This is a genomic window from Novosphingobium sp. BL-S-32, from assembly GCF_056857055.1.
Genome location: NZ_CM166476.1, coordinates 1,587,501 through 1,696,788 on the forward strand (window position 1 = coordinate 1,587,501; position 109,288 = coordinate 1,696,788).

Sequence of the window (109,288 nt, forward strand, 5' to 3'; positions counted from 1 at the left end):
CTCATCCGGGCCCGAAAGCGGACGTGGCAGCGGAAGCGTGAAATCGGCAGCGTTATGGGCCGCCGCGAGCCAGTATTCGCAGTTCGCACTTCAGTTCATCACTTCGGTTCTGGTCTCCCGGTTTTTCCTGAAACCCGAAGAAATCGGCATGTTTTCCGTCGCACTGGCGACGGCGATGATCCTTTCGGTGATCCAGGATTTCGGCCTGACGCGCTATCTCGGCCGCCATCCGACCGCCGACGACGAGACGGTCCGACATTGCACCGTGATTGCAGTGGCCTTCTCGTTCCTGCTGGCCGCGCTGATCCTTGCGCTCGCATGGCCGGTTGCACGCTTCTATGGCGAGCCGCGACTGTTCCCCATTCTCGCGCTGATTGCCGCGTCGTACCTGCTCAATCCGTGGAGTGTGGTGCCGGTGGCCTTGCTGTCACGCCGGCTCGACTTTCGGGGGACGTTTCTCGTCAACGCGTCCGGTGCGTTCGCCAGCAGCGGCTGCGCGCTGACGCTTGCCGCACTTGGCTTTTCGGCGGAATCGCTGGCTTGGGCGATGATCGCGCAGGCAGCCGTCCGCGCGGTCATGGCGCAGATCCTGCGGCCGACCCGGCCCGGGCTGGGCCGCAATCCCGCGCGCCTGAAGGAAATCATCTCGTTCGGCTCGGGCAGCGCGCTGCTCTACCTTTCGGGCGGGATCGGGATGCGCACGCCGGACCTCATCGTCGGCCGCTTACAGGGCATGGCCGCGACCGGGCTGTTCAGCCGAGGCGTGGCGCTGGCATCGCAGCTCCATTACCTCGTCGCCGGCGCGGTCGGCTCGATCTACTATCCCACGTTCGCGCGGCTGCGTGACGAAGGGCGCGAACTGGGCCCTTACTACGAGCGGGTGGTGGCCGCGCATGGCGCCATCGTCTGGCCGGCCATGGCCCTGCTGGCCGTGCTGTCCCAGCCGGTGATCCTGCTGCTCTATGGCCCCGGCTGGGCGGGCGCCGCGCCGCTGCTGGCCTATGTCGCCATTGCCGAGTGCTGTTTCGTTGCCCTGCCCCTGCACATGGATCTGCCGATCCTGCTTGGGCACTTGCGCCGCCTGTTCTGGTTCAACCTTGCCGATACCGCGCTTTCGGTGGGCACGCTGATGGCCGGCGCGGCCATCGGGGTGGAAGCGGCGGCGGCCTCGCGCATCGTCTATGGCCTTGGCTGGCTGTGCATCTACGCCGGTTGGATGCAAAGGCTGGTCGGCTTCAGTTGGCGAGCGATACTGCGCACGTATGCGGCCAGTCTGAGTGTTGCATTGGTGACCGCCCTGCCCGCGCTTTGGGCGGTCACGTTCTGGCGAAGCCCGGCCACGCTTGGCTTCACCGGGCTGGTCGCGAGCGGCGCGCTGGGCGGGATTGCCTGGGTTCTGGCGATCGCTCTCCTGCGCCATCCCGCGCGCGCCGACCTGGCCGGAATGGCGCTCCATCTCATCCATCCGGTCATGTCCCGAATTCCCGCCTTCAAGCGACGGCAAAACGTGGTGAATTCGCCCGACTCGTGATATCATCGCTACCCGACAACAATCCGACGAAGCTCAAGCTTCGCGGGGAGGATGACATGATTGGCGGCGCACTTGCGCTGACGCTTTTGGTCGCCACACCGGCGATCTCAGGCGCCGCGTCCTCACCTGTAACGCCCGTGCCCGAAGTTCCCGGGACAATGGCGGACGACGACGATTCAACTGGCCAGACTCTCCGGACCGGAACCGATCGCGATGAGCGAATGACCGTGGCCGTCGCGGTGCAGGGGCAAGGGCCCTACCACTTCATGATCGACACCGGATCGCAGCAAACCGTGGTTTCGAGCGCGCTGGCCACTACTCTTGGGCTCACGTTGGGTCCGGCAGTGACGGTGGTGGGCATGGCAGGCTCCAGCGACGTAGCCACCGCGCGGTTGGAAACCTTCGCCATCGGCAACCGTGCCTTCCATGACCTGACCGTCCCGCTGCTGGAAGGGCAGAACATCGGCGCGGACGGCATCGTCGGTACTGACAGCCTGCAAGGCCAGCGCGTCACCCTGGACTTCGATCAGGGCACCATCGCGATCGCCCCGGCCCAGGAGACGCAGAACAACGGCTATGAGATCGTCGTCCACGCCCGCAAGCGCCTGGGCCGCCTCATCATGACCAATGCCATGATCGACGGCATCCGCGCCGATGTCGTCATCGACACCGGAGCGACCAGCGCGGTGGGCAACCTTGCCTTGCAGAAGGCCATGAGCAAGCAATTGGTGGGCACCGTCCGCCTTTCCAGCGTGACCGGAGAAGAGCTGGCCGCCGAACTGGTGATCGCCCACCGGCTCAAGATCGAGGATCTTTCGCTGACCAACGTGTCGATCGCCTTCGCCGATTCGCCGGCATTCAAGGAACTGGGGCTTGAGCGACGGCCGGCGATCTTCCTCGGCATGCGCGAATTGCGCGTGTTCAAGCGCATTGCCATCGATTTCTCGACCCGCAAGGTCCTGTTCGACCTGCCGGCCAACGTCGAACGACCTGACGATTTCCTGAGAAAGATTGCCTCCCGCGACCTTCGCACTAAATAGCGCGGATGCCGCCAGACACTTCCGTTAACTCCCCCGCCGCCCGCCATGATGGCTGGCGCACCCTCTTGCGCTTCATGCCGTACCTCTGGCCTGTCGGGAATCCGGCGTTGCGCTGGCGGATCGTCTGGGCCTGCCTGTTCATCCTGCTGTCCACCGCGACGCAGCTCGCCCTGCCCTATCTGATGAAATGGGCGGTCGACCTCATGGGCGCGACCGGCCCGAAGCTGGTGCAACTGGCGATGCTGACCGTGCTCGGCTATTCGGCCGGGCGCCTGTTGCAGGCGATCTTCGACAACGTGCGCAACATCGTGTTCGAGCGCGTGGGGCAGGACGCGACACGCGAACTGGCGGAGAACGTCTTCGCCCAGCTCCACCGCCTGTCGCTGCGCTTCCACCTCGCCCGCCGCACCGGCGAAGTGACCAAGACCATCGAACGCGGAACCAAGAGCATCGATACGATGCTCTACTTCATGCTGTTCAACATCGCGCCCACCATTCTGCAACTCGTGGCCGTCGCAGTGATCTTCTACGTGAATTTCGGGCCCGGCCTCGTCATCGCCACCGCAGTCGCCATCGCGGCCTATATCTGGGTGACGCGCACGATTACCGAATGGCGCACCAAGCTGCGCGAACAGATGAACCGGCTGGACGGGCAAGCGCTCGCCCGCGCGGTGGATTCCCTGCTCAATTACGAGACGGTGAAGTATTTCTCGGCGGAGCACCGCGAGGAAGCCCGCTATGCGCAGGCCACCCGCGCTTATGCCGAGGCGGCGGTGAAGAGCGAGAACTCGCTTGGCCTGCTCAACATCGCACAGGGCGTGGTGGTGAACCTGCTGATGGCAGGCGCCCTCGCCTATACGGTCTGGCAATGGTACCGAGGACAGGCGACCGCTGGCGAACTCGTCTTCGTGCAGACCTACCTGACCCAGCTGTTCCGCCCGCTCGACATGCTCGGCATGGTCTATCGCACGATCCGGCAGGGCCTGATCGACATGGCGGAGATGTTCCGCCTGCTCGACGAGCCGCAGGAAGTTTCGGACAAGCCCGGCGCCCCGGCACTGGTGATCCATCGCCCCTCGATCACGTTCGAAAACGTCGTGTTTGGCTACGAGCCCGATCGCGGCATCCTCAAGGGCCTGTCGTTCGACGTGCCCGCCGGACAGAACTTCGCCATCGTCGGCCCCTCCGGCGCGGGCAAGTCGACCATCGCGCGGCTGCTGTTCCGTTTCTACGATCCGCAGCAGGGCCGCATCCTGATCGACGGGCAGGACATCGCCGAAGTCTCGCAGGCCAGCCTGCGCGCCGCCATCGGCATCGTTCCGCAGGATTCGGTACTGTTCAACGACACCATCGGCTACAACATCGCCTATGGCCGCGACGATGCGACGCAGGAAGATGTCGAGAATGCCGCGCGCGGCGCTGCGCTGTTGGGGCTGATCGACCGCCTGCCGCAGGGCTACGACACTGAAGTCGGCGAGCGCGGCCTCAAGCTCTCGGGCGGCGAGAAGCAGCGCGTGGCCATCGCGCGTACCCTCGTGAAGAACCCGCCGATCCTGCTGCTGGACGAAGCCACCTCGGCGCTCGACACTCGGACGGAGCAGGACATCCTTGCGACGCTCCACCGCGTGTCGGAAAACCGCACCAGCCTGTCCATCGCCCACCGCCTGTCGACGATTGCCGATGCGGACCGGATTCTCGTGCTGAACGACGGGCAACTGGCCGAGAGCGGTACCCATGCGCAATTGCTGCGGCTCGACGGGCTCTACGCCGAAATGTGGGCGCGTCAGGCCGCCGAAGCGGAGGCGATGATCGAAGCGGCCGAGTGATCGGCGTGAGGGAATTGATTTAATTCGCTTCTGCCGGGGAGCTGACCTGGAGCATTTTCTAATCAGGTCGGACCACCTGATGACTCGGAAAATGCGACAAACCAAAAGTTTAGAGCGGTTGATCCGATGCAGTCGGATCAACCGCTCTTCTCCAGCGGCATGGCCGTAAAGGAAGCTCCTCTTCGCCCCGCCCGCTTCATCATCGAAGGCGGGGTTCGCCAGCCGGAAATCCGGATACCGGCACGCAAGTTCTGGTTTGGGCTGGTGTTCCTGTGTTTCTGGCTGACGCTGTGGACGTCCGGCGGCATCGCGGCGATCACCTCGCTGCTTGTTTCCCCTGAGCCCTTCCTTGTGGTCTGGCTCATTTTCTGGGCCTTGGGCTGGATCTTCGAAGCCGGTTCGATCCTCTGGCAATTCACCGGCTCGGAAGTGATCCGCGTGGATTCCGGGCGTCTTGTCCATGACTGGCGGATGTTCGGCTTCAGCCGGGAACGCGCCTATCCAATCAGCCAGTTGCGCCACATGAGGATCAATCGCGGGATGCCATTCGCCTTCAATTTCAATCGAGGACTGGGCGGTCCGCTGTTGTCCCGACGCGCGGGATGCATATCGTTCGACTACGGCGCGTCCACCATCCGCATGGGGCAGAGCATCGATGAGGCCGAGGGACGCCTGATCATCGAGCGACTGGCCCCGCTGCTGCCCGAAGGCACCGTGGACCGCTGATCCACGGCGCGCTTTCTCACTTCACCACATCAGCCTCGTGCCAGACCACAGCCTGCGCTGCCTTCATGCAGTTTTCGGCCGTATCCCACGAAAGCGAGGGCGAGCCGTAGAGCCGCCAGCCCTGCTCCAACGCCTCGGACACGCGCTCGCAAAAGGCGCGGTCATCCGCTCCGGTGAGCAGGCGGTAGATCGGGCGGTCTTCGGGCGTCTGGTACATGCGGTTTCGGGTCCTCTCTTGATGCGCGGCAGGCCTTGCGGCGGATCACTCTGGATTGCCGCGGGCCTTCGGCCCTCGCAATGACGAAGTGATGGAAGGAAAGGCAGTTCTGACGAAATTGTAATCCCGCTCGTCATTGCGGCAAACGGTACGACGACGCAATCCATGGCTTATGAGGCGCGACTTCCAGCCTGCCGTCTACATCATGGCGAACAGCCGCAACGGCACGATTTATGTCGGCGTCACATCAGACTTGCCAAAGCGGGCATGGGAACATCGCGAAGGCCTGATCGACGGCTTCACCAAGCGCTACGCCTGCAAACTGCTCGTCGCGTTCGAAGTGCATTCGACAATGGAACACGCCATCACGCGCGAGAAGCAGCTCAAAGCGGGATCGCGCCGAAAGAAACTCGCTCTGATCGAAGCCATGAACCCCCAATGGCGGGATCTGTTCGACGATATCGCCCGCTGACTAACGACAGAGCGTCGTCCACCCTCCCTTTCGTCATTGCGAGGGCCGAAGGCCCGCGGCAATCCAGAGCGACCTAGACCGACAGCAACTGTCACCCACCCGGATAACGCTCGAATTCCGGAACGCCGGTCGTATCCGTCATCCACGAAATGCGCTCCGCCACCTGAATATGCGCGCCAGGCGGCAGCGCCTCCGGATCGTCGAGCGTAGCGATCTGGATGTCGACCAGACCCGGAAGATATGCCTCGTTCGTGTACCACAGCCCCGTGCCGCAGCGCGGGCAGAAATGCCGCATGGCCGAGCCGCTGGAGTTGTACACCGCCACCTCGCCGCGCAGGGCTTCGAAGTCCGACGACTTGAACGCAGCCCATGCCACCACCGGCGCACCGGCGGACTTGCGGCAGTCTCCGCAGTGGCAGAACGCGGCGTGGAGCGGTTCACCCTCGACGCGGTAGCGCACGTCGCCGCACTGGCATCCACCTTCGAGCTTCATGACGATTCTCCCTATCTAAAGCGAAGCTAACCGATCGTAGGGAACATTCAAGGAACAAAAAAGGGCGCGGAGTTTCCCCCGCGCCCTTTGTCTGCCGCCGAAGCTTCCGCTTACAGGATATACTTCGAAAGATCCGCGTTGCCCGCCAGGCCTTCCAGCCTGTCGCGCACATAGGCCTCGTCGATCGTCACGGTCTCGCCCTTGCGGTCCTCTGCCTCGAAGCTGAGTTCCTCAAGCAGCTTTTCCATCACCGTCTGGAGACGGCGGGCGCCGATGTTCTCGACGCTCTCGTTCACCAGCGCGGCGATGCGGGCGATCTCGCTGACCGCGCCCGGCGTGATCTCCACCGCAACTTCCTCGGTGGCGAGCAGCGCCTTGTACTGCGTGACCAGATTCGCGCGCGTTTCCGAAAGGATGCGCACGAAGTCCTTCTCGGTCAGCGCCTTCAGCTCGACCCGGATCGGCAGGCGGCCCTGAAGTTCGGGCAGCATGTCACTCGGCTTGGCAACGTGGAACGCGCCCGAGGCGATGAAGAGCACGTGGTCGGTCTTCATCGGCCCGTACTTGGTGGCCACGGTCGTGCCCTCGATCAGCGGCAGCAGGTCGCGCTGCACGCCTTCGCGGCTTACCGAGCCGCCGCGCACGTCCGAGACGGCGATCTTGTCGATCTCGTCGAGGAAGACGATGCCGTTGGTCTCTGCATTCGCCAGCGCGGTGCGGGCGACATCGTCCTGATCCATGCGCTTTTCCGACTCTTCGTCGACCAGCTTGTCCCAGGCGTCGGGCACTTTCATCTTGCGACGCGTGAGCTTCTGGCCGCCGAAGGCCTTGCCCATGATATCCGACAGATTGATCATGCCGACCGATCCGCCCATGCCGGGGATCTCCATCGGCGCCGAGGGCGTATCCTCTACCTCGATCTCGACTTCGGTCTCGTTCATCGCGTTTTCGGTGATGCGCTGGTGGAACGAGGCGCGCGTCGCTTCCGAGGCATTTTCGCCAACAAGCGCATTGAGCAGGCGCTCCATCGCTGCCTTACTGGCCGCCTCGCGCACCGAATCACGGCGGCGTTCCTTCTCCAGCCGGATCGCTTCCTCAACGAGGTCGCGCGCGATCTGCTCCACGTCGCGGCCGACGTAGCCGACTTCGGTGAACTTGGTGGCTTCCACCTTCACGAAAGGCGCATCGGCCAGCTTGGCAAGGCGGCGGCTGATCTCGGTCTTGCCGCAGCCCGTCGGGCCGATCATGAGGATGTTCTTGGGCGTCACCTCGTCGCGCAGTTCAAGCGACAGGCGCTGGCGGCGCCAACGGTTGCGCAATGCAACGGCGACGGCCTTCTTGGCCTCGCTCTGGCCGACGATATGCTCGTCGAGCGCGCGGACGATGGCCTTGGGGGTCAGGTTGTCTTTCATGATGTCCCGAAAACTCAGATGGTCTCGACCGTGACACGGTCGTTGGTGAAGACGCAGATATCGGCGGCGACGGCCATGGCGCGGCGGGCGATCCGCTCGGCGTCCTCCTCGTATTCGTCCAGCGCGCGCGCGGCGGCCAGCGCATAGTTGCCGCCCGAGCCGATCGCGGTGATCCCGCCCTCAGGCTCCAGCACATCGCCATTGCCGGTGAGGACCAGCAGGGTCTCCTCGTCGGCGACGATCATCAGGGCTTCGAGATTGCGCAGGAACTTGTCGGTCCGCCAGTCCTTCGCTAGTTCGACGGCGGCGCGCATCAGTTGGCCGCGATGCTGTTCAAGCTTGCGCTCCAGCCGCTCGAAAAGCGTGAAGGCGTCGGCCGTGGCGCCTGCGAAACCGGCGATGACGCTGCCACCCTCGCCGATGCGGCGCACCTTGCGCGCATTGGGCTTCATGACCGTGTTGCCCATGGAGACCTGTCCGTCACCGGCAATGACGGTCTTGCCGCCCTTTTTCACGCCGATGATGGTTGTTCCGTGCCACTGGATCAGGCCGTGGCTCGCCCCGCTATTGTCCATGGGGGCGGATATATGGTGGCGCGCCCCGCGTTCAAGCGGTCGGGCGCTGTCCGCAAACGAAAATGCCCGCGGAATCGCCGTGCGACCCCGCGGGCATTTCAAGTCGATCCCCATAAAGGACCGCTACGGAATCAGCTGCCGTTCGGGCCCGGGCCCTGGGGCTGCTGCGGGCCGCCCATGCCGGCGGCACCGACCGTGCCGATATTGCCGAACAGATCTTCGAGCAGGCCGCGATGACGGCCGAGCGTGGGCGTCTTGTCGCCATCGGGGCTGATCCGCGCCACGTCTTCCATACCGGCCTTGTCGACGCCGAGGACATTGCCCGCCGCATCGAAGCGGACGCGCAGGATCGTTTCCTGCGCGGTGCGCGGACGGCCGAACGGCGGCGTCTTCACCAGTTGCGAGACGTAATAGTAGTCCTTCTCGCCGAACTGGCTCACGAAAGTCGGGCGGCCAAGGGTTTTTTCCACAGACTGCCGGTTGTCGATCCCCGGAGAGACCGAATCGAGCAGCGTCTGGTCGATCAGGTAACCGCGATGGTCCCTGATGGACGTGCAGCCCCCCGTCAGCGCCGCAAGCGCCAGAACGACACCTGCCGCCTTGGCTTTACGGCGAGAGCCGTGACCAGAACCGCGCATTTTCCCACTCCAATTCACGGGGCCGGTCCGCTCCGGCCATTGCCTGCCGGTGCGAGAGCCATATATCGACCCGAAATAACGGTACCGAGCCTTAGGGCCCAGCGGCTTGTCGCGCAATGGGCGTTGGGGCAGCTTGATTGAATTGCCCATGAACGATGCCTGCAAGCACAAGCGGGCGACGAGGGGCGCGAGGAAAGGCCCGAATATAGTGACGCTGCTCTCCCGCCTGATCGGCAAACGCCCCGATGCAACGCAAGTGCGCCGCGATGCCGTTCGCCCGCTGTGGCACCGCGTGGTCGAGATTGCCCGCGAAAAACCGTGGTATGCGGAATATGGCGTGGCCGATTCCGTCGGCGGCCGTTTTGACGCGGTGACGCTGGTGCTGGCGATCGTCATCCTGCGCATGGAGCGGGACGACGACCTGATCGATCCCGCCGCGCGCCTGACCGAGCTGTTCGTCAGCGACATGGACGGACAGCTTCGCCAGTCCGGCGTGGGCGATCTGGTGGTCGGCAAGCACATGGGCAAGCTGATGAGCGCGCTCGGCGGCCGAATCGGTGCGCTGCGCGAAGCGTTTCCCGAAGGCGATGCCGCACTGGCCCAAGTGCTGGAACGCAATGTAACCCTGCGCGAGGGCGCCGATGCTGCCGTGCTGGTGGCTCCGATCAAGGCGCTTGCCGCCGGGATCGACGCGCTTTCGGCCGAAGACCTGCTTGCCGCAAGGATCCCAAGATGAGCGAACACCACCCCACTCCCGCCGAATTCACCCCCGAATTCTCCCGCCGTCTCGATATCCGACAGGCCGAAGGCAAGGACGCCCACCTCGAAGCGAGCGAAGCCGAGCGCGACGCGCTGTCGCAGCGTTTCGGCCTTGTCCGGATCGACAGTCTTTCGGCCGATCTCGAACTCACCCGCAAGGATCGCAAGGTTGAGGCGCGCGGCACTATCCGCGCCGAATTCATCCAGTCCTGCGCGGTCTCGGCCGAGGATCTGAACGTCTCGGTAAACGAGCCGTTGTTCTTCCGCTTCGTCCCTGAGGCGAACGGCCACACCCCTGACGAGGAAATCGAACTCGACGCCAGCGATTGCGACGAGATCGAATATGCCGGCTCGCATATCGACCTTGGCGAAGCCGTGGCGCAGAGCCTCGCGCTCGCCATCGATCCGTTCCTCACCGGCCCCGATGCCGACGCCGCGCGCAAGGCGGCCGGGATCGGCACGCCCGAGGACAGCGGACCTTTCGCCGCGCTCAAGGCGCTGAAGCGGGACGACTGATCCAGGGCCCACCAGGTAGGTGCGGGGCCGAGAGGTTGCCAAGAAGCGGGGCCCCCGCCTTCGCGGGGACGACGGGTGTGCAAGACTGACGGCTCATGCCCGAATGAATTCGCAGTCGAATGACCGCGCCGCTTCAGGGGCATAGCTGCCGCGCCCGATATCCCGGCCCGCCATCAGCCTCGCCGCCGCGAAGGCGGGGCCCCGCTCCCTTTAAACCTCTCGGTCCGGAAACGAAATCGGCCCTACCTACCTGCCAATTGGGTACCCCGCCTAAGCACTTGAAGAAAACCTCGATTGCATTGAAAAGGAAGAGGCTGGGGTACCTTGGAGGTTCGCATGCGCGCTGACAGACTTTTCTTTCTCGTGCCGTCCTTGCTGCTCATCTCCGCTGCCGCCCAAGGGCAACCGGCCCCGCCGCATCCGGCGCAAGTTCAGCATCCCCCCGCCCCTCCGCCAGTGGGTGAGATCATCATCTACCGGGATCGCAATTTCAGCGGCCCGGCCGTCAGCATCCGGCAGGACAAGCCGAATCTCGGCCTCAAGTGGACGGTCGGTTCGGCGCGGGTACGCGGCGGCACCTGGGAACTGTGCGAACGGCCGAACCATCAAGGCGCCTGCCTCACGCTGTCCGCCGACAACGGCAACCTCGGGCAACGCCGGGTGCAGAGCGTAGTGGGAACCCGCGCGAACGCATGGCGCGAGCTTGGCGGCGCCGATATCACCCGCACCGGCTCGTCCCGCACGGTCATCCGCGCGCGCGGCTATCCAAGGCTCTGGGCGGTCCGTCTCTGCACCGGCCAGAGCCCGGTCCGGTTCAGCGGCGCGCGGGCCTTCTTCACGAATGGCCGGTACGAGGCGCTCAAGGTGCCTCCCCAGCTTGCCGGCAATGCTTGCACGGGAGCGCTGGCCTTCGCGGCGCGGCGGAACCTGTCTTATGTGGAAGTGACGGCGTCCACCGCGAATGTCACGGCCCGGGCGCATATCCGGCTGGAAGGCCGCTGAGGCCGCCTCTCTGGGTGAGGCGGCCGGCCATGTCGTTTCAGGTCACGTCCATCGCATAGCCCGCCGCACGGACGGTGCGGATCGGGTCGGTGTCGTTGGCGCGGTTGATCGCCTTGCGCAGGCGGCGGATGTGAACGTCCACCGTGCGCTCGTCGATGTCCGAGTCCATGCCCCAGACGCCGTCGAGGATCTGCTGGCGAGAGACGACGCGGTTCGGGCGTTCCATGAAATAGCGCAGCAGGCGGAACTCGGTAGGACCAAGGTGCAGCGCCTCGCCGCCGCGGCGAACGCGGTGGCTGGTGACATCAAGTTCGATATCGCCCCACTGGAGCACGCTGCCCGCCAGTGACGGTCGTGCGCGGCGCAGCAGCGCCTCGATACGGGCAAGCAGTTCGCGCGGGGAAAACGGCTTGGTCACATAATCGTCCGCGCCGGTCTTGAAGCCGCGGATCATGTCCTCTTCCTCACCGCGCGCGGTGAGCATAAGGATCGGGATCTGCGCAGTTTCCTTGTCCTTGCGGAGCTGGCGGCAGACTTCGATGCCGGGCACGTGCTCGATCATCCAGTCGAGGATGATCGCGTCAGGGTGCTGTTCCTGCACCATCAGCAGCGCTTCCTCGCCATCGCCGGTGCTGCGCACCTGATAGCCTTCGGCGCTGAGGTTCCAGGTGAGCAGTTCGCAAAGCGCGCGGTCGTCCTCGACCACCAGTACGGATGGGTTCACGGCAGGTCCCTCGTATCGTCGGTCTGGCTCTCGCGCTCGGCATAGTATTCGCCGGTGGCGGCGTAATAGACCATCTCGGCCACGTTAGTGGCATGGTCGCCGATGCGCTCAAGGTTGCGGGCGATGAACAGCAATTGCGCGGCGCTGGTGATCGTTGCCGGGTTTTCCATCATGTGGGTCAGCAGCGAGCGGAACAGCGTGTTGTAGAACTGGTCCAGCTTGGCATCGCGGCGGATCACTTCCTGCGCCAGCGCGGCATCGCGCGAACCGTAGGCGTTGAGCACGTCGCGGACCATGCTTTCGGCAATCTCCGCCATCATCGGCACCAGCGAGATCGGCTCGATCTTGCCGCGTCCTTCGACGGCGTTGACGCGCTTGGCGATGTTCTTGGCATAGTCGCCGATGCGCTCGATCACGCCGGAGATCTTGAGCGCGGCGATCACGTCGCGCAGATCGTCTGCCATCGGCGCGCGCAAGGCGATCGTGCGCACGGCAAGACGGTCCACTTCGGCTTCCAGCGCATCGAGGCGGGCGTCGGCGGCGACGACTTGCGCGGCCAGATCCTCGTCATGCTGGGTCAGCGCGATGATCGCATCGCGGATCGCGACTTCGGCGAGGCCGCCCATTTCGGCAACGAGGCCGCGAAGCTGCCCGATCTCGCTGTCGAAGGCCTTTACGGTGTGGTCAACCATGGATCTTGTCCTGTTCCCTGTCTTCGCCGTCAGCCGTAGCGACCGGTGATGTAGTCCTTGGTCTTCTCTTCACGCGGGGTGGTGAAGATCTGACTCGTGTCCCCGTATTCCACCAGGTTGCCGAGGTGGAAGAACGCCGTGCGCTGCGAAACGCGGGCCGCCTGCTGCATCGAGTGGGTGACGATGACGATGGCGTAAGTGTCCTTCAGCTCATCGATCAGTTCCTCGATACGCGCGGTGGCGATCGGGTCGAGCGCGGAGCACGGCTCGTCCATCAGGATCACTTCGGGGCTGACGGCAATGGCGCGGGCGATGCACAGGCGCTGCTGCTGGCCGCCCGACAGCGCGGTGCCGGGTTCTTGCAGGCGGTCCTTCACTTCATCCCACAGGCCCGCCTTGGCGAGCGAGCTTTCGACGATCCCGTCCATGTCCGCCTTCGACGGGGCAAGTCCGTGGATGCGCGGGCCGTAAGCGACGTTCTCGTAGATCGACTTCGGGAACGGGTTCGGCTTCTGGAACACCATGCCGACGCGGGCGCGCAGGGCCACCGGGTCCATCGTCGGCGCGTAGATATCCTCGCCGTCGAGCAGGATCTCGCCGGTGACGCGGGCGTCGGCGATGGTGTCGTTCATGCGGTTGAGCGAGCGCAGGAAGGTCGACTTGCCGCAGCCCGACGGGCCGATGAAAGCGGTGACGATGCCGTTGTCGATAGCGATCGAAACGTCATTGATGGCCTTCTTGGCCCCGTAATAGACGTCGACGTTGCGGGCGGTGAGTTTGGTTTCGGTCATGTCCCTACCAGCGAACTTCGAACTTGTTTCGAAGGTAAATAGCCAGGCCGTTCATCGCCAGCAGGAAGACCAGCAGGACGATGATGGCCGCGGAAGTGTTCCGGATGAAACCGGAATTGATCTCGTCGGACCACAGGAAGATCTGCATCGGCAGCACGCTGGCCGGATCGGTGATCCCGCCCGGCGGGGTGACGACGAAGGCGCGCATGCCGATCATCAGCAGCGGCGCGGTCTCGCCCAGCGCGCGGGCCATGCCGATGATGGTGCCGGTAAGGATACCCGGCAGCGCCAGCGGCAGGACATGGTGGAACACCGTCTGCACCTTGCTGGCGCCCACCGCCAGCGCGGCGTCGCGGATCGAGGGCGGCACCGCCTTGATGGCATTGCGGCCGGAAATGACGATGACCGGCATCGTCATCAGCGCCAGCGTCAACCCGCCGACCAGCGGCGAACTGCGCGGCATGCCGATCGTGTTGATGAACACCGCAAGACCAAGCAGACCGAAGATGATCGACGGCACGGCGGCAAGGTTGTTGATCGACACCTCGATCCACTCGATCCAGCGGGCGCGCGGGGCGAACTCCTCCAGATAAACGGCGGCCAGCACGCCCATCGGGAACGAGAGCAGCAGCGTGACGAGCATCGTCAGCAGCGAGCCCTTGGTCGCGCCCCAGACACCGGCGACGCTGGGGTCGGTGGAATCCGAGCCGGTAAGGAAGGTCCAGCTCAGCCCGCTGAGGCCGTTCTTGAGCATGATGACCAGCAGCAGCGCCAGGAAGGCAAGGCTGAGGGCGATCGCGCCAAGGCCGATCAGCTTGAAGCGGCGTTCGGCGGCGTTGCGGCGGGCAATGCGCCGCGCGGCCTCCGGCGTTTGCCAGCGTGCGTTACTCATAAGCTTCCCGGAAGCGCTTCACGACCCTGAGGGCAATGATGTTGAGGACGAGGGTAACGATGAACAGCACCAGACCCAGCGCGAAGGCGGAGAGCGTCTTGGGGCTGTTGAACTCCTGATCGCCGGTCAGCATCTGGACGATCTGATAGGTGACCGTGGTCATCGAGGCGAAGGGGTTCAGCGAAAGATTGGCGGCGGCACCCGCGGCCATGACCACGATCATGGTCTCGCCGATGGCGCGGCTGATTGCCAGCATCACGCCAGCGACGATGCCGGGCAGTGCGGCGGGCAGCAGCACTTTCTTGATCGTTTCCGACTTGGTGGCGCCCAGCGCCAGCGAACCGTCGCTCATCGCGCGGGGCACGGCGGCAAGCGCGTCGTCCGCCATCGAGGAGACGAAGGGAATGATCATCACGCCCATCACCACACCGGCGGCCAGCGCACTCTCGGTCGAGGGGTTGGCCATGCCGATCGCGGCGGCGAAATCGCGGAAGATCGGCGCCACGGTGAGCGCGGCGAAGTAGCCATAGACCACCGTCGGGATGCCCGCGAGGATCTCCAGCATCGGCTTCAGCCACTTGCGCACGTTGGACGTGGCATATTGCGTGAGATAGATCGCGCTCATCAGGCCGAGCGGGATGGCAACGATCATCGCGATGATCGCACCGATATAGATCGTGCCCCAGAACAGCGGCACCGCGCCGAAGCTGTCCTGAAGGTTGGCGCCGCGCGCATTGCCGGGCGCCCAGTGGGTGCCGGTGAGGAACGTGATCGGCGAGACGTCCTTGAAGAACAGCCCGGCCTCGAACACCAGCGAGCCGACGATGCCGAACGTCGTCAGGATCGCCATCAGCGAGGCCAGCAGCAGCACCACCATGACCGCGCGCTCGACCCGGCTGCGCGCCGGGAAATTGGCGCGGACCTTGGTGAAAGCCCAGCCGCCGCCCGCGAAGGCGACGATCAGCACCAGCACCGCGCCGATCAGGCCGAAGCGCTGGTGTGCGGCGCGGACCGGTTCGGACAGGGACTGCGACAGCGGGTTGAACGCCGCCTGCCCCGGATTGTCGGCCAGTGCCTTGGCTTCCGCGAGAATGGAGGCGCGGCTCATCGAATCGGCCGGGAGCTGCGCGGCGGCAGGATCGGCCATGACCGCGCCATCGACGAGGCCCGGCATGATCGCCATCCACGCGCCCCAGGCGATCAGCGCCGGAACGAGAATCCACAGCAGCACGTGCCAGCCGTGGTAAACCGGCATCGATTGCAGCGAGCCGCGCCCTGTGTGAAGCAGCCGGGCCCGGCCCCGTGCGGCAAACCAGCCGACGAGACCGAGGCCGAGAACGGCCAGAAGCACTCCAGTGAGTATCATGAGGCCGTTCCGGCGCCTTTCCTGTCGTGCGGGATTACTTGAGGTCCGCGGGGTTGAGCGGGGTCATGTTGGCGACGATGGCCGCGCTCTTCGTGCGCACGTCCTCGGGCGAGATCACCATGCCCTTCGGCTTCAGGTAGCCGTCCGGACCCCAGGCCTTGGTCCACTCGGTGATGTAGCCCTGAAGGCCCTTGATCGGGGCGAGGTGCTGCTTCTTGATGTAGATGAACAGCGGACGCGCACCCGGATAGGTGAAGTTCGCGATCGTGTCGTAGGTCGGCTCGATGCCCGACATCGGGATGCCGCGGATGGTCTTGGCGTTCTCTTCCAGGAACGAGTAGCCGAAGATGCCGATCGCCTTGGGATTCTGCGAGATCTTCTGGACGATCAGGTTGTCGTTCTCACCGGCGTCGACATAGGGACCATCCTCGCGGATGTCGTGGCAGGCCGCCTCGAACTTGTCCTTGTCGGTGTCCTTGAGCGCGACCATCGCGGGATCGGTCTTGCAGCCGGCTTCAAGGATCAGTTCCTTCAGCGCGTCACGCGTGCCCGAAGTCGAGGGCGGACCGTAGACGAGGATCGGCTCGTTCGGGAGCGACGGGTTCACGTCCTTCCAGGTCTTGGCGGTGTTGGGCTTGCCGAACGGATTGGCGGCCAGCGCCTTGTAGATGTCCGTGGGCGTGAGCTTCATGCCCGGGCCGTTCTGCGATTCGGCGAAGGCGATGCCGTCGATGCCGACCTGGACTTCGACGATGTCGGTCACGCCGTTCTTCTGGCACTCGTCATATTCGGACTTCTTCATCCGGCGCGAGGCGTTTTCGATATCGGGGTGCTGGGCGCCGACGCCGGCGCAGAACAGCTTCATGCCCGCGCCCGTGCCGGTCGATTCGATGACCGGCGACTTGCCGCCGGCCTTGGCGAACTGCTCAGCAACCGCCGTGGCGAAGGGATAGACGGTCGAGGAACCGACCGCGCGCACGAAGTCGCGCGAGCCGGACGAGGAGCCGCCCGAACCGCCGCAACCGGCAAGAGCCATGGCGGAGGCCGCAACGATGAGGAAGGTCTTAGTGGAACGCATGATGTCACCCCTTGGGCTTCAAGTGTGGCTTGCCCACTATTGGGCTACAATGACACTTCCATGACAAAAAAGTGACATTGTTCTCGGCTCGACGAAATTGCTGGAAAACCGGGCGTTTTTCCCGGGGTCTGTCAGAATAAATACGGCCGGTGGAACGGCTGTCCGGCGATTGCGATGGCCCCCGAGGGGGCGGCACGCCGAACGCGCCCGCCCCGAAGGAAGCTCAGAAATCGAACTGGGCGCGCATGCCGAACGAATCGACCCCGTAGTCGCTGTCCGTCCCGTTCACGAGCACGGGCGAATCCTTCACCCAGATATGACCGTAATTGAGGATGAAGCGCACATAGTCGGTCGGGATCCACAGCGCCGAGATCCCGGCGGTCTGTTCGCGGCCGCCAACGATCCCGGCGTCGTTCAGGTTCAGCCAGTCGTACCGGACATTGAGCTGCACGGCGCCCAGTCCGCCCTTGTCGAAGCCGTCATGCGGACGGATCCGCTCGAAGACACCGGCCTTGTAGGGGGTGTCGTCATGCGTGAGCATATAGCCGACTTCCGCGTAACCGCCGTTGAAGGTGGGATCGGCAAAGCCGACGCGGCGCACTTTCTGCCAGTAGGTTTCGCTCGTCGCATGGAACCGGCCCTTGATCCACGCGGCTTCGAGCCCGAGGCCGAGTTCGTTGCGCGCATCGCTGACCGGGGCGCTGAGCAGCCGCAAGTCGGTGGTGTGGATGAACGGACGGCTCTGGTACGTCACCGAAGGAATCGAATCGTTGAGCGTGCGCCAGTGGACCGAACCGCCCAGGTGGAGCGTGCCGCCCGCAACTTGCGGCATCGCCACGACGCGGCCGTCCATGCTCCAGGACTTGTCGTAATCGTTGTTGAGCGAATTGGGATCGTCGCTGAACACGCCGCCCTGCACCAGCACGGTCTTGCCGAGGTACTGGGCATTGAGGCCCACCCGGCGCTCGAAGCCGAAGGCGCCGACGAAGCTGGCCCGTTCCATGAAACTGGTGAACAGGTCCGAGGTCATGTCCTCCAGCCCGGTGTTGGGCTTCTGGTTGCCGAGCGCCAAGGTGACGTTCTTGCCCGCCTTGTAGGTCAGGTACATGTCATTGATGACGACGCTGGAATTGGCGAGATCGACCTCGAAGCGGTAGCCGAAGCCGCCCGGCATCGTGCCGTCGAAGCCGAGATAGGCGCGGCGCAGTTCGGTGCTGACGCCCAGATGGTTGCTCGCGGCCGGGTCCAGCCCCGAAGGCGCGTTGACCGCCCCGACATCGACCTGAAGACGGCCGCGCGGCTTGAAGCTCCAGCCGTTGTCGCTGCGGAATTCCGGCGCGCCCTTCCAGACGACCTGGATCGGCGACTGGCTCGATGACGGATTTCCTGCCGGCGCGGGCGGCGTGGCGCTGGCGGCCTTGGCGGCGGTTTCCTTTGCGGCGGCGGCCACGCTGGCCGATTCGGCCGCGCTCTGCTCTGCATTGCGGGCCGCCTGCGTGGCGGCATCGGCGCGCGCATTGGCGGCGCCGAGCTGGCCTTCGAGCGTTTCGATCCGGCCTTCCATCGCCTTCATCTGCGCCCGCATGGCGGCAAGCTCACGCTGGATTTCGGCTGAATCCTGCGCGTGAGCGGGCGAAGGAATCGCCCAGCCCATCGCGACAGCTATCGCAAGCGTAGAAATTGTCCCGCTTTTCTGCACCTGCGGCATCCTTTCGTGAACCTTGAATTGCACTTTCCCGACGCTCGTATGACGAAGAGATTACAGTTCAATGACACTGGCTTGATGACAGGGGAGGACAGCCGGCAAAACCGGTGCCTTTGGAAATTTCTGAAACGCCCGAATGGATAAATCACTGTCACATGACAGGCATGAGTTCGCCCATACCCCCACAAGCCCCGTTTCGGTGAAACGAGTGCCGCAAAGGCCAGAATGAAGGACGGAATGTGCATGGCAGCGCCTGACCCGGCGCCCGGACAGGCAAACGCGGCGGCCCCGTGGCCGCCGCGCGGAAATCAGCCCGCGTTTTCCTCGCGCCGAAGCGGCAGCATGAGCGAGGCGACAGTGCCCTGACCAGGGCGGCTGTCGATGTCGAAGCGGCCGCGATGGCGCTCGACGATATGCTTGACGATCGAGAGGCCCAGCCCGGTGCCGCCCACGGCGCGGCTGCGGCTGGCGTCGGCGCGGTAGAAGCGCTCGGTCACGCGCGGCAGGTGCTCCGGCGAGATGCCCTCGCCCTCGTCGGTTACGGTCACGAGCACCCAGCCGGTGCTGGTGGCCTCCAGCGCGACATCGACCTTGCCGCCCTGCGTGCCGTACTTGAGCGAGTTGTCGATCAGGTTGCGCAGAACTTGCGCCAGTTGCCCCCGGTCGCCCGTGACCACGGCGGTTTCGCAATTGGCGTGGACCATGACATTCGATCCCGGCTTCGATTCGCCCGCCATTTCCTGCGCCAGCGCCACCATCTCGATGCGGTCGGAGGGCACTTCATGCTTCACCGCCTCGATCCGCGAGAGGCTCATGAGGTCCAGGATCAGCGCCTGCATGCGGTGCGCCTCATGCCGGATGGTGTCGAGGAAGCGGTTGCGCAGGGCCTCGTCGCCGCCCGCCTTGGGGTTCATCAGCGTCTCGACATAGCCGAGCACGTTGGCCAGCGGCGTGCGCAGTTCATGGCTGGCATTGGCGACGAAATCGGCATGCGACTTGGCGACGCTGACCCGCTCCGACAGATCGTAGAGGCTCACCAGCCGGTCGGTGGGAGAAACCGCGCGGCAATCGACTTCCCAGACGCTGCCGCCGGTCGAAAGCCCGGTAACGCGGGCAATGCCGCCGCCCTCGCTGAGGATCGCGGCCACCGCGCGCGGTTCGCGAATGGCGATGCGCACGTCCTGCCCGACGATATGCGCGCCCAGCAGGGCCTTGGCCGCGCTGTTGGCGAAGCGGACTTGCCCGCGCGAGACCATCATTGCCGGGGTCTGGAGATGTTCGAGGAGCTGGACGCCGTCACCGGCCATGAATTTCGCCTTCATTATCGCTGACCCACTTCCATGCCCGCGTCCAAAGACAGGACAAAGACGCACCGGCAACGAACTTGCGGAAAATTGCGTCCGAAACGGCCCCCGATAAGGTATGCACACTGTTGTCGTGTTCAATCCGTGCAAACGAGGTTGAGGTTTCGCCCGCTCTCGCCTAGCACTTCGCACGCAGTCCATGCTATGCTGCAACCGCGAAGAACAGACGTCCTGCCTGACACCCCGATCGTGACATCCTGACCTCAATCCCAGGATCGACGCAATCACATGGCCGACCCCTTTTCGACACGGTGCGCATAGCTGGAATGCGGGAGGAGGAGCCCGCCGGTCTCCGGCGGAAATGACCGTAAAGGTGAACAACCTTCAGAAGGTGGACCGCGCTCAGTGACCAATTCCATTTCGGCCCAATTCACGTCAGACCGTCTGCTCCTGTTCGGCGCCACGGGCGATCTTTCGCGCCGCATGCTGCTTCCCTCGCTCTGTGCCCTTGATGCGGAGGGTCTGCTGGACCCGAAGATCGAGATCATCGGCACGGCCCGTTCGGATCACGACGATCAGGAATTCCGCAACTTCGCGCGGCAATCGGTGGAGCAGTTCCTGCCTGCCGACCGGCGCGGCGGCATGGCGCGGTTCCTCAACCGGCTGTCCTACCAGACGCTGGACGCCAACCAGATGGACGGCTTCAACGCGCTGGCGGCCAAAGTCGGCCAGCCGCAGGACGGCCTCTCGATCTTCCTCTCCACCGCGCCCAGCCTGTTCGAGCCGACCATTCGCGGCCTTCAGGCCAGCGGTCTGGCGGGTGACAATGTGCGCATCGGGCTGGAAAAGCCGCTCGGCGTGGACCTTGCCTCCAGCAAGATCATCAACGACGCCGTCGCCCGGGCCTTCCCCGAAGACCGGATCTTCCGCATCGATCACTATCTGGGCAAGGAAACCGTCCAGAACCTGCTGGCGCTGCGCTTCGCCAACCTGATGTTCGAGCCGCTGTGGAATGCCGCGCATATCGATCACGTGCAGATCACCGTGGCCGAGACCGTCGGCCTTGAATCGCGCGTGGCCTACTATGACGACTCCGGCGCGCTGCGCGACATGGTGCAGAACCACATGCTCCAGCTGCTCGCGCTCGTCGCGATGGAGCCGCCGGTCAGCTACGACGCCACCAGCGTGCGCGACGAGAAGGTCAAGATCCTGCGCTCCCTGCGCAAGGTCGCGGTGAACGAGACCGTCACCGGCCAGTACCGCGCGGGCGCCATCGGCGGCCAGGCCGTGCCCGGCTACGACGACGAACTCGGCAAGGATTCGAACACCGAGACCTTCGTCGCGATCAAGGCGCATATCGATAACTGGCGCTGGCAGGGCGTGCCCTTCTACTTGCGCACCGGCAAGCGCCTGCCCAAGCGCACGACCGAGATCGTCGTGCAGTTCCGCGATGTGCCGCACTCGATCTTCCACGGTCGCGGCGCGCGCACGGTGCCCAACCGCCTCGTCATCGGCATCCAGCCGAGCGAGAACATCACCCTTTCGCTGATGGCCAAGGTGCCGGGTCTCGATCGCAACGGCTTCGGCCTGCGCTCGATCCCGCTCGACATCTCGATGCCCGACGCTTTCGCCGGCCCGCAGCGTCGCATCGCTTACGAGCGCCTGCTGCTGGACCTGATCGAGGGCGAGCAGACGCTGTTCGTTCGCCGTGACGAAGTGGAAGCGCAGTGGGAGTGGATCGACGCGATCCGCGCGGAGTGGGAGGAACAGGCGCAGGAGCCGAAGACCTACACCGCCGGAAGCTGGGGCCCCTCCGCCGCCATCGCCCTCGCCGAGCGCGACGGCGTGACGTGGCACGAGTAAGGCAGGCCTGACGGGCATGAGCGCACCACGCACCCTATATTCGGGAGTGCGTGGGCGGTCTCCCGTGTGCGGCGCCTTGTCCGGCTCCGTGTCCGGCATCAGGGCCGCCCTTGTGGGCGGTTCCGTAAAAGGTCGGCCCGAATTCCCCGCAAACCGGTGGAAGATAGACATTGACACCGGTTACCAAAATGCCTTCAAGCCTCGCACGGGAAGACCTGTTGCGACGGCTTCGGAAGGCTGAGACAAAAAGACAGACGGAAAGTGCAGGAGTAACCCCATGAGCAACCTCAGCCCGGTGGTCGCCCGCGTGACAGATCGCATTATCGAGCGATCGAAGCCCAGCCGCGCACGCTATCTCGCCATGGTCGACCGCGAAGCCGGCCGCCATTCGGACCGCTCGTTCCTTTCGTGCTCCAACCTTGCGCATGGCTTTGCCGCCAGCGGTGAGGACAAGCCCGCCATTGCCACCGGCAAGGCGATCAACGTCGGCATCGTCACTGCCTATAACGACATGCTTTCGGCGCATCAGCCCTATGGCCGCTATCCGGAACAGATGAAGCTCTATGCCCGCGAAGTGGGCGCGACGGCGCAGGTCGCGGGCGGCGTGCCCGCCATGTGCGACGGCGTGACGCAAGGCTTCGACGGCATGGAACTGTCACTGTTCAGCCGCGACACCATTGCGCTGTCCACCGCCGTCTCGCTGAGCCACGCGATGTATGACGGCATGACCTTGCTGGGCATTTGCGACAAGATCGTGCCCGGCCTCGTCATGGGCGCGCTGCGCTTCGGCCACCTGCCCGCCGTGTTCATCCCCTCGGGCCCGATGCCCAGCGGCATCTCCAACAAGGAGAAGCAGAAGGTCCGCCAGCTCTATGCAGAGGGCAAGGTGGGGCGTGAGGAACTGCTGGCCAGCGAAAGCGCCAGCTATCACTCGGCCGGAACCTGTACCTTCTACGGCACCGCCAACTCCAACCAGATGATGATGGAGATGATGGGCCTGCATATCCCGGGCGCCGCTTTCGTGCCGCCGAACACGCCGCTGCGTCAGGCCGTGACCCGCGCCGCTGTCCACCGCGTGACCGAAATGACCCGCAAGGGCGACGACTTCCGCCCGATGGCGCATGTCGTGGACGAGAAGGCGATCGTGAACGCCATCGTCGGCCTGCTGGCCACCGGTGGATCGACCAACCACGCAATCCACCTGCCCGCCATGGCCCGCAGCGCCGGGATCGTGATCGACTGGGAAGACTTCGACGAGCTTTCGGGCGCCGTGCCGCTGATCACGCGCGTCTATCCCAACGGTTCGGGCGACGTGAACCACTTCCATGCCGCCGGCGGCATGGGCTGGGTGGTCCGCGAACTGCTCGACGCAGGTCTGGCGCATGAGGACATCCTCACTGTCTCCAAGGACGGCATGCGCGCCTATGCCACCGAGCCGACGCTCAATGACGGCGAACTCACGTGGAAGCCCGCCCCCGCCGTCAGCGGGGACGACGCCATGCTGAGCACGGTGGCAAAGCCTTTCCTGCCCGACGGCGGCATGCGCCTTGTCTCCGGCAACGTCGGCCGCGCCACCTTCAAGACGAGTGCGGTCGATCAGGGGCGCTGGACCATCGAGGCGCCCTGCCGCGTGTTCGAGACGCAGGAAGCCGTCATCAACGCCTTCAAGGCGGGCGAGCTTGACCGCGATGTCGTGGTGGTCGTGCGCCATCAGGGCCCACGCGCCAACGGCATGCCGGAGCTGCACAAGCTGACCCCGCCGCTGGGCGTGCTGCAGGATCGCGGCTTCAAGGTGGCACTCGTCACCGACGGCCGCATGTCGGGCGCTTCGGGCAAAGTCCCGGCGGCGATCCACGTCACCCCGGAAGCGCTGGCGGACGGCCCCATCGCCTATCTTCAGGACGGCGACGTGGTGCGTCTCTGCGCGGTCGACGGCACGCTTTCGACCACGGCCGACCTTTCCGGCCGCAGTCCCGCCCCGCTTCCCGCTCCGGCGGAAGGCATGGGCCGCGAACTCTTCGCGATGTTCCGCATGAATGCGGGCGGCGCCGAACAGGGTGGTTCATCGATGCTGGAGGTTGCCGGGCTATGACCAAGGGAAAGAGCACCGAACTCGTTGCCGTCGATATCGGCGGCACCCACGCCCGCTTCGCGCTGGCCTCGGTGGACGAGCATGGCCAGATCACGCTGGACGAGCCGGTAACGCTTCACACCAGCGACCACGGCAGCTTCCAGCTTGCCTGGCAGGCCTTCCGGGAGCGCAATGGCGGAACCCTGCCCCCGGCAGTCTCGATCGCGATTGCCGGGCCGGTCGGCGGCGAGGTGATCCGCTTCACCAACAACCCGTGGATCATTCGCCCCGCGCTGATCAATGAGATGTTGGGCGTAGAGCGCTACACCGTCGTCAACGATTTTGCGGCGGTCGCCTACGCCGTGGCGCTCGCGCCGGAAGACCAGTTCCTGCACCTTGCGGGCCCGGACGTGCCGCTGCCGGCCGCCGGCACGATCAGCGTGCTCGGGCCCGGCACCGGGCTTGGCGTCGCGCATCTGTGGCGCAGCGGCCAGCCGCGCAGCCAGGGCGGTTACTACCATGTGCAGGCCACCGAGGGCGGCCATGTCGACTATGCCCCGCTCGACCTGATCGAGGACGGCATTCTCGCGCGCCTGCGCAAGCGGCACAACCGCGTCTCGGTGGAGCGCGTCGTCTCCGGCCCGGCCATCGTCGATATCTACCAGGCGCTGGCCGCCATGGAGGGCCGTGCGGTGCACGATCTGACCGACGTGGCGATCTGGCAGGCGGGCACCAGCCATCAGGACAGCCTGGCCGTGGCCGCCGTGGACCGCTTCTGTCTCTCTCTGGGCAGCGCGGCGGGCGACTATGCGCTGGCGCATGGTGCCGTCGGCGTCGTCATTGCCGGCGGCCTTGGCTACCGCATTCGCGAAACCATTCTTTCCTCGGGCTTTTCGGAGCGCTTCCGCGCCAAGGGGCGGTTCGCCTCGATGATGGCGCAGATCCCCGTCAAGCTCATCACCCATCCGCAGCCCGGCCTGTTCGGCGCGGCTGCCGCCTACGTCAGGGAACACGCCGAATGACCACCCAGATCAATTCCATGTCCGCCGCGGTCGAGAAGGTCATGCGCCTTGCCCCGGTGATCCCGGTGCTGGTGATCGAGGATATCGAACACGCCCTGCCGATCGCCGAAGCGCTGGTCGCGGGCGGCCTGCCCGCCCTCGAAGTGACGCTGCGCACCGAATGCGCGATCGAAGCGATCAAGGTGATGAAGCAGGTTCCGGGCGCCGTGGTCGGCGCGGGCACGGTGCTCTCGCCCGACGACCTCAAGCGTTCGATCGACGCGGGCGCCGAGTTCATCGTCTCGCCCGGCCTCACCCCGCTGCTGGCCGAAGCCGCCTACAAGGCGCAGGTTCCCTTCCTGCCCGGCACCGCCAATGCCAGCGACGTGATGTTCGCGCTGGAATGCGGGTTCGAACGGCTGAAGTTCTTCCCCGCCATGGCGGCAGGCGGCCCCCCGGCGCTCAAGGCGATCTCGGCCCCGCTGTTCAAGGCGAAGTTCTGCCCGACCGGCGGCGTCACGCCGGAGAATGCGCCGGAATGGCTGGCGCTGGATTCGGTGCTCTGCGTGGGCGGAAGCTGGATGGTCCCCAAGGGCAAGCCGGACGTCGCCAAGATCGAGGCAGCGGCCCGCGCCGCAGCGGGGCTTGCACGATGACTGCGCTGGCGCTGACCACCGTCGAGGACCTCGACGCCCGGCTCCAGGAGCTTCACGTCCTCACGGCTCAGACGCCGCTCTATAACCCGGTCTTCCAGCTGGGCCTCGAACTGTCGAGGAAGCTGGAAACCGGCGAGATGAGCCTCGACCAGATCGAGGCTCTCGTCGCCGAGATGGACTGCGAGGGCCTGCGCGCCCGCGCCGCCCGTCTCGACCGGCTGCTCGCCCCGGTGGGCCTTGCCGACAACGACGCCCGTATCGATGCGGCGGCGGATGCGGCCAGCAAGGGCGATGACTTCACGGCTTTCGCAGTGCGCTGGCAGCGCCCCGCCGCGCATGTCGTGTTCACCGCGCATCCCACGTTCCTGCTGTCCTCGGCCCAGACCGAGGCGGTGACCCATTCCGCCTCCAATGGCGATTTCAGTGTCGCCTCGGTCTGCGTGGCCTCGCCGGAACGCGACCACATCACGCTCGATTACGAGCACGATAAGGCCCTCGAAGCGATCGCGCGCGGCCAGAAGGCCCGCGACCGCATCAATGCCCGCCTGTTCGACATTGCCGCCGCCCGCTGGCCCAAGCGCTGGAAAAGCCTGCACCCGATGCCGGTGCGCTTCGCCTCGTGGGTGGGTTACGACATGGACGGCCGCACCGATATCGGCTGGTCCACTTCGATCCGCTACCGCTTGCAGGAAAAGGCCCAGCGCCTTGCCAGCTATGCGAACATGCTCGCCCAGGCCGCGCCGCAGATCTCCGCACGGCTCGCCCGCGCCGGTGCGCTGGCTGCCGAGATGGCGGCGCATTTTGCCGAGGACCTGTCCTCGCCCGAAGCGCTGTCGCATGCGGCCAATGCCCTTACCGCCGAGCATCCGGACAAGCTGACCAGCCTCGAAAGCGTGATCGACGATCTCGAGAACGAGGCGCGCCACGCCGATCAGGAGCAGGCCCGCGCGCTTCTCGTCGCCGCTGCCGCCATGCGCGCGGACGGCCTTGGCATGGGCTGGATTCACTTCCGCGTGAACTCCTCGCAGCTCCAGAACGCGATCCGCCTGCGCATCGACCCGCAGGGCAAGCTGAACCTCGCCAGCCAGGCCGCGCTGGTCCGCATGCGCGAGCTGCTGGCCGAAGTCACGCCGCTCCGCTCCAACTTCGCCGCCCTCGCCATCGAGAATTCCACCGCCGTACGCCAGTTCCTGGCCATGGCGCAGATCCTCGCGCATGTGGACGCCGACGCGCCGATCCGCATGCTGGTGGCCGAGTGCGAGGAGCCGACCACGATCCTTGCCGCGCTCTATTTCGCGCGGATGTTCGGGATCGACGAGAAGGTGGACGTCTCGCCGCTGTTCGAGACCGAGAGTGCGCTCGAACACGGCGGCCGCTTCCTCGACGCTGTGCTGGCCGAGCCTGCCTACCGCGAATATGCCCACAAGCGCGGCCGCGTCTCGATCCAGACCGGCTTCTCGGATGCAGGCCGCTTCGTCGGGCAGATCCCCGCCGCGCTCGCCATCGAGCGTTTGCAGGGCCGCCTGTCCGAAGCGATGGTCGCCAATGGGCTGACCGACGTTTCGGCGCTGATCTTCAACACTCACGGCGAATCGATGGGCCGCGGCGCGCATCCGTCCAGCCTGAAGGACCGGTTCGACTGGCCGATGTCGCCCTGGTCCCGCCGCCGCTTCCTGCGCGCCGGGATCCGGCTGGAGCCTGAAGTCTCGTTCCAGGGCGGCGACGGCTACCTCTGGTTCGGATCGGACGAACTGGCGCTCGCCACGCTCGCCCGCATGGCCGAAATGCCGCTGTGGGGCGCGGACGCCGATGCGCCGACCGACCTGTTCTATCGCCGCACCGACCTCAGCCTGGACTTCTACCGCGCCATCCGTGCCGTCCAGCACGAGCACCTCGAAAGCTCGACCTACAGCCGTGCGATCACCGCTTTCGGGCTGGGCCTGCTGAACGATACCGGCAGCCGCAAGTCGCGCCGTCAGTCGGACCTCAGCGCCGACCGTTCGATGAGCCTGCGCCAGATCCGCGCGATCCCGCACAATGCCATCCTCCAGCAGCTTGGTTACCCGGTGAACGTGATCGCCGGCATCGGCACCGCGTCCGATGGCAACCGCGAGGAAATCGCCGCGCTCCTGCGCGAAAGCGAGCGCGGGCAGCAGTTGATGCGGATGGCCCGCGCCGCCGATGCGCTGGGCTCGATCAAGACGGTGGCGGCTTATGGCGAGTTATTCAACTCGGCCTACTGGGCCAGCCGCCCCTATCGCGGCGACGAGCAGCATATCGCCGATGCCTGCCTGAAGCTGGCCGAATACCTCACCAAGGATGACCGGACGGGCGTGTTCCGCCGCCTCGCCTCGCGCCTGCGGGTCGATGCGATGAAGCTGCACTTCCTGCTCGACCTGCTGCCGAACGAGGAACCGCTGCCGGACCGCGAGCATACCCGCCGCAGCCTCGGCGTGCTGCAATCGCTGCGCATCGCCTTGTTCAAGCACATGTTCCTGCGCGTGGTCATGGTGCCGCCGTTCAGCCGCGCCAACGACATCAGCCGCGATGACGTGTTGGAGATGTTCTTCACCCTGCGCGTCGAGGACGGCCTCGCCCAGCTGCGCCGCGCGTTCCCGACGAGCTTTCCCTCGATCGACGACTTCACGGTCGACACGCCGAGCGACTACCCGGATTCGAGCGCGACCGGCTACACCCGGATCCACCGCGAGTTCATCGATCCAATCGCGCGGTGTTATGCGCTGTCACTGCGGATCACCACGGCGCTGGCAAACGAGTTCGGCGCGCACGGGTGATCCGCACCGTTTCCCGCATGGCGATAGTCATGCGGGAAACGGTGGTGCGCTTCGCCTCGGCGGAACCGCGATTCTCATGCGTCTCCTCCGCGAAGGCGGGGGCCCCGCTTTTCTTTGCGACGTCGCGCGAAGGAAGCGGGAGGACGGGTTACGGGTGCACCGTGAAGCTCACTCCACTCATCCGCCCCTCCAACCCCTCTTCTCCCTCCCCCGCTCATCCTGAGCTTGTCGAAGGATGGCAGCCTCGCGCCACGCCCGCAGGGGGCTTCGACAAGCTCAGCCTGAGCGGGATTGGAGAAAAGGCCGGGATAGACCCGATGGCCGCCCGGCAAAAACGGAGGGTCAACCGCTCTATTGCCGCCCAAGCGTGACGTGCATTGCAAGTTCCGTGGCAGTCGATTCCACCACACGATATCCAAGGGCAGGAAGATCCAGCCCCTCGAACATCGCCTCGCCCTGTCCGAGCAGGACGGGCGAAATCGCGAAATGCAGTTCGTCGATCAGCCCCGCCGCCAGATATTGGCGAACCGTCGAAATGCCCCCGCCGATCTTCACATCAAGCCCGCCCGCAGCAGCCCGGGCACGCTCAAGTGCCTCGTGGATCCCTTCCGTAACGAAGTGGAACGTGGTGCCGCCCTCCATGACGATCGGATCGCGGGCATGGTGCGTCAGGATGAACGTCGGCGCGTGGTAGGGCGGATTATCCCCCCACCAGCCCTTCCAATCGAAGTCCCGCCATGCCCCGCGCTCGGGGCCGAACATGTTCCGGCCAAGGATGAAGGCGCCGAAGCCGTCCATCGAACGCTGGGCAAACGCCTCGTCCACGCCCTCAGAGCCGCCCTCTCCGCCGATCATGGTCTTGAAGAATTTGGTTCCGACCAACCAGCCGTGGAGTTCCTGCCCCCGCTTGCCCAGCGGATCCTGAAGACTCTGCTCAGGCCCCGCACCGAATCCATCAAGGGACAGGGAAAACCCTGCCGCTCTGACACGCCCCGTCATCCACCCCTCCTTGCAACGCGCCTGCCGGCCGTTACGCCATCAGCCCCATCAGTGCGGAAATCTCGCACGTGGCGAAGCCTACCGTACTATCGGAAATGCCGTAAGGAATCAGCAGTCGCTCGCCCACTTTCAGCACGCCGCAGGTGTAGACCACGTTGGGCACATAGCCCGAACGGTCCGCATTCTCGGCGGTCAGTACCGGTTCCACGGTGCGGGCGAGGACTTTCGAAGGGTCCTTGAGATCGAGTAGCGCGCAGCCGAGCGCATACTTGCGCATGGCGCCAACCCCGTGGGTGAACAGCAGCCAGCCATGCTCGGTCCGGACCGGGCTGCCGCAATTGCCGATCTGGATGAACTCCCAAGGATATTCGGGCTCCATCAGCAGCTCGCCCTCGTCGTCCCAGTTCTCCAGCACGTCGGACTTGAGGAGATAGAGGTTCATGCCGTCCTGGCGGCCGACCATCACGTACTTTCCGTCGATCTTCTCCGGAAACAGCGCCATGCCCTTGTTGCGCCCGGCGCGGCCGTGGATCGGCTCCAGCTCGAACGCACGGAAATCGCGCGTGCGCAGCAGTTCGGAGCGAATCGAGCTGCCCGAATAGGCCGTATAGGTGCCGATCCACTCGTAATCGCCGTCGCCATGGTCGAAACGGACAAGGCGCAAGTCTTCCAGCCCGCCGCGCTGCTGTTCGGTGATCGGGAAGATCACCGTGTTGGACAGGCTCGATTCGGGATGGCGATGGACGAAGACGTTGGTGTCCTCGGCATCGATCTGCTCCTCGTCGTCGAGTTCCACCGATGTCGCGAAGGAGGCCTGCGGCCAGAGGCTGAACGTGCCGTCTTCCTCGGCAATGCCTTCGCGGAAGGCGATCGAGCTGATGTGCCCTTCCCCCACCGCGCGCAGGCTCATGATGAAACGCACCGAGCCGTCCTGCATGCCCGACTGGTCGGGCGCGGGCACGATCGAGGGGTTCATCAGCGCCGCCGCCGCGAATGTGTATTCGTGGCAGAAATAGGCCCCGATCAGCCGCTGGCGCGCCTCGGAAAAGCGCGAGGGATCGAGATCGAGATTCGCCGCCACTTCGGCGAAGCGTTCGGCGAAGATGTTCTCGGTCTGCCAGTGGCGCTCCTTGAAGTCGCGCAGCACGCGCTCGTATTCGGCATCGGCGCGCTCTTCGGTGAGCGCGGCGATATCCTCCACGAGGTTCATCGCCCGCGTACTGGGCGCGTTTTTCGCCTGCCACCCGAGGTGGAACGGTCGGAGCACCACGCGCGACGGATCGGCGTGGAGACGCGTTTCGAAAATATGCAGCGGTTCAGACCAGGCTGTCTCGGGCCGGTTCAAGCCAACCTCCTCCGGATGCCAGCGGACCCGTTGATGCCAATGGGCCCAACTCGGCGAGTTCCGCCATAGCATAGTGTGAAAGTTGGAAAGCGAGAACGGATTCCGCACCGCAATTGCCGTTTACCCCACGCGGGGTCACGCCGTCGCGGCAGCGCCCGGACACGAGATCGGCCAGAACCACCCCGCGATCGTTGCCGCCGAAGAACCAGCGCCACGCCGCCAGGGCATGTTCGCGCCAGAACGCGCCGTGCGTGGCGCGCCATGCAGTGCGCGATGCCTCGATGGCGGCTTGTGCTTCCAGCGGCTGCTGGTCGAACGGCAAGTAGCTGTAGGGCTTGTGGAAACTCTCGGAACCGATGGGCCGGAACTGCCCCCGCGCCGAGACCTGCTGGTGGCAGATCCATTCGAGCGTGGCGAGCCCGTCGCCGATCCAGTCCTCGCGGCCCAGAGCCATGCCGGCCTCGATCAGAGCCTGCGGCAGGCGCGGGTTGTCATAGCCGAGCACGGCTTCGAACCAGGCCCAGTCGGGACGGCGGCCATGGCCGAGCAGCTTCATCAGGAAATCGCCGCCCGACTCCACCCGCGCGCGCGCGGCGGCATGAGAGGGATCGCGCCGCAGCACCGCGCAGGCGCCGAGCATGGCAAAGGCCACCGCGCGCGGCGATCCGGCCTCGTCCACCGCGCCCAGCGCCTGTTCGAACAAGTCGAGCGCCCATTCGCCCAGCGAGTGGTCCGGCACGCATTCGCGCGTCTGGCCCAGCGCCCAGAGCGCGCGGCCGTTGGAATCCTCCGATCCCTCGTCCTCGCACCATGACCGGTCATAGCGCATGAAGTTGCGGAAACGGCCGAGATCCGCGTTCCAGGCATATTGCACGAAGCCCGCATAGGCGAGGCTCCACTTCATCCGCTCCGCGGCGGGAAGGCCCTCTGCCACGTTCATCAGCATCAGCGCGCGGGCGTTGTCGTCCAGGCAATAGCCATGGCGGCGGTCCGGCACCACGCCGATGCTGTGCTGGAGCATGCCGGTGGCGTCGCTCATCGCGAACACCGCAGAGAGCCCCGGCGTGGCCGTAACCGGCGACATGACGGGGCGCGGCGCGCGGGCATGGGCAATCAGCCGCGCCGAGCTTTCCGCGAAACGCGGCCAGATCATCTCGCGTCCGCGCGCCCAGGCGCGGCGCTGCATGGCGGCAAGCTCCTCCTCATCGCCGAGCAGCGCGGTAACCGCATCAGCAATGGCGGTGCTGGATCCCGGCTCGATCAGCATGCCCACGCTGTTTCCGAGCAGTTCGCGGGCGTGGACATAGGGGGTGGAAACCAGCGCCTTGCCCAGCGCCACCGCATAGCTCAGCGTGCCCGAAGTGGATTGCTGGAGCCCCGGATAGGGCGTCATGTAGATATCGCAGGCCTCCAACTGGTCGAGCAGTTCACTCGTTTCCAGAAAGCGGTTGTCCCAGGCGATGTGCTCGGAAACACCGAGTTCGGCGGCCAGCGCCTCCAGCTGCTCGCGATAGGCCTCGCCCTCGATCGCCACCAGATTGGGGTGCGTGGCCCCGACGATCCGGTAAAGCACTTCGGGATGCTCGGCGACGATGGCCGGAAGCGCGGCGATGGCATGTTCCAGCCCCTTGTCGGGGCAAAGCAGGCCGAAACTCATCAGCACCTTGCGACCGGTGAGGCCAAGTTGCGCCTTGAAATGCTCCTGACGGCCGAACGGCCGGTCCGGCGCGCCATGCTCGATAACCTCGATCACCCCGGCCGGCACGTTGTATTCGCGCTGGAGCAGGTCCCGCGAATAGCGCGACATAACCATGATCCGCGAGGCGCGCGCAGCCAGATGCTCAAGGATCACGCGCTGGTGAGCAGTGGGTGCCAGCAACACGGTGTGCAGTGTCACGATCAGCGGCGCGGCCAGCCGGTCGACGAAATGGCACACCATCTCGCCATCCTCGCCGCCGAAGATGCCATATTCGTGCTGGAGCCAGACCGCATCCACGCCGCTCTCGTTGATCTGCCGCGCGGCGCGGGCATAATCCTCGGGATCGTTGCAGGCGATGGTGCCGGCGATGCCCTGATAGGCGAGCGGATGCGCCGGATCGTCCAGCGCATGAACATCCACCGTGATTTCCGGATGATGATCGCGCAATTGCTCGAAAATATCGGTGGTGAAGGTAGCGATACCGCACTTGCGAGGGGAAAAATTGCCGACGAGGGCAATATGCGCAGGTTCCACCCGCTTGTCGGCTTCGGTTTCGTTGGCGGCGTCAAAAATCGAACGCACTTTATCCGAACCCGATTTCCAACCGGGTTCGCCATCACGGGACAACCAGTTCATGCGCGCTCCTTGGGGGGGCAGGAGGGTGATCGAGTCCTCAAAGCGCGAGCATGGCACGAGTTTCCCGCTGCACTGCAAAAAAAGTGCAATGACGAGCCGAAGCGGTGCCGGACGGCGATCTGCCGAGCGGGAATGACATGTTTCGACCGCGCCATCGCCGGGGCGCGAAACACGGCGCCGCTATCGATTGGCCGCTCCGAGCGCGCGATTCGGAGCTATGCCCGGCAGGAACAGGGCAATGACCGGGAGAGACAAGAGATGAACGAGAGCCCAAGTGCCGCGCCAAGTGCTGCCGTGGCCGCCCTCATCGACCGTGAGGCGATCCGCGCCTGCCTCGCCCGCCTGGCGCGCGGCGAGGACCGACGCGATGCCGCGCTGATCGAGGGCTGCTGGTGGAGCGACGCCACATTCGATTACGGCGTCTACAAGGGGGACTTTCCCGCCTATCTGGCCTGGGTCGTCCCCGGCGCCGATGCCATCCGCAACACCCAGCACGTGCTGGGCCAGAGCCATATCGAACTCGGCAGCGAAGTGGCGCGGGTGGAGACGCACGTGATCTCCTATCACCGTATCGACATGGGTTCCGGAGCCGAAAAATCCGGCGAACGCGATACCTGCATCGGCGGGCGTTATCTCGACCGTTTCGAGAAACGCGACGGCGAATGGCGCATCGCCGCGCGCACCATGCTCTATGACTGGGAGCAGGACTGGGGCAGCGCGGCCGACTGGTCGACCGGGGTGATGGGCTATCCCTTCCACGCCGCGCACTTCGGCGGCACCGCGAAAGGCGATTTCAGCGAGGCTTTCTTCGCATGAGCGCACCTCTCGCCGGAAAAGTCGCCGTCATCACCGGCGCCAGCCGCGGCATCGGCAAGGGCATCGCGCTCGTGCTCGCCGAGCAAGGCGCCACCGTCTACGTCACCGGCCGCAGCGTGCAGGAGGGCGATTATTACCTGCCCGGCACCGTAGGCGAGACCGCCGCACAATGCACCGAACGCGGACAGGCGAGCGGAGGAAAGGGCATCGCCGTCGCCTGCGATCATGCCGACGACAAGGCCGTGGCCATGCTGTTCGAGCGGGTTGCCGTGGAACAGGGCCGGCTCGACATCCTTGTCAACAATGCCTTCCAGCTTTCCGACGACCTGCTGGAGCCCAAGGGTTTCTGGGAAAAACCGCTCTCGAACCTCGAAATGTGGGACGTGGGCGTCAGGTCCAACTTCGTCGCCGCCTGGCACGCGGCCGGGATCATGGCCCCGCAGGGTTCGGGGCTGATCGTCGCGATCTCCGGCTATACCGGCGTGACCTATACCTACGGCACCGTGTTCGGCACGTCCAAGTCGGCGGTGGACCGCATGTCGCGCGACATGGCGATCGAGCTGGAGCCGCACGGCGTCGCCTCGATCTGCCTGTGGCAGGGGCTTACGCTCACCGAAAAGGCGAAGGACAACCTTGCCAAAATGGCGGGCAAGATGACCGGTTCGATCACCGGGCAGGCGGGCAGCTCGGTCGAGCATCCGGGCCGCGTGATCGCCGCCATGGCCGCCGATCCGGCCATCATGGAGCGCAGCGGTGCCACCTACATCACCGCCGAACTCGCCCGCGAATATGGCGTGACCGACGTGGACGGACGCGAAATCGAATCCATGCGCGCAAAGCGCGGCAGCCCGCTCTGGGGCCCAATCCGGGAGAATGACTATCATGGCCACTGAAGGCACGACCACTGACCGTAACGCGCGGATCGACCTGCTGCTGGACAAGCAGGACATCCGCGAATGCCTCGAACGCTTCTCGCGCGGGATGGACCGGTTCGACCGGGACACCTACCTCTCCGCCTTCTGGGACGATGCCGAAATGGCGGCCGGACCGTTCGTCGGCTCCGCGTCCGCCTGCTGGGACTGGGCGGTGCCGATGCATGAGGCCGGGCAGATCCTGACCCATCACGCCCTGCTTCAGTCGAACATCGACGTGGATGGCGATACCGCGCATTCGGAGACTTACTACCAGTTCGTCGGCCGCAACCGCGACGAAAGCATCTGGATCGCCGGCGGCCGCTATGTCGACCGGCTGGAGCGCCGCGGCGGCGAGTGGCGCATCGCCTTGCGCACCAATGTAATCGAATGGTGCCACCAGCCGGTGCCGCTGCCCGTGCCATTCGCGGACGTATCCGACATCGCACTCAACGGCGTCACTGCGCGGTCGAACGAGGATCCCAGCTACCAGCGTCCGCTGGTCAATCGGAGGGCGCCGACCAACCTCTGATCCCGCGCCCAATTACGTATAGACAAAAAAGCGCATCAAGGCCCCGCGCGCCATGGACTTGGCCCGGGGCCTTTCCTATGTCTGGCTCACGCGAAACAACAGGACCGACGGGAAACGATGCCCTCCGCCCCCCAATCTCACGCGAATCCGGACCAGACGCTCTTCCGCCTGCTCGCCGCCACTGTCGGCGCCGACAAGGCCGCGCTGGCGCTCACCACGCTGACCATCGACCCGGCGCTTGCGGGCACGGGTGACACCGTCAGCCGCGCCCAAGTGGCCATGGCGCTCAACGCCGCGCTCTTCGCGGACCTGCTCGACCGTGTGCCGACCGCGCAGCGCTATATCGACACCGTGCGTGCGGCGGGCGAGACCATCGTCTTCGACCACGGCGCCCTGCGCACCATCGACGGCGAGACCGGCGACTTGCCGAGCGGCCACATGGCGTTCGGCCGCTTCCTTGCCCCGCTGGGTTACGAGGTCGGCGGCCTCTATCCGCTGCCCAAGCTGAAGATGACGGGCCGCGCCTATGTCCAGCGCGACCTGCCGGAAACGATCCCGCAGTTCTTCGTCTCCGAACTTCATGTCGACCAGCTTCCCGAAGCCGCCCAAGGCGCGTGCGCCAATGTCTTCGGCACATCGAAGGACCCGCTGGGCAAGGCCGAATGGGCCGCGCTCGACTCGCTCGCCAGCGACGGGGCCTGCGCTTTCGACACGGCAGTTACCGCGCTTAAGGGCGCGCTCGCCTGCTTCGAGCGCCAGCATGAAACGCCCGCGCTGGCCGATTACGAACTGCTGCTGCCGGAAACCAAGGAAGGCGCCTGGATCGCGACCGAAGGCAATGCCTTCAACCACGCGACCACCCGAACCGCCGATGTGTTGACCCTGTCCGACACGCTGAAGGACGCGGGCTATCCGATGAAGGCAGCGGTCGAGATCTCCCAGAACGGCCGCGTTCGCCAGACCGCGATCCTGGCCGACAAGATCGTGCGCCCGTTCCGGGAGGCCGACGGCAGGGACGTGCCGCTGCCGGTGCCGGGATCGTTCTACGAATTCATCACCCGCGACATCGATCCGGAGACCGGCAAGCTCGATCTCACGTTCGATTCGGGCAACGCCACCGGCATCTTCGCCGTGACGAGGAACGCATGAGCCAGCTTCAGTCCTTCGATCCGGCCAGCGGCGCGCTCGTCTGGGAAGGCGAAATTGCCGATGCCGAGGCGGTGAACGCCGCGCTCGCCCGCGCCCACGCGGCATTCCCGGCATGGGCTGCCCTGCCCGTCGCCGCGCGCGTCGAGGCAGCGCAGCGGTTCAAGGCCGTGCTCGAAAGCCGCAAGGACGCGATTGCCGAAGTGATCTCGCGCGAGACCGGCAAACCGCTCTGGGAGACGCGCACCGAACTGGCGTCGATGGTCGGCAAAGTCGGCATCTCAATCGCTTCGCAAGCCGAACGCGCGGGCGAAAAGCGGCAGGACATGCCGTTCGGTGCTGCCGTGCTGCGCCACCGTCCCCATGGCGTGATGGCCGTACTGGGGCCATTCAATTTCCCCGGCCACTTGCCAAACGGTCACATCGTTCCCGCCCTGCTGGCGGGCAACACCGTGGTGTTCAAGCCTTCCGAAATGACCCCGGCGACCGGGCAGGCGATGGCCGACGCCTGGGCCGAAGCCGGCCTTCCGGACGGCGTGTTCCAGATCGTCCACGGCGCCCGCGCCACTGGCGAGGCACTGGTGGCCGGCCATATCGACGGGCTGCTGTTCACCGGCTCGGCAGGTGCGGGCGCGCATTTCCGGCGGATCTTTGCGGATCGGCCCGACGTGATCCTTGCACTCGAACTTGGCGGCAACAACCCGCTGGTCGTGTGGGACGGCGATCTCGACGAGGCCGCCTCGGTGGTCGTGCAGTCCAGCTTCATCACCACCGGCCAACGCTGCTCCTGCGCGCGGCGCCTGATCGTGCCGGACACCGAATTCGGCACCGCGATGGTCGACGCCGTCGCCGCACTGGCCGACCGCGTGACCATTGGCGAATGGCACGAGACGCCCGAACCGTGGTTCGGCCCGATGATCTCGGTTCAAGCCGCCGAGGCCGCCAAGGCCCGCTTCGCCGAACTGGTCGAACGCGGCGCCACGGTGATCCGCGCCTTCGGGGGCGTGGAGGACCGCAGCGGCGCTTTCGTCACCCCCGGCATTCTCGACGTGACCGGCGTGGACGTGCCCGATGAGGAGATCTTCGCCCCCATCGTGCAAGTGACGCGCGTGCCGGACTTCGATGCCGCCATGGCCGCCGCCAATGCCACGCGCTTCGGCCTTTCGGCGGGTCTTGTCAGCGGTGACGACGCACTGTGGGATCGTTTCGTGCTGGAAAGCCGCGCGGGCGTGGTCAACCGCAACCGGCCGACCACCGGCGCTGCCGGATCGATGCCCTTCGGCGGCCTTGGCGACAGCGGCAACCACCGCCCCAGCGCCTATTACGCCGCCGATTACTGCGCCTATCCGGTCGCCAGTTTCGAGGCGGGGACGGTCGCGGGCAACAGCGGCGCGCTAACCGGCAAGCTAAACGGATGACGGGCCTGACCGGAGCGGAACGGGATCTTCTCGCCCCGGTCGAACGGGCCCCGATCCTTGCGCACACGCTGGACTGGGCCGCGATCAACAGCGGCACCGCCAATGTCGAAGGGCTCGCGGCAATGGCCACGCGCCTTGCCGATGCCTTCGCGGCGCTGCCCGGCGATCTGCGGCTGGTCGATCCCGCCCCGGTCGAGAAAGTGGACAGTCAGGGCCAGACCCGCGAGATCGTCCACGGCCGCCATCTCGTGCTCTCGGTGCGGCCCGAGGCCGAGCGCCGGGTGATCCTGACCGGCCACATGGACACCGTCTACCCGCGCGAGCACCCCTTCCAGACTTGCGACTGGCTGGACGAGGACACACTCCACGGCCCCGGCACCGCCGACATGAAAGGCGGCCTGGCGCTGATGCTGGCGGGCCTTGGCGCCTATGAGCGATCCAGCCCGAAGCTCGGTTACGATGTCCTCATCAACAGCGATGAGGAAACCGGCTCTCTCTCCTCCGCCGCGCTGATCGCCGAACTGGCGCGCGGCAAAGTGGCAGCGCTGACGTATGAACCCGCGCTGCCCGGCGGCCAGATGGCGCGCGCAAGGCCCGGTTCGGGCAATTATGCCGTCGTCGTTCACGGCCGCTCCGCCCATGCCGGGCGCAATCCCGAGGACGGGCGCAATGCGGTGGTCGCCGCCAGCGACCTCGCCCTGCGCCTCGCCGCGATGCGCCGTCCGGACCTTTCGGTGAACCCCGCCAAGATCGAGGGCGGCGCGCCCAACAACACGGTGCCCGATCTCGCGATCCTGCATTTCAACATGCGCCCAGCCACGCCCGAACTCGCAGCCGAGGCGCAGGCGTACATCAAGGCTGCCGTGGCCGAAGTCTCGGCCGCGCATGACGTGCACATCCACATCCACGGCCATGTCTCGCGCCCGCCCAAGGCGATCTCGGACAAGACCGAGGCGCTCTACGGCCTCGTCAGCAAGGCCGCGACCGACCTTGGCCAGCCGATGAGCTGGAAGGACACCGGCGGCGTCTGCGACGGCAACAACATCGCCGCCTGCGGGGTGCCCGTGCTCGATACGATGGGCGCGCTGGGCGGGTCGATCCATTCGCCGGACGAATTCCTGCTGGCCGGCTCGCTCGACGCCCGCGCCCGCCTGACTGCCCTCGTGATGCACCGCCTGGAGCATTTTCAAATCGGGTAACCCGCCCGAACCTCAAGAAAATGATCTAAAAACAATAATAGAGCCACGGAGTACCTGCCGCATGACTTTCCTCCTGCGCACCGCACAGGAAAAGGACCTCGAAGCGCTCTACCGCATGGCCAAGGGCACCGGGGGCGGCTTCACCAACCTGCCGCCGGACAAGCCGACCCTGAAGGCCAAGCTGTCCCGCACGGCGCGGAGCTTCGCACGCGCCGGCGACGAGATCGCCAACGACCTTTTCGTGTTCATCCTTGAGGACACCGCCACCGGCAAAGTGCGCGGCACCTGCCAGGCGTTCTCGCAAGTCGGCACCGAGTTTCCGTTCTATTCCTACCGCATCGGCCGCATCACCCAGCACTCGCGCGAGCTGGACCGCACCTTCCGTGCCGAGATGCTGACGCTCTGCACCGATCTCGACGGCGCCAGCGAAGTGGGTGGGCTCTACCTTGACGCCACCGAGCGATCGGCGGGCGTCGGCAAGCTGCTCGCGCGCAGCCGCTACCTGTTCATCAAGACCCACCGCGAGCGGTTCGGCGATACCACGCTGGCCGAACTGCGCGGCGCCATCGACGATGCCGGCAACTCGCCGTTCTGGGACGGCCTTGCGGGCCGCTTCTTCGACATGAGCTTCCGCGATGCCGACGAGTTCAACGCCAAGCACGGCAACCAGTTCATTGCCGACCTCATGCCCAAGCACCCGATCTACTGCGCGCTGCTGTCCGAAGCCGCGCGGCAGGTGATGGGCCAGCCGCACTATTCCGGCCGCCCGGCGATGCGCATGCTGGAAAACGAGAACTTCGCGTTCCAGAACTATATCGACATCTTCGATGGCGGCCCGACCATGATCGCCCGGACCGACCAGATCCGCACCGTGCAGGAAGCGCGCACCGCCGAAGTCACCGCCATCACCCCGGCGGACGAGGAAGAGGCCAGCCACCTCGTGGCTACGGGGCGGCTCGCCGCATTTCGGGCATGCCTCGGCAAAGTGGACACCGCAGATGGCGGCGTAACGCTTGATGCCGCCGCGGCCGCTCTGCTAGGCGTGCAGCGGGGCGACAGTATCACTTACGCTGGAGCGTAATCCATTCGTTCCGAACCGGATTGCGCTCTGTTTATCGTTTGTTTTTCGCATTTTCCGAGTCGTCAGGTGATTCCACTTGACTTGAAAATGCTCTAGCGCCTGAGACAGACCCCCATGCTCACCGAGATCAATTTCGACGGTATCGTCGGCCCCAGCCACAACTATGCGGGGCTCAGCCTTGGCAACCTCGCCTCGACGAGGAACTTCGGCAAGGTCTCGGCCCCGCGCTCCGCGGCGTTGCAGGGGCTCGCCAAGATGCGCGCCAATCTGGAGCTGGGGCTGTCGCAAGGCTTCTTCCTGCCCCAGCGCCGCCCTGCGGCAGGCTGGCTGGCCCGGCTCGGCACCGAAGTCGAAACCGCCGACCCGCGCCTGCGCGCCACGGCCATGTCGGCCTCCTCGATGTGGGCGGCCAATGCCGCCACCGTCTCGCCCGCACCGGACACGGCCGACGGGCGCTGCCACCTCACCGTCGCCAATCTGGTGACGATGCCGCACCGCAGCTACGAATGGCGCGAGTCGCTGGTGCAGCTGCAAATCGCTTTCGCCGATAGCGCCCACTTCGCGGTGCACAGCCCGATTCCGCCGCCGTTCGGAGACGAAGGCGCGGCCAACCACATGCGCCTCTGCGCAAGCCATGATGCGCCGGGGATCGAGGTCTTCGTCTACGGCGAGGCAGGCGGCCCCTATCCCGCCCGCCAGCACCGCGAGGCCAGCGCCGCCGTCGCGCGGCTGCACGGGCTCGATCCCGAACGCACGATCCTGGCACAGCAGTCCGAGGAAGCAATTGCCGCCGGGGCCTTCCACAACGATGTCGTCGCCGTCGCCAACGAGCGCGTGCTGTTCACCCACGAACACGCCTTCGCCGAACGCGACAAGCTTTACGCCGAACTGCGCGCCAAACTGCCGGATATCGAGATCGTCGAAGTACCGGCCAGCGAAGTCAGCCTGTTCGACGCGATCCAGTCCTACCTCTTCAATGCCCAATTGCTGACCTTGCCCTCGGGCGAGGCGGCGCTGGTTCTGCCAAGCGAGGCGCAGGCAGCGGCGCCCGTGTGGAACTGGCTGGAACGCCACGTTTCCGGAAACGGCCCGATCCGGCACCTGTTCGTCCACGACTTGCGCGAATCGATGGCCAACGGCGGCGGCCCGGCCTGCCTGCGCCTGCGCGTGGTTGCCGATCCGGCGACCGTGGACCCGCGCTTCCTCGCCACGGCCGACAAGCTCGACCGCATCGAGGCGCTGGTGGACCGCCTCTGGCCCGAACGGATCGCGGTGGAGGACTTGTCCGAACCAGCGCTCTGGCAGCAGTGCATCGCCGCTCGCTCGGCGCTCTGCAAGGAACTGGGGCTGGAAGAGCTGGACCGCGAGCTTTTCTAGCGGACTTCACGCGGATGCGAGCGGTGGGAACCGTAGATCTGCCGCTTCTTGCACGGGCACTGGAAGCCTCCTGGGACCGCCGAACGGCATATCGGGGCATGATCCGTCCGGGTAATCCGGCTTTCGGCCAATGCTATCCCACCTCCCGCATCGTCCAATGGTTCTTCCCTGAGTATGAAATCGCGAAGGGCGAAGTCTGGACCGGGGATAGTATCGAACAGCATTTCTGGAACGTACGGGGCGGCGGTGAAGGCGCTGAATGGCTGGATCTAAGCTGGAAACAGTTTCCGTCCGAGTCTGTGGTGCGAGGGTTTGTTCTTCTTGACCGCAATGCGTTGGGTGACAGCGCGGGCACTGTGGAAAGGTGCGCGCTGCTTCGTCGGCGGGTGCTGTCGTATCTGGCCAGAAACCAAGACGAGACGCTTCGATGATTTCGTCAATACCGGGGTCAAAACCTTCGTCATCCTGAACTTGTTTCAGGATCCATTTCGCGGCCCATCACGAACGGAGGCGCGAACGACGCCACGCTTGCGGGTTGCCGATTGGAGCACGGGGCAGGCGGTAAAATGGATCCTGAAACAAGTTCAGGATGACGAAGGCGGGAGGCGTGCCTCATTCCCCCATTCCAATCGTCATATTCCGCACGATGACGTGGGTGGGAGCGCGCGGTTCTATTTTCTCCCTCCCTCCCGATCCCGCTCAGGCTGAGCTTGTCGAAGCCCCCGGCGGCGAGGCGCGAGGCCTGATCTCCTTCGATAAGCTCAAGATGTGCGGAGCGTGCGGGATGGAAATCCGGACCATTCAGCGCTTTTCGCAAGCATGGTTTCACGATTTGCAATGGTTCCGCCACGCTGAGCCTTCATATTGCAGACATGGCTACATCGATGCTCATCACCGCCCCGCGCGTGCTTCCCGATCCGATCCGCGCCGCGATCTTCGACATGGACGGAACGCTGCTCGATACGGAGGCCGGCCATCGCCGCGCCTTTGCGGAAGTCGGCCGCGCCATGGGCGTGTCGGTTCCCGACGAACTGCTGGCATCGATGGTAGGGGTATATCGCGAGGGCAGCCGCCGCCTCGTGGCCGACGCCATGGGCCCGGATTTCCCGCTCGACCGGTTCTTCGATGAAAGCGACGTGCTGTTCGAGGCCATGGTCGATGCCGGTATCCCGCTGCGCCCCGGCGCGGAGCTGATCCTCGATCACTTCGCCGATGCCGGCGTGCCCATGGCCATCGCCACCTCGACCGAGGCGCCCTATGCCGCGCAGCGGCTGGAGAAGGCCGGGCTGCTGTCCTATTTCGACGTGGTGATTACCCGCAGCGATGTCCGGAACGCGAAGCCGCACCCGGAACCCTACCTGCTGGCGGCGAGCCGCCTCGGCATCGATCCGATGGACTGCATCGCCGTCGAGGACAGCCCGGCCGGTCTGCGCTCCGCGACAGCGGCTGGGATCGCCACGATCGTCGTGCCAGACCTGCTGCCCGCAACCGAGGAAATGACGCTCGCGGCTGCGCGCGTGCTGCCCAGCCTTTCGGCGCTGCGCGACTTGCTGCTGGCGCCGGTCGAGGCGCGCTGACAACGGTTTCACGCGGAGGCGCGGAGACGCGGAGGGACGTTGTTTGAGCGGCAAAGCCGCTTTTCACCCTTCGCCTTCGCGTCTGCCTCCGCGCGAAACCCCGATCAGGCCTGCCCCAGATCCAGCCACCAACGCATCAGCACATGCGCAATGGCATGCGGCGGCGGAGCCCCGAAGGCCTTGCCGCCCTCGCCCCGGCCGATGGCTTCCATCGCCTCGGCCACTTCCGCGCGAGTGAACCAGCGGGCATCTTCCAGTTCGGTGGTGTCGATGGTGAGCCCGTCGCTTTCCGCCACCGCATGGCAGCCGATCATCAGCGAAGACGGGAACGGCCAGGGCTGGCTGGCGACATAGCGCACATCGCGCACCCGCACGCCCGCTTCCTCGAAGACTTCGCGGGCCACGGCTTCCTCCACCGTCTCGCCCGGCTCCACGAAGCCCGCGAGAGTCGAGTAGCGCCCTGCCGGAAAGCGTGGCTGACGGCCGAGCAAAGCGCGGCCCTCGTGCTCGACCAGCATGATGGTGACCGGATCGACGCGCGGGAAATGCTCGGAGCGGCATTCCGCATTGGTGCAGTTGCGCTGCCAGCCGCCCTTTGCAAGCACGGTGGGTGAGCCGCAGACGGCGCAGAAGCGGTGGCGGCCATGCCAGCTCACCAGACTGCGCGCGGTGCCGTAGGCCGCAAGTTCGTATGGCGGCAGCACCGCCATCACATGCCAGTTGACCGGCGTGGCATGCGGGCCGCTCAGCGGTTGGGCCGCCGGGACTTCGGCGAAGCAGGCGGCCTCTCCATCCAGCCCGAGGAAGATCAGCTCGCTGTCCGGCGCGGCGCGGTCGATCCCGTCCCACAGCAGCGCCCCGCTACCGGCCAGCACCGCATCGAGGCCGTCCAGCCGCAAGAGCCGCGCGGAGCCATTGCGGGCGGCGGCGAGCGCCTCGGGATCGTTGCGCAAGTGGTCGGCGCGGTCGAGGTGGGCGCCGGAAAAGGCAATCGGCAGGATCAAGGGCGGGTCTCCATCAGGGCCATGACATCGGCCTTCAGTGCGGTCTGGAATTCGGGCAGGAGCGGCAATGCGTCGGACGGCATGAACTGGACGAACAGTTGCGAGCGCAGGCCGTGGATCATGTCGACCATGCCCACCGTCCCCGCCGCGCCGGACCAGCCGAAGATCCCGGCCTCCGTTCCCTGCCCCACGCGTCCGCCCGCGCCGAAGCCGGAAGGGCCCGCGATCATGTGCGAGCGGTCCACGCCCGGCGGCAACAAGTCGGACGTGCCCGCGGCCACGGCCCGCTCGGACAGCACGCGCCGCCCGTCGATCATGCCGCCTTGCGCGAGCAAGCGCAGGAAGCGGTCATAGTCGCGCGGGCTGCTGACAAGGCCCGAACCGCCGAAAGGAAAGGCGGGAGGATCGAGGTAGACCGAGCTTTCCGGCGGGTCGATCGGCACCAGCACCCCGCCCAGCGCGCCGTAATTGGTGGTGAGCCTGCGCACATCGCCGGGCCCCACGCGAAACTCGGTGCTGGTCATCCCGGCCGGGCCGAACAGCGCCTCGGCCAGATAGGCGTCGAAGCGCTTGCCGGTGACCACCTCGATCACCCGGCCCATGACATCGAGCCCCATCGAATAGGACCAGCGCGTGCCCGGATCGGCGACCAGCGGCAGCGTCGCCAGCCGGTCGGCGAAATGGTCCAGCCCGTGGATCGGCGCGCCGTAGGTCAGCCCCGGCACCTCGATCCGGCTCACCTGCCCCGGCACCAGCCCCTGCTTCACATAGGCGTCGCGGATCGGGCCGGTCTGCACGATCGAATAGCCGATGCCCGAGGTATGCGTCAGCAAGTGGCGCATGGTAATCGGCCCGGGTGCGGCGTGGAGCCTGTCGAGCGGGCCGTCGTAGCGATCCTGCACGCGCATGTCGCGCCAGGCGGGCAGCACATCGGCCAGCGACTGATCGAGCGCGAGACGGCCTTCCTCGATCAATTGCATCGCCATCATGCCGGTGACCGGCTTGGTCATCGAATAGATGCGGAAGAGGCTGTCTGGCCCCATCGGGGTGCCATCGTCGAACCCTTGCGCGCCGCGCGCCACGAACTGCGCTTCGCGTCCGGGCAGGCCGAGCGTGGCGACCATGCCGGGGAACTTGCCGGTGCCCACCCAGCGGTCGACCAGCGCGGTCACCTTGGGCAGCGCGGCGGGCTGCTCCACCGCCCATGCCAGTCGCGGTAGGAGCGCCGCTCCCAGTCCCGCCCCAAGTCCCGCTGCAACGCCAAGGCGCAAGGCCATGCGCCGGTTCAGCAGGACGGAGAGGCCTTCGCTCACGCCGCCTCGGCCAATGCGAGCCTTGCGGCCTTGGCAAAGAGCGTGGGCAGCCCCGCCTCGTCGATCCGGTCGAGCGGCCACCATTCGCCCTCGCCCTCCGGCTGGGCGGATGCGCCGAGATGAACCGCCAGCGATAGTTCCAGCGCGAAATGCGTGAAGACATGCGCGACCCGGCCGGCATTGTCCCAGGGCCCTGCCACCGGACCTTCGCCGCTGCCGTCGCTGCGGGCCGACCAGCCGTCGTCCGGCAGCGCCCGCATGCCGCCCAACATGCCCTTGCCCGGTCGGCGCACCAGCCAGACGTGATCGTCGCGCTCGATCCAGAAAGCCCGGCCCTTGCGTGTGGGCTTGGCCTTTTTCGCAGCCTTGACCGGCAGGCGCTCCGGTTCGCCCTGCGCCCGTACCTCGCACGGCGCCGCGAGCGGGCAGAGCAGGCAGCGCGGCGCGCGGGACGTGCAGACGGTGGCGCCAAGGTCCATCATGGCCTGCGCGAAGTCGCCCGCCCGCGCGTCCGGCGTGATCGTATCGGCCAGCGCGCGGATCGTCGGGCGGGAGCCCGGCAGTGGCTCCTCCAGCGCGAAGAGGCGCGAGACCACGCGCTCGACATTGGCGTCCACCACCACCGCGCGGCGCCCGAACGCAATCGCGGCAACGGCGGCGGCGGTATAGGCGCCCAGCCCGGGAAGCGCGCGCAGTTCGTCCTCGCTGTCCGGAAAAATGCCGCCCCGCGCCGCCACCGCGCGGGCACAGGCGAGCAGGTTGCGGGCGCGGGCGTAGTAACCAAGCCCCGCCCATGCCGCCATGACCTCTTCATCGGCGGCGGCCGCAAGGTCGGTCACTTTCGGCCATCTTGCGGTAAACGCGGCGAAGTAGTCCTTCACCGCTGCGACCGTGGTCTGCTGGAGCATCACTTCGGACAGCCACACCCGGTAGGGCTCTGGGGCGGCAGTCCCCGGCGGCGCCCGCCACGGCAGCGCGCGGGCATGACGGTCGTACCAGCCCAGAAGCAGTTCGGAGATCGTATCGCGGCTGGCGTCCATGCCAGCCCTATGGCATTGGAGCGCCGACAATGGAACGGGATCCCCACAAGAACACTGGCAAGGGTAAGGGCACGGGCTTGGCCACGGGCTCCGGCAAGAGTTCCGCGAAGAACTCTGCCAAAGCAGCCGGCACCGAAACCGCCAAGACGCCGCGCCGCTTTGAGCGTGCGCGCGGCGGGCAGGCCCGCGCCATTGCCGATCTCATGCCCGAAGTGGGCCGCACCGCCTTCCGCCGCTTCGGCTTCGTGCAATCGAGCGTGGTGACCCGCTGGCCGGAGATCGTCGGCGCCCGCCATGCCCGCGTCTGTTCGCCCGAATCGATCCGCTTCCCGCCCGGCGAAAAGAGCGAAGGCGTTCTCCAGCTCGTGGTCGCCCCCGCCCATGCGCCGATGATCCAGCACGTGGTGCCCGAGATCATCGAGCGGGTGAACCGCTTCTTCGGCTACAAGGCCGTGGCGAAAGCGAAAATCCGGCAAGGCGAGGTTAAGCCGCCGCCTGCTCCAAAGCCGCAGACTGCCGCGCCGACGCTGAAACCGGTACCGCTCGAACTGGGGGAATCGCTGCGCGATGTCGGCGATCCGGAGCTTCGCGCGGTACTCGAATCGCTGGCGCGCAGTCTTGCCGCCAAGGACGAATCATCCAGAGACGAAACACCCAGGGAAAACGGGGGGAATTGATGAAATTTTCAAAGTCGGGGATCGCTGCGCGCATCGGCATGCTCGCCGCCGCCACCCTGCTCGCCACCGGCGCCGCGCCGGTGCACAAGGCCGCCGCACCGGCCAAACCGGCCACGAAACCGGCACCCCGGCCCGCAGGTCCGGCCAACTGGGGCACGCTGGTCACGGTCACGGCCGACGGCAGCCACATGCTGGGCAATCCCCGGGCGGCGACGCAAGTTGTCGAATTCGTCAGCTATACCTGCCCGCACTGCGCGCACTTCACGCGCGATTCCGACGTGCCGCTGCGCCAGACCATGGTGCCCAAGGGGCAAGTCGCGGTGACGGTGACGAACCTGCTGCGCAACCCGATCGACCTCACCATCGCCATGCTCACCACGTGCGGTGATCCCAAGCGCTTCTTCGTGCGCCACAATGCGTTCCTTGCCACCCAGGACATCTGGATGGCGAAGCTCAACACCATCGGGCAGGACCGTCAGCAGGTGTGGTATCAGGGCGACATCCAGACCCGCATGCGCGCCATCGCGGCGGACTTCGACTTCTATTCGATGGTCGCACCGTGGGGCGTCAGCCACGCGCAGGCAGACCAGTGCATCAACGACAAGGCCGCCTTCGCCAAGCTGGAACAGCAGCAGAAGACGGTGGAGGCAGTGGGCGCCAACAGCACCCCCAGCTTCGTGCTCGACGGCAAGCTGCTGGACGTGCACGACTGGCCGGGCCTCTCGAAGGCGCTTGCCGCCAAGCAGGCAGGCCTGCGCCAAGGCACTGTCTGAGCGGAAAAACCCCGGCTCCTATAGGCCGGATTCCTGTGGGAAAGCCGCCGTATGGGCGGCTTCCCACGCTTTGAACACCGCGAGGCTTGAGCTAGCTTTCGCACTTCCATTCGAGGATTCGCATCGATGACCCGTCCCGCCTTCCGTAAGATCGTTCTCGGCCTTGCCGTCGTCCCGCTCGCGCTGGGCCTCGCGGCATGCGGAAAGAAGGCCACCGATGCGACGTCGACCGACGCGCCCACCTCCAGCACGGCACTGGCCAATGTCGCCCCGCCCGCCGGCAAGAGCTGGAGCGACGTGGTCGAGAAGACTCCCGAGGGCGGCTTCCGCATCGGCAATCCCGAAGCCCCGATCAAGCTGGTCGAATATGGCGCGCTGTCCTGCTCGCACTGCGCCAAGTTCGCCACCACCGGGTTCGAGAAGCTGCGCGGCACTTACGTCAACAGCGGCCGCGTGAGCTACGAACTGCGCTTCTTCATGCTCAATGCCTATGACTTCCCGGCCACCCTGCTCGCCACCTGCGGTTCGACCGAGGCCGTGCTGCCGCTGGCCGAGCAGTTCTGGGCCTGGCAGCCCAACATGTTCGAAAAGCTTCAGGCGGCGGACAAGGCCAAGCTCGAAGCGATCCAGAGCATGCCGAAGGAACAGCAGCTTCCCGCCATCGCCGAAGTCAGCGGCATGACCGAATTCTTCGCCTCGCGCGGGATCTCGCATGATCAGGCCGCAAGCTGCCTTGCCGATACCGCCCGCGCCAAGGCGCTGGCCGATCAGACCGAGACGGCGACCAAGGACTTCAACGTCACCGGCACGCCGACTTTCCTGATCAACGGCAATTCGGTCGGTTCGATGGAATTCGAAGAGCTCGAAGCCAAGCTCCAGCAGGCCGGCGCGCGCTGATGCGCGCTCCCGGTCTCTGATCACGATCCGATGCGCATAAAGCGGCTCAAGCTCAGCGGTTTCAAGAGCTTCGTAGAGCCTGCCGAACTGCGCATCGAACCGGGGCTGACGGGCGTCGTCGGCCCCAACGGTTGCGGCAAGTCCAACCTCCTCGAAGCGATCCGCTGGGTCATGGGCGAAAGCTCGGCCAAGTCGATGCGCGGCGGCGGGATGGAGGACGTGATCTTCGCGGGCACCGCCAATCGGCCGCCCCGCGCTTTTGCCGAAGTCGTCCTCCACGCCGAAACCTCTGCCGATGCCGACGGCGTGCGCGACGAACTGGAAGTCGTCCGCCGGATCGAGCGCGGCGCGGGCAGCGCCTATCGCGTCAACGGCCGCGACGTGCGCGCCAAGGACGTCTCGCTGATCTTCGCCGATGCCGCCACCGGCGCGCATAGCCCGGCGCTCGTCTCGCAAGGCCGCATCGCCGCGGTCATCGCCGCCAAGCCCGCCGAACGCCGCGCCATGCTGGAAGAGGCGGCTGGCATCGCCGGCCTCCACGTTCGCCGCAAGGACGCCGAAACCAAGCTCCGTGCGACCGAGGCGAACCTCGCCCGGCTTGAAGACATCATGGCCGGGCTGGACAAGCAGGTCGGCTCGCTGCGCCGCCAGGCCAAGGCGGCCGAGCGCTACAAGGCGCTGAGCGACCAGATCCGCCTTGCCGAAGCCCGCGTCGTCTATGCCCGCTGGCGCGATGCCGCCGCCGCCGCCGATGCCGCCAAGCGGGAAGCGCAGGCCGCCGAGACCCGCGTCGCCGCCGCGCAGGAACTGGCGGGCGAAGCGCAAAAGCAGCAAGCCAAGGCCGCCGAAGCGCTGATCGCCGCCCGCGATGAACTGGCGGACCGGCGCGACGATGCCAATGCGCAGGGCCACCGCATGGCCACGCTCACCAGCCAGCTGGAAGCCGCCGAGCAGCGCCTCAAGGACCTCGACCGCCAGAAGACCCGGCTGGAAGAGGATCGCGGCGATGCCGACCGGCTGACGCGCGATGCCGCCGAAGCGCTGGCGCGTCTCGAACGCGAACTGGCGGAGGGCCGCAAGCAGCTTGAAGCCGACGAGGCCGCACGTCCGCGCGTCGCCAATGCGCTCGAAGGGGCAGAACGCGCCGCACGGGCGGCCGAACTCGACCTTGCGCAAGCAACCGCCGCGCAGGCCGGGGTCGAGGCCGAATGGCGCATTGCCGATTCCGAACTGACACAGGCCCGCAACCGGCTCGACCGCCTTGCCGCCGAAGCCAGCAGGCTCGCCTCGCAAGTCGAGGCGCTGGCACAGGCAGGCGATCTCGACGCCGCCGTTACCGAGGCGCGAGCCCGGGCCGAAGCCGCTCACACCGCGCTGGCCGCCGCGCGCGAGGGGCTCGATGCGCAGCAAGCTCGCAAGGCCGAGCTGCAGGCGGAACGCGACAGCGCCGCCTCGGCGCTTGCCGCCGCGCGCGCCGACCTTACCGGCATCGAACGCGAACATGCCGCGCTCACCAAGGACCGCGAGGCCCGCGCCAAGGGCGCCAAGGCCGCGCACGGCCTACCCGTCGCCATCGACGCGGTGCGCGTGGCCCCCGGTTATGAACGCGCGCTCGCCGCCGTGCTGGGCCGCGATGCCCGCGCGCCGCTGGGCGAAGCGGGGGGGGCCGATGGCCGCTTCTGGACCGGCGCCGACGCCCCTGCCCCGGTCAAGGACAGCCTTTCCGCCCACGTTACCCAGTGTCCGCCGGAACTCGCGGCCCGCCTCGCGCTGGTCCACGTCACCGAAGCGGACGATGGACGCGCGCTCGCGCCGGGCGAATGGCTGGTCACCCGCGCGGGCGTGCTGCGCCGCTGGGACGGCTTCGTCGCGCGCGGCGAAGGCGCCGCCGAAGCTGCGCGGCTGGAGGCCGAGAACCGCTTCCTCGAACTCGATGCGCAATTGCCGCCGCTGCGCGAGGCGGTCGTGGGGGCCGAAGCCCGGCAGGCGGAAATCCAGCAGCACCTTGTGGCGCTGTCCTCGGCAGTTGTCGCCGCCGAACGGGCCATCGCCGATGCTGCCAATGCCGAACGCACCGCCCTGCGCGCGGTCGATCAGGCCGAAGATGCGCGCCAGCGTCACGCTGCGCGCCGTGCCGAGATCGCGCGTGCCGAAACCGAACTTTCCGACCAGCGACAAGGCGCCGAACAGGAAGTCGCCGCTGCCGAGGGCAAGCGCGCCGGCTTGCCCGATCCCGAGGCCGGACGCGCGGCGCTCGACGCGGCAAGGCTCCGGAACGACACCGCCCGCACCGCGCTCCAGTCAGCCACGGCGGCACTGGCGGTGCACGATCAGGCGCTGGCCGTTGCGCGCGAGCGCACAGGCTCGCAGGCGGGCGACATGCGCAGCTGGCAAGCCCGCGCCGGGGACGCCACCAACCGCCTCGCACAGATGGCCGGGCGGCTGGAGGAGATCGAGACCGAGCGCGCGGTGATCGCCGCCAAGCCCGGCGCGCTGATGGAGCAGATCGAGCAGGCCGAAGCGATCCGCGTTCGCCTCGCCGAGGAACTGGGCAAGGCCGATGCCGCCGTGTCCGCGCTCACCGAAGCCGGGCGCAAGGCCGACACCGCGCTCGCCGCCTCGCAGGAGACGCTCGCCAGCGCCCGCGAATACCGCGCCGGCGCCGCCGCCCGGGCCGAGAACGAGGACGCCCGCCGGGTCGAGACCACGCGCCTCTCGGGCGAGCGCTTCCAGTGCCCGCCCCCGGTTCTGGCCGAGCGGTTCGCCTTCGCGCCTGCCGAAGTGGGCCGCGCCGAGGACGAAGCCGCCGCGATGGACCGCCTTGTCGCGGACCGTGAGCGGATCGGCCCGGTCAACCTGGTCGCCGCCGACGAACTGGCCGAAGCCGAATCGCAGCTCGACATCAGCCTCTCTGAAAAGGCGGAACTGGCCGAAGCGGTGAACCGCCTGCGCGGCTCGATCGCCAAGCTCAACCGCGAAGGCCGCGAACGCCTGCGCACCGCGTTCGAGGCGGTCGACGGCCATTTCCGCCGCCTGTTCACGCGGCTGTTCCAGGGCGGTCAGGCCCACCTCGCGCTGATCGATTCGGACGATCCGCTGGAGGCCGGTCTGGAAATCTATGCCCAGCCTCCCGGCAAGCGGCTGCAATCGCTGACGCTGCTGTCGGGCGGCGAACAGGCGCTGACCGCCGTGGCACTGATCTTCGGCCTGTTCCTCACCAATCCCGCGCCGATCTGCGTGCTCGACGAAGTCGATGCCCCGCTCGACGACGCCAATATCGAACGCTTCTGCGACTTGCTGGAAGCGATGACCAAGGAAACCGACACGCGCTACCTCGTCGTCACCCACAATGCCGTGACGATGAGCCGCATGCACCGCCTGTTCGGCGTGACCATGGTCGAAAAGGGCATCTCCCGGCTGGTCAGCGTGGACCTCGTCGGCGCCGAGGAATTGCTGGCGGCGGAGTAGCAACCTGATGGCCCTCATCGACGACTACCTGCCGCAGTTCCAGTTTTCAGAGATGCATGCCGCCACTGTGAAGGCAGGGGCCGACGCCATCCTCGATGCCGTTGCGGCCTATCGCCCGGAAAGTGATCCTTTCTTCCGCGCCATGATCGCCCTGCGCGAATTGCCTGCGCGGCTCACCGGCAAGCGGCGGCCCGAACCCTTCGGCATGGCGAACTTCACACTGCTGGAACGCACGCCAAGCGGCTTGGTCTACGGCTTGGTCGGCCAGTTCTGGCAGGCCGATTACGGTCTTCACCCTGTGGCAGACGGGCCCGCGTTCAGGACTTTCGACGAGGCTGGCGTCCCCAAGTTGGCGCTCGGCTTCGATGTCCACCAGACGCCCAAGGGTTGCCGCCTGACGACGCAGACCCGCGTGCATTGCCCGGATCGCGAATCCTTCCGGCGGTTCCGGCCCTATTGGCTGCTGATCCGCCCCGTCAGCGGCCTGATCCGCAGGCGCATCCTCGGCGCCGTACGCAAGTCCGCAGAGCGCGGCTGAATCACTTCAGCACGAAGCGCGGTCCCGGTCCCAACGCGCCTGCCTCGTCGTCGCGGTTGTAGAGGCGGCACTTCGCCAAGCTGAGGCAACCGCAGCCGATGCATTCGTCCAGCTTGCGGCGGGTCAGTTCCAGCAGCGCGATCTTAGTGTCGATCGCCTCTCGCATCGACAGGCTGATGCGTTCCCAGTCCTCCATCGTCGGCGTGCGGCCCTGCGGCAACGACGAGAGTTCGCGCTCGATCTCGGCAAGGCCCAGCCCCAGTTTCTGCGCGATCAGCACGAAGCTCACGCGGCGAATGTCCGAACGCAGGAAGCGCCGCTGGTTGCCGCTGGACCGCAGCGCGGTGAGCAGGCCCTTCTCCTCGTAGAAACGGATGGCGGAAACCGCGACCCCGGTCCGCCGGGCCAGATAGCCGATGGAAATGAACCGGTCTTCAACCATCCGCCTTTTCTGCCGCCTTTTCCATTTGACCTCAAGTTAACTTGAGGTTGCATCAAGGCCAAGCCGGCGATTCGACCGGCGAACAGCAGGAGACATTCCGATGGCCCAGGGCCGCCTCGAACATGCGAATATTACCGTGAGCGATATCGATCGCTCGTCCGCGCTGTTGCAGGATCTGCTCGGCTGGCACGAACGCTGGCGCGGCCCCGCGATCAATGGCGGCGAGACGATCCATGTCGGCGGGGATTTCAGCTACATCGCGGTCTATACCGACCGCAAGGAACACGAGCGTTTCGCCAAGGGCGCCCCCCTCAATCATGTCGGACTGGTGGTGGACGATCTCGACGAGGCCGAGCGCCGGGTGATCGCGGCGGGCCTCGTCCCGTTCAACCACGCCGATTATGAGCCCGGCCGCCGGTTCTATTTCTTCGATTGGGACGGCATCGAGTTCGAGCTGGTCAGCTACGCCTGAACCTTCGCAGCGCCGGGTCTCTCAGAGGATCCCGGCGTTGCCCACCACCCAGCAGGCCAGCGCCATGACAAGGCCGAGATCGCGGTTCGAGCGGAAGCGGGCCAGCGCATTGTCGCCGTCCTCGGGATCGAGCGTGGCGACCTGAAACGCCAAGTGCAGCGCCACCGGGCCAAGGCCGATCAGCGCCACCCAATCATGCCGCAGCATCCAGAAGGCGAGCGCCCAGAACGCCACTGCCAAAGTGTAGAACCCGGCAACACCCGCGCGCACATGACCGCCGAGCCGACGGGCCGAGGAACGGATGCCGACCAGCGCGTCATCCTCGCGGTCCTGTATCGCGTAGATCGTGTCGTACCCGATGCACCAGGCGATCGACCCGAAGTAGAGCGCGGCAAGGACCTCAAGGTGATCGGGGCGGATCTCCACCCAGCCGACCAGCGCGCCCCAGGTGAAGACCATGCCCAGCCACGCCTGCGGCCACCAGGTGATGCGCTTCATGAAGGGATAGGCGGCCACCAGCACCACGCTGCCCACGGCCACGAGCTGCGCCCGGGGGCGGAGCTGGAACAGCACCACCAGCCCTACCGCGCAGAGCGCCAGCAGCCAGATCCATGCCGCCTTGGGGCTGACCAGCCCGCTCGCCACCGGACGTGCAGCGGTGCGCGCCACCTTGCGGTCAAGATCGGCGTCGACGATGTCGTTGTAGACGCAGCCCGCGCCGCGCATCGCGATGGCACCGGCCAGGAACCAGAGGATGAGGCCCCAGCGCTCTTCTCCGCCCGCCAGCAGCACGCCCCAGGCGCAAGGCCAGAACAGCAGCCACCAGCCGATCGGCCGGTCGAAGCGGGCCAGCATGGCGAAGGCGCGCGGCATCGGCGGCAGGGCGGAAACGAGCCCGCGGTGTTCGGTATCCGGGACGAGTAGAGAGTCGTTCACGGCGGATGGGGTAATGCAAAAGGCCATGATTGTCATGCCCGAACGTGCCGAATCGACGCACTCGGCTGCCAGACGAATCCTTCGGCCGCGCCATGAGGGCGGCTCGTCGCTTCCGGGGGAACCAATCGACGGTGGGTAAAATGAGGTCCCCCTTTTCCGCGGCGCGCCCGATTCTCTTCGGCGCCTCAGGTTGCAAAGCCCGGAGCGGCGTTTTGCACCGGTCAACGAACGCCGGCCGCTCGCCGCGCTGGACCCGGGCGTAAAACAATGGGAAGCGCTGCGCACATCGCTGTCGCAACAAGGGAGCAAGCATAACGATGGGTGCCACTCCGGCCTGGCCGCCGCGCTCGGCCCCGCGCCTCTTCGTGACCGGACCGCTCGCCGAGAGTGCCCCGGTCACTATCGAGGGCGGGCAGGCGCATTATCTCGGCAAAGTCATGCGTATCGCCCCCGGCGACGCGGTGATCCTGTGCGACGACGAGACCGGCGAATGGGCGGCCGAAGTCGTCTCCGCCGGCAAGCGCGATGTCGTGCTTGCGGTGCGTGAACGACTGCGCGAGCGTGAGGCGGTGCCGGACTTCTGGCTCTGCGCAGCGCTGCTCAAGAAGCCGAACTTCGACCTCGTGCTTGAAAAGGCGACCGAACTGGGCGTCGCGCATGTGCAGCCGCTGATCACGCGCCGCTGCGTGGCGGACAAGCTCAATCCCGAGCGCGCGCTGACCATCGTCACCGAAGCCGCCGAGCAGTGTGCCCGGACTGCGCTGCCCCGGATCGCCGAGCCGGTGAAGCTGGATGCCCTGCTGCGCGACTGGCCCGAGGGGCGCACGCTGTTCTTCGCCGACGAGACCGGCGGGGAGCCTGCCGCCGCGCAATTCGCCGCGCATTCGGGCCCGGCGGCGCTGCTGGTGGGCCCCGAGGGCGGTTTCGACGACGAGGAACGCGCGCTTATCCGCGCACATCCGATGGCGCGGGCGATCACGCTCGGCCCGCGCATCTTGCGCGGAGAGACGGCGAGCATCGGCGCGACCGCGCTATGGATGGCCATCTCCGGCGATTGGTGAACGCCGAACTCAAGACCAAACAAACCTCGTCATCCCCGCGAAGGCGGGGATGTGGATTCACATTCGAAGTGCAACGGTTGAAGAGAGCATGCCTCGGCGGGTGTTTTGAAGTCGAGGCATTTTCGCGGTGTATTGTTGTAGCGTTGGATGATGTCCTCAAAGTGGGCAGGCGAGAGATCCTCGATGTTGGTCTTGCGCGGCAGGTCGCGTCTGAGGCGGCCGATGGCGTTTTCGACGCCGCCCTTTTGCCATGGGGCATGGGGGTCGCAGAAGAACGTATCGATGCCGAGACGGTGCAACCTGTGGTGCTGTGCAAACTCGGTGCCGTTGTCGAGGGTCAGGGTTTGGCGCAAGGCGGCGGGCCAGGGCCGCAGCATGGCGGCGAGCAGGTCGGCGGTGCGCCGGGCCTTTCGGTCGGGCGGATGGCAGATCAGGGTGTAGCGCGAGGAGCGTTCATGGGCGACGAGGATGGCCTGGCCGTATCGGGCGAAGAGCATGAAGTCGGCCTCCCAGTGGCCGGGCCGGGACCGATCCGCGGCCTCGTCCGGGCGCATGGCGATGGGTTGGCGCTTGGCGATGAAGCGGACCGAGGATCCGCCGGGCTTGCGGCGCCATCCGCGGCGGGCCTTGGCGCGGGGCAGATAATGGCGCCATGATCGATCGTTCGTCCGCCTGATCTGGGCATGGATGAAGCGATAGATGCTCTCGTGACTGATGATACGCACGCCGGCCTCGCGGGCCATGCGGCCGGCGATCTGCTCGGGTGACCAGCCGGCCGCGAGGCGGCCCAGCACGCCCTCGCGCAAGGCCTGATCGCGTTCGAGGCGCATGCCCGACCAGCGCCGGGCGCGCGCCTGCTCTTGCGCATAGCCGGGCCGATAGCCCACCGTGCTGCCGCTGTTGCGCTTCAGCTCCCGAAAGATCGTCGATGCCGAGCGATCCAGAGCTGCCGCGATCTGGCGCAGCGATTGCCCGTCTTCATGAAGACGGGCAATCGTACACCGCTCTTCCAGATCAAGCTGTTCGTAAGCTCTTCCCATGACAACACCATAACCTGGTGTTGCACTTCGTTTGTGAACTTGGCGGACCCCGCTTCCCTTGGCGTATGACGCAAGGCAGCGGGGCCCACGCCTTCGCGGGGGCGACGGCGTGATTGGGGCCGAATCTCGCCCCGACATCTCGTAAACCGGCACCCACGACCCACCGCGTTAACCTCCTCAATCGCCCCAAAAACGCCCGAAAACCGCGCCTCTCGAACAAAAGAAACCGGTCGGTACAAAAAGTTGTGGCATCCGGCTCGAAGGCATTCTACCTCCCCCGCCATGAGCACCCGTGAGGTTTCGGATCGCGACGATCCGGTGGTCGAAAGCCTGGATCAACTCGCCGCGCCGATGGCTGCGGGCGAAAAGCCGTGCGAGGCGTGGCGGATCGGCACCGAGCACGAGAAATTCGTCTACGACACCGCCGATCACCATGCCCCGTCTTACGACGAAAAGGGCGGAATTCGCGATCTTCTCAATGCCTTGACCCAGTTCGGCTGGGAGCCGATCATCGAGGAAGGCCCCAACGGCGCGAACGTCATCGCAATGAAGGGCAGCGACGGCACCGTCAGCCTCGAACCGGCGGGCCAGCTTGAACTTTCGGGCGCACCGCTGGAAAACCTGCACCAGACTTGCGCGGAAACCGGGCGTCACCTTGCCCAGGTGAAGACCATCGGCGATCACATCGGCAAGGCCTTCCTCGGCCTTGGCATGTGGCCCGACAAGACCCGCGCTGACCTTCCGATCATGCCCAAGGGCCGCTACGACATCATGCTGCGGCACATGCCGCGGGTGGGCACGATGGGCCTCGACATGATGCTGCGCACCTGCACCATCCAGGTCAACCTCGACTATTCGAGCGAGGCGGACATGGTGAAGAAGTTCCGCACCTCGCTGGCACTGCAACCGCTGGCGACCGCGCTCTTCGCCAACTCGCCTTTCACCGAGGGCAAGCCCAACGGCTACCTCTCGTACCGCAGCCATATCTGGTCGGACACCGATCCCGCGCGCACCGGCATGCTGCCTTTCGTGTTCGAGGACGGCTTCGGGTACGAGCGCTATGTCGACTACATGCTCGACGTGCCGATGTACTTCGTGTTCCGCGAGGGCCGTTATATCGACGCCGCCGGGCTGTCGTTCCGCGACTTCCTGAAGGGGGAGCTTTCGGTGCTCCCCGGCGAACTTCCGCGCCTGTCGGACTGGACGGACCACCTTTCCACCGCCTTCCCCGAAGTGCGCCTCAAGTCCTTCCTCGAAATGCGCGGCGCCGATGGCGGTCCGTGGGGCCGCATCTGCGCCCTGCCCGCGTTCTGGGTGGGCCTGCTCTATGACCAGACCGCGCTCGACGCAGCGTGGGATCTGGTCAAGGACTGGGACATGGAAGGGCGTGAGGAACTGCGCAATTCCGTGCCGAAGCTGGGCCTCGACGCCCCGCTTCCGGGCGGCGGCACGCTGCGCGACATTGCCGGCGAAGTGCTGAACATCTCGCGCTCGGGTCTGGCTGCGCGTAACCGCCTCAACGCGGGCGGCGACAACGAGACCGGCTATCTGGAACCGCTGGCCGAGATCGTCGCCAGCGGCAAAGTGCCGGCGCAGCGTCTGCTCGACCTCTACAATGGGGAATGGGGCGGGGATCTCTCGAAGATCTACGCGCTGAAGAGCTTCTGAGGGTTGAGGGATAGCCTCATCTGAGGCCCTCCCTCCCGCTCAGGCTGAGCCTGTCGAAGCCCCCTGAGGCGGAGCGCTGGGGCTCCCATCCTTCGACAAGCTCAGGATGAGCGGTGGAGGAAGGGCAAGACCCTTACTCGGCCGCCTGCGGCTCCCGCACGCTCGGCCGCAGCCTTTCAGCCAGCTTCGCCAATGTCCGCGTAATCAGCGCGTTCTCCGCCATCCACGCGTGATAGGCGCGGTACTTGGCGTCCTCGGCGAGCAGGTGCGCTTCCTCGGTCCTCGCCCGCCAGTAATAGATCGCGCTCACCACGCCGAGCAGCACGGTGTTGCACACCATGTCGGTCAGGGCATGGCTGGTAACGAGGAACGGCAGCGTCGAGCACCACCAGAACAGGTTCTTCGACAGATAGGCCGGGTGCCGCGTGAACCGATAGGGCCCGTTCGTCAGCACCCCGCGATAGGTGAGGTTGGAGAAGCGCAGACCGAACGCGAAAGTCGCCCAGGCATAGATCGCCGTCAGCGTGACCAGCAGCGCCGCCCAGACCCACAGCAGCAGGGTATGGCCCTGCAACCAGAACGCCCAGCCCGGCGTGTTCACTTCGTAGCCCAGCACATCGGCCCGGCCCATCGTGCCCCAGACGAAGGGCGGATAGCACATCAGCGCCGCAACCCAGCCCGCCAGCAGCGGATTGCCGCTGCGGATATGCGCGTCCAGCGGGCGGAAGGTGAAGATGTAGCCCACTGCGCCGATCTGCACGTCGATCAGGAACAGCAGTGCGATCAGCGTCGAGCCCAAGGCCACCGGATCGCCCGCCATGGCGCCGAAATCGGCCGTCACCACTTGCGCGAAGCCACCCGGCAGGATCGAGATCATGAAAGCGCCGAAGAAGGCCTTGATCGCCCAGGCCCGGCCGTGCCGCTTCACCTGTTCGCGGCCCCATGCCTCGCGCCCGATCAGCAACGCGCCGAAGTGCCATGCGGCATCGCGCGGCTCCACGAGATGGCGGTCGAGCCAGAACACGTAAGGCACCGAAAGCACCAGCAGCGGCAGTGCCGCCGCGCCGATCACCTCCATCGCGAAATGGTACTGCCCGTCCCAATACCAGCGGCCGATGCAGTAATAGCCCGCGATCAGCGCCCACGTGGCCCAGAGCCCGGCGAGCTTGGTGATCGATATCTCCCCCGTCTCGGCCAGCCGGCGCGCGCGGCGCCAGTCGATCCCGGTCGAGGGACGGCGGTGCACTTTGTCCACCAGCAGTGACCAGAGGCTCATGGCAAGGCCGGTGACGAACAGCGTGGCGACGGCGGCATAGGGCCCGCTCATCGGCGCGTGCGGCCCCGGCAGCGCCAGAGCATCGGCCACGGCGGCCCACTTGCGGCAGAGCAACAACCAGCCGAGCAGCGCGGCGAGCCCGGTCAGGCCCACGCCTGGCGAAACGTCGCTGGTCGGTCTGGAAATGCCGCTGTTCATGCCCAGCGGCCTAGCGGCAATTGGTTAAGGAAAACGGCCGCCGGTGCGCTGGGCGCTACCGGCGGCGGAATTCGTGCGGATCAGCGGAAGGCGCTGATCGTGCCCGAATCGTCGAGCACGTAGAGCGTCTGGTTGGCGACGATGGGCGCCAGCGAGATCGGGGACTTGAGTTCGTGGGCCAGCGTGAAAGTGCCGTTCGTCGGATCGACGGTACCCAGTTCGCCGCGCGAATTGCCGATCCACAGCTTGTTGCCGGCCAGAATCGGGCCGACCCAGAAGATCGGGCCCTTGCGCTTCTTCGCGTTCTGGTAGCGCTGAAGCTGCGTCAGCCAGCGGACCTTGCCGCTGGTGCGGGCGATGGCCAGGATCTCGGCATGGTCGTCCAGCGTGAAGACCCAGTCACCCACCACGGCGGGCGTCGAAATGCCCGCGAGGCTGAGTTCCCAGATGCGCTGGCCGGTGACCAGTTCGTAAGCCGCCATACGGCCGCCCTGACCCAGCGCATAGACGCGGCCACGGTCGATGATCGGATCGGCGTCAAGGTCGGTCAGGCTGCCCACTTCGGTCGCGATCGAGGTGCGGGCGAGCGCGTCGGACCACAGCTGGCGGCCGTTCTCGTAGCGGTAGGCGACCAGTTCGCCCGAGGCGTATCCGGCAATCACCGTGCCCTGCCCGGCAGCGGGCGTCGCCACGCCGAACACGCCCGACTGGGTGAGCGAGGCCGATTCGTTCCAGAGGACAGCGCCATCGGCCGCGTTGAGCGCGATGATCTGGTTGTCCTGCGTCATCACGTAGACGGCGTTGAAGCTCACCGTGGGGGCGCCGCGCAGCGGGCCGCCGGGCTTCTTGCTCCAGACCTGGCTGCCGTCGTTGGCGTTCAGCACGGCCACTTCGCCAAGGCCGGTGGTGACGTAGAGCTTGCCCGAATCGAAGCTGACGCCGCCGCCGAAGATCGCCTGGTTGTTACCGCCCGAAACCGCGAAGTTCTTGGTCCACAGATGCGTCCCCTTCTCGGCATCGAAGGCATGGACCACGCCGTCGGTGTCCATCACGAACATCTTGCCGTCCCCGATCACCGGTGCGGCGGCAAGGCGCTGGCGGGTGGTGGAACCGGCGATCTGGGCCGTCCACACGCGCTGCGGATTCTCGGCAAGTGCCAGATGGCCGTAGGACTTGCCGGCATTGCCGCCGCCCTGTGCCCATTCGGTGTTGGCCGTGGCGGGCGGCAGGATCACTGCCACCGATTCGAGCGAGGGATCGACCTTGGCACCGCTTTCGATGCGCGAGAGGATCGGCACGCGATCGCCCACGGTCGGCGTCTTGGGGTGCTTGCCGGTGGACTTGCAGCCCGAAAGCCCCGCCACCAGCGCCAGCGCGATCAGCGATGCCACGCGCATCTGCCTGCGGGCCGAGGGGCGAGCGGAGGTGCGCGACTTCGAAGCGGCACCGTTCATGGGCATATTCTCACCAAGCATTATCATTCTCCGGCAGGCGCGGCGGCGGCATCGGCCGCCGGCTGCCCGTTCTTTGTCTTGCCCAGCGGCTCGCCGCGCTCATCGACGACGTCGTCGACGGCATCGACGCCGAGCACTGCGGCAAGCTGGCGTGCGCGGCTGCGCAGACCGTCCTCGACCTGATCGTCCTTCGCAATGGCGGCGAAGAGCGGACCGGCCTGATCGGTCTTGTTCATCTTGATATAGGCCATGCCGACAAGCTCACCGGCCGCGCCGAACCACGGATTGCCGGGGGCGGCATAGGGCTTGAGCTTGGCCACCACGTCTTCGGGCTTCATCGCGTCGAAGTTGGCGCCCACGCCGCGGATCACGGCAAGGTCGCGCAGCGGCTGCGGCGCCTTGGCGTCGTTCGCCACGGTGTTGAACAGCTTGAGCGCATCGGCCTTGCGGTTCTGTTCGAGGGCAATGCCCGCAAGCAGGATCTTGGCCGACGTGGCGCTGCCGTCCGAACCGCTGTCGGCAATCGGCTTCAGCTTGTCCTTCGCCCCGTCAAGGTTCTGGGTCTTCAGCGAGTCGATCGCCTGGATGAACGCCTCGGAATTGGCCTCGCGCGCCTTTTCCCTCTGGTGCTGCCAGAACAGGTAGCCACCGAAGGCGGCCAGCCCGACCAGAATCGCGGCCAGCAGCGGCAGACCGAAGCGCTTGAAGAAGCCTTCCACCTGATCGTGGCGCAGCGCGTCATCGACTTCGCGCAGGAAGACATCCTGCTGCGCGGCGAGTCGCTTGGCGGACACGGGATTGGAAGTCGAACTATCGGAAGGAGGCAGAGCCAATTTTCGGGCGCTTTCTGCGGAAATCGGGATGGTTGCCGGGCTGTTTAGCGAATGGTGGCGGCTTTTCAACGATGATCTGGATTGACGGTGCGGGCGTGAAGCGCGGCTGAACGGTCAACGGAGGCGGCAAAAGCCAGCTCCGGACGGCCGGATGCGCCGCTGTAGACCGCGCGATAGGCCGCGATCATGGCCGCTTCGTCATATTCGGCTTGCGCTTTCGCGCGGTTGGCGGCGCCCACCCGGGCGCGCAGCGAAGGCGCACCGGCAAGTTGGGCGAGAGCCGAGGCCAGCGTCGTCCCCGCTTCCCTCTCATCCGCCGGGACGATGAAGGCACGGTTCTCCGCCGCGACCATGTCGGCCACGTCGCCCACCGCCGGGGCCGCCACCGGCATCCCGGCGGCCATGGCCTCCACCACCGAGATCGGGAACTGCTCGCTCCGGGAGGACAGCGCGAAAATGTCGAACAGCCCCACCGCGCGCGAGGGATCGGCCACGAAGCCCGGAAGATGGACGCGCCCCGACACGCCAAGGCGCTCTGCCTCGGCCAGAATCGCGCCGCGTTCCGGGCCTTCGCCAAGGATCACCAGCTTCCAATCCTGCGGCAATCCGGCGAAAGCGCGTACCAGCCGGGGCAGGTCCTTGACCGGGCGAAGCCCCGCCAGAGTACCGACCCAGCGGTCGCCCTCTTGCTTGATCACGCCGGGCAGAACGTCGGGCCGGGGCTTGTCGATGAAGGCAGCGCAATCGATGCCGTTGGGAATGAAATGGAGGCGCCCGGACGGCTGCCGCCATGCATCGCGGGCAATGCCCTCCAGCCGGCGCGAGGGCACGACCAGCGCGGCCGCCCCGGCCAGCGCCAGGCGGCGGAACATGTTGCGCGAGGCCTTGAGGCCGTTCGCCTCATCCTCGTTGAAGCCGTCCTCGTGGTGGACCAGCGCGGGAAGCTGGAGCAGCCCGGCGTAGAGCCGATGCGCCAGAACCGCGTCCATCGCCCCCCAGTTGTAGGTGAGCACGAGATCATAATCCCGCATGGCCTTGGCGATGCGCCAGAGCCGGGGCGGCGTGGGCCGCCCCTGAAGGCTGGGGAAATCCGTCGGAAAGCCGACCTCCAGCACCGGATCGAGCACGACCGCCGCGCCCAGCTCGCCCACCTGCGCCGACACCACGTCATGCGCCACGCCGGGGCCGAACGCGTTCATCAACCGCGCCGCGCGCAGTTCCTTGCCGCCCGCCGCAAAGCTCGAATGGAGGTGGAGGATGCGCAAGATCGCCCGCTCTTCCGCGCTCAGTCCGCGCGGTCCAGCAGTGCCTCGATCGCGGCCACCGCTTCCGGCTCGTCCAGCGTGGGTGCGTGGCCGAGATCGGGCAGTGTCAGCGCCTCCGAGCCGGGCACGCGGCGCAGCATCTTCGCCAGCGTGGCCTCCGAAAGCAGGTCGGAATGCTCGCCGCGCAGCACCAGCAGGGGCCTCCCGGCTAGCGCTTCCCATGCAGGCCAGAGATCGGGCTGGGCATCGACATCGTAAGCCGAGAAAGGCTCGGCGATCTTCATGTCGTAGTCGAAGACCATGCGGCCATTGCCCGAAAGCGTCATCAGCCGCTTGGCCATGCCGATCCAGAAATCCAGCGTGTGGCCGGGATGGGCGTCGCCCAAGGTGCTCTCGATCCCGCGCGCGGCATGGACCCAGGTAGGGAAGCTGCGTCCCTGCCCGACGTAGTCCTGGATCCGCTCCATGCCCTCGGGTTCGAGAACGGGGCCGACATCGTTGATCACCGCTCCGGCGATACGCTCCGGCATCAGCGTCGCCAGACCCATGATCATCAGCCCGCCCAGCGAAGTGCCGATGGCGACGAACCGATCGATCCCCTCCTGCTCCAGCAGGGCCAGCAGGTCCTCGCCATATTGAATCGGGGTATAAGTTGCCGAATCGCGGGCATATTCGCTGTCTCCGCGCCCGCGCATGTCGGGGCAGATCGCCCGGCGGCGCGCGGCAAGGCGCGGCGCCAGCCGCTCGAAATCGCGGGCATTGCGTGTGAGCCCCGGCAGGCAAATCACCGGCAGACGGCCGGATTCGCCCGATTCCCCCTCGATGGCGGCATAATCGCGGAAGTGCAGCTTCAACCCGTCGCGGCTCGACCAGAACCGATCTTCATAACCCGTCATCTGAGAAGCTTGCGACCTCCTGATACCCGGCTTGATCGGCGGGCCCTCAAGCGCCACTATCGCCCGATGCGAAGCGAACCGCAAGCAAGTGCCTACCGTCCGGCCCCGTGTATCGAGGCGATTTCCGACTGGATTGCAAGTCCCGTGCAGGCGGCGGAATTTCCGCGCCACGTCCTGCGCTTCCGCAATCAGAGGTGGGCCCGCGCAGTCGGCCTCGACGGATTCGACGACCAGAGCTGGATCGCCCATTTCGGACGGTTCGAGCCGCTGGAAGGCAACCTGCCCCAGCCGCTGGCGCTGCGCTATCACGGCCACCAGTTCCGCGTGTACAATCCGGACATCGGCGACGGGCGCGGCTTCCTGTTCGCGCAGATGCTCGATGGCGAGGGGCGCGTGCTCGATCTCGGCACCAAGGGATCGGGCCAGACGCCGCACAGCCGAGACGGCGACGGCAGGCTGACGCTGAAGGGCGCGGTCCGCGAGATCCTCGCCACCGAAATGCTGGAGGCGCTGGGCGTGAACACCAGCAAGACCTTCTCGGTGGTCGAGACCGGAGAGGCGCTCTGGCGGGGGGACGAGCCCTCGCCCACGCGTTCGGCGGTTCTGGTACGGCTCAGTCACGGCCATGTGCGGATAGGTAGCTTTCAGCGCCTGCTGGCGATGGACGATCGCGCGCATATGGAATCGCTGGTCGACTATTGCCTCAAAACCTTCCCCGGCCCGCTGCCGCCCAAGGATATGCCCGGCCGCGACGAGCCTGCGGTGATCCTGCTGCATCAGGTGGTCGAGCGCATGGCCGATACCGCCGCCGGATGGATGGTCGCCGGATTCGTCCACGGCGTGCTCAACAGCGACAATATCAATATCTCGGGTGAGAGTTTCGATTACGGCCCGTGGCGCTGGCTGCCGCGCTGGGATCCGGCCTTTACCGCCGCCTATTTCGACCACTCTGGCCTCTACGCCTTCGGCCGCCAGCCGGAGGCGGTGCTGTGGGACTGCGGCCAGCTTGCCGTGGCGCTGCGGCTGCTGGCCGAAACCGAGCCCTTGGTCGCCGCGCTCGACCGCTTCGCGCCGCTGTATCAGCAGGCGATGTACCGCCGCTTCTGCTGGCGGCTCGGCGTCGAACAGCAGGACGACGCAGCCGATCTCGCGCTGATCCAGGCCGCCGAAAAGGCCATGGTCGCCAGCGGAGAAGCGCCGGAAACCTTCTATTTCCGCCACCGCGCGGGCCGCGCGGCGGACGAAGACGGCTTCGGCGAACTCCTGCGCCAGCGCCGCCCCAGCGCCGCGGCGGACGATGCCTTCTGGCAGCAGGACGGCCCGCCCGGCGTGCTGATCGACGAAGTGGAACGCATCTGGTCCGCCATCGACGAGCGTGACGATTGGGATCCACTTCACGAAAAGGTCGCCGCGATCCGCGAACTCGGGCGCCAGCTGGGCCCCGCGCCCGTTGCCGCCGGGCACAGCCGTTAGGCTCTCATTAGGGATAACCGTGCCATAGCGGTCGTCTCATTCCGACCTTCCAACGGACAGACCCCGTCATGCACGGTGCAGCCAGCACAAAGGCCCCACTCCCCGCCGTTTCGGCCAAAGACAATCGAGGACTCGCCAAGATCGTGAGCGCCGAGACCGCCAGCCCCGAAGCCGCCAGCGACGCACAGATCGTCTCGTGCGAACCGGCAACGGGCGCGGAGATCTGGCGGGGCGCGGTCTGCTCGGTCGACGATGTGGTCGAACGTGCCCGCCGCGCCTGGCCCGGCTGGGCCGCGCAGCCGCTGTCCACCCGCATGGAACTCGTCCGCCGCTTCGCCAACGAAGTGCGCAAGGAAGCCGAGCCGCTGGCCGAACTGATCGCGCGCGAAGTGGGCAAACCCTTGTGGGAAGCCCGCGCCGAGGTCGAGGCCGTGGTCGCCAAAGTCGAAGTCTCGATCCGCGCCTATGCGGAGCGGACCAGCCAGCGAAAGCTCGACAGCGCGCTGCAGGGCACGATGGCGCTGCGCCACAAGCCGCACGGCGTGATGCTGGTGCTGGGGCCCTACAATTTCCCCGCGCATTTGCCCAATGCCCATATCGTGCCGGCGCTGATCGCGGGCAACGTGGTGATCTTCAAGCCGAGCGAGAAAGCGCCCGCCACCGGCGAACTGCTGGCACGCTGCTTCCACCGCGCGGGCATTTCGACCGGCGTCGTCCAGCTTGCCATCGGCGGACCGCTGGAAGGGCAGGATCTCGTCGCCCACAATGGCGTGGACGGCGTGCTGTTCACCGGCTCCGCCAATACCGGCATCTCGATCAATCGCCGCCTCGCGACCCGGCCCGACAAAGTCGTGGCGCTGGAAATGGGCGGCAACAACCCGATCGTGCTCTGGGACACGCCCAAGGTGACCGACGCCGCCGCGCTGGTCGTGCAGTCCGCCTTCGCCAGCGCCGGGCAGCGCTGCACGGCGGCGCGCCGGCTGATCGTCAAGGCCTCCCTCCACGATGCGATGATGGCCGAGATCAAGACTTTGGCCGACCGCATCATCGTCGGCGCGCCGTTCGACGATCCGGCTCCGTTCATGGGCCCGGTAATCGACAATGCCGCAGCAGACGGTCTGGCCGAAAGCTTCCTCTACCTGCTCAGCAATGGTGGCAAGGCGATCAAGCACCTGATTCGTCAGGACGAAAACCTGCCCTTCCTCAGCCCCGCGATCATCGACACAACGGCGCTGAAGGACCGCCCCGATGTCGAGCTGTTCGGCCCGATCCTGCAAGTGATCCGCGTCGACGACTTCGACGAGGCGATTGCCGAGGCCAACAACACCCGCTTCGGCCTTGCCGCCTCGCTGATCGGCGGCAGCCCACAGGACTACAACCGGTTCTGGGCGCATGTCCGCGCGGGCATCATCAACTGGAACCGCACGACCACCGGCCCCAGCCATTCGGCGCCAATGGGCGGCATCGGCCTTTCCGGGAACCACCGGCCGAGCGGCTACTATGCTGCCGATTACTGCGCCTATCCGGTCGCCTCGGGCGAAATGGAACAGCCGCGCGCGATGATCGGGGTGGGGCTCAGGTAGCGTTCTCGCTCAACGCCCGCCTGTTCAGCGCCCAGAAGTGACGAGATCCACTTCCGTCACGCCGTTCGCCTGCTTGCGCGCATAGACCACATAGGCGCGCCCGGCCTTGTCACCGCCCAGCACTCTGTCGCTGCCGTCAAGGCGGTACTCGGCGGTGTAGCCCGCCTTGAGCGCCATCGCGCGGTAGAATCCGATCACGTCCTCGGCCCCGACCGGGGTGCCGAAGCTCACCACGCGCAGCGCGCAGCCGTCCGTGTCGGTTCCGGCTGCTTCCTGCACAGCGGCGCGCGGATAGAGCGGAAGTTCGGCGGGCAACCGGGTGCCCCAGGCAGCGGCATACTGCACCTTGCCCGCGCAGTCGGTCTTGGCGGCCTTGGCTGCGGGGGAGACTTGCGCGGTCGCCGCCACCCGCTGGGCAAGGGCCGAGGCGCTTCCCCGCGTCGGCGTGGGTAGCGGCTGAAGTCCGCCGGCAAGCTGGGCAGCGCTCTGGCGCGCGGCCTCGACAGCCTCGGGCGAACGGCTGGCGGGCGAAAGCGCGATGCCGCTCTCCGGCGCCGCTGAGGTGCTCTCGCCCGTCATCGCCGGATCGACCACGATGCGGTCGCCGAGCGTGGCTTCGGTCTTGTCCGCGGCGGGCTTGTCCGATTTCGCATGGCACCCGGCGATTGCGGCGGCGAGCATCAGGCCCACGGCACTTGCGGCAGCTCTTGTCATCCCATCACCTTTCCGGCCGCAGCGGCGGGAAAATCGCGACCCGCGCCCGTTCTGCCTTGCCGATCCGCAAAAATCCTTCCTGCGCGCGGCGCGAAAGACAAGGGCGCGGAGGCGCCGATCGTGGCGGTGTCCCAAAACGAGATGGCCCGGCCGCGAATGCTTGCGCGCATAAGTACGCCGGCGCCGAACATGGTCGAGGGCGTCCACGGACACGCCGTGAACGCCCTCTCCGCCTGCGCCCGATCGGCCGCGAGGCGGACTCCCCCCGCGAGTCGCCGTCCGCGCGGGGAAATCCTTATTTTTCGGGTTTTAACGGCAGTAAGAGTCGCCGCGGTCGATCTCGCGGCCCACCAGCGCACCGCCCACCGCGCCCAGCACGGTGCCCAGCGTGCGATCACCGCGCTGGTCGATCTGGCGGCCGAGCAAGGCGCCCGCCGCACCGCCGATCAGCAGGCCGGTTGTGCCGTTCTGGCGGCGGCAATAATAGCGCCCGCCGTCACCGCGCCAGACGCGCGTGTCGCGATAGACCGGCTCGCCGCGATAGCTGCTGCGGTAGCCGTAGCCGCGCCGGTAATCGTCCCTCGAATAACGCTCGCGGCTGTGGGCATAGCTCTCCTGCCCCGGCGCCACGAAGCTGGTCGCCGGAGCGAAAGCCGGAGCTGCCGAAGCCGGCAGGGCACCCGCCAGCGAGACGGTGGCGACAGCAAGGGCTGTGGCCTTGGTCAGTGCGCGCATTGTCAATCTCCTCAGTCTGGCGGCGGGCAGTCGCAAAACCCGATCTCCGCTTCACACATTCATGTTTAAGCAGAGAAACCTGAACGCTGTGCAACGCGGCCGTCAGAAACGCGGATATCGACGAGGCGAATGCTGGGATGCGACGAACCGCTTGCCGGGCTCCGTCATGCTCCCTATCGCACGTGCTCAATCTGCCCTGGATATCCTGTCATGCCGCATACTCTCCCGCGCCGCTCCGGCGGTCTGGCGCAAGCGCTGGGCGCCTATTTCGTCTGGTGCCTGTTCCCGATCTACTTCGCGGCGCTCCACACGGTTTCGGCTTTCGAGGTGGTGGCCTGGCGGATCCTGTTCACGCTGCCGTTCTGCCTGCTGATGATCGCGATTCTGAAGCAGGGCGCCGAACTGCGCGCCGCGCTGACCAATCCGCGCATTCTGGGCGCTCTGGCGCTGAGCGGCGTGCTGATCGGCACCAACTGGTCGATCTACGTGATCGCGGTGATGACCGGCCATGTCATCGCGGCGAGCCTGGGCTATTACATCAACCCGCTGGTCAACGTGCTGGCCGCCACGATCTTCCTGCGCGAGAAGCTGTCACGCCTGCAATGGGTGGCGGTGGCGCTGGCCGCCATCGGCGTTGCCATGCTGGCGCGCGGAGCCGTGGACACGCTGTGGATCAGCATCGGCCTTGCGCTCAGCTTCGCGGGCTATGGCCTGACGCGCAAGCTGGCGCCGGTGACGGCCCTGCCCGGCCTGACGGTGGAGACGATGGTGCTGATGGTGCCGGCTCTGGGCCTGCTGGCTTGGCAGGCGATGAGCCCGGCCGGCCTGTCGATGGGCTCTTCGCTGCGGATCGACCTGCTGCTGGCGTTCGCCGGTCCGGTGACCGGCGTTCCGCTGCTGATGTTTGCCAGCGCGGCGCGTAAGCTGGACTTCTCGCTACTGGGCTTCATCCAGTTCGTGACGCCGACGGGCGTGTTCTTCGTCGGCCTGATCGCCTTCCACGAGCCGCTGAAATCCTCGCAGCTGGTGTGCTTCCTGTTCATCTGGACCGCGATCGCGGTCTTCTGCTGGGACCTGCTGAAGCGCCGCCGCGCGGCTGCCTTGGCCTCATAAGAGAGAAGGATTTCGCGCGGAGGCGCGGAGACGCGGAGGGAGGTTGCGTGGGCGGCAAAGCCGCTCCCTGTTACCCTGCCTTTGTGCCTGCCGCCACGATGGACGGATAAGGCGACTTCGCCGCAAGCGCGAGTTCACTCCGCGTCCGCGCCAAACCTTCCTGTCAGCCTCGCGCAGCACCACGCTTCAGCAAGGCCTGCACGAACGCGTCGAGATCGTCGGCATCGACGTCCAGCGTCTCATCCCATTCGGCCAGCAGCGCGTCGATATCCTCGCGCTTGTAGGGTTCGCCGGGCTGGTGCTTGACCGGCGCTGCGTGGTGCGGCCAGGGATGGTCGGTGGCGTTGTTGTAAATCCAGCCCACGAAGCAGAGCGCGCCGACGTTGAACACGAACGGGACAAGATGCTCCCAGCCCCACGCCGGCGTGCCGGTCGCGCCCAGCGCACAAAGCAGCGCACAGGCGCCGCCAGGCGGGTGGAGGCTACGCGTCATCGTCATCACCGCGATGGCGAGCGCCACGGCCACGCTGCCTGCCAGCCAGGGGTCGCCGATCAGCCTGCCCACGGACAGGCCGACGGCAGCCGACAGCACGTTGCCGCCGAACACCGACCACGGCTGCGCCAGTGGGCTCGCCGGTACCGCGAAGACCAGCACGGCCGAAGCGCCCAGCGGCGCGACAAGGAAAGGCAGTGCGGGATCGTAACCGCTCTCCAGCAGGCGCGTCAGCGCGCCCGCGACGGCGATACCGAAAAGCGCGCCCAGCACCGCGCGAAAGGGGCCAAGGCGGCGCTTGCCGCCCACCTGGGTTGGGATGATGCTGTTCAGCGCCACGGCCGCGCGAGCCTCCTCGTAGAAACCGGAGCGGCGCCTATGAAGCAATCGCCGCCCGCGCGCCATGCGAGAGATGCTTGTCGGCGGCCAAGCCAGACTGCGCGCCGCCGACTTGCGACACCCTTGCCGTAAATTGGCCATGATCGCGTGATTGCTTGCAAGCCTGTTTATCGGTTGTTTGTCGCATTTTCCGAGTCGTCAGGTGATGTCACCTGACTTGAAAATGCTTCAGGGACTTACTTGCAGGAGTGCGATCCGCATGCCCCCCACCGATTCCCCAACGGCCTCTCCTCCTGCCGTCGAACAGTCGCTTGGCGCGTTCGACCTTGCCCGTCTACGCGGCGACGACGGCAACGCCATCACTCTCGTCCGGAAACGCTGCCCTGAAGGGAAGCCCGGCGAAATCGTGGTCTGCGCACCGGACCCGGAGGCGAACCGCCTGCGTGCCCTGCCCGACACGTATAAAGTGACCGAAGGCCTCGGCCGCGCCGAACGGCAAATCGCGCCCGGCGTCGTTGCAGACGTGCACATGGACTCGGTGACCATGCCTGGCGGCGTCGTCAGCAACCGCGTCATGGCCGGCGTGAAGATCGCCTTCTAAGCCCTAAAAAAGAGCCCGGTCCGCCAGAGGAGGCGAACCGGGCTCGTCAGGCGCCCCTCGGGAGGGAGGAGCAGGGGCGCCGTCAGCCTGATCGGAGGGGAATCAGGCGAACTTTCCAGCCTTGGCGATTTCGGCCACCGGCTTGCGGTTGCTGGCCACTTCACGCTCCTGAAGGAATTCGGGCAGCGTGCCCTTGTCGCCCATCTTGCCCAGCGCGAAGGCGGCTTCCAGACGGTGGTCGGCCGGGATGCCCAGTGCGGCTTCGGCCTCACCGAACTTCAGGCCGGTCATGCCGTGGGTGTGATAGCCCAGCGCCTGTGCCTGCAGGGCGGCCAGCGCCCACGCCGCACCGGCGTCGAAGCTGTGGCTGTGGTTGTTCGAATTGCCCTTGTCCGAGCGCATCTGGCTGTCCGAAACCACGAAGACCAGCGCCGAAGCGTCCTTGGCCCAACCCTGATTGAACTCGATCAGCTGCGACAGGAACAGGTCCCAGTTCGCATCGCCCTTCTTCGCATAGAGGAAAGTCCAGGGCTGCACGTTGTAGGCCGAAGGGGCCCAGCCACCGGCTTCGAAGATCACGTCGAGGTCTTCCTGCGGAATCTGGCTGCCGTCGAAAGCGCGCGGCGACCAGCGATCGACGATGAGCTTTTCGACCTTGGGGTGGGCAATGCGTCCGGTCATCTCGGGTATCCTTGGGAAGAGGTGGATGGGAGTGTTGAAAGTGCAGATAGCCCGTCCCGCGCCATCGGGGAATCGGGATAATTTCGACGGAACTGTTCCAGTAATCAGAAGAGACGTGTGCGCCGTGATGAACCGACCCTATGATCCGGTCTTGATCCTTCGCGCCTTTTTCGCGCGCCTTCGCGCTCTTCCACAGGAGCGCCGCTTTTTTGCCGAATCCAGTGTCTTGCGCGCCGGGGCGGCGTCCCCCACTTATCGCCCATGACTGCCAGCCGCTTGTTCGACCGCGCCGTGATCCGGCTCTCCCCCCGTGAAGGTTCCCAAGAAGACGTCGCCGATTTCCTGCAAGGACTGGTGACGGCCGATGTGCGGAAACTGCCGACCTGGGCGGGGCTGCTCACGCCGCAGGGCAAGGCGCTGTTCGACTTCATCGTCTGGCCATCCGGGCACGACCTGCTGATCGACTGCGAGACCGATGTCGCCCCCGCCTTGATCAAGCGACTCTCCATGTACCGCCTGCGCCGCGCGATCGATATTGCGCGCGATGATTCGCTCGCGGTCCACTGGCGTCCGCATCTGGGCGACGGCGCCGCGCCGGACCCGCGCCTCCCCGCGCTCGGCGAGCGCTGGATCGCCGCCATCGACGAGACCGATCCGGCCGAACAGGAGACCGGCGCCGATGCCGAGTGGCGCGCGCACCGTTTGCGCATGGGCGTGACCGAGGGCCGCGCCGAACTAGGCGAGGGCGAGACGCTCTGGCTTGAATGCAATGCCGTGGAACTGAACGGCGTCAGCTTCACCAAGGGCTGCTACGTCGGGCAGGAGAACACGGCGCGGATGAACTGGCGGCAGAAGGTCAACCGTCGCCTCATCGTGGTGCCGTTTGCCCGTTCGGACGAGAAACGCCGCCGCGCCGCCTATGAAGACCTTGGCTTTGCCGTAGACCACCTGCGGGTAGAGGCCATCGATCCGGCAGTCCGCCCCGCGTGGCTGCCGCCCGAGGAAGAAGCCTGACAGCGATCAGCCCGGGCAGGCCGCTCCCGTCGCCTCCTGGATCGGATGCCCGGCATCGCACCGGTCGAGTTCGACCGCGAAGATCCGGGCCCTGAGCGGCGCGCCGCGCGCGTGACTGAAGCGTTCGCGATATTCGCCGCTGTCAATGAAGCCGGTGGCATCGAGCACGCGGCGCATGGCCACGCTATTCTCGAAATAGCTGGCGACCACCCGGCGGTGCCCCAGTGCCCGCGCCTGATCGAGCAGCGCGCGAACCGCCTCACGCGCATAGCCCATGCCGCGATATCCGGGCGCGATCCAATAGCCCATCTCCACGTCGTCCTCGAACCGGCCAAGCCCGATGCCGCCGACCAACCGGGGACCACCGGGTGAACGCAAGTACATGAAGAAATGGGGCAGGCGCGGATCGCGGTCCAGCGACAGATAATCGTGCATCGCCTGCGCCGTGCGCGGCAAAGCGCTCACGCCGACATTGCGCTGAATGGCCTCGTCCGAAATGGCATCAACCAGTTCGTCGACATCCTCGGGCCAACCGGGCCTGAGGAACAACCTCTCCGTGCGGACGAACATGTCACGGCTCTCCGTTGTTTTTGTCCCGCATCCGCATCATGCACGATGCGCGTTGCCGATGCACGGATTTTGCGGCGCGCCGTCGCTCCGGCGCTGCCAAATTCGCACCCGATGCGGATCGATCCCCGCTCCGGGCCGGGCTGCGGGGCGGTCTCGGTGGAGAACCGCCCCGGCGCAATGTCGCACCGAATCAGCGGGAAGCGCGGCCCTCAGGCCGCGCGGCGGCGCGGGGCCTGTCGCGCCGGGGACATTCGGGCAGGCGATACGCCGCGATTGTCCGAATCGCTGTCGCAATCGCTCGGCGCGTCGAATTCCAGCGCATATTCGCGCGCGGGATAGGTCATCTCGCGGCCCGTGCTGAAGCGCTCGACAATGCGGCCGGTGCGGGCAAATCCCGCCTTTTCGAGCACGCGGCCCGAAGCCGGATTGTCGATGAAGTGGTTGGCGACGATCCGCCGGTGGCCGATCGCGCGCGCCATCGACAGCATGGCCCGAGCCGCCTCGCTGGCAAAGCCCTGACCCCAGTGGTCGCGGGCGATCCAGTAGCCAAGGTTCACTTCGCCGTGCACTTCGGAAAGGCCGATGCAGCCGAGCAGACGCGCGCCGGCGGCGCCGGGCTGGGTGACCAGCAGACGCGGCAGCAGCAGGTCCTGCGGCAGATCCAGAAAGCGCCGGGCATCGTCGGCAGTATAGGGCCAGGGCGCCCGGGAGAGATTGCGCACGACGGACTCGTCGGCGATCAGGGCCAGAAACTCTTCCCTGTCCTCAGGCCAGCCGGGCCGCAGGAACAGCCGTTCGCTGCGAATGAACATACTATGTCTCCACTCTTCAGCCCCGCTTCCTTCATAAGAAGGAGTCGTGACATTGCGATTACGCGCGCGGCCAATTGGCGGAAATCAGGCACATTTTACGGAAAAATGCGCGAGATTCGGGCCAGCTCGAAACGCGGGCGACGAGTGAGGGAGACACGAAAAGAGGGAGACGGGCTGGCCCCTCTCCCTCGTTCAGCCGATCACGAAGATCGGCAGGGCCATCCCGTCAGGATGGCCCTTTTATCGACCATCCGAATTATTCGGCGGCTTGCGCCATTACGTCTACGGAGACGTATTTACGGCCCTGCTTGCCATCGTGGAAACGCACGCGACCTTCGGCGGTGGCGAACAGGGTGTGATCCTTGCCCATGCCAACGTTCACGCCGGGGTACACGCGGGTGCCGCGCTGACGGATGATGATGTTGCCGCCGATCACTTCCTGACCGCCGAACTTCTTAACGCCAAGACGGCGGCCCGCAGAGTCGCGACCGTTGCGCGACGAACCGCCTGCTTTCTTATGTGCCATTGCTCAGTTCCTTCCGCGTTTGGCTCAGGCGACCGACACGATGCGCAGCAGAGTCATCTGCTGGCGGTGGCCGTTCTTGCGACGATAGTTGTGGCGGCGGCGCTTCTTGAACACCACGACCTTTTCGCTCTTGGCCTGAGCGATGATTTCGGCCGAAACCGAAACCTTCGAGGCGTCGAGGACTTCGCCGTCCTTGCCGGCGAGCAGGATGTCGCCGAGAGTGATGGTCTCACCGGCTTCACCAGCCAGCTTTTCAACCGCGATCTTGTCTCCGGCGGCAACCCGGTACTGCTTGCCGCCCGTGCGCACAACTGCGAACATGGTGCCCTTACCTAATCTCTAATGTGTGCCCGTAACGAGCCGAAACAAACCTGCCCCGGCCGCTCGGGTCCAATGAAGAACCTTGGAGCCTTGCGGGCGACGCGCCGTTACCCCGCCTACGGACGAGGTACCGGAAAGAGTGGGTGCCGTTAGTGCAACGCCCGATTCGTGTCAACCAATGACTTGGCAGACTTTGGCCGAAACCTTGACGCGGGCCGCTGAAATGCGACTCCCACATGTCGACAACGCGCATAGCGACTCGTTTGCCGCTCGCGATTGCCGTCGCGCGTGCTATGGCACATTCATGATCCGCGCAAAAGCCCGCCTGCTGCCGCTTTTCCTCGCTACAGGTCTCGCCGCCTGCTCGTCCGCCGGCACTTATCCCTCGCTTGCCATCCGTCCGGTGGAGCGCGCGACGCCTGTCGTGCAGAATCCGTCGGCCACGCCCGTCCCCCTGCCGCCGCCCAGTGCGGATACCGTGACGCGAATCAACGGCCTGCTCGCCTCCGCCCGTGAGGCGGACAGCCAGTTTGCCGCGCGGCGCACCGCTGCCGAACGCGCGGTCTCTGCCGCCGGGTCTTCGACAGGCAGCGATTCCTGGCTTTCCGCGCAAGTCGCGGTCTCCGCCTTGCAGGCAAGCCGCGATCCCTCAATCGCGGCACTGGCCGAACTCGACACGATGTTCGCAACCGCCCGCGACGCCTCGCCCAACGAAGAATCGCCCACCACCAAGAGCATCGCCGCGGCCCGCGACGAAGTGCAGGCGTCGGTAACCGCACAGGACGAAGTGGTCTCGCGGCTCAACGCGCGACTTGGCACCTGAGATCAAGCTCCTGCCCGCCGGTCACCCCCAGCGGGCAATATCCTCGAAATCCTGCTCGCGCGGCTCGATCCAGTGCCATTGGCCGTCGCGCCGCTCGCGCTTCCAGAACCACGATTCGCTCTTGAGGTGGTCCATCGCGTAATCCGCCGCGGCGAAAGCGTCGCGGCGGTGGCGCGCTGCGGCGGCGACCAGCACGATCGGCTCGCCCGGCATCATCGTCCCGCTGCGGTGGACGATCAGCAGCCCATCGAGATCCCAGCGCCCGCGTACGCGTTTGGCAAGATCGCACATCGCCGGCAGCGTCAGCGGTTCGTAGTGCCGCAGTTCCAGCGCCTCCACCCCTTCGCCGGCGCGTACTTGCCCCAGAAAGCTGACCACGCCGCCAGCGTGCGGCAGCTCCGCCGTGAAGGCCCCGAGCAGGGCTGCGGGATCGAAAGCGGCGGCGAGCAGGCGAACGTCGTTGCCCACCTCAGCCTCCGGAAACGGGGGGCAGAAATGCGAGTTCATCGCCATCGGCCAGAACAAGTTCGTACTTGTCCGCCACAAGCGCGCCGTTGATCGCCACCCTCACCTTTTCGCTGACGACCGCGTCGGCCAGTTCGGGCGGGAAATGCCCGCCCAGCCAGCCGATCACATCGTACCAATCGAGCGGCGCACTGGCGGCGATATCCTCACCCGCGCGCCCCGCCACGTCCTCCAGACGGCCAAGAAACACCAGCTTGGCCCGCATCCTCAGCCCCCGGTCATCGACATGTGGCGTGCCAGGGCGGGCGCGGCGCCATGCCCCTCGATAGCGAAATGGTGCCGCTCGGGCTTGATGCGCATCGCCATGTCGAGCCCGGCGTCGAGCGCGGCTTCCGGGTTCTCACCCCGCAGCGCCGCGCGCAGATCGACCCGCTCGTTGCCGCCGAGGCAGGCATAGAGCTGGCCTGTGGCGGTCACGCGGATGCGGTTGCAATCTTCGCAGAAATTCTCGGTAAGCGGGGTTATCAGCCCCAGCCGTCCGCCCGTCTCCGCCACATCGAAATAGCGGGCCGGCCCGCCGGTGCGGTGTGCGCTGGGCGTCAGCGTCCAGCGCCGTTCCAGATCCGCGCGCACTTGGGGGAGCGGCAGGTAGTGGTCGAAGCGGTCTTCCTCCACCTCGCCGAGCGGCATGACCTCGATCAGCGTGGAATCGAAGCCTTGCGCGTGGGCCCAAGCCACGATTTCGGGAATCTCATGCTCATTCACCCCCCGCAGGGCGACGGTGTTGAGCTTGACCGCCAGCCCGGCCGCTTTCGCCGCCGCCAGCCCTTCCAGCACATCCGGCAACGAATCGCGGTGGGTGATACGCGTGAAAGTCGCGCGGTCGAGCGTATCGAGCGAGACATTGATCCGGCGCACCCCGGCATCGGCGAGATCGTCCGCAAACCGCGCGAGGTGCGTGCCGTTGGTGGTGAGCGTCAGTTCCTCCAGCCCATCCCCGAGCTTGCGACCGACAGCGCGGACCAGTTCGATCATATCGCGCCGAACCAGCGGTTCGCCGCCGGTCAGGCGCAGCTTGGTCACGCCCCGGGCAATGAAGCCGAGCGCCAATTTGTGAAGCTCGTCGAGCGTCAGCACATCCTTCCGGGGCAGGAAGGTCATGCGCTCCGGCATGCAGTAGGCACAACGGAGGTCGCACCTGTCGGTCACCGAAAGCCGCAAGTAGGTAATGCGGCGGCGGAACTGATCGACTAGGGGCGTTCGCGCGCTCATGCCCTTGCTATAGCATTGCCCCGGCGCCGGTTCCATCCAGCTGCAACAATTGGCCGGTTATGCCTTCCGCCGCAGACAAATAGGCCGCGGCGGCGGCAATCGCGACGTCCTCGTCGCTTTCCAGTGCATTGACCCGCAGCGGCGCATGATCGCGGGCCAGTCCCTGCACCGCCGCCAGCCGCCAACCGCGATGGGTGTGATCGGCAGGTGCGAAGACCAGAGTGAGTGCCGAACCCGCCGCAAGCACGGCGCGCGCGCGCGGCAGAACATCGGCATGGAACTGCGCGGCGGCATCGAGCGGGTTTTCCGCCAGTGGACCGACACGCAGGATCATGGCTCAGCGGCGCTGCCGGGTGAGCGTGATGCCGATCTTCTCGCCCGCTTCGGCGATGGCCAGCTTGACGATCTTCACCGTCACCGCCTCGATCCGCGCGTCCTGCAGGAACAGCGTCTCGCAGACGTGATCGGCCACGGCCTCGATCAGCTTGAAATGGACGCCCTGCGGCAGCGCATCGCTGGCCGCGAACTTGAGGTCCATGTAGTTCTTGCTCTCAGTGAGCGGCGTATCGGGCGTGTAGCGGTCGATCGGCTTCATCGAGACCTGGATGGTGAAGCGCAGCGGCTGCGGCTTCCCGGTCTCTTCCGAGTAGATCCCGGTGAGAACGTCGTGTTCGAAATCGGCGACTTCGAGGATGAGCGAATCGGTGATGGGGGTCATGGCGGCGGGCTTTAGCCGTTATTCCGCCAACGTGCGAAGATTGCCGTTGGCAGCAGGCGACCTTCCCGTTCATCCTGAGCCTGTCGAAGGGCGTCCTCGCGGACCGAGAGGTCGCCGTGCTCGATGGTGCCGGGCAGGTCGCGGAACAGTTCTTCCATCAGCCCGGCCAGCGCGAGCGAGGACATACGCACGGCATAGACGGTGAGGAACAGGAACTTGCTGTCGTCGTCCAGAAGCTGGCGGCAATCGGCGAGCAGGCCGGGCAGGTTCTCTTCCAGCCGCCACGTTTCGCCAGTCGGCCCGCGACCGAACTTCGGCGGATCGAGGATGATGCCGTCATACCGCTTGCCCCGTCGCACTTCGCGCGCGGTGAACTTGGCGGCATCGTCGATCAGCCAGCGGACCGGGCGATCCTCCAGCCCGGCCAGCGCAGCGTTCTCGCGCGCCTGACCGACCGACTTCTTCGAGGCATCGACATGCGTCACCGGGCCATGCGCCGAAAGCGCCAGCGTGCCGACGCCGGTATAGCCGAACAGGTTCAGCGTATTGGCATCGTCGCGGCCGGCGAGCATCTCGCGCATCCAGTCCCACACCGGCGCCATGTCGGGGAAGAAGCCGAGATGGCGGAACGGCGTGCACTGGGCGGTGAAGCGGACTTCGTTCCACGCCAGCGGCCAGCCATCGCGCGGCACCGGCTTGTCGAACTGCCAGCGGCCACCACCGTCTTCGTCCGAGCCGGGCACGAATTCGCCGTGCGCGTCCCAGTTTTCAAGGCGCGGCGTCCACATCGCCTGCGGTTCGGGGCGCACGAAGCGGTGGTCGCCATAGCGCTCCAGCTTGCGGCCGTGGCCCGAATCGACAAGGCCGTAATCGTCCCAGCCCTCTCCGGCGAGGATGACGGGCTGGGTCTCCAGGCGTGCCATCAGATCTTCGGGCTCGCGTGCTGGGCCACGAAATCGGCGATCGATTCGTAGTCGCCGGTCAGGTCGACGCACTTCTCTTCACGCTCGAACAAGTCGCCGACGCGCGCGGGCAGGCCCGAGCGCTGGCCGGTGGCGCGTTCGACGGCGTCGGGGAACTTGGCCGGATGCGCGGTTGCCAGCGTGACGACCGGGATGCTCGCGTCGATACCTGCCGTGCGGGCGGCGAAGAGACCACAAGCAGTGTGCGGATCGATCAGTTCGCCGCAATTCTCCCAGGCCCAGCGGATGGTCGATGCCATTTCGTCGGCATCCGTGCGGGCGGACGAGAACAGCGCGGCCGCGCCTTCACGCTGCGCGTTGGTCAGTTGCATGGCCTTGGTCGCTTCGAACCCGGCCATCTGCTCGGCCAGCGCCTTGCCGTCGCGACCATTGAGGTCGAACAGCAGGCGTTCGAAGTTCGAGGAGACCTGAATGTCCATCGAAGGGGCGGCGGTCGGCGTGACGGTGCCCTGCGAGTAGTCGCCCTCCGCCAGCGCGCGGTGGAGGATGTCGTTAACGTTGGTGGCAACGATCAGCTTCTCGACCGGCAGGCCCATCTGCGCGGCGACATAGCCAGCGAAGACATCGCCGAAGTTGCCGGTCGGCACCGAGAAGGCGACCTTGCGATGCGGCGCGCCTAGCTGGAGCCCGGCGGCGAAGTAGTAAACCACTTGCGCCATCAGGCGGGCCCAGTTGATCGAGTTCACCGCGCCGATGGCGAAGCGGTCGGTCATCGCCTTGTCGTTGAACATGCGCTTCACGGTGGCCTGCGCGTCGTCGAACGAGCCTTCGATGGCGATGTTGTGGACGTTGGGCGCCAAGACCGTGGTCATCTGGCGGCGCTGCACGTCGGACACGCGGCCCGTGGGGTGCAGCATGAAGATATCGACCTTGGCACGGCCCGCCACCGCGTCGATCGCGGCCGAGCCGGTGTCGCCCGAAGTCGCGCCGACGATGGTCAGGTTGCGCTCCGAACGGCCGAGGAATTCCTCGAACAGCAGGCCCAGCAGTTGCAGTGCCACGTCCTTGAACGCCAGCGTCGGGCCGTGAAACAGTTCCAGCACCCACTGCTGCTCGTCCAGCTGCTTAAGCGGCGTCACCGCCTTGTGCGCGAATCGGCCGTAGGCCTGGGTGGTCAGTTCCAGCAGGCGGTCATAAGTCAGGCTGCCCTCGACGAAGGGGAACATGATCTTCGCGGCCAGCTCGGCATAGGGCAGCCCCGCCATCGCGGCGATCTCTTCCGCCGAAAAGCGCGGCCACTCGCGCGGCACGTAGAGGCCGCCGTCCGAAGCGAGACCGGCGAGCGTGGCGCCTTCGAAGTCGAGCGCCGGTGCGCTGCCGCGGGTGCTGATATAATCCATGGGGCGCGGTTAGCCGGAGGGGGGCGAAATGAAAAGCCTGTCGTTGGGCTGACGCGCGAACAATTCCTAAAGGGGGGCGTAGTTCGGCGGTTAGTCGAATGGAGCAAAGACTCAAACGGGACGCGCGGAACTGTGTCTCAAGCACTTCGTCGCTACCGCGAAGGCGGGGGGCCCGCTTCCTTCTCGCAACGCCAGCAAAGAAAAGCGGGATCCGCCAAGTTCACAAACGAAGTGCAACACCAGGTTATGGTGTTGTCATGGGAAGAGCTTACGAACAGCTTGATCTGGAAGAGCGGTGTACGATTGCCCGTCTTCATGAAGACGGGCAATCACTGCGCCAGATCGCGGCAGCTCTGGATCGCTCGGCATCGACGATCTTTCGGGAGCTGAAGCGCAACAGCGGCAGCACGGTGGGCTATCGGCCCGGCTATGCGCAAGAGCAGGCGCGCGCCCGGCGCTGGTCGGGCATGCGCCTCGAACGCGATCAGGCCTTGCGCGAGGGCGTGCTGGGCCGCCTCGCGGCCGGCTGGTCACCCGAGCAGATCGCCGGCCGCATGGCCCGCGAGGCCGGCGTGCGTATCATCAGTCACGAGAGCATCTATCGCTTCATCCATGCCCAGATCAGGCGGACGAACGATCGATCATGGCGCCATTATCTGCCCCGCGCCAAGGCCCGCCGCGGATGGCGCCGCAAGCCCGGCGGATCCTCGGTCCGCTTCATCGCCAAGCGCCAACCCATCGCCATGCGCCCGGACGAGGCCGCGGATCGGTCCCGGCCCGGCCACTGGGAGGCCGACTTCATGCTCTTCGCCCGATACGGCCAGGCCATCCTCGTCGCCCATGAACGCTCCTCGCGCTACACCCTGATCTGCCATCCGCCCGACCGAAAGGCCCGGCGCACCGCCGACCTGCTCGCCGCCATGCTGCGGCCCTGGCCCGACGCCTTGCGCCAAACCCTGACCCTCGACAACGGCACCGAGTTTGCACAGCACCACAGGTTGCACCGTCTCGGCATCGATACGTTCTTCTGCGACCCCCACGCCCCATGGCAAAAGGGCGGCGTCGAAAACGCCATCGGCCGCCTCAGACGCGACCTGCCGCGCAAGACCAACATCGAGGATCTCTCGCCTGCCCACTTTGAGGACATCATCCAACGCTACAACAATACACCGCGAAAATGCCTCGACTTCAAAACACCCGCCGAGGCATGCTCTCTTCAACCGTTGCACTTCGAATGTGAATCCACATCCCCGCCTTCGCGGGGATGACGAAGAGAGACGTTAGAGGCCGCGAACTTTGACGCGCTTACTTCCGCCCTCGCTTCACTAAGGCCAGCGCGTAGATCACCAGCGCCGTTGCCGCGAAGAAGAACCACTGCACGGCATAGGCGAAGTGATTGTTGGGAATTTCGGAAGGGTCCGGAATGGCATTGGCCTCCAGCCCCGCAACCGGCGGCGCGGCCACCAGACGAGGGCCCGGGGCGATCACGCCGTGGAGAGTGCCGCCCGACCAGTCCCCCCCCGCCATCGGCAAGCGCGACCAGCCCAGCACGATGAGCGCCTTCGAACCATCGGCCAGCGTGCATTCGGCGGTCTGCGCCATGCCCGATTCGCCCTTGGCATTGCGACCGGCCATGCTGGAGCGATTGGCCGCGCGCACGCAGTCGATGCGGGCGCGGCGGTAGAGCAGGTCTTTCTGCCCTGCCGCATCGCGCGGCCACGATACTTCGGCAGTCATCGTCTGCGCCGCGGCATAGTGCGCGAGCAGCGATTCCTTCTCGTCGAGACGGCGGAGCTGCCAGAACCCAAGCCAGATCATCAGTGCGACGGCAGCGGCGACGACCAGCGTCGGCAGGATCGGAATGCGAGGCAAGTCAGTCTTCCTTGATGCGACCCTCGCCAGCCCGGCAGCGAAATTCGGCGCCGGACAGTCAGGCTATGGCAATGCACAAACCGGCGATTACGAGCATCGCCCACCCCTGTCTCCGTCCCGCATGGGGAGCAGAGACCGAAAAGGGCAGCCGAAGCGGTGTCCGGCTGCCCTTGAGGATTCGGTCACGGGGCCGCGACCCCGTGCGAAATCGAATGATCGCCTGCGGCCATCAGTGCGTCGGGTGGCCCCAATTGCCCCAGACGTAGATCGCCACGAAGAGGAACAGCCACACGACGTCGACGAAGTGCCAGTACCAGGCGGCCGCCTCGAAGCCGAAGTGCTGACGCGGGGTGAAGTCACCCTTGTACGAACGCACAAGGCACACGATCAGCATGATGGTGCCGACGATGACGTGGAAGCCGTGGAACCCGGTCGCCATGTAGAACACCGAGCCATAGGTGTTCTGACCGAAGGCGAACGGCGCGTGGATATATTCGTAAGCCTGGATCGAGGTGAACAGCAGGCCCAGCAGCACGGTGGCCCAGAGGCCCTTCTTGAGCCCGTCGCGATCGCCGTGGATCAGCGCGTGATGCGCCCAGGTGACCGTGGTGCCCGAGCAGAGCAGGATCAACGTATTGAGCAGCGGCAGGTCGAACGGATCCATCACCGCTTCGATCGCCTTTGGCGGCCACTGGCCACCGACCACCTCGGCAATAGTCGAGGGGAACAGCGAGAAGTTGAAGAAGGCCCAGAACCAGCCGACGAAGAACATCACTTCCGAAGCGATGAACAGGATCATGCCGTAGCGCTGGTGAAGCTGCACGACCGGCGTGTGATCGCCGGCGTGGGCTTCGTTGACGATCTTGGAGAACCACGAGAACATCGAGGCCAGCAGGATCGCAAGACCCAGCCACGGCACGAAAGCGCCGCCGGGCATCTTGTGCATGAACAGCACCATGCCCGAAGTGAAGGTGAGTGCACCGATCGTGGTAGCCAGCGGCGCGATGTCCGGCGGAAGAATGTGGTAATCGTGGTTCTTGGTACCGGCCATGGCGCCTTCGTCCCCGTTGCTCGAATCTGCCTGTTCGAATCTGTCCGGGGACTTGTGTCGTCCCCGTCATTTATTGTTCGTTGAAGGCCTTAACCGCCCGTCTGCTTGCGGTCCAGTGCCTTTGCATCGCTCCCCGCGTCGGCAACGCCGGTCACGTGGAAGGTGTAACTGAGCGTGATCTGCTGCACGTCCTTGTTGTCGGGGTCCTTCAGGATTCCCGGATCGACGTAGTAGATCACCGGCATCTTCACGCCCTCACCGGGCTGAAGCGTCTGTTCGGTGAAGCAGAAGCACTGAATCTTGTTGAAGTACCGCGCCGCCTGCTCGGGCTCCACATTAAAGCTGGCAGTGCCGGTTATGACCTTGTTGGAATTGTTTTTGGCCCAGAAAAGCGCCATATCGCGCTCTCCGATGGTCACCGTGTCGGTGCGCTGGAGCGGCCTGAAATCCCAGGGCATGCCGCGCTCGACATTGGCGTCGAAGCGGATCGACATGGTCTTGTCGGTCACCTGGACCAGCGCCGCCTGGGCCTCGTCCACGCGGCGGGTGGTGCCGTCATACCCGGTCACCTGACAGAAGATCCGGTAGAGCGGTACCGAGGCGAACCCCAGCCCCAGCATCCCCACAGCCATCGACAGGGCGATAAACGCGATGCGACGGTTGCTGCGCGTCGCGGTTCCCGCCTGACCGGATGCCGTGTCGGTGCCCATCAGCCCATCTTCGCGATGGAAATGAAGAACACCAGTACCACGAAGGCCGCTAGACCGAGACCCAGCACCCGGTTGCGGCTCTTGCGGATTTGCTCCGGCGTGCGCGCATCAGCCTCCTTCGTATCGGAAAGGCTGGTCTTCGAGTCCGGCTGGGTCGATTCTGTCATGCTGGATCTTTCACAGGGCGATGAAGCGATCGACCACCAGCGCCGCGAAGAGCGCGAAGAGGTAGAGCACCGAATAGGCGAAAAGCTGCTTCTCAGGCTTCATCGTATCCTCGGCGCCGCTGCGTTCGCGCAGGCCGACCCGGATCGAGAGCGCAAGGAACAGGCTGGACAGCACAAGGGCCGAAATGCCGTAGATCGCGTGCGTGCCGCCGATCCACCAGGGCAGGACCGAAAGCGGCAACAGCAGGGCTGCATAGAGCAGGATCTGGCGGCGCGTGGCCTTCTCGCCCGCGACCACCGGCATCATCGGGATGCCGACTTTGGCGTAGTCGCTCTTCACGAAGAGCGCGAGCGCCCAGAAGTGCGGCGGGGTCCAGAAGAAGATGATGGCGAACAGCAGCACCGGCATCAGCGTGACGTGGCCGGTCACCGCCACCCAGCCGATCAGCGGCGGGAAGGCGCCGGCGCCGCCGCCGATGACGATGTTCTGCGGCGTGCGCGGCTTCAGCCAGATCGTGTAGACGACGGCATAGTAGAAAATCGAGATGGCCAGGATCGCGGCGGGCAGCCAGCCGACCGCAAAGCCCATCAGGAACACGGACGCGGCGCAAAGCACGCCCGCGAAATCGCGCGCCGTGGTGCGGTCGAGCCGGCCTTGCGGCAGCGGGCGCTTGGCGGTGCGCTTCATCCCGGCGTCAAGGTCGGCTTCCCACCACTGGTTGAGCGCGGCGGCACCGCCGGCGCCCATGGCGATGCAGAGGATCGCGGTGAAGGCGATGACGGGGTGAATGCGCTCGGGCGCGGCAAGCAGCCCGCAGAGGCCGGTGAAGATCACAAGGCTCATGACCCGCGGCTTGGTCAGCGCGATAAGATCGCGCCAATCGGCGGGGAGCGGCTTTTCGATGGTCGAATTGGGACTCGTGGTAGTCATGATTTCTGGCCCATACACCCGCAAGCGCCGCAAAAGCGAGGCCCTGCAAAAGCCGCCGCCCGCAGGCGTCGTCCCGGACCGGGTCCGGGACGACAGGGATCAGATCAGTGGTGCACCGTATCGCCGATGACGGGAAGCGTCTCGAACTGGTGGTACGGCGGCGGGCTGGTGAGCGTCCACTCAAGCGTGGTCGCACCTTCGCCCCAGTAGTTGTCTTCGGCCTTCTTGCCGGCGACGAAGGCATAGATGATGTTCACGAACCAGACGCCGATGCTGACCGCCATCACCATGTAGCCGATCGTGGCAACGTGGTTCCAGTGCGCATAAGCCTCTGCATAGTCAGGATAACGGCGCGGCATGCCCTGGAGACCCAGGAAGTGCATCGGGAAGAAGATCATGTTCACGCCGACGAAGAAGATCCAGAAATGGACGTGGGCGAGGAACTCGGAATGCATCCGCCCGCTCATCTTCGGGAACCAGTAGTAGAACCCGGCGAAGAGCGCGGTGACGGCACCCAGCGACAGCACGTAGTGGAAGTGGGCGACCACGTAATACGTGTCATGCAGCACGTCGTCGACGCCGCCGTTCGCCAGGACCACGCCGGTCACGCCGCCGACGGTGAAGAGGAAGATGAAGCCGATCGCCCAGACCATCGGGCTCTTGAACTCGACCGAACCGCCCCACATCGTCGCGATCCACGAGAAGATCTTAATGCCGGTGGGCACCGCGATGACCATGGTCGCCGCCGTGAAGTACATCTTCGTGTTCACCGACATGCCAGTGGCGTACATGTGGTGGGCCCAGACGATGAAGCCGACCACGCCGATCGCGACCATGGCGTAGGCCATGCCGAGGTAGCCGAACACCGGCTTCTTCGAGAAGGTCGAGACGATCTGCGAGATGATGCCGAAGCCCGGCAGGATCATGATGTAGACTTCGGGGTGACCGAAGAACCAGAACAGGTGCTGATAGAGCACCGGATCACCGCCACCGGCCGGATCGAAGAAGGTGGTGCCGAAGTTGCGGTCGGTCAGGAGCATGGTGATGGCGGCGGCGAGCACCGGCAGCGCCAGCAGCAGCAGGAACGCGGTGACCAGCACCGACCACACGAACAGCGGCATCTTGTGCATGGTCATGCCGGGGGCACGCATGTTGAAGATGGTGGTGATGAAGTTGATCGCGCCCATGATCGAGCCGGCACCGGCAAGGTGCAGCGCGAAAATGCCGAAGTCGACGGCGGGCCCGACCGAGCCGGACGTGGAGAGCGGCGCATAGACCGTCCAGCCCGTACCCGCGCCCATGCCCGTGCCGCCCGGCACGAAGGCCGAGAACATCAGCGAGCAGAAGCCCGCCACGGTCAGCCAGAACGAGATGTTGTTCATGCGCGGGAACGCCATGTCCGGCGCGCCGATCATCAGCGGCACGAACCAGTTGCCGAAACCGCCGATCATCGCCGGCATGACCATGAAGAACACCATGATCAGGCCGTGCGCGGTGATCAGCACGTTCCACATGTGCAGCGTGGCGTTGAAGTCCGAAGGATTGTCACCCACCAGCTTGGCGAAGAAGCCCAGGTACTGAATGCCCGGCTGGGCAAGCTCGGCACGCATGATGCCCGAGACGGCACCACCGATGACCCCCGCGAAGATCGCGAAGATCAGGTACATCGTGCCGATGTCCTTGTGGTTGGTGGACATGAACCAGCGCGCGAAGAACGCCGGTTTGTGATCGTGATCCGCGTGGCCGTGCTCGTCGCCGTGGGCCTGGAAATGTTCTGCGGTGGTTGCCATGTTCGGGACCCTGTCCTTCAATTCGCTCTTATTCGGCAGCTGCGGTGGCGGTTTCGGCGGCGGCAGGCGCCTCCGAGGCCTCTGCCGTGGCGGCAGGAGCAGGCGTTGCGGCGGCCGCGGCAGCAGGTGCGGCGGCCGGCTTCGCCTGGCCATCGATCACGCCGCCGGCGTGCGTGAGGACCCAGGCATCGTATTGCGGGCGGGGCAGCGCCTCTACCGCGATCGGCATGTAGCCGTGCTTGGCACCGCACAGTTCGGAGCACTGGCCGTAGTAGACGCCCGGCTTCTCGACGAAGAGCACCTTCTCGTTGATGCGGCCCGGAACGGCGTCAAGCTTGAACCAGAGCGAGGGAACCGCGAACGAGTGGATCACGTCGGCCGCCGTGATCTGGAGGCGAATCGGTTCGCCCACCGGCACCACCATGCGATTGTCGACCTCAAGGTGCGAGGGACCGTCCCAAGGCTTGGAACCGACTTCGCGCACGCCGTTGTTGATGGTTGGCTGGCCGGGGATGTTGAGCATGTCCGAAACGACTTCGAAATCGCCGTTATCGGGATAGCCGTAAGTCCAGAACCACTGGTTGCCGGTGATCTTGACAGTCAGCGCGCCCTTGGGGGCCGGCTTGTACTGCTTGGCGATGAGATCGATCGAGGGGACCGCAATGCCGATCAGGATCAGCACCGGGAACAGCGTCCACACCACTTCGAGAATGGTGTTGTGGCTGGTTTTCGAAGGCACGGGATTGGCGCGGCGGTTGAAGCGCACGGCAATGATCAGCAGCAGAAGCAGCACGAAAATGGTGATCACGGTGATGATCGGCATCAACACGATGTCGTGCATCCACGCGCCATATTCGCCAAGCTTCGAGAACTGCGGCTGAAGCCCGATGGCGCCGGGAACCGGCATGCCGATACCCGGAGTCGGCTTCATCGGCGTGTAACCCGCGACGGGGGCCGCAGCTTCCGCCGCAAGCGCGGGAATGCTGGCTGCCACACAAAATGCCGCGGCAGATGCCGAAAATGCCAGTTTCAGTGCCTTTGCAGCCTCTCCCCGATTACGAACGGTGCCCCAATTACGAACGGTCTTGCCCAATGTCATGGATTCAGCGCTTTCCCGTTTCTTATTCGCGCCAGAGACTCGTCTCAGTGAGTCGCCTCCCAAGCGCGCACCCCTGTTGCGGAGGCTTTTTGCCCCCCTTCTGCGGGGGCTATACGCGCGCTTGCCGCGTGTCTCAAGCGCCTCTAGGGGATTTTCGCTCCCGTATGACGCGATATCGCGCATGAACATTGCAAATTGCACCAAAGGATTACGCCCCGATGCAGGAAGAAGAAGTCCTCGCCGAGTTCCGCGCCAGCAAGGCCTTGCTTGAGGGGCATTTCCTGCTTTCCTCGGGCCGTCACAGTGCGCATTACCTCCAGTGCGCGCGCGTTCTGATGAACCCCGACCGGGCGGCGCGACTCGCCGTCGCCCTTGCCGCAAAACTCCCCCACGATATTCGCAGGGCGATCAACAAAGTGGTTTCGCCGGCCATGGGCGGCGTCATCATCGGCCAGGAAATGGGCCGCGCGCTTCAGGTCGATGCGATGTTCGTCGAGCGCCCGACCGGCACTTTCGAGCTTCGCCGCGGCTTTTCGCTCGAACCGGGCGACAAGGTGCTAATGGTCGAGGACGTGGTGACCACCGGCCTTTCCAGCCGCGAAGCGATCAAGGCGATCGAGGAAGCCGGCGGCGAAGTGCTCGCGGCAGTGTCCCTGGTCGACCGTTCGGGCGGCTCGGTGGACCTGGGCGTGCCTTACTTCCCGCTCGTCGCGCTCAATTTCCCGACGTACGCGCCCGATGAACTGCCGCCCGAACTGGCCGCCACCCAGGCCGTCAAGCCCGGCAGCCGCGCCCAGCCCTGACCATCTGTTCCGTGGCCCGGACGAAGGACCGTACCGGCGCATTTTTCGGCATCGATCGTGCTGCCTGTCGGACCGCCATCGCCCCTGCGATTTCGGTCCGACAGGCTACGGAACCGGAAACGACGCAGCGAAACGCAAGGATGTGTTGCCCGCACCGGCCATCCCAATTATCTGCTGCCATGCACCGCGCGCGGCAATCCTGCTCTCGCGCCACCGTCCCGCAAATATCGCGATCCCGGATATCCCGGGGGCTTGCCGATTGACGTGTTTTCCATGGTGAACTGCCGATGACTTCCGTGCTCAATCCCTCCCGCCTGCGTCTCGGCGTCAATATAGACCATGTGGCCACCATCCGTAACGCACGCGGCGGCTTCCACCCCGATCCCGCCCGCGCGGCCGAGATCGTCGCGGCGGCCGGCGGCGACGGCATCACCGTCCACTTGCGCGAGGATCGTCGCCACATCCGTGACGAGGACCTGGTCCGCGTCGCCGCCGCCACCGGGCTGCCGATCAACCTCGAAATGGCCGCGACCGACGAGATGCTGGAAATCGCGCTGCGCCACCGCCCGCACGCCGCCTGCATCGTGCCCGAACGGCGTGAGGAGCGCACGACCGAGGGCGGACTGGACGCGGCCGGGCAGCACAACCGCCTCGCCCCGATCGTTGCGCGGCTTGCCGACGCGGGCGTGCGCGTGAGCCTGTTCATCGCGCCCGAGCCCCGCCAGATCGAGGCCGCCATGAAGCTCGGCGCCCCGGTGGTGGAGTTTCACACCGGCGAATATGCCCATGCCGAGGGCGAACAGGTCGCGGTCGAACTGCGCCGCATCGTCGACATGGCGGCGCTGGCCGCCAAGAACGGCATCGAGCCACACGCTGGGCACGGCCTCACTTACGACAACGTCCAGCCCATCGCCGCGATTCCACAACTCGCAGAACTCAACATCGGTCACTATCTGATCGGTGAAGCCATTTTCTGCGGGCTGGAGGCGAGTGTGAAGAAGATGCGCGCCCTGATGGACGAAGTGCGGTGATCGTCGGCCTCGGCTCCGACCTCTGCAACATCGAGCGGATCCAGAATTCGCTCGACCGCTACGGCGAACGCTTCCTGAATCGCGTCTTCACCGATGTCGAGCGCGCCAAAGCAGCCCGCCGGCCGCACACCGTGGCGGGCACGCTGGCCAAGCGCTTCGCGGCCAAGGAAGCATTTTCCAAGGCGGTCGGCACCGGTTTCAAGGCCGGGGTCTTCATGAAGGACATCGGCGTCGTCAACGCGCCCTCGGGCGCGCCCACGCTGGCCTTGACGGGCGGTGCGAAAGCGCGGCTCGACGGGATGGTGCCGGCAGGCTACGAGGCCGTCATTCACCTCACACTCACCGATGACCACCCATGGGCCCAGGCCTTCGTCATCATCGAAGCCCGCCCCCTCCCCCAATTCTGATTCGAGTTCTGCGCCCTGGACATGGCCGAAGACTTTCCCGAAACTTCCGCACCCGAACACGCACCCGCTCCACAGAGACCGGCCGACAGGGAAAGGGTGAACTGGCTGCACGAGCTGCGCGGGCTTGCGCTCATGCTGCTGGGTGTGCTGGCGTTCCATTCGCTGATCGCCAAGCCGTTCTACATCCCCTCGATCTCGATGATGCCCAACCTGCTGGTGGGTGACCGGCTGGTCGTGTCCAAGTATCCCTATGGGTGGAACTGGTCCTCGATCAGCTTCCACCTGCTGCCGCGCGGCACCTGGCACTTGTTCGAGCGCACACCCGAATATGGGGACATCGTCATCGTCGTGCCCGGCAACCGCAAGGCCGACCTCATCAAGCGCGTGGTCGCCCTGCCTGGAGACCGGATCGCGGTGATCGACGGGCGCATTCGCATCAACGGCAAGTTCGTGCCCCGCGAAGTGGAACCGCCGGTGCGCATTCCCGCCGACGATGCGCTGCGCTGCGAAGGCGATGCCGAGCCCGGCCACTGCTACGACGGCTTCGAGCACTTCCGCACCCGCCTGCCCAGCGGCAAGGAAGTTTACGAAATGCCAACCTACCGTGAAACCTTGCCGAACGGTGCCCGTTACAATGTAATCGATTATATCGATCAGGAACTGGACAACTATCCGGAGATCAAGGTGCCCGCAGGCCATGTCTTCCTTATGGGTGACGACCGCGACCGCTCGGCGGACAGCCGCGCGCCGTTCGAAACCGATATCTTCGGCCAGCCCGGCGGCGGCCTGGGCGGGCCCGTTCCGCTGACCGACATCGGCGGCCGCGCCGAATTCATCACCTTCTCGCTCGACGGCACGCAGACCTGGAACCCGCTGACCTGGTGGAAGGCCCTTCGCGAGGGCCGCAACTTCTCCAGCCTGCGTCCGCCGATCGACCCAAGCAAGGCCTGGAAATGAGCGGTTCCGGGGGCAACGACGATCCGACAGGGCATGAGAACCGTGCCGGCCCCACTGATATCGCCGATCCCCTGATCCGCACCGAAGCGCGCAAGGCCTTCGTCTGGATCGGCATGACCGCGCTGTTCGCGCTGGTCGTGTTCCTCTCGCAATCGCTGTTGGTGATCTTCGGCGGCGTTGTCGTCGCGGCCCTGATCGATGGCGGCGCGCGGCTCATCGGCAAAGTGCTCAAGATCCCGCGCGGATGGCGGGTGGGCCTGGTCCTGGTGCTGACACTGGCGTTCGCGATCTGGATGGTCCATTTCGCGGGCAGCCAGATCGCCGCGCAGGCCGCCGAACTGCCTGCCACGATCGAGAGCCAGTTCCATCGCGGCCTGCTCTGGCTGCAACGGCATGGCCTGATGCTGCGCGTGACCGATGTGCGCTCGATCGCGCAGGAAGCGATCAGCGGCGTCGGCGGCGGCATCGGACAGGTTACCCGCATGGTCGGCGGCCTCATCGGCGGGTTGACCACGCTGTTCCTGATCCTCGTGCTCGGCATCTACTTCGCGCTGGAGCCTCGGCTCTACCGTCGCGGGGTGGGCTGGATGCTCCCGCAGGAGCGGCGCGGCCATTTCGAGGCGACCGCCGAAGTCATGGGTCAGGCCCTGCGCCGCCTGCTGTTCGGCCGCATGATCGGCATGACCGTCGAGGGGCTGTTCACCTTTTGCATGCTGGAAATCTACGGCGTGCCGATGGCCACACTGCTCGGCCTCATCACTGGCCTGCTGGCCTTCATGCCCAACATCGGTGCGCTGATCTCGGGCCTGCTGATGATCCTGGTGGGCTTCTCGGGCAGCTACGAGATGGGGCTCTACACGATCTTCGTGTACCTGATGATCCACCTGATCGACGGCTACCTGATCGTGCCGCTGATCGCGCGCAAGACCGTGGACCTGCCGCCCGCCCTGGTCCTGGCGGCGCAGCTCATCATGGGCGTGCTGTTCGGCCTGCTGGGCCTTGTGCTGGCCGATCCGCTGGTGGCGATGATCAAGATCTGGCTCGAAAGACAGGCCGCCCGCAACGACGACCTTACCCCCGCTTCCCCGGAGCAGCCGCCCTCACTATGAGGGGGCCGATTTCGCGAAAGGGACGGCCATAATGGCAACAGGGACAGTCATCACCACCGGCGCGCTCGAATTCCGGGACGCGCTGCCGGCGACGGGCGGCGGGCTGCTCGGGCTCGACCTTGGCACCCAGACCATCGGCACCGCCTTCTGCGACGCCGGATGGCGCATCGCCTCGCCGGGAAAGACGCTGAAGCGCGGCAAGTTCGGCGCCGACAAGGCCCTGATGGAAGCGCTCATCGTCGAGCGCTCGATCAAGGGTATCGTCATCGGCCTGCCGCTCAACATGGACGGATCGGAAGGGCCCCGCGCCCAGTCCAGCCGCGCTTATGCCCGTAACCTTGCCGTGCTCGGCCTGCCGATCCTGCTGTGGGACGAGCGCTGGTCGACCACCAGCGCCGAACGCGGGCTGATCGATCAGGACATGAGCCGCGCCAAGCGCGCCACGCGCATCGATTCGGCAGCGGCCGCCGTGATCCTGCAAGGCGCGATCGACGCGCTTTCGGGCGGGATGTTCTGACGCGTCAGCGGCGTTTCGGTGCCGTATCGAAGCGCGCTTCGCCGGTGCGTCCTTTGTTGCGATAAGCGAACCATCCGGCCGCCGTGCTCAGCAGCAGCGTTGCGGTACTCGTGCCCACCGCTGTCGGGACCCGTTCGGGCCAGCCGCTCAGCCACACCATCGCCGTGCATGCGATTCCGCAGAGCATTATGACCAGCGCGCCGCTCCAGTCGATGGATGGCGCTGGGGTCGGGGGACGATCGCCCTTCTCCGCATAGCAGGCAATCGCTCCGGCAAATATGAACAAAGAGGCGCCATCCCGATAGGGCTGCAAGATCGGGACAAGCTCCGGCAGGCGCCAGCCGATGAAGCCGAGCATGAGCCAGGCTCCAAACCCCATCGACCCGACAACCTCGCCCGTCTTGCGGACGCCGCCCCTTGCTCGCTCTAACATCATGACCCCACGCCTCGCTCGCCCTGTTGGCGCTGCGCCTTAGCGACTTGCGCGACCAGTCGGCTGCCCGAGCGCTCCGCCGCCTGCCAGACGCTATCGCGCGCGGCCTGATCGCTCGCTTGGGCCGCCAATGCCTGCCACGCGACAAGGCGCATGCGGTCGCTCGGATGGCTGGTGCCGAAGCGTGTGGCCAGATCGCTTGCCGCTTCGCTGCCAAGCGCGACGGCAATGCGCAGGAAGCTCTCCGAGGGACCGTGGCCGAGCAGATCGGTAATCTCACCGCGCGCCACGTCGAACGTGTGGTGGCTGCCCCAGCCTTGCGCGGGATCGGTGTGGACGAGATCGATGGAGACCGACAGCGTCTCGGGCGCATCGCGCAGAAGGACGTCGCGGCGCGCGCGGTAATGGATCAGGCGCCCTTCATCGAGCGGGCCCCGCCCCACCAACTTCAGCGCGACCTGCTCGCCGACATGGCCGATCACCGCCTCGGGATCGTATTCATAGTCCTCGCCAAGGTAGCCCGGCCCGAAATAGCCGAGCGACAGCACGTCGCTCGCAAAATCCTGCGCTTCGCCATATCCGCAGGCGGTAGGCCCACTGGCGCGATACGCAGCCTCGCGCGGGGACGGCCAGATGCGTGCCCGGATCGAGAAATCGCCCCGGCCCGGCGGCACCAGCATCACCACCTGCGGCCCGGCGCCGACGAGCCCTTCGGCATCGGCGGGAACCGGCGCCAGCCCTGCGAGCAGGTCCACCAGCACATCGCCCAGAAACTGCCGGTCGTTGCCGAGCCGCTGCAACCAGTTCGCGGCATGCGAGAGGTTGATATCGTCTTCCGGATCGAAGCCCCAGACCGCCAGCGCTTCCGCGCATTCCGCAAGCGAGGCCGCCGTCGGGTCCCGCCGCGTCATTACCCGCGCCATTGCGCCACCTTCTCCAGTTCCGGCCATTCGTCGATCAGATCGCGCTGAAGCCCCCGGGCAGCCGCACCCAGCACCTCGTCCTCACCGCCGGCAAGCTCGCCCAGCAGCACCAGTCCGGCGCGGGTATCGAGCCCCAGCACCGCACGCAGCGCCGACCAGCGCAAGGAGACAGGCGCCGAACCGGTAACGATCCGCGCCAGCGCCGGCACCGCATCGCGCCGCCCCTGCGCCACCAGCACGGCAATCGCCAGTTCCAGCCGGCTGTCCTCTGCCCGCGCCGCCGCCCGGTGGAGCAGGGCACCATCTTCGAGCCGGAATTCGTGCACCGTATCGGGCACGCGAAGCTGCCGTTGGAGGCGCAGGACTACCAGCGCGCCATCCGCCGCCCGCATCTGCAAACCCTCACACCAGCCGTCTCGCTTGAGCATCACGCCCGGGCGCAGATCGACTTCGGCGCGTTGCAGGGGGGCAAGATATTCGGTGTCCCGCGTCACGCGCTCTGCCGTGCCTGTGCCGGCAAGAACCCGCACCCAAGTCTCGATGGGCGCAAATTCGGCGCTGTGCGGGTTGGGCTGCCCGGCCAGCGCAGCGCCGTCATAGACCGTGATCGCGAGACTTGCGATGCCATCCCGTGCCAGCAACAGCGTATGCGATGTTTTCCGGCGCGCGTGGCGAAGGGGAAGCTGCCCCAGCGGGCTCCGGGCAAGGCCGTTCACCGCGCCGTCCACCAGACCGCCGATCACATCGCCGGCAATCGCTGCATCACCGCCGAACAATCCGGCCAGCGGTCGGCAGTCGCCCATTGCCGCGCCCCGCGCAAATTCGCCCAGCGCGGCGAGTATCGGTGCCGCCGCCTCGCTCGATCGCCATTGCGCCAGCACAGCCGACAGCTGTCGCTGACCGCTTTCCCAGTCTGTATCTTCCGTTGTGAAACCTGACATGACCGTACAGAATCGCCCCGCGTCGTCGCGCTCAGGCGCCGGGGTGGAACTCGTAGAGGCAGGCCAGCAGTTCCGCCTGATTGTCGTCCAGCGAATGCAGCCGCGACGCATCGGCGAGCGAGCCGAACAGGCCCGTCAATCGATCAAGCTCGGGAATCCGGGAAATATCGATGTGCGGCAAGGTCGTTCCCGCCGTCGTGATCCCCCGTGATGTGGTCTGCTGCAAGTTGTCCCCCTTGGCGTGATGGCTTGGGCATTAACTGGACAAAGGTGCCGCACTCAGACGCTCAACGTGAATTAATTCCCTGCAATTGTAAAAGGATAATTGCCAAAGCGCCGCCGTGTAACCGCTGATCGGCGCAAATCCGCGCGAAGCATGGTTAAGGCTGAATATGTATCAGTGCGGGGCCCGCAAGATGACGACAAGGCCCGCGTGATCGCCGCCTTCCTCACCCGATTCGAGCGGGCGGCGTGCCGCGTCGGCACGGGCGCGGGCGAGGACGGCATCGCCGACGCCCTCTTCGTAGAGCAAGAGATCGGCCGAACCCAGCAACCGCGCCTCGCGCAGCGTCAGGTCTTCAGGATCGTGACTGCGTAAGCGCACTTCCACCCGGCCGCCCGCGCCTGCCGCCGCGCTCGCCAGCCATCCTTCCACGCGAGCGGCGGCGCCGTCTGCCAACGGATCGAGCGCACCGCCCTGCCCAAGCGCGGCATCGAGCGCGCGGCGGCGGTCACCGGCATCGGGAAAACGGGCGCGCAATGTGCCGCGCGCAGCGTGCAGAGCGTCGGCAAGCTGCCCCAGCGAACCGGGCAGCAGTGCCTCGAACCGCAGCCGGAGTTGCTTAGCAAGCCCGGCCGAAGCACCGCCAGTGCCGATCGCCACCAGCACGGGCGAACGATCGAGCACCGCAGGCGCCGTGAAGTCGCAAAGCGCGGGTCGGTCGACGACATTGACGAGCATCCCCGCCTGCCGCGCCCGCAGCGCATCCGCCTCGGCCGCGGCGTCGTCCTCATGGGCTATGAAAGCGAGCCGGGCACCGGCGTCACGGCCGTGCGCAAGGTCATCGAAAACCACGCCGCCCGCGCGCTCGACCAGCCGCCGCTTGGCCTCGGCCGCCTCGCCCACGCCGAGCACGACGACCGGGCGGCCGCCAACGCGGTGAAACAGGGGCAGGCTCGCGATCATGCCCGTGATCCTACCGCCCGGCGGCCGGTTTGTCGAAATGCGCGCTTACTTGAGCCACTCCGGCACGGTTTCGGCGGCCAGGATCGTGGCAGGCTCGATGCGGCTGGCCACCACGGCCCACTTGTCGCCGTCGACCATGACCTCGGGCACCAGCGCGCGGCTGTTGTAGGTGTTCGCCATCGTCGCGCCATAGGCACCGGCAGTACGGAAGATCGCCAGATCACCGGCGACCACTTCGTCGATCTCGCGGCCCATCGCGAACGTGTCCGAACTCTCGCAGATGGGGCCGACGATATTGGCGGTCACCGTCTTGCCACTGGGCTTCACCGCCGCAAAATCGTGCCAGGCGTCGTACATGGCGGGACGGGCAAGGTCGTTCATCGCCGCATCGACCACCACGAACGGGTTCACCGTGCCCTGCTTGACGCGCACCACTTCGGTCACGAGCACGCCGGAATTGCCGGTAATCACGCGGCCCGGCTCGAACATCAGGGTGACGCCCCAGTCCTTTGCGACCGACGCCACCATCGCGCCGTAATCCTCGGGCGTGGGGAGCACATCGCTCGCCTTGTAGGGCACGCCCAGCCCGCCGCCGAGGTCCATGTGCGTAACCGCATGGCCCGACGCGCGGATCTCTTCCATCAGCGCGCCCATCTTGATGAAGGCCTGCCGCGACGGTTCGAGGTCGGAGATCTGGCTGCCGATATGCACCGCAAGGCCGCGCATATCGAGGCCCGGCAGAACTGCGAGCCGGGCATAGATGCCCGCCGCGCTGTCATAGGAAACGCCGAACTTGTTCTCGGCCTTGCCGGTCGAAATCTTGGCGTGGGTACGCGCATCGACATCCGGGTTCACGCGGAGCGCGCAGGCGGCGGTAAGGCCCAGTTCGGCGGCGACGGCAGCAAGCTCTACGCCCTCTTCCTCGCTTTCGAGGTTGAACTGGCCGATGCCCGCCTTGACCGCGGCGATCAGCTCGCGGCGGGTCTTGCCGACGCCCGAGAACACCACGTCAGCGGCCGGGATACCGGCGGCCAGCGCGCGGTTCATCTCGCCTTCGGAGACGACATCGGCGCCGTAGCCCTCGTTCGCCAACAGGCGCAGCACCGCAAGGTTGGGGTTGGACTTGACCGCGAAAGCGATGTGGACGCTCGGCAGCGCCGAAAGCGCCTCGCGGAACACGCGGGCGTGTCGGCTGAGCGTCGCGCGCGAATAGACGTAGACAGGCGTGCCGACTTCGCGGGCGATAGCGGCCAGCGGCACGTTTTCGGCGAAGAGTTCGCCGCTGTTCAGAGCAAAATGGTCCATGGGATCTCGGTGTCAGTGGCTCATTCGGGCGGAGGAAGATCGTAAGGATCGTCCCCGCGCGTTTCGGAGCGTGTGCGCAGCTCGACGCTGCGTTCGGGAATGGCGAGCGTGGGCGGGGTCAGCAGTTCCGCCGGTTTGGGCTGGACCGCGCGGCCGAACGGCGCGGGCGGCAACTGCTCGCCCTGTTTCACCGCCAGCGCCGCGCGCTGCCCGCAGCCCGCCAGGGCGGCAAGCGGCGCGAGAAGCAGGATGAGGGCGGCAGTCTTGCGCATCACGTTCACTCCAGACCGAGCGCCGACCGGGCTTCGGCCACACGCAGACGTACCTGATCGGGCGCGGTGCCGCCATGCGACTTGCGCGCAGCGACCGAAGCCTCGACCGAGAGTGCCTTGAATACGCGCTCGTCGATGCGGCTGTCGATGGCCTTGAGGTCCTCCAGCGGCAATTGATCGAGCGCGACGCCGCGCCGCTCGGCCAGCTTCACGGCCGAACCGGTGATGTGGTGCGCCTCGCGGAAGGGAATGTTGCCTTCACGCACCAGCCAGTCGGCCAGATCGGTGGCGGTAGCGAAGCCCAGTTCGGCCGCGCCGCGCATGCGATCGGTGCGGAAACGGGTTTCGGCGACCATGCCGGTCATAGCCGCGATCGAAAGCGCCAGCAGGCTGGCAGCCTCGAACACCGGCGGCTTGTCGTCCTGCATGTCCTTCGAATAGGCGAGCGGTAGGCCCTTCATGGTGATCATCAGGCTGGTCAGGCAGCCGACGATGCGGCCCGAATGGCCACGCACCAGTTCCGCCGCGTCCGGGTTCTTCTTCTGCGGCATGATCGAGCTGCCGGTGGACAGCGAATCGGGCAGCGCCACGAAGCCGAAGGGCTGGCTGGCCCAGATGATGAACTCTTCGGCCAGGCGCGAGAGGTGCAGCGAGCACTGGCTGGCCGCCATCAGGTAATCGAGCGCGAAATCGCGGTCCGACACCGAATCGAGGCTGTTGTCGGTCGGCGCGTCGAAGCCGAGCGCCTGCGCGGTCATGAAACGGTCGATCGGGAAGCCGGTACCGGCCAGCGCCGCCGCGCCCAGCGGGCTGCGGTTCATGCGCTTGCGGGCATCGGCAAAGCGCGAACGGTCGCGGCCGATCATCTCGTAATAGGCCATCAGGTGATGGCCCAGCGTCACCGGCTGCGCGGTCTGAAGATGGGTGAAGCCCGGCATGATCGAATCGGCATGCTCACCGGCGCGGGTGACGAGCGCCTTTTGCAGCGCTTCCAGCCCGGCATCGGCCTGATCCATCGCATCGCGCACCCAGAGGCGAAAATCGGTTGCCACCTGATCGTTGCGCGAACGGGCCGTGTGCAGGCGACCGGCAACCGGGCCGATCAGTTCGGCAAGGCGGCCCTCGGTGGTCATGTGAATGTCCTCAAGGTCCCAGTTTTCCGGGACTCCCGAGACTTCGTACTCGGCCGCAACCGCATCCAGTCCGTCGCGGATCGCCAGCGCATCCGCGTCGGTCACCACGCCGCAGGCCGCCAACATCGCGACGTGTGCCTTGCTGGCCGCGATGTCCTGCCGCCACAGCGCCTTGTCGAAGGGGATCGAGGCATTTATCTCGCGCATGATTGCCGACGGTCCTTCCGCGAACCGTCCGCCCCACATCTGGTTGGAGCTCCCTGCCTTGCTGTCTTCCAAATCGCTCAAGTCGCTTGTCCTGTATTCGATCGCGGGGGCCGGCGCGCTCCTCGCCGCGGGCTGCGATAGGCAAAGCGGGAAGGAGGCGCAACCGCAGGCTAGCGAAACCGCCGCCCAAGCGCCCGCCTCCCCCGACAAGACCGCCGACAAGCTCGACCGTTCGCACAAGGGCACGCCGATTCCGGCCGTGACCGTGGTCGACAATACCGGCGAGAGTCTGGATCTGACCTCGCTCAAGGGCAAGCCCGTACTCATCAACCTTTGGGCAACCTGGTGCGCGCCCTGCATCGCCGAGATGCCGACGCTCAACGAACTCGCCGGCAAGTCCGATTCGCCCTTGCAGATCCTGCCGATCTCCGAGGACACGGCGGATATCGGCAAAGTCGTGGAGATCCTGCATCGCCGCAAGCTCGACCATATCGAGCCCTGGCATGACGAGCACGGCGATCTTGGCTTCCAGTATGGCGGCAACCTGCCCGTCTCGATCCTGTTCGACAGCCAGGGCAAGGAAGTCTGGCGCTTCACCGGAGGAAACGACTGGACCAGCCCCGAAGCGCAGAAGCTGCTCGCCGAAGCGAAGTAAGGCGCCGCCGACGCCGAGAAGGCGCTGCGCGGGGGGCACGGAACGGGGTGTGAAAGCCCTGTCGCCGTGTGCACCGGCAGCGTCGTTCGTGGCATGATTGCCGTCGGCACAGCCGGAAAACCCGCGCGCCTTCTTCGCAGGCGCCGCAAAAAATGCCTTCCGTTCGCGGCATTGCAGCATATCCGTTGCAGGAACGCGCAGGCCCTGCGATAGGCCCCGGCCCCTTCAGCTTGAACATCGAGGATTCCCCTATGTCGACCGGCACGGCCGCCGCCCGCTCTGTCGGCATCGACTTCGGCACCACCAATTCGGTCATCGCACTGTCGGACCGCGACGGAGAGGCCGATCTCGTCGAGTTCGCCGCGCCCGGAGGCGTCAGCTCGGTGTTCCGCTCGGCGCTGTGCTTCTGGCAGGAGGAAGGCGTGCGCGGCGGGCTGGCGCACGAGGCGGGGCCATGGGCCATTTCCGAATTCCTGGAATTCCCGCAAGGCTCGCGCTTCCTCCAGTCCTTCAAGTCGGTCGCCGCCAATCCCGCCTTCGAGCATGCCAGCCTGTTCGAGAAGCGGCTGCGCTTCGAGGAACTGGGGCAAGTCTTCCTGACCCACTTGCGCGACCATGCCGGCAATGCCCTGCGCGATCTGCCCGACAGCGTGGTGATCGGACGTCCGGTCCGCTACGTTGGCGCGCGGCCAGATGCCGCACTGGCGCGCACCCGCTATGATGCGATGTTCGCCATGCTGGGGCGGCAGGTCCACTACGTTTACGAGCCGATCGGCGCGGCGTTCAGCTTCGCCTCGCGGCTGACCGAACCGGCGACTCTGCTGGTGGCGGACTTTGGCGGCGGTACCAGCGACTTTTCCATCGTCCGCGTCGAGGCGCCCGGCGCCGCGAAGCGCTGCGTGCCGCTGGGCTCGGCCGGTATCGGCATCGCCGGCGACCGCTTCGACTATCGCATCATGGACCACCTCGTCCTGCCGCTGCTGGGCAAGGGCGGCACCTATCGCTCGTTCGACAAGGTGCTGGAAATCCCGCCGGGCCATTTTGCCGACTTCGGAGACTGGTCGCGGCTGGCGCTGATGCGCAACCGCCGCACACTGGAGCAACTCGCAAAGCTGAAGCACGGCGCCACCGATCCGGCCGCCATTGCCCGCATGATCGCGGTGGTGGAACACGAACTGGGCTTCGGCCTCTACGAGGCGGTCGGCCAGCTCAAGCGCGCGCTTTCCAGCGACGAACACGGCGCGCTGCGCTTCCATAGCGACAACCTCAATATCGAATCCGAAGTCAGCCGCGCCGATTTCGAAAGCTGGATCGCCCCCGATCTGCAGCGCATCGGCGAGACCGTGGACAGCGCGCTCGCCAAGTCGGGGCTGCAGGCGAATCAGATCGACCACGTGTTCCTGACCGGCGGCTCCTCGCTGATCCCGGCCGTCCGCCGCTTGTTCGAAGAGCGTTTTGGCGACAGCCGGATCGCCAGCGGCAACGAACTGACCTCGATCGCGCACGGCCTCGCCCTGATCGGGCAATCTCCGGACCTGTCGGAATGGATCGCTTCGGACGAGGACGAAGGCTGAGACCTCGGCGCGGGTTGGAACGCGGAGAAGAAGCGGGGCCCCCGCCTTCGCGGGGGCGACGGTGGTTTTGGTGCGGTTACGGTTGGCACATGAACAGTTGGCCGTGGCGAGGCTCCGGGGACGCGGCGGGGTTGGATCGGCTTTAGACCGCGCGATCACGTCCCACTTGCCGCCCCTCACCGCGCGTGAGACGATGACGCCGCACCGCAGGAGTCATGCCATAAACAAGATCAATCGCGATCCGATCGCTGCGGTCCTTTTCGGCATCGCCCTCTTCCTTGTGCTCCTCAACGGAGCGGCGGCCGTCCTCTTCGCGACTCACGGAATGGCGGCCCTCTGGTTTGTCGAGGCCGCCATGATGTTGACCGGCGCCCTCGCCATCGTTGGTGCCGGATTCGGTTTGGCGCGCGGTCTGCGTCGTACTCACGCAAGTCCCAGGCAGCGGTAAATCGCCGGATCAGGCCGCCGTGATCAAGGCGCCGAGCCGGGATCCGACTTTCGGGTAATTCGGAGGCGTCACTTCGGTAAACCAGATCGTCCGTCCATGCGCGGCCTCGGGCGCGATGGCGAAGCGGTCTGCCCGATCACCGATCAGCGGCAGGCCTTTGCCTTCCAGATACTGCGCGGTGGCGGCCGCATCGCGGACCTTGAAGACGAGATGGCAGGTGCCCTTCACGTCCCGCGCATGATCGGCGATGGCCGAACCTTCCCGCCCTTCCAGCGCCTCCAGCACGGTGTCGCCCATGGCGAAAGCCGCGCAGCGCGCATCAGGCAAGTCGCGCGTGCCGAGTTCCGGCCAGCCGAGCTTTTCGGCGAAGACCGCGCGTGCCTCGGCCAGCGAGGGCGCCGAAAGGCCGATGGCCTGCAAGCCCTCGATCCCGAGCGGATGATCGGTCGCGAGACGCCACGCCGGATCGCGGCGCGGATCGCCGGGCATGTCCTGCGTCACGATCTCCAGCCGCATGCCCAGCGCCTGCCCGCGCGGGACAAGGAAGTAGTAAGCCTCCATCCCCGGATCGTAGTGCCGCTTGAACCCGCGCTCCGCGAACCATGCATCGGCCTTGGCAAGATCCGTCACCTTGAGCGCCACGCCGATCCAGCGATTGGCCGCGGCCGAGCGGCGCAGCATGTCACCCAGCGGATGGCCATCCTGCGCGCCGCGACCGGCCGGGGCGATGGGGATCAGCATGGTATCGCCGATCATGAGGAGACTCTCCTCCCGGTCGAGGCCCATCTTCTCGGTTTCAGGCGTAATCAGGATTTCGTGCGCGGTTTCGGCGCCGAACACCTCTCGGAAGAAGGCGTCGCAGGCTGGGCGCAGGCCATTGTCGGCCAGCGCCCAGCTTACGTGGACGAGCGGCATTCCCTCCACCGCGCGGGAACCGCTCAGTAGGTTTCGGGCGAGCCGGTGCCCATGAACCGGGCAAGGTTCATGTGCAGCGAAGCGACCGATCGCTCCATGTAGGGATTGGGCTGCGCGCCCCGGAAACCGACGTTTTTCATGCCCTGCTGGACCGCCGCCATATTGGCGAAGTCCTGCTGGAGCACCGGCGGCCAGTCGTTCGGCTGGGTATATTCCCATTCGGTTTCAGGCGCCTGACCCTCGGGCCAGAGTTCGTAGACGGCGGCCTCGAAGATGCACTTGTCCGGGTCGGTGCCATAGGGCCGCGCCTGGTAGCAGAGCATGTTGTTGACCGCGTGGCCGATCTGGAAGTTCGGGAAGATCTGCCATGCCGTGCCCGCCTGCGCGGTGTGCTGCGGATCGACTTGCGCCCAGACCACGCCGCGCTCCGCATCTTCCTTGCGGGCGGTGCCGATCCAGTAGGCCGAGACTTCCGCCGCCGGGGTGCCTTCGGGCAGTTCGTCCTTGAGGCGGTTGGCCACGCCGACCAGCGTCATCGTCGTGTTGGTATTGGCATTGGCCCAGGTGAAGTTCTGCATTTCCGCCGTGGTCACGCGCGGGTCCTCACCGGCGCCGAGGCGCAGCTTGCCGGAGTCTTCCTCCTGCCCCTTGGGCGCATCGTAACCGATGTTGGAGTGCAGCCCCTGGTTGCGCGCCCAGCCCCGGAACTGGCCGAATTCCATGAATTCCGGGTGCGTGGTGGAGACGTGGTACGTCTCGCAGAAGGCCTCCATCGCGACCTTCCAGTTGCATTCGAACACCACCCACTTGCGCCAGCGCGGGCGCATGTTCTGGAGGCCGTAGGGATCGAGCATGCCCGCCGCCGGGTGCAGATACTCGGCCAGCGACATGGATTCGGGATCGAGATTGATCCAGACCCAGCCGCCCCAAGTATCGACCTTGACGACACCTAAGTCCGCCTGACCGCCACAGAGATGGCCCTGCCAGTCTTCCTGATGCTCCATATAGGTGTTCGCGCCGTCCAGCCCGAAGGTCCAGCCGTGATAGCCGCAGATGAAGTTGCGACGGGTGCCGCGCGCGTTGCGCATGCCGGCCGGAGTATCCACCAGCTTGCGGCCGCGATGCGGGCAGACGTTGTGGAAAGCGCGAATCTCGGTTTCGGAAGCGCGGACCACGATCACCGAATCGTCGAGGATGTCGAAGGTGATGAAATCGCCCACTTCGGGGATGTCTTCCAGGCGCCCGGCCTGAAGCCAGACCTTGCGCCACAGCTTGTCGCGCTCTGCCTTGGCGTATTCCGGCGAGATATAGGCCTCGGCCGGAACGCGAACGGGGACGGTCAGGTCCTCGGGAGCCTGCACGATCCTGCCAATTTCACCCATGCCGTTCTCTTCCCATCTTCATCATTCGTATTGGCGTCCATTATCCCATTATTCGCACGCCAGGCCAATCGCCATGGCGCTACCGCCGTCAGGCGGGCGCGAAAACGAGGGTGCGGCGCGGCAGGCTGCCGATGGCAAGGCTGCTGGCGGCCATCATGCCGATGGCCAGCCAGAGGAAGCTCTCGTAGCTGCCCGCCCGGTCGTGAATCAGCGCCGCAACCAGCGGGCCGACCGCCGTGCCGATGGAGAGCGCCGCCAGCACGCCGCCGTAGAGCCCGCCGAAGTTCCTGAGCCCGAAGTGCCGGGTGATCAGATAGACCACCACGTCAATCTCCGCCCCCAAGGTCAGCCCGATCAGCCCCGAGGCAAGCGCCAGCGCCAGCAGCGACGTCCCCGAACCGAGCAGCAGCAGGCACCCCGCCACCGGCAGCAGGAACACTGCCGCGCCCACCAGCGAGGCCGGGTAGCGATCGAGCATGACGCCCGTGCCCAGCCGTCCCGCCAGCGAGAACCAGCCGACGAACGAGGCGATGGCCGCCGCCGTCATCGGGTCCGCGCCCCGGTCTCCCAGGATCGACACGAAGTGCACGACGATGGCGATGATCGTGAAGGTGAACAGCAGGCTGGCCACGAACAGGCGGTGATAGACGCTGGAGCGCAGCCCCTCACCCAGCGAGACACCGGGCAAGTCGCGCTTGGCAGGCGCCGGTTCGTTGCGGCGCCCGCGGTCGTGCGCGCCGCGGAAGAACAGGAAGATCATCGGGAAGGCCAGCAGGAACCACAGCCCGCCGTGCACCGCGAAGGCCATGCGCCAGCCGAAGGTCTTGATCGCCCACGTGCCCAGCAGCGGGAACAGCCCCGCCGCAATGGATGCGCCGCAGAGCGTCACCGCCAGCGCCAGCCCGCGCGACATCTCGAATCGCGAGGCTACCGCGCTGGTCCAGACCGAGGCCTGCACCGGCAGCGAGACCATCGCGATCAAGCCCCAGAGCGCATACCAGTGCCCGATGCTCGCCCCGGTGGTACCGAGCAGCGCAAAGGCCGCCGTCAGCAGCACGAGGCCGATCACACCGAAGCGGCGCGGGCCGAAGCGGTCCACCGCAAGGCCGACGAAAATGCCGCCCACCGCCTGCACCAGCGTCGCGATGGTGAGCCCGAAGGTCACTTCCGTACGGCTCCAGCCCATCGCTTCGGCCACCGGGCCGATATAGGGCCCGATGCCGTAGATGTGGATCACGCTGGTCGCGTAGCCGAGCCCGGCCGCCACCGGCACGAGGCCGTAGCGCGACCATTCCTGCCGCGAAGAGAGGGCCTCAGTCACCGTAGCGCAATTCGACAGAGGTCGCCTCGCCGTTGGGCCCCATCGGCGAATCGTATTCGATGCAAGTGCAGACCGGGTTGGCGTGGCTGGCGAAGAGTTTCTCCTCGTCCGCCTTGATCATCGGCTGGCGCGCGGGATCGCTGATGATCGCCTGCGAGCGTTCGAAATCCTCGCGGCTGTTCCACCAGATTTCCATCACGCAGTCGAAGCCGGGATCGTGGATCTGGCCGGTGATCGGGTTCTTTTCCGGCACCAGATAGCGCCGCACGTAGCGCACCGCGCCGGGAATGGCCGGCTGCGCGCCCATCTTCTTCGAGAGCTGCGAGTGCTGGTTCTCGTAGTAGTCCATGAACGCGTCCATGGTCATGTCCGGCCGCTTGCGGAAAAAGCAGAGCTGCTTGAGCATGATTACGCCCTCCTGAGCGCCAGCACGGTGCCTTCGAGATCGCCGCAGATCCACACGGTGCCGTCGGGCCCGACGTCGAGCCCGGTCATGTTGCCCATCGGCCCGCACATATGGCCCACGCCGCCCAGCGGCTTGGGATCGGTGCCTTCCGGCGCGCCGACCGGCAGGCCCTCCGCGATCACTTCGCGCGCGCCGCCGGACAGGTCCGACTGCACGACTTCACGGCGCTTCACGTCGAGCACGGTGATGCGGCCCTCGCGGATCGCCAGACCCTCGGGCCGGACCAGATCCTCGATCACCGCTTCCGCGCGCCCGCCGACCAGCTTGACCACCCGGCCCGCGCCGCTTTCCGCGACATAGACCGTGCCGTCCCCGGCCACTGCGACGCCCTTGGGACGGTCGAGCCCGGAAGCCAGTTCCTCCACTTTGCCGCCCTGGACCGAATGGACCTTGCCGGTGCCATATTCGGCGAAGACCACCGCGCCCGAAGGAGCAATCGCCACGCCCATCAGCTGGTCGAACCCGTTGGCCAGTACTTCCATCGAAGGCCCGGCGGGATGGAACTTCGCGACTTCGCCATTGGCGGTGGTCACGATCATCTCGCCCGCGCCCGCTGCGGCAACACCGCGCGAATATCCGGGGAAGTTCGGGCTGAACAGCATGCCTTCCAGCTTCACCGCCTCCCCGGCGCGCAGCGAGAAGACGAAGCCGCCGTCGGCGATCCACAGCACGCCGTCCGGACCCATCGATACGTCGAGCGGCCATTGCAGGCCCTTCTCGATCAGCGGCTTCACCAGCCCACCGGCCGCCTTGGGCGTGGTGATCTCATGGATCGAGCCGAGAATGTGCGAGATGAACAGTCGGTCACCCACGAAGGTGCAGTTGTCCAGCCCGGCGCCGATATCGGCCAGCACCGTTTTCGCACCGGTGCGCGGATCGATACGCAGCACTTGTCCGCTGGCGACCTGCGTGGAAACGATCATGCCTTCGGCATCGAACTTCACCGAATCGGGCACGCCAAGATCGCCGCAGACCACTTCAGGCTCGCCGCTGCCGTCCAGATTGACGCGCCAGATCGCATTGGCGCCCATGACCGGCATGTAGAGCTTACCGTCCGGGCCCACTTCGAAGGCGTTGGGCATCGGCACATTGTCCGCGATCACGCGCGGCGCGCCGCCGTTGCGATCGAGTTCGAGCACGCGCGCACCCATTTCGCAGCCGCCCGCGATCAGGCGGCCCTGCGAATAGGTGATCGGGTTGGCGACGGGCAAGTCGCCGTAGACGACCGCACTGGTGCCGTTCGGGCGCAGCACCGAAACGCGGCCCTCGGTGATTTCGGTGGCGTAGAGGTTGCCCTCTTCGTCGAAAGCAAGATCGTCAGGCGCGGTGATGCCGCCGCCCATCGGGCTGATCACTTCCACCGCACCGCTGTCGGGATCGACCGCGCTGATCTGGCTGCCGCCCACTTGGGCCACGTAGATGCGGCCGTCCGCCCCGGTGCGCAGGCCATTGGCGCTGTAGAGGCGCGTCGGCGGCGTCATGCGGTGCAGCATCCAGCCTTCGGCGGGGCGGGCGGAGACGACGCCGTGGTTGCGTCCTGCGGGTTCGAGCATCGTGGAAATATCCTCTCGTCCGGCACGTTTGGCGCCGCTCTTTTCCCTTCGAGCCTATCCAGCGCATCCGATGCAGGCAACGCGATGACCGGCACGCAGCGTTTGTACGGGCGCACTATCGCCACGGCGACGTTGCGGCGGCTTTGTTCGATTGCCCCGCCTCCCCTCGTGCGCATATTCGATCGTCAGACCGAAAAGAGACTGCTCGACCGAGCGCGGGCAACCGGAGAGATTTCATGGAAGAGATGCGCTTTGACGGCCGAGTTGCCGTAATCACCGGAGCCGGACGCGGGCTTGGCCGGGCTTATGCGCTGCTGCTGGCCGCGCGCGGGGCGAAAGTGGTGGTCAACGATCTCGGCGGCGCGATCCGGGGTGATCTCGACGCGCCGGGCGCCGACGTGAGCGTGGCGCAGAGCGTGGTGAACGAGATCGTGGCGGCGGGCGGAGAGGCCATCGCCAATACCGATTCCGTCGGCACCCCCGAAGGCGGCAAGGCCATCGTGCAGGCCGCTCTGGACCAGTGGGGCCGGATCGACGTGCTCATCCATAACGCCGGGAACGTGCGCTACGGATCGATCCGCGACCTTTCGGCCGGCGACCTGCACGCCGTGCTCGACGTGCACCTCCTCGGCGCCTTCCACGTGGTGCAGGCCGCGTTCGGGCCGATGTGCGACGCCGGATATGGCCGCATCGTGCTGACCAGTTCGGTGGGCGGGCTCTACGGCAATCTCAACTGCGTGAACTACGGCATGTCGAAGTCGGCCATGCTCGGGCTCAACAACATCACCGCGCTCGAGGGCGAGGCGCACAACGTGAAGTGCAACGTGATCGTGCCCGGCGCGGTGACGCGCATGGCCGAAGGGATCGACATCTCGCAGTACCCGCCGATGGACCCCGAACTGGTGGCCCCGGTGGTCGGCTGGCTCTCGCACGAGCAATGCCCGGTGACCGGCGAGATGTTCGCCTCGATGGCGGGCCGCGTGGCGCGCATGTTCGTGGCGGAAACGCAAGGCGTCTACCGTCCGGAGTGGAGCATCGAGGACGTGGCTGCCGCTTCCGACGCGTTCCGCGACAAGACCGATGTGCTCGATTTCGGGTTGCACGGCCACGTCGATCATATCGGGTACAGCTTCAAGATGGCGACCGCCGGAGCCGATGCTTGATCGTCGCTTAATGAACAACACTGTTGACAACTAACTGCCTGCTGCGTCAGATTCAGCGGTAACGGGCGACCGGAGCAGAGTCGCCGCCAAGAGGATGCCCATTCGATGGAAATGACCTGCCTCAAGTCCGACGTGCCCTCGCCCGAGGAACTCGATATCCCGGCGCTGAAGGCCAAGTATCGTCAGGAACGTGACAAGCGCATGCGGCGCGAGGGCGGCGAGCAGTACGTGCGGCCGACCGACGACTTTTCCGACAATT

The 109,288-nt window shown here is 66.2% G+C and carries 111 protein-coding genes (2 of these 111 only partly in view); 48 read left to right on the forward strand and 63 right to left on the reverse strand.

Annotated features, from left to right (window positions below; genetic code table 11):
* The 4 genes from AC1VVK_RS07280 to AC1VVK_RS07295 all read left to right on the forward strand — a co-directional run.
* Positions 1–1,531, forward strand: partial view of an oligosaccharide flippase family protein gene (locus tag AC1VVK_RS07280; protein ID WP_482904941.1) — the 3' portion only. The gene continues 20 nt to the left of window position 1, outside the view; the window shows 1,531 of its 1,551 coding nt (coding positions 21–1,551); the start codon falls outside the window, past its left edge; its stop codon occupies positions 1,529–1,531.
* A gap of 56 nt (positions 1,532–1,587) precedes the next feature.
* On the forward strand, positions 1,588–2,571 hold the full coding sequence (locus AC1VVK_RS07285) for an aspartyl protease family protein (RefSeq protein ID WP_482904942.1): 984 nt from the start codon (positions 1,588–1,590) through the stop codon (positions 2,569–2,571).
* 5 nt (positions 2,572–2,576) lie between these two features.
* Positions 2,577–4,397, forward strand: a complete 1,821-nt coding sequence (locus tag AC1VVK_RS07290; protein WP_482904943.1) for an ABCB family ABC transporter ATP-binding protein/permease — start codon at positions 2,577–2,579, stop codon at positions 4,395–4,397.
* A 126-nt stretch (positions 4,398–4,523) separates the two neighbouring features.
* Positions 4,524–5,123, forward strand: a complete 600-nt coding sequence (locus tag AC1VVK_RS07295) for a hypothetical protein (protein WP_482904944.1) — start codon at positions 4,524–4,526, stop codon at positions 5,121–5,123.
* 16 nt (positions 5,124–5,139) lie between these two features.
* On the opposite strand, the gene AC1VVK_RS07300 is transcribed toward AC1VVK_RS07295, so the two are convergent.
* Positions 5,140–5,340, reverse strand: coding sequence for a DUF1737 domain-containing protein (locus AC1VVK_RS07300; RefSeq protein WP_482904945.1), 201 nt, complete (start codon positions 5,338–5,340; stop codon positions 5,140–5,142).
* Between the two features lie 172 nt (positions 5,341–5,512).
* On the opposite strand from AC1VVK_RS07300, the gene AC1VVK_RS07305 reads away from it, so the two are divergent.
* Complete coding sequence (locus AC1VVK_RS07305; protein WP_482904946.1) at positions 5,513–5,812, forward strand: GIY-YIG nuclease family protein; 300 nt, start codon at positions 5,513–5,515, stop codon at positions 5,810–5,812.
* Positions 5,813–5,903: 91 nt separating this feature from the next.
* Here the strand turns inward: AC1VVK_RS07305 and AC1VVK_RS07310 are convergent, their stop codons facing one another.
* The 4 genes from AC1VVK_RS07310 to AC1VVK_RS07325 form a co-directional block, all read right to left on the reverse strand.
* Complete coding sequence (locus AC1VVK_RS07310; RefSeq protein WP_482904947.1) at positions 5,904–6,305, reverse strand: GFA family protein; 402 nt, start codon at positions 6,303–6,305, stop codon at positions 5,904–5,906.
* Between the two features lie 110 nt (positions 6,306–6,415).
* On the reverse strand, positions 6,416–7,717 hold the full coding sequence (gene hslU / locus AC1VVK_RS07315) for an ATP-dependent protease ATPase subunit HslU (protein ID WP_482904948.1): 1,302 nt from the start codon (positions 7,715–7,717) through the stop codon (positions 6,416–6,418).
* A gap of 14 nt (positions 7,718–7,731) precedes the next feature.
* Positions 7,732–8,292 (reverse strand): ATP-dependent protease subunit HslV, encoded by a 561-nt coding sequence (gene hslV, locus AC1VVK_RS07320; protein ID WP_132390522.1) that lies wholly within the window; start codon positions 8,290–8,292, stop codon positions 7,732–7,734.
* 131 nt (positions 8,293–8,423) lie between these two features.
* Entirely contained in the window at positions 8,424–8,930 is a 507-nt protein-coding gene (locus AC1VVK_RS07325) for an outer membrane protein assembly factor BamE (protein ID WP_482904949.1), read from the reverse strand.
* 208 nt (positions 8,931–9,138) lie between these two features.
* On the opposite strand from AC1VVK_RS07325, the gene AC1VVK_RS07330 reads away from it, so the two are divergent.
* The 3 genes from AC1VVK_RS07330 to AC1VVK_RS07340 all read left to right on the forward strand — a co-directional run bounded on the left by AC1VVK_RS07330 (position 9,139) and on the right by AC1VVK_RS07340 (position 11,207).
* On the forward strand, positions 9,139–9,666 hold the full coding sequence (locus tag AC1VVK_RS07330; protein ID WP_482904950.1) for a ubiquinol-cytochrome C chaperone family protein: 528 nt from the start codon (positions 9,139–9,141) through the stop codon (positions 9,664–9,666).
* On the forward strand, positions 9,663–10,205 hold the full coding sequence (locus AC1VVK_RS07335; RefSeq protein ID WP_132390516.1) for a YceD family protein: 543 nt from the start codon (positions 9,663–9,665) through the stop codon (positions 10,203–10,205). The genes AC1VVK_RS07330 and AC1VVK_RS07335 overlap by 4 nt, the downstream gene beginning before the upstream one ends.
* 336 nt (positions 10,206–10,541) lie before the next feature.
* Positions 10,542–11,207 carry a beta/gamma crystallin-related protein gene (locus AC1VVK_RS07340; RefSeq protein ID WP_482904951.1) on the forward strand — a complete coding sequence of 222 codons (666 nt, stop codon included), beginning with the start codon at positions 10,542–10,544 and terminating at the stop codon, positions 11,205–11,207.
* Between the two features lie 37 nt (positions 11,208–11,244).
* On the opposite strand, the gene phoB is transcribed toward AC1VVK_RS07340, so the two are convergent.
* The 8 genes from phoB to AC1VVK_RS07380 form a co-directional block, all read right to left on the reverse strand.
* Positions 11,245–11,931 (reverse strand): phosphate regulon transcriptional regulator PhoB, encoded by a 687-nt coding sequence (phoB, locus tag AC1VVK_RS07345; RefSeq protein ID WP_482904952.1) that lies wholly within the window; start codon positions 11,929–11,931, stop codon positions 11,245–11,247.
* Positions 11,928–12,623 (reverse strand): phosphate signaling complex protein PhoU, encoded by a 696-nt coding sequence (gene phoU, locus AC1VVK_RS07350; protein ID WP_132390510.1) that lies wholly within the window; start codon positions 12,621–12,623, stop codon positions 11,928–11,930. The genes phoB and phoU overlap by 4 nt, the downstream gene beginning before the upstream one ends.
* A gap of 29 nt (positions 12,624–12,652) precedes the next feature.
* Positions 12,653–13,414, reverse strand: coding sequence for a phosphate ABC transporter ATP-binding protein PstB (gene pstB / locus AC1VVK_RS07355; protein WP_132390508.1), 762 nt, complete (start codon positions 13,412–13,414; stop codon positions 12,653–12,655).
* Positions 13,415–13,418: 4 nt separating this feature from the next.
* Positions 13,419–14,306: a phosphate ABC transporter permease PstA gene (gene pstA, locus AC1VVK_RS07360; protein WP_132390506.1), complete on the reverse strand. Its 888-nt coding sequence runs from the start codon at positions 14,304–14,306 to the stop codon at positions 13,419–13,421.
* Entirely contained in the window at positions 14,299–15,672 is a 1,374-nt protein-coding gene (pstC, locus tag AC1VVK_RS07365) for a phosphate ABC transporter permease subunit PstC (protein WP_482904953.1), read from the reverse strand. The genes pstA and pstC overlap by 8 nt, the downstream gene beginning before the upstream one ends.
* A gap of 34 nt (positions 15,673–15,706) precedes the next feature.
* Positions 15,707–16,750, reverse strand: a complete 1,044-nt coding sequence (locus AC1VVK_RS07370; RefSeq protein ID WP_132390502.1) for a substrate-binding domain-containing protein — start codon at positions 16,748–16,750, stop codon at positions 15,707–15,709.
* 223 nt (positions 16,751–16,973) lie between these two features.
* Positions 16,974–18,404: an OprO/OprP family phosphate-selective porin gene (locus tag AC1VVK_RS07375; protein WP_243652700.1), complete on the reverse strand. Its 1,431-nt coding sequence runs from the start codon at positions 18,402–18,404 to the stop codon at positions 16,974–16,976.
* Positions 18,405–18,763: 359 nt separating this feature from the next.
* Positions 18,764–19,777, reverse strand: coding sequence for a sensor histidine kinase (locus AC1VVK_RS07380; RefSeq protein WP_482904954.1), 1,014 nt, complete (start codon positions 19,775–19,777; stop codon positions 18,764–18,766).
* A gap of 465 nt (positions 19,778–20,242) precedes the next feature.
* Between AC1VVK_RS07380 and zwf the strand changes: the two genes are divergently transcribed.
* The 5 genes from zwf to AC1VVK_RS07405 all read left to right on the forward strand — a co-directional run bounded on the left by zwf (position 20,243) and on the right by AC1VVK_RS07405 (position 28,145).
* Positions 20,243–21,622, forward strand: a complete 1,380-nt coding sequence (gene zwf / locus AC1VVK_RS07385; protein WP_243652710.1) for a glucose-6-phosphate dehydrogenase — start codon at positions 20,243–20,245, stop codon at positions 21,620–21,622.
* Positions 21,623–21,899: 277 nt separating this feature from the next.
* Positions 21,900–23,714 carry a phosphogluconate dehydratase gene (gene edd / locus AC1VVK_RS07390; protein ID WP_482904955.1) on the forward strand — a complete coding sequence of 605 codons (1,815 nt, stop codon included), beginning with the start codon at positions 21,900–21,902 and terminating at the stop codon, positions 23,712–23,714.
* Positions 23,711–24,715 (forward strand): glucokinase, encoded by a 1,005-nt coding sequence (locus tag AC1VVK_RS07395; RefSeq protein WP_482904956.1) that lies wholly within the window; start codon positions 23,711–23,713, stop codon positions 24,713–24,715. Before edd ends, AC1VVK_RS07395 begins: the two co-directional genes overlap by 4 nt.
* Positions 24,712–25,350 carry a bifunctional 4-hydroxy-2-oxoglutarate aldolase/2-dehydro-3-deoxy-phosphogluconate aldolase gene (gene eda / locus AC1VVK_RS07400; RefSeq protein WP_482904957.1) on the forward strand — a complete coding sequence of 213 codons (639 nt, stop codon included), beginning with the start codon at positions 24,712–24,714 and terminating at the stop codon, positions 25,348–25,350. Before AC1VVK_RS07395 ends, eda begins: the two co-directional genes overlap by 4 nt.
* Entirely contained in the window at positions 25,347–28,145 is a 2,799-nt protein-coding gene (locus tag AC1VVK_RS07405) for a phosphoenolpyruvate carboxylase (RefSeq protein WP_482904958.1), read from the forward strand. Before eda ends, AC1VVK_RS07405 begins: the two co-directional genes overlap by 4 nt.
* A 351-nt stretch (positions 28,146–28,496) precedes the next feature.
* Here the strand turns inward: AC1VVK_RS07405 and AC1VVK_RS07410 are convergent, their stop codons facing one another.
* The 3 genes from AC1VVK_RS07410 to AC1VVK_RS07420 are packed head-to-tail and all read right to left on the reverse strand — an operon-like array spanning position 28,497 to position 32,824.
* Positions 28,497–29,144, reverse strand: a complete 648-nt coding sequence (locus AC1VVK_RS07410) for a dihydrofolate reductase family protein (RefSeq protein ID WP_482904959.1) — start codon at positions 29,142–29,144, stop codon at positions 28,497–28,499.
* A gap of 31 nt (positions 29,145–29,175) precedes the next feature.
* The gene (locus tag AC1VVK_RS07415) at positions 29,176–30,489 is read right to left on the reverse strand and encodes a glycoside hydrolase family 130 protein (RefSeq protein WP_482904960.1); all 1,314 of its coding nucleotides are present in this window, start codon (positions 30,487–30,489) and stop codon (positions 29,176–29,178) included.
* The gene (locus AC1VVK_RS07420) at positions 30,461–32,824 is read right to left on the reverse strand and encodes a glycosyltransferase (protein ID WP_482904961.1); all 2,364 of its coding nucleotides are present in this window, start codon (positions 32,822–32,824) and stop codon (positions 30,461–30,463) included. The genes AC1VVK_RS07415 and AC1VVK_RS07420 overlap by 29 nt, the downstream gene beginning before the upstream one ends.
* A 258-nt stretch (positions 32,825–33,082) precedes the next feature.
* Here AC1VVK_RS07420 and AC1VVK_RS07425 point away from each other — a divergent pair, with 258 nt between their 5' ends.
* The 10 genes from AC1VVK_RS07425 (at position 33,083) to AC1VVK_RS07470 (ending at position 42,881) form a co-directional block, all read left to right on the forward strand.
* On the forward strand, positions 33,083–33,640 hold the full coding sequence (locus AC1VVK_RS07425) for a nuclear transport factor 2 family protein (protein WP_482904962.1): 558 nt from the start codon (positions 33,083–33,085) through the stop codon (positions 33,638–33,640).
* Complete coding sequence (locus AC1VVK_RS07430; protein ID WP_482904963.1) at positions 33,637–34,533, forward strand: SDR family NAD(P)-dependent oxidoreductase; 897 nt, start codon at positions 33,637–33,639, stop codon at positions 34,531–34,533. Before AC1VVK_RS07425 ends, AC1VVK_RS07430 begins: the two co-directional genes overlap by 4 nt.
* A complete protein-coding gene (locus AC1VVK_RS07435; protein ID WP_482904964.1) occupies positions 34,523–35,083 on the forward strand; it encodes a nuclear transport factor 2 family protein in 561 nt (186 codons plus the stop codon). Before AC1VVK_RS07430 ends, AC1VVK_RS07435 begins: the two co-directional genes overlap by 11 nt.
* Before the next feature lie 117 nt (positions 35,084–35,200).
* Positions 35,201–36,232, forward strand: a complete 1,032-nt coding sequence (locus AC1VVK_RS07440; protein WP_482904965.1) for a 2-oxoadipate dioxygenase/decarboxylase family protein — start codon at positions 35,201–35,203, stop codon at positions 36,230–36,232.
* Positions 36,229–37,647, forward strand: a complete 1,419-nt coding sequence (astD, locus tag AC1VVK_RS07445) for a succinylglutamate-semialdehyde dehydrogenase (RefSeq protein WP_482904966.1) — start codon at positions 36,229–36,231, stop codon at positions 37,645–37,647. Before AC1VVK_RS07440 ends, astD begins: the two co-directional genes overlap by 4 nt.
* Positions 37,644–38,846 (forward strand): hydrolase, encoded by a 1,203-nt coding sequence (locus tag AC1VVK_RS07450; RefSeq protein WP_482904967.1) that lies wholly within the window; start codon positions 37,644–37,646, stop codon positions 38,844–38,846. The genes astD and AC1VVK_RS07450 overlap by 4 nt, the downstream gene beginning before the upstream one ends.
* 61 nt (positions 38,847–38,907) lie before the next feature.
* Positions 38,908–39,927: an arginine N-succinyltransferase gene (locus AC1VVK_RS07455; RefSeq protein ID WP_132390472.1), complete on the forward strand. Its 1,020-nt coding sequence runs from the start codon at positions 38,908–38,910 to the stop codon at positions 39,925–39,927.
* Between the two features lie 114 nt (positions 39,928–40,041).
* Positions 40,042–41,304 carry an N-succinylarginine dihydrolase gene (locus AC1VVK_RS07460; protein WP_132390470.1) on the forward strand — a complete coding sequence of 421 codons (1,263 nt, stop codon included), beginning with the start codon at positions 40,042–40,044 and terminating at the stop codon, positions 41,302–41,304.
* Between the two features lie 98 nt (positions 41,305–41,402).
* The gene (locus AC1VVK_RS07465; RefSeq protein ID WP_482904968.1) at positions 41,403–41,735 is read left to right on the forward strand and encodes a YunG family protein; all 333 of its coding nucleotides are present in this window, start codon (positions 41,403–41,405) and stop codon (positions 41,733–41,735) included.
* 453 nt (positions 41,736–42,188) lie between these two features.
* Positions 42,189–42,881 (forward strand): HAD family hydrolase, encoded by a 693-nt coding sequence (locus AC1VVK_RS07470; RefSeq protein WP_482904969.1) that lies wholly within the window; start codon positions 42,189–42,191, stop codon positions 42,879–42,881.
* Between the two features lie 104 nt (positions 42,882–42,985).
* On the opposite strand, the gene nudC is transcribed toward AC1VVK_RS07470, so the two are convergent.
* The 3 genes from nudC to AC1VVK_RS07485 are packed head-to-tail and all read right to left on the reverse strand — an operon-like array spanning position 42,986 to position 46,238.
* Positions 42,986–43,885 (reverse strand): NAD(+) diphosphatase, encoded by a 900-nt coding sequence (gene nudC, locus AC1VVK_RS07475; protein ID WP_482904970.1) that lies wholly within the window; start codon positions 43,883–43,885, stop codon positions 42,986–42,988.
* Positions 43,882–45,162 carry a serine hydrolase domain-containing protein gene (locus tag AC1VVK_RS07480; RefSeq protein WP_482905132.1) on the reverse strand — a complete coding sequence of 427 codons (1,281 nt, stop codon included), beginning with the start codon at positions 45,160–45,162 and terminating at the stop codon, positions 43,882–43,884. Before AC1VVK_RS07480 ends, nudC begins: the two co-directional genes overlap by 4 nt.
* A 32-nt stretch (positions 45,163–45,194) precedes the next feature.
* Positions 45,195–46,238 carry an A/G-specific adenine glycosylase gene (locus AC1VVK_RS07485; RefSeq protein ID WP_482904971.1) on the reverse strand — a complete coding sequence of 348 codons (1,044 nt, stop codon included), beginning with the start codon at positions 46,236–46,238 and terminating at the stop codon, positions 45,195–45,197.
* A 29-nt stretch (positions 46,239–46,267) separates the two neighbouring features.
* On the opposite strand from AC1VVK_RS07485, the gene AC1VVK_RS07490 reads away from it, so the two are divergent.
* From AC1VVK_RS07490 to AC1VVK_RS07510, 5 genes are all read left to right on the forward strand, one after another.
* The gene (locus AC1VVK_RS07490) at positions 46,268–46,915 is read left to right on the forward strand and encodes a DUF721 domain-containing protein (protein ID WP_482904972.1); all 648 of its coding nucleotides are present in this window, start codon (positions 46,268–46,270) and stop codon (positions 46,913–46,915) included.
* Positions 46,915–47,688 carry a DsbA family protein gene (locus AC1VVK_RS07495; RefSeq protein WP_482904973.1) on the forward strand — a complete coding sequence of 258 codons (774 nt, stop codon included), beginning with the start codon at positions 46,915–46,917 and terminating at the stop codon, positions 47,686–47,688. The genes AC1VVK_RS07490 and AC1VVK_RS07495 overlap by 1 nt, the downstream gene beginning before the upstream one ends.
* 126 nt (positions 47,689–47,814) lie before the next feature.
* Positions 47,815–48,585, forward strand: a complete 771-nt coding sequence (locus tag AC1VVK_RS07500) for a DsbA family protein (protein WP_132390458.1) — start codon at positions 47,815–47,817, stop codon at positions 48,583–48,585.
* Positions 48,586–48,615: 30 nt separating this feature from the next.
* Positions 48,616–52,053, forward strand: a complete 3,438-nt coding sequence (locus AC1VVK_RS07505) for a chromosome segregation SMC family protein (RefSeq protein ID WP_482904974.1) — start codon at positions 48,616–48,618, stop codon at positions 52,051–52,053.
* 7 nt (positions 52,054–52,060) lie between these two features.
* Complete coding sequence (locus tag AC1VVK_RS07510; RefSeq protein WP_482904975.1) at positions 52,061–52,591, forward strand: hypothetical protein; 531 nt, start codon at positions 52,061–52,063, stop codon at positions 52,589–52,591.
* Position 52,592: 1 nt separating this feature from the next.
* On the opposite strand, the gene soxR is transcribed toward AC1VVK_RS07510, so the two are convergent.
* Positions 52,593–53,033 (reverse strand): redox-sensitive transcriptional activator SoxR, encoded by a 441-nt coding sequence (gene soxR / locus AC1VVK_RS07515; protein WP_132390452.1) that lies wholly within the window; start codon positions 53,031–53,033, stop codon positions 52,593–52,595.
* Between the two features lie 100 nt (positions 53,034–53,133).
* Here soxR and AC1VVK_RS07520 point away from each other — a divergent pair, with 100 nt between their 5' ends.
* The gene (locus AC1VVK_RS07520) at positions 53,134–53,505 is read left to right on the forward strand and encodes a VOC family protein (protein ID WP_132390450.1); all 372 of its coding nucleotides are present in this window, start codon (positions 53,134–53,136) and stop codon (positions 53,503–53,505) included.
* Between the two features lie 21 nt (positions 53,506–53,526).
* On the opposite strand, the gene ubiA is transcribed toward AC1VVK_RS07520, so the two are convergent.
* Entirely contained in the window at positions 53,527–54,468 is a 942-nt protein-coding gene (gene ubiA / locus AC1VVK_RS07525; protein ID WP_132390448.1) for a 4-hydroxybenzoate octaprenyltransferase, read from the reverse strand.
* Positions 54,469–54,758: 290 nt separating this feature from the next.
* On the opposite strand from ubiA, the gene AC1VVK_RS07530 reads away from it, so the two are divergent.
* Positions 54,759–55,502 (forward strand): 16S rRNA (uracil(1498)-N(3))-methyltransferase, encoded by a 744-nt coding sequence (locus tag AC1VVK_RS07530; RefSeq protein WP_482904976.1) that lies wholly within the window; start codon positions 54,759–54,761, stop codon positions 55,500–55,502.
* Positions 55,503–55,531: 29 nt separating this feature from the next.
* Here AC1VVK_RS07530 and AC1VVK_RS07535 read toward each other — a convergent pair whose 3' ends face one another.
* Positions 55,532–56,542 carry an IS30 family transposase gene (locus tag AC1VVK_RS07535; protein ID WP_482904834.1) on the reverse strand — a complete coding sequence of 337 codons (1,011 nt, stop codon included), beginning with the start codon at positions 56,540–56,542 and terminating at the stop codon, positions 55,532–55,534.
* Between the two features lie 282 nt (positions 56,543–56,824).
* Here AC1VVK_RS07535 and AC1VVK_RS07540 point away from each other — a divergent pair, with 282 nt between their 5' ends.
* A complete protein-coding gene (locus tag AC1VVK_RS07540; protein ID WP_482904977.1) occupies positions 56,825–58,210 on the forward strand; it encodes a glutamate--cysteine ligase in 1,386 nt (461 codons plus the stop codon).
* A 133-nt stretch (positions 58,211–58,343) separates the two neighbouring features.
* Here AC1VVK_RS07540 and AC1VVK_RS07545 read toward each other — a convergent pair whose 3' ends face one another.
* The 5 genes from AC1VVK_RS07545 to AC1VVK_RS07565 all read right to left on the reverse strand — a co-directional run bounded on the left by AC1VVK_RS07545 (position 58,344) and on the right by AC1VVK_RS07565 (position 64,132).
* A complete protein-coding gene (locus AC1VVK_RS07545) occupies positions 58,344–59,684 on the reverse strand; it encodes a methyltransferase family protein (protein ID WP_482904978.1) in 1,341 nt (446 codons plus the stop codon).
* Positions 59,685–59,764: 80 nt separating this feature from the next.
* A complete protein-coding gene (locus AC1VVK_RS07550; protein WP_132390440.1) occupies positions 59,765–61,138 on the reverse strand; it encodes an outer membrane protein assembly factor BamB family protein in 1,374 nt (457 codons plus the stop codon).
* Between the two features lie 23 nt (positions 61,139–61,161).
* Positions 61,162–61,932, reverse strand: a complete 771-nt coding sequence (locus tag AC1VVK_RS07555) for a tetratricopeptide repeat protein (protein ID WP_482904979.1) — start codon at positions 61,930–61,932, stop codon at positions 61,162–61,164.
* Positions 61,933–62,036: 104 nt separating this feature from the next.
* Positions 62,037–63,236: a glycosyltransferase family 4 protein gene (locus AC1VVK_RS07560; RefSeq protein WP_482904980.1), complete on the reverse strand. Its 1,200-nt coding sequence runs from the start codon at positions 63,234–63,236 to the stop codon at positions 62,037–62,039.
* Positions 63,237–63,256: 20 nt separating this feature from the next.
* Entirely contained in the window at positions 63,257–64,132 is an 876-nt protein-coding gene (locus AC1VVK_RS07565; protein WP_482904981.1) for an alpha/beta fold hydrolase, read from the reverse strand.
* A 66-nt stretch (positions 64,133–64,198) separates the two neighbouring features.
* On the opposite strand from AC1VVK_RS07565, the gene AC1VVK_RS07570 reads away from it, so the two are divergent.
* Both AC1VVK_RS07570 and AC1VVK_RS07575 read left to right on the forward strand, forming a co-directional pair.
* Entirely contained in the window at positions 64,199–65,605 is a 1,407-nt protein-coding gene (locus AC1VVK_RS07570) for a protein adenylyltransferase SelO family protein (protein WP_482904982.1), read from the forward strand.
* A gap of 143 nt (positions 65,606–65,748) precedes the next feature.
* The gene (locus AC1VVK_RS07575) at positions 65,749–67,188 is read left to right on the forward strand and encodes a succinylglutamate-semialdehyde dehydrogenase (protein ID WP_482904983.1); all 1,440 of its coding nucleotides are present in this window, start codon (positions 65,749–65,751) and stop codon (positions 67,186–67,188) included.
* Between the two features lie 24 nt (positions 67,189–67,212).
* On the opposite strand, the gene AC1VVK_RS07580 is transcribed toward AC1VVK_RS07575, so the two are convergent.
* A complete protein-coding gene (locus AC1VVK_RS07580) occupies positions 67,213–67,902 on the reverse strand; it encodes a hypothetical protein (protein ID WP_482904984.1) in 690 nt (229 codons plus the stop codon).
* Positions 67,903–68,211: 309 nt separating this feature from the next.
* The gene (locus tag AC1VVK_RS07585) at positions 68,212–68,637 is read right to left on the reverse strand and encodes a glycine zipper 2TM domain-containing protein (protein ID WP_482904985.1); all 426 of its coding nucleotides are present in this window, start codon (positions 68,635–68,637) and stop codon (positions 68,212–68,214) included.
* Positions 68,638–68,847: 210 nt separating this feature from the next.
* Between AC1VVK_RS07585 and rarD the strand changes: the two genes are divergently transcribed.
* On the forward strand, positions 68,848–69,750 hold the full coding sequence (gene rarD, locus AC1VVK_RS07590; RefSeq protein ID WP_482904986.1) for an EamA family transporter RarD: 903 nt from the start codon (positions 68,848–68,850) through the stop codon (positions 69,748–69,750).
* Between the two features lie 163 nt (positions 69,751–69,913).
* On the opposite strand, the gene AC1VVK_RS07595 is transcribed toward rarD, so the two are convergent.
* Positions 69,914–70,582 (reverse strand): HPP family protein, encoded by a 669-nt coding sequence (locus tag AC1VVK_RS07595; RefSeq protein WP_482904987.1) that lies wholly within the window; start codon positions 70,580–70,582, stop codon positions 69,914–69,916.
* Between the two features lie 259 nt (positions 70,583–70,841).
* Between AC1VVK_RS07595 and AC1VVK_RS07600 the strand changes: the two genes are divergently transcribed.
* Positions 70,842–71,183, forward strand: a complete 342-nt coding sequence (locus AC1VVK_RS07600) for a hypothetical protein (protein WP_482904988.1) — start codon at positions 70,842–70,844, stop codon at positions 71,181–71,183.
* A 102-nt stretch (positions 71,184–71,285) separates the two neighbouring features.
* Here AC1VVK_RS07600 and AC1VVK_RS07605 read toward each other — a convergent pair whose 3' ends face one another.
* Positions 71,286–71,864: a nitroreductase family protein gene (locus tag AC1VVK_RS07605; protein ID WP_482904989.1), complete on the reverse strand. Its 579-nt coding sequence runs from the start codon at positions 71,862–71,864 to the stop codon at positions 71,286–71,288.
* Positions 71,865–72,125: 261 nt separating this feature from the next.
* Here AC1VVK_RS07605 and ygfZ point away from each other — a divergent pair, with 261 nt between their 5' ends.
* The gene (gene ygfZ / locus AC1VVK_RS07610) at positions 72,126–72,878 is read left to right on the forward strand and encodes a CAF17-like 4Fe-4S cluster assembly/insertion protein YgfZ (RefSeq protein ID WP_482904990.1); all 753 of its coding nucleotides are present in this window, start codon (positions 72,126–72,128) and stop codon (positions 72,876–72,878) included.
* Between the two features lie 6 nt (positions 72,879–72,884).
* On the opposite strand, the gene AC1VVK_RS07615 is transcribed toward ygfZ, so the two are convergent.
* From AC1VVK_RS07615 to rplU, 4 genes are all read right to left on the reverse strand, one after another.
* The gene (locus tag AC1VVK_RS07615; RefSeq protein ID WP_482904991.1) at positions 72,885–73,448 is read right to left on the reverse strand and encodes a GNAT family N-acetyltransferase; all 564 of its coding nucleotides are present in this window, start codon (positions 73,446–73,448) and stop codon (positions 72,885–72,887) included.
* Positions 73,449–73,657: 209 nt separating this feature from the next.
* Complete coding sequence (locus tag AC1VVK_RS07620; RefSeq protein ID WP_482904992.1) at positions 73,658–74,260, reverse strand: GNAT family N-acetyltransferase; 603 nt, start codon at positions 74,258–74,260, stop codon at positions 73,658–73,660.
* 256 nt (positions 74,261–74,516) lie between these two features.
* The gene (gene rpmA, locus AC1VVK_RS07625) at positions 74,517–74,786 is read right to left on the reverse strand and encodes a 50S ribosomal protein L27 (RefSeq protein ID WP_132390412.1); all 270 of its coding nucleotides are present in this window, start codon (positions 74,784–74,786) and stop codon (positions 74,517–74,519) included.
* A 24-nt stretch (positions 74,787–74,810) separates the two neighbouring features.
* On the reverse strand, positions 74,811–75,107 hold the full coding sequence (gene rplU / locus AC1VVK_RS07630) for a 50S ribosomal protein L21 (protein WP_132390410.1): 297 nt from the start codon (positions 75,105–75,107) through the stop codon (positions 74,811–74,813).
* 304 nt (positions 75,108–75,411) lie between these two features.
* Between rplU and AC1VVK_RS07635 the strand changes: the two genes are divergently transcribed.
* The gene (locus AC1VVK_RS07635) at positions 75,412–75,930 is read left to right on the forward strand and encodes a hypothetical protein (RefSeq protein WP_132390408.1); all 519 of its coding nucleotides are present in this window, start codon (positions 75,412–75,414) and stop codon (positions 75,928–75,930) included.
* Positions 75,931–75,951: 21 nt separating this feature from the next.
* Here AC1VVK_RS07635 and AC1VVK_RS07640 read toward each other — a convergent pair whose 3' ends face one another.
* From AC1VVK_RS07640 to thrC, 7 genes are read right to left on the reverse strand one after another with little or no spacing between them, the layout of a single operon-like run.
* A complete protein-coding gene (locus tag AC1VVK_RS07640) occupies positions 75,952–76,443 on the reverse strand; it encodes a molybdenum cofactor biosynthesis protein MoaE (RefSeq protein ID WP_482904993.1) in 492 nt (163 codons plus the stop codon).
* On the reverse strand, positions 76,400–76,660 hold the full coding sequence (locus AC1VVK_RS07645) for a MoaD/ThiS family protein (RefSeq protein ID WP_132390404.1): 261 nt from the start codon (positions 76,658–76,660) through the stop codon (positions 76,400–76,402). The genes AC1VVK_RS07640 and AC1VVK_RS07645 overlap by 44 nt, the downstream gene beginning before the upstream one ends.
* A 2-nt stretch (positions 76,661–76,662) precedes the next feature.
* Positions 76,663–77,667 (reverse strand): GTP 3',8-cyclase MoaA, encoded by a 1,005-nt coding sequence (gene moaA, locus AC1VVK_RS07650; protein WP_482904994.1) that lies wholly within the window; start codon positions 77,665–77,667, stop codon positions 76,663–76,665.
* Between the two features lie 7 nt (positions 77,668–77,674).
* Positions 77,675–78,001, reverse strand: coding sequence for a Rossmann fold domain-containing protein (locus AC1VVK_RS07655; protein ID WP_482904995.1), 327 nt, complete (start codon positions 77,999–78,001; stop codon positions 77,675–77,677).
* Positions 78,002–78,004: 3 nt separating this feature from the next.
* Entirely contained in the window at positions 78,005–78,376 is a 372-nt protein-coding gene (locus AC1VVK_RS07660) for a dihydroneopterin aldolase (protein ID WP_132390624.1), read from the reverse strand.
* Between the two features lie 20 nt (positions 78,377–78,396).
* Complete coding sequence (locus tag AC1VVK_RS07665) at positions 78,397–79,308, reverse strand: class I SAM-dependent methyltransferase (RefSeq protein ID WP_482904996.1); 912 nt, start codon at positions 79,306–79,308, stop codon at positions 78,397–78,399.
* Positions 79,308–80,708 carry a threonine synthase gene (gene thrC / locus AC1VVK_RS07670; RefSeq protein ID WP_482904997.1) on the reverse strand — a complete coding sequence of 467 codons (1,401 nt, stop codon included), beginning with the start codon at positions 80,706–80,708 and terminating at the stop codon, positions 79,308–79,310. The genes AC1VVK_RS07665 and thrC overlap by 1 nt, the downstream gene beginning before the upstream one ends.
* A 257-nt stretch (positions 80,709–80,965) precedes the next feature.
* On the opposite strand from thrC, the gene AC1VVK_RS07675 reads away from it, so the two are divergent.
* Entirely contained in the window at positions 80,966–81,976 is a 1,011-nt protein-coding gene (locus AC1VVK_RS07675) for an IS30 family transposase (RefSeq protein ID WP_482904998.1), read from the forward strand.
* Between the two features lie 37 nt (positions 81,977–82,013).
* Here AC1VVK_RS07675 and AC1VVK_RS07680 read toward each other — a convergent pair whose 3' ends face one another.
* From AC1VVK_RS07680 to coxB, 7 genes are all read right to left on the reverse strand, one after another.
* Positions 82,014–82,580, reverse strand: coding sequence for an SURF1 family cytochrome oxidase biogenesis protein (locus AC1VVK_RS07680; protein WP_482904999.1), 567 nt, complete (start codon positions 82,578–82,580; stop codon positions 82,014–82,016).
* Positions 82,581–82,809: 229 nt separating this feature from the next.
* A complete protein-coding gene (locus AC1VVK_RS07685; RefSeq protein WP_132390392.1) occupies positions 82,810–83,631 on the reverse strand; it encodes a cytochrome c oxidase subunit 3 in 822 nt (273 codons plus the stop codon).
* Positions 83,632–83,720: 89 nt separating this feature from the next.
* Positions 83,721–84,341, reverse strand: a complete 621-nt coding sequence (locus tag AC1VVK_RS07690) for a cytochrome c oxidase assembly protein (protein WP_482905000.1) — start codon at positions 84,339–84,341, stop codon at positions 83,721–83,723.
* A complete protein-coding gene (locus tag AC1VVK_RS07695) occupies positions 84,341–84,508 on the reverse strand; it encodes a hypothetical protein (protein WP_482905001.1) in 168 nt (55 codons plus the stop codon). Before AC1VVK_RS07695 ends, AC1VVK_RS07690 begins: the two co-directional genes overlap by 1 nt.
* A gap of 10 nt (positions 84,509–84,518) precedes the next feature.
* Positions 84,519–85,439 carry a heme o synthase gene (locus tag AC1VVK_RS07700; RefSeq protein ID WP_132390388.1) on the reverse strand — a complete coding sequence of 307 codons (921 nt, stop codon included), beginning with the start codon at positions 85,437–85,439 and terminating at the stop codon, positions 84,519–84,521.
* A gap of 104 nt (positions 85,440–85,543) precedes the next feature.
* Complete coding sequence (gene ctaD / locus AC1VVK_RS07705) at positions 85,544–87,229, reverse strand: cytochrome c oxidase subunit I (RefSeq protein ID WP_132390386.1); 1,686 nt, start codon at positions 87,227–87,229, stop codon at positions 85,544–85,546.
* Between the two features lie 28 nt (positions 87,230–87,257).
* The gene (gene coxB, locus AC1VVK_RS07710) at positions 87,258–88,328 is read right to left on the reverse strand and encodes a cytochrome c oxidase subunit II (protein WP_482905002.1); all 1,071 of its coding nucleotides are present in this window, start codon (positions 88,326–88,328) and stop codon (positions 87,258–87,260) included.
* A gap of 218 nt (positions 88,329–88,546) precedes the next feature.
* Between coxB and pyrE the strand changes: the two genes are divergently transcribed.
* From pyrE to ruvX, 6 genes are all read left to right on the forward strand, one after another.
* Positions 88,547–89,131 carry an orotate phosphoribosyltransferase gene (gene pyrE, locus AC1VVK_RS07715; protein ID WP_132390382.1) on the forward strand — a complete coding sequence of 195 codons (585 nt, stop codon included), beginning with the start codon at positions 88,547–88,549 and terminating at the stop codon, positions 89,129–89,131.
* Positions 89,132–89,418: 287 nt separating this feature from the next.
* Positions 89,419–90,162, forward strand: a complete 744-nt coding sequence (locus AC1VVK_RS07720) for a pyridoxine 5'-phosphate synthase (protein WP_132390380.1) — start codon at positions 89,419–89,421, stop codon at positions 90,160–90,162.
* Complete coding sequence (gene acpS, locus AC1VVK_RS07725; protein ID WP_482905003.1) at positions 90,159–90,569, forward strand: holo-ACP synthase; 411 nt, start codon at positions 90,159–90,161, stop codon at positions 90,567–90,569. Before AC1VVK_RS07720 ends, acpS begins: the two co-directional genes overlap by 4 nt.
* Positions 90,570–90,590: 21 nt before the next feature.
* On the forward strand, positions 90,591–91,526 hold the full coding sequence (gene lepB, locus AC1VVK_RS07730) for a signal peptidase I (protein ID WP_482905004.1): 936 nt from the start codon (positions 90,591–90,593) through the stop codon (positions 91,524–91,526).
* Complete coding sequence (locus AC1VVK_RS07735; protein WP_482905005.1) at positions 91,523–92,635, forward strand: AI-2E family transporter; 1,113 nt, start codon at positions 91,523–91,525, stop codon at positions 92,633–92,635. The genes lepB and AC1VVK_RS07735 overlap by 4 nt, the downstream gene beginning before the upstream one ends.
* Positions 92,636–92,666: 31 nt before the next feature.
* Positions 92,667–93,152, forward strand: a complete 486-nt coding sequence (gene ruvX, locus AC1VVK_RS07740) for a Holliday junction resolvase RuvX (RefSeq protein WP_132390372.1) — start codon at positions 92,667–92,669, stop codon at positions 93,150–93,152.
* 4 nt (positions 93,153–93,156) lie between these two features.
* On the opposite strand, the gene AC1VVK_RS07745 is transcribed toward ruvX, so the two are convergent.
* The 8 genes from AC1VVK_RS07745 to argH form a co-directional block, all read right to left on the reverse strand.
* Positions 93,157–93,510: a hypothetical protein gene (locus tag AC1VVK_RS07745; RefSeq protein ID WP_132390370.1), complete on the reverse strand. Its 354-nt coding sequence runs from the start codon at positions 93,508–93,510 to the stop codon at positions 93,157–93,159.
* A 74-nt stretch (positions 93,511–93,584) separates the two neighbouring features.
* Positions 93,585–94,508 carry a transposase gene (locus tag AC1VVK_RS07750; protein WP_482905006.1) on the reverse strand — a complete coding sequence of 308 codons (924 nt, stop codon included), beginning with the start codon at positions 94,506–94,508 and terminating at the stop codon, positions 93,585–93,587.
* Positions 94,496–95,449, reverse strand: coding sequence for a hypothetical protein (locus AC1VVK_RS07755; RefSeq protein WP_482905007.1), 954 nt, complete (start codon positions 95,447–95,449; stop codon positions 94,496–94,498). Before AC1VVK_RS07755 ends, AC1VVK_RS07750 begins: the two co-directional genes overlap by 13 nt.
* 31 nt (positions 95,450–95,480) lie before the next feature.
* On the reverse strand, positions 95,481–95,675 hold the full coding sequence (locus AC1VVK_RS07760) for a hypothetical protein (RefSeq protein ID WP_132390364.1): 195 nt from the start codon (positions 95,673–95,675) through the stop codon (positions 95,481–95,483).
* A 171-nt stretch (positions 95,676–95,846) separates the two neighbouring features.
* The gene (locus AC1VVK_RS07765) at positions 95,847–96,635 is read right to left on the reverse strand and encodes a precorrin-2 dehydrogenase/sirohydrochlorin ferrochelatase family protein (protein ID WP_482905008.1); all 789 of its coding nucleotides are present in this window, start codon (positions 96,633–96,635) and stop codon (positions 95,847–95,849) included.
* 45 nt (positions 96,636–96,680) lie between these two features.
* Entirely contained in the window at positions 96,681–97,940 is a 1,260-nt protein-coding gene (gene lysA / locus AC1VVK_RS07770; protein ID WP_482905009.1) for a diaminopimelate decarboxylase, read from the reverse strand.
* 20 nt (positions 97,941–97,960) lie between these two features.
* Positions 97,961–98,212 carry a hypothetical protein gene (locus AC1VVK_RS07775; protein WP_132390358.1) on the reverse strand — a complete coding sequence of 84 codons (252 nt, stop codon included), beginning with the start codon at positions 98,210–98,212 and terminating at the stop codon, positions 97,961–97,963.
* 5 nt (positions 98,213–98,217) lie between these two features.
* Positions 98,218–99,591 (reverse strand): argininosuccinate lyase, encoded by a 1,374-nt coding sequence (gene argH, locus AC1VVK_RS07780; RefSeq protein WP_482905133.1) that lies wholly within the window; start codon positions 99,589–99,591, stop codon positions 98,218–98,220.
* A gap of 19 nt (positions 99,592–99,610) precedes the next feature.
* On the opposite strand from argH, the gene AC1VVK_RS07785 reads away from it, so the two are divergent.
* Together AC1VVK_RS07785 and AC1VVK_RS07790 are read left to right on the forward strand one after the other, a co-directional pair.
* On the forward strand, positions 99,611–100,207 hold the full coding sequence (locus AC1VVK_RS07785) for a TlpA family protein disulfide reductase (RefSeq protein ID WP_132390356.1): 597 nt from the start codon (positions 99,611–99,613) through the stop codon (positions 100,205–100,207).
* A gap of 251 nt (positions 100,208–100,458) precedes the next feature.
* Positions 100,459–101,781 (forward strand): Hsp70 family protein, encoded by a 1,323-nt coding sequence (locus AC1VVK_RS07790; protein ID WP_482905010.1) that lies wholly within the window; start codon positions 100,459–100,461, stop codon positions 101,779–101,781.
* A gap of 142 nt (positions 101,782–101,923) precedes the next feature.
* Here AC1VVK_RS07790 and AC1VVK_RS07795 read toward each other — a convergent pair whose 3' ends face one another.
* The 6 genes from AC1VVK_RS07795 to AC1VVK_RS07820 all read right to left on the reverse strand — a co-directional run bounded on the left by AC1VVK_RS07795 (position 101,924) and on the right by AC1VVK_RS07820 (position 107,866).
* Positions 101,924–102,208, reverse strand: a complete 285-nt coding sequence (locus tag AC1VVK_RS07795) for a hypothetical protein (RefSeq protein WP_482905011.1) — start codon at positions 102,206–102,208, stop codon at positions 101,924–101,926.
* 30 nt (positions 102,209–102,238) lie between these two features.
* Positions 102,239–103,144, reverse strand: a complete 906-nt coding sequence (locus AC1VVK_RS07800) for a VOC family protein (protein ID WP_482905012.1) — start codon at positions 103,142–103,144, stop codon at positions 102,239–102,241.
* A gap of 23 nt (positions 103,145–103,167) precedes the next feature.
* Positions 103,168–104,526: an aromatic ring-hydroxylating oxygenase subunit alpha gene (locus tag AC1VVK_RS07805; RefSeq protein ID WP_482905013.1), complete on the reverse strand. Its 1,359-nt coding sequence runs from the start codon at positions 104,524–104,526 to the stop codon at positions 103,168–103,170.
* Between the two features lie 88 nt (positions 104,527–104,614).
* The gene (locus AC1VVK_RS07810; RefSeq protein WP_482905014.1) at positions 104,615–105,847 is read right to left on the reverse strand and encodes an MFS transporter; all 1,233 of its coding nucleotides are present in this window, start codon (positions 105,845–105,847) and stop codon (positions 104,615–104,617) included.
* Positions 105,840–106,253: an EthD domain-containing protein gene (locus AC1VVK_RS07815; protein WP_482905015.1), complete on the reverse strand. Its 414-nt coding sequence runs from the start codon at positions 106,251–106,253 to the stop codon at positions 105,840–105,842. The genes AC1VVK_RS07810 and AC1VVK_RS07815 overlap by 8 nt, the downstream gene beginning before the upstream one ends.
* A 2-nt stretch (positions 106,254–106,255) precedes the next feature.
* Positions 106,256–107,866 carry an SMP-30/gluconolactonase/LRE family protein gene (locus tag AC1VVK_RS07820; RefSeq protein ID WP_482905016.1) on the reverse strand — a complete coding sequence of 537 codons (1,611 nt, stop codon included), beginning with the start codon at positions 107,864–107,866 and terminating at the stop codon, positions 106,256–106,258.
* Between the two features lie 236 nt (positions 107,867–108,102).
* Here AC1VVK_RS07820 and AC1VVK_RS07825 point away from each other — a divergent pair, with 236 nt between their 5' ends.
* Both AC1VVK_RS07825 and AC1VVK_RS07830 read left to right on the forward strand, forming a co-directional pair.
* On the forward strand, positions 108,103–109,029 hold the full coding sequence (locus AC1VVK_RS07825; RefSeq protein WP_482905017.1) for an SDR family NAD(P)-dependent oxidoreductase: 927 nt from the start codon (positions 108,103–108,105) through the stop codon (positions 109,027–109,029).
* A gap of 105 nt (positions 109,030–109,134) precedes the next feature.
* Positions 109,135–109,288, forward strand: partial view of a flavin-containing monooxygenase gene (locus AC1VVK_RS07830; protein ID WP_482905018.1) — the 5' end (the start) only. The gene runs 1,682 nt beyond the window's last position; only the first 154 of its 1,836 coding nucleotides appear in the window; the start codon lies at positions 109,135–109,137; its stop codon lies beyond the right edge, outside the window.

What these genes read in the sequence shown, in the direction of transcription:
- AC1VVK_RS07285 (WP_482904942.1), top strand. Translation starts at nt 1,588, where the DNA reads ATGATTGGCGGCGCACTTGCGCTGACGCTTTTGGTCGCCACACCGGCG.
- AC1VVK_RS07290 (WP_482904943.1), top strand. Translation starts at nt 2,577, where the DNA reads ATGCCGCCAGACACTTCCGTTAACTCCCCCGCCGCCCGCCATGATGGC.
- AC1VVK_RS07295 (WP_482904944.1), top strand. Translation starts at nt 4,524, where the DNA reads ATGCAGTCGGATCAACCGCTCTTCTCCAGCGGCATGGCCGTAAAGGAA.
- AC1VVK_RS07300 (WP_482904945.1), bottom strand. Translation starts at nt 5,340, where the DNA reads ATGTACCAGACGCCCGAAGACCGCCCGATCTACCGCCTGCTCACCGGA.
- AC1VVK_RS07305 (WP_482904946.1), top strand. Translation starts at nt 5,513, where the DNA reads ATGAGGCGCGACTTCCAGCCTGCCGTCTACATCATGGCGAACAGCCGC.
- AC1VVK_RS07310 (WP_482904947.1), bottom strand. Translation starts at nt 6,305, where the DNA reads ATGAAGCTCGAAGGTGGATGCCAGTGCGGCGACGTGCGCTACCGCGTC.
- hslU (WP_482904948.1), bottom strand. Translation starts at nt 7,717, where the DNA reads ATGAAAGACAACCTGACCCCCAAGGCCATCGTCCGCGCGCTCGACGAG.
- hslV (WP_132390522.1), bottom strand. Translation starts at nt 8,292, where the DNA reads ATGGACAATAGCGGGGCGAGCCACGGCCTGATCCAGTGGCACGGAACA.
- AC1VVK_RS07325 (WP_482904949.1), bottom strand. Translation starts at nt 8,930, where the DNA reads ATGCGCGGTTCTGGTCACGGCTCTCGCCGTAAAGCCAAGGCGGCAGGT.
- AC1VVK_RS07335 (WP_132390516.1), top strand. Translation starts at nt 9,663, where the DNA reads ATGAGCGAACACCACCCCACTCCCGCCGAATTCACCCCCGAATTCTCC.
- AC1VVK_RS07340 (WP_482904951.1), top strand. Translation starts at nt 10,542, where the DNA reads ATGCGCGCTGACAGACTTTTCTTTCTCGTGCCGTCCTTGCTGCTCATC.
- phoU (WP_132390510.1), bottom strand. Translation starts at nt 12,623, where the DNA reads ATGGTTGACCACACCGTAAAGGCCTTCGACAGCGAGATCGGGCAGCTT.
- pstB (WP_132390508.1), bottom strand. Translation starts at nt 13,414, where the DNA reads ATGACCGAAACCAAACTCACCGCCCGCAACGTCGACGTCTATTACGGG.
- pstA (WP_132390506.1), bottom strand. Translation starts at nt 14,306, where the DNA reads ATGAGTAACGCACGCTGGCAAACGCCGGAGGCCGCGCGGCGCATTGCC.
- pstC (WP_482904953.1), bottom strand. Translation starts at nt 15,672, where the DNA reads ATGATACTCACTGGAGTGCTTCTGGCCGTTCTCGGCCTCGGTCTCGTC.
- AC1VVK_RS07370 (WP_132390502.1), bottom strand. Translation starts at nt 16,750, where the DNA reads ATGCGTTCCACTAAGACCTTCCTCATCGTTGCGGCCTCCGCCATGGCT.
- AC1VVK_RS07375 (WP_243652700.1), bottom strand. Translation starts at nt 18,404, where the DNA reads ATGGGCTGGGCGATTCCTTCGCCCGCTCACGCGCAGGATTCAGCCGAA.
- AC1VVK_RS07380 (WP_482904954.1), bottom strand. Translation starts at nt 19,777, where the DNA reads ATGAAGGCGAAATTCATGGCCGGTGACGGCGTCCAGCTCCTCGAACAT.
- zwf (WP_243652710.1), top strand. Translation starts at nt 20,243, where the DNA reads ATGCTGCTTCCCTCGCTCTGTGCCCTTGATGCGGAGGGTCTGCTGGAC.
- edd (WP_482904955.1), top strand. Translation starts at nt 21,900, where the DNA reads ATGAGCAACCTCAGCCCGGTGGTCGCCCGCGTGACAGATCGCATTATC.
- AC1VVK_RS07395 (WP_482904956.1), top strand. Translation starts at nt 23,711, where the DNA reads ATGACCAAGGGAAAGAGCACCGAACTCGTTGCCGTCGATATCGGCGGC.
- eda (WP_482904957.1), top strand. Translation starts at nt 24,712, where the DNA reads ATGACCACCCAGATCAATTCCATGTCCGCCGCGGTCGAGAAGGTCATG.
- AC1VVK_RS07405 (WP_482904958.1), top strand. Translation starts at nt 25,347, where the DNA reads ATGACTGCGCTGGCGCTGACCACCGTCGAGGACCTCGACGCCCGGCTC.
- AC1VVK_RS07410 (WP_482904959.1), bottom strand. Translation starts at nt 29,144, where the DNA reads ATGACGGGGCGTGTCAGAGCGGCAGGGTTTTCCCTGTCCCTTGATGGA.
- AC1VVK_RS07420 (WP_482904961.1), bottom strand. Translation starts at nt 32,824, where the DNA reads ATGAACTGGTTGTCCCGTGATGGCGAACCCGGTTGGAAATCGGGTTCG.
- AC1VVK_RS07425 (WP_482904962.1), top strand. Translation starts at nt 33,083, where the DNA reads ATGAACGAGAGCCCAAGTGCCGCGCCAAGTGCTGCCGTGGCCGCCCTC.
- AC1VVK_RS07430 (WP_482904963.1), top strand. Translation starts at nt 33,637, where the DNA reads ATGAGCGCACCTCTCGCCGGAAAAGTCGCCGTCATCACCGGCGCCAGC.
- AC1VVK_RS07435 (WP_482904964.1), top strand. Translation starts at nt 34,523, where the DNA reads ATGGCCACTGAAGGCACGACCACTGACCGTAACGCGCGGATCGACCTG.
- AC1VVK_RS07440 (WP_482904965.1), top strand. Translation starts at nt 35,201, where the DNA reads ATGCCCTCCGCCCCCCAATCTCACGCGAATCCGGACCAGACGCTCTTC.
- astD (WP_482904966.1), top strand. Translation starts at nt 36,229, where the DNA reads ATGAGCCAGCTTCAGTCCTTCGATCCGGCCAGCGGCGCGCTCGTCTGG.
- AC1VVK_RS07450 (WP_482904967.1), top strand. Translation starts at nt 37,644, where the DNA reads ATGACGGGCCTGACCGGAGCGGAACGGGATCTTCTCGCCCCGGTCGAA.
- AC1VVK_RS07455 (WP_132390472.1), top strand. Translation starts at nt 38,908, where the DNA reads ATGACTTTCCTCCTGCGCACCGCACAGGAAAAGGACCTCGAAGCGCTC.
- AC1VVK_RS07460 (WP_132390470.1), top strand. Translation starts at nt 40,042, where the DNA reads ATGCTCACCGAGATCAATTTCGACGGTATCGTCGGCCCCAGCCACAAC.
- AC1VVK_RS07465 (WP_482904968.1), top strand. Translation starts at nt 41,403, where the DNA reads ATGATCCGTCCGGGTAATCCGGCTTTCGGCCAATGCTATCCCACCTCC.
- AC1VVK_RS07470 (WP_482904969.1), top strand. Translation starts at nt 42,189, where the DNA reads ATGCTCATCACCGCCCCGCGCGTGCTTCCCGATCCGATCCGCGCCGCG.
- AC1VVK_RS07480 (WP_482905132.1), bottom strand. Translation starts at nt 45,162, where the DNA reads ATGGCCTTGCGCCTTGGCGTTGCAGCGGGACTTGGGGCGGGACTGGGA.
- AC1VVK_RS07485 (WP_482904971.1), bottom strand. Translation starts at nt 46,238, where the DNA reads ATGGACGCCAGCCGCGATACGATCTCCGAACTGCTTCTGGGCTGGTAC.
- AC1VVK_RS07490 (WP_482904972.1), top strand. Translation starts at nt 46,268, where the DNA reads ATGGAACGGGATCCCCACAAGAACACTGGCAAGGGTAAGGGCACGGGC.
- AC1VVK_RS07495 (WP_482904973.1), top strand. Translation starts at nt 46,915, where the DNA reads ATGAAATTTTCAAAGTCGGGGATCGCTGCGCGCATCGGCATGCTCGCC.
- AC1VVK_RS07500 (WP_132390458.1), top strand. Translation starts at nt 47,815, where the DNA reads ATGACCCGTCCCGCCTTCCGTAAGATCGTTCTCGGCCTTGCCGTCGTC.
- AC1VVK_RS07505 (WP_482904974.1), top strand. Translation starts at nt 48,616, where the DNA reads ATGCGCATAAAGCGGCTCAAGCTCAGCGGTTTCAAGAGCTTCGTAGAG.
- AC1VVK_RS07510 (WP_482904975.1), top strand. Translation starts at nt 52,061, where the DNA reads ATGGCCCTCATCGACGACTACCTGCCGCAGTTCCAGTTTTCAGAGATG.
- soxR (WP_132390452.1), bottom strand. Translation starts at nt 53,033, where the DNA reads ATGGTTGAAGACCGGTTCATTTCCATCGGCTATCTGGCCCGGCGGACC.
- AC1VVK_RS07520 (WP_132390450.1), top strand. Translation starts at nt 53,134, where the DNA reads ATGGCCCAGGGCCGCCTCGAACATGCGAATATTACCGTGAGCGATATC.
- ubiA (WP_132390448.1), bottom strand. Translation starts at nt 54,468, where the DNA reads ATGGCCTTTTGCATTACCCCATCCGCCGTGAACGACTCTCTACTCGTC.
- AC1VVK_RS07530 (WP_482904976.1), top strand. Translation starts at nt 54,759, where the DNA reads ATGGGTGCCACTCCGGCCTGGCCGCCGCGCTCGGCCCCGCGCCTCTTC.
- AC1VVK_RS07535 (WP_482904834.1), bottom strand. Translation starts at nt 56,542, where the DNA reads ATGGGAAGAGCTTACGAACAGCTTGATCTGGAAGAGCGGTGTACGATT.
- AC1VVK_RS07540 (WP_482904977.1), top strand. Translation starts at nt 56,825, where the DNA reads ATGAGCACCCGTGAGGTTTCGGATCGCGACGATCCGGTGGTCGAAAGC.
- AC1VVK_RS07545 (WP_482904978.1), bottom strand. Translation starts at nt 59,684, where the DNA reads ATGAACAGCGGCATTTCCAGACCGACCAGCGACGTTTCGCCAGGCGTG.
- AC1VVK_RS07550 (WP_132390440.1), bottom strand. Translation starts at nt 61,138, where the DNA reads ATGAACGGTGCCGCTTCGAAGTCGCGCACCTCCGCTCGCCCCTCGGCC.
- AC1VVK_RS07565 (WP_482904981.1), bottom strand. Translation starts at nt 64,132, where the DNA reads ATGACGGGTTATGAAGATCGGTTCTGGTCGAGCCGCGACGGGTTGAAG.
- AC1VVK_RS07570 (WP_482904982.1), top strand. Translation starts at nt 64,199, where the DNA reads ATGCGAAGCGAACCGCAAGCAAGTGCCTACCGTCCGGCCCCGTGTATC.
- AC1VVK_RS07580 (WP_482904984.1), bottom strand. Translation starts at nt 67,902, where the DNA reads ATGACAAGAGCTGCCGCAAGTGCCGTGGGCCTGATGCTCGCCGCCGCA.
- AC1VVK_RS07585 (WP_482904985.1), bottom strand. Translation starts at nt 68,637, where the DNA reads ATGCGCGCACTGACCAAGGCCACAGCCCTTGCTGTCGCCACCGTCTCG.
- rarD (WP_482904986.1), top strand. Translation starts at nt 68,848, where the DNA reads ATGCCGCATACTCTCCCGCGCCGCTCCGGCGGTCTGGCGCAAGCGCTG.
- AC1VVK_RS07600 (WP_482904988.1), top strand. Translation starts at nt 70,842, where the DNA reads ATGCCCCCCACCGATTCCCCAACGGCCTCTCCTCCTGCCGTCGAACAG.
- AC1VVK_RS07605 (WP_482904989.1), bottom strand. Translation starts at nt 71,864, where the DNA reads ATGACCGGACGCATTGCCCACCCCAAGGTCGAAAAGCTCATCGTCGAT.
- ygfZ (WP_482904990.1), top strand. Translation starts at nt 72,126, where the DNA reads ATGACTGCCAGCCGCTTGTTCGACCGCGCCGTGATCCGGCTCTCCCCC.
- AC1VVK_RS07615 (WP_482904991.1), bottom strand. Translation starts at nt 73,448, where the DNA reads ATGTTCGTCCGCACGGAGAGGTTGTTCCTCAGGCCCGGTTGGCCCGAG.
- AC1VVK_RS07620 (WP_482904992.1), bottom strand. Translation starts at nt 74,260, where the DNA reads ATGTTCATTCGCAGCGAACGGCTGTTCCTGCGGCCCGGCTGGCCTGAG.
- rpmA (WP_132390412.1), bottom strand. Translation starts at nt 74,786, where the DNA reads ATGGCACATAAGAAAGCAGGCGGTTCGTCGCGCAACGGTCGCGACTCT.
- rplU (WP_132390410.1), bottom strand. Translation starts at nt 75,107, where the DNA reads ATGTTCGCAGTTGTGCGCACGGGCGGCAAGCAGTACCGGGTTGCCGCC.
- AC1VVK_RS07635 (WP_132390408.1), top strand. Translation starts at nt 75,412, where the DNA reads ATGATCCGCGCAAAAGCCCGCCTGCTGCCGCTTTTCCTCGCTACAGGT.
- AC1VVK_RS07640 (WP_482904993.1), bottom strand. Translation starts at nt 76,443, where the DNA reads ATGGCGATGAACTCGCATTTCTGCCCCCCGTTTCCGGAGGCTGAGGTG.
- AC1VVK_RS07645 (WP_132390404.1), bottom strand. Translation starts at nt 76,660, where the DNA reads ATGCGGGCCAAGCTGGTGTTTCTTGGCCGTCTGGAGGACGTGGCGGGG.
- moaA (WP_482904994.1), bottom strand. Translation starts at nt 77,667, where the DNA reads ATGAGCGCGCGAACGCCCCTAGTCGATCAGTTCCGCCGCCGCATTACC.
- AC1VVK_RS07655 (WP_482904995.1), bottom strand. Translation starts at nt 78,001, where the DNA reads ATGATCCTGCGTGTCGGTCCACTGGCGGAAAACCCGCTCGATGCCGCC.
- AC1VVK_RS07665 (WP_482904996.1), bottom strand. Translation starts at nt 79,308, where the DNA reads ATGGCACGCCTGGAGACCCAGCCCGTCATCCTCGCCGGAGAGGGCTGG.
- thrC (WP_482904997.1), bottom strand. Translation starts at nt 80,708, where the DNA reads ATGGATTATATCAGCACCCGCGGCAGCGCACCGGCGCTCGACTTCGAA.
- AC1VVK_RS07675 (WP_482904998.1), top strand. Translation starts at nt 80,966, where the DNA reads ATGGGAAGAGCTTACGAACAGCTTGATCTGGAAGAGCGGTGTACGATT.
- AC1VVK_RS07685 (WP_132390392.1), bottom strand. Translation starts at nt 83,631, where the DNA reads ATGGCCGGTACCAAGAACCACGATTACCACATTCTTCCGCCGGACATC.
- AC1VVK_RS07690 (WP_482905000.1), bottom strand. Translation starts at nt 84,341, where the DNA reads ATGGGCACCGACACGGCATCCGGTCAGGCGGGAACCGCGACGCGCAGC.
- AC1VVK_RS07695 (WP_482905001.1), bottom strand. Translation starts at nt 84,508, where the DNA reads ATGACAGAATCGACCCAGCCGGACTCGAAGACCAGCCTTTCCGATACG.
- AC1VVK_RS07700 (WP_132390388.1), bottom strand. Translation starts at nt 85,439, where the DNA reads ATGACTACCACGAGTCCCAATTCGACCATCGAAAAGCCGCTCCCCGCC.
- ctaD (WP_132390386.1), bottom strand. Translation starts at nt 87,229, where the DNA reads ATGGCAACCACCGCAGAACATTTCCAGGCCCACGGCGACGAGCACGGC.
- coxB (WP_482905002.1), bottom strand. Translation starts at nt 88,328, where the DNA reads ATGACATTGGGCAAGACCGTTCGTAATTGGGGCACCGTTCGTAATCGG.
- pyrE (WP_132390382.1), top strand. Translation starts at nt 88,547, where the DNA reads ATGCAGGAAGAAGAAGTCCTCGCCGAGTTCCGCGCCAGCAAGGCCTTG.
- AC1VVK_RS07720 (WP_132390380.1), top strand. Translation starts at nt 89,419, where the DNA reads ATGACTTCCGTGCTCAATCCCTCCCGCCTGCGTCTCGGCGTCAATATA.
- lepB (WP_482905004.1), top strand. Translation starts at nt 90,591, where the DNA reads ATGGCCGAAGACTTTCCCGAAACTTCCGCACCCGAACACGCACCCGCT.
- AC1VVK_RS07735 (WP_482905005.1), top strand. Translation starts at nt 91,523, where the DNA reads ATGAGCGGTTCCGGGGGCAACGACGATCCGACAGGGCATGAGAACCGT.
- ruvX (WP_132390372.1), top strand. Translation starts at nt 92,667, where the DNA reads ATGGCAACAGGGACAGTCATCACCACCGGCGCGCTCGAATTCCGGGAC.
- AC1VVK_RS07745 (WP_132390370.1), bottom strand. Translation starts at nt 93,510, where the DNA reads ATGCTCGGCTTCATCGGCTGGCGCCTGCCGGAGCTTGTCCCGATCTTG.
- AC1VVK_RS07750 (WP_482905006.1), bottom strand. Translation starts at nt 94,508, where the DNA reads ATGGCGCGGGTAATGACGCGGCGGGACCCGACGGCGGCCTCGCTTGCG.
- AC1VVK_RS07755 (WP_482905007.1), bottom strand. Translation starts at nt 95,449, where the DNA reads ATGTCAGGTTTCACAACGGAAGATACAGACTGGGAAAGCGGTCAGCGA.
- AC1VVK_RS07765 (WP_482905008.1), bottom strand. Translation starts at nt 96,635, where the DNA reads ATGATCGCGAGCCTGCCCCTGTTTCACCGCGTTGGCGGCCGCCCGGTC.
- lysA (WP_482905009.1), bottom strand. Translation starts at nt 97,940, where the DNA reads ATGGACCATTTTGCTCTGAACAGCGGCGAACTCTTCGCCGAAAACGTG.
- AC1VVK_RS07775 (WP_132390358.1), bottom strand. Translation starts at nt 98,212, where the DNA reads ATGCGCAAGACTGCCGCCCTCATCCTGCTTCTCGCGCCGCTTGCCGCC.
- argH (WP_482905133.1), bottom strand. Translation starts at nt 99,591, where the DNA reads ATGTGGGGCGGACGGTTCGCGGAAGGACCGTCGGCAATCATGCGCGAG.
- AC1VVK_RS07790 (WP_482905010.1), top strand. Translation starts at nt 100,459, where the DNA reads ATGTCGACCGGCACGGCCGCCGCCCGCTCTGTCGGCATCGACTTCGGC.
- AC1VVK_RS07800 (WP_482905012.1), bottom strand. Translation starts at nt 103,144, where the DNA reads ATGCCGCTCGTCCACGTAAGCTGGGCGCTGGCCGACAATGGCCTGCGC.
- AC1VVK_RS07805 (WP_482905013.1), bottom strand. Translation starts at nt 104,526, where the DNA reads ATGGGTGAAATTGGCAGGATCGTGCAGGCTCCCGAGGACCTGACCGTC.
- AC1VVK_RS07815 (WP_482905015.1), bottom strand. Translation starts at nt 106,253, where the DNA reads ATGCTCAAGCAGCTCTGCTTTTTCCGCAAGCGGCCGGACATGACCATG.
- AC1VVK_RS07820 (WP_482905016.1), bottom strand. Translation starts at nt 107,866, where the DNA reads ATGCTCGAACCCGCAGGACGCAACCACGGCGTCGTCTCCGCCCGCCCC.
- AC1VVK_RS07825 (WP_482905017.1), top strand. Translation starts at nt 108,103, where the DNA reads ATGGAAGAGATGCGCTTTGACGGCCGAGTTGCCGTAATCACCGGAGCC.